Source organism: Acidovorax sp. GW821-FHT10A04 (genome assembly GCF_059415825.1).
Map to the genome: position 1 here is coordinate 106,274 of NZ_JBWKNZ010000010.1, position 111,925 is coordinate 218,198.

General features: G+C 68.6%; 107 protein-coding genes and 2 pseudogenes (2 of these 109 cut by a window edge). 64 read left to right on the plus strand and 45 right to left on the minus strand.

From position 1 onward, the window contains the following. Positions 1–149, minus strand: partial view of a LysE family translocator gene (locus AC07PF_RS20835; protein WP_494613108.1) — the 5' portion only. 487 nt of this gene lie to the left of the window's left edge; the window shows 149 of its 636 coding nt (coding positions 1–149); its start codon is at positions 147–149; the stop codon falls past the left edge of the window. A 139-nt stretch (positions 150–288) separates the two neighbouring features. Here AC07PF_RS20835 and AC07PF_RS20840 point away from each other — a divergent pair, with 139 nt between their 5' ends. The 5 genes and pseudogenes from AC07PF_RS20840 to AC07PF_RS20860 all read left to right on the plus strand — a co-directional run bounded on the left by AC07PF_RS20840 (position 289) and on the right by AC07PF_RS20860 (position 3,549). Then, the gene (locus AC07PF_RS20840) at positions 289–870 is read left to right on the plus strand and encodes a GNAT family N-acetyltransferase (protein ID WP_494613109.1); all 582 of its coding nucleotides are present in this window, start codon (positions 289–291) and stop codon (positions 868–870) included. 149 nt (positions 871–1,019) lie between these two features. Further along, entirely contained in the window at positions 1,020–1,829 is an 810-nt protein-coding gene (locus AC07PF_RS20845) for a hypothetical protein (protein ID WP_494613110.1), read from the plus strand. Between the two features lie 33 nt (positions 1,830–1,862). Further along, entirely contained in the window at positions 1,863–2,054 is a 192-nt protein-coding gene (locus tag AC07PF_RS20850) for a hypothetical protein (RefSeq protein ID WP_494613111.1), read from the plus strand. Positions 2,055–2,322: 268 nt separating this feature from the next. Further along, a pseudogene (locus AC07PF_RS20855) lies at positions 2,323–3,081 on the plus strand (diguanylate cyclase); the annotation flags it as partial. A 15-nt stretch (positions 3,082–3,096) separates the two neighbouring features. Further along, positions 3,097–3,549, plus strand: a complete 453-nt coding sequence (locus tag AC07PF_RS20860; RefSeq protein ID WP_494613112.1) for a hypothetical protein — start codon at positions 3,097–3,099, stop codon at positions 3,547–3,549. Between the two features lie 33 nt (positions 3,550–3,582). On the opposite strand, the gene AC07PF_RS20865 is transcribed toward AC07PF_RS20860, so the two are convergent. After that, positions 3,583–4,623: a P1 family peptidase gene (locus tag AC07PF_RS20865; protein ID WP_494613113.1), complete on the minus strand. Its 1,041-nt coding sequence runs from the start codon at positions 4,621–4,623 to the stop codon at positions 3,583–3,585. Between the two features lie 177 nt (positions 4,624–4,800). Between AC07PF_RS20865 and AC07PF_RS20870 the strand changes: the two genes are divergently transcribed. The 4 genes from AC07PF_RS20870 to AC07PF_RS20885 all read left to right on the plus strand — a co-directional run bounded on the left by AC07PF_RS20870 (position 4,801) and on the right by AC07PF_RS20885 (position 15,766). Further along, a complete protein-coding gene (locus tag AC07PF_RS20870; protein ID WP_494613114.1) occupies positions 4,801–7,491 on the plus strand; it encodes an RCC1 domain-containing protein in 2,691 nt (896 codons plus the stop codon). Then, positions 7,488–10,127, plus strand: coding sequence for an RCC1 domain-containing protein (locus AC07PF_RS20875; RefSeq protein ID WP_494613115.1), 2,640 nt, complete (start codon positions 7,488–7,490; stop codon positions 10,125–10,127). Before AC07PF_RS20870 ends, AC07PF_RS20875 begins: the two co-directional genes overlap by 4 nt. Positions 10,128–10,299: 172 nt before the next feature. Continuing rightward, the gene (locus AC07PF_RS20880) at positions 10,300–12,975 is read left to right on the plus strand and encodes an RCC1 domain-containing protein (protein WP_494613116.1); all 2,676 of its coding nucleotides are present in this window, start codon (positions 10,300–10,302) and stop codon (positions 12,973–12,975) included. 115 nt (positions 12,976–13,090) lie between these two features. Continuing rightward, positions 13,091–15,766, plus strand: coding sequence for an RCC1 domain-containing protein (locus tag AC07PF_RS20885; protein ID WP_494613117.1), 2,676 nt, complete (start codon positions 13,091–13,093; stop codon positions 15,764–15,766). Positions 15,767–15,786: 20 nt separating this feature from the next. Here the strand turns inward: AC07PF_RS20885 and AC07PF_RS20890 are convergent, their stop codons facing one another. The 10 genes and pseudogenes from AC07PF_RS20890 to AC07PF_RS20935 all read right to left on the minus strand — a co-directional run bounded on the left by AC07PF_RS20890 (position 15,787) and on the right by AC07PF_RS20935 (position 24,994). Beyond that, a complete protein-coding gene (locus tag AC07PF_RS20890) occupies positions 15,787–16,701 on the minus strand; it encodes a hypothetical protein (RefSeq protein WP_494613118.1) in 915 nt (304 codons plus the stop codon). Positions 16,702–17,216: 515 nt separating this feature from the next. Then, the gene (locus AC07PF_RS20895; protein ID WP_494613119.1) at positions 17,217–18,299 is read right to left on the minus strand and encodes a hypothetical protein; all 1,083 of its coding nucleotides are present in this window, start codon (positions 18,297–18,299) and stop codon (positions 17,217–17,219) included. A gap of 120 nt (positions 18,300–18,419) precedes the next feature. Beyond that, on the minus strand, positions 18,420–19,376 hold the full coding sequence (locus tag AC07PF_RS20900) for a hypothetical protein (RefSeq protein WP_494613120.1): 957 nt from the start codon (positions 19,374–19,376) through the stop codon (positions 18,420–18,422). Positions 19,377–19,442: 66 nt separating this feature from the next. Continuing rightward, the gene (locus AC07PF_RS20905) at positions 19,443–19,814 is read right to left on the minus strand and encodes a copper-binding protein (protein WP_007856276.1); all 372 of its coding nucleotides are present in this window, start codon (positions 19,812–19,814) and stop codon (positions 19,443–19,445) included. Continuing rightward, positions 19,811–20,128 (minus strand): annotated as a pseudogene (locus tag AC07PF_RS20910) (DUF411 domain-containing protein); the annotation flags it as partial. The gene AC07PF_RS20905 and the pseudogene AC07PF_RS20910, both read right to left, overlap by 4 nt. Before the next feature lie 464 nt (positions 20,129–20,592). Continuing rightward, a complete protein-coding gene (locus AC07PF_RS20915) occupies positions 20,593–21,117 on the minus strand; it encodes a cupredoxin domain-containing protein (RefSeq protein WP_494613121.1) in 525 nt (174 codons plus the stop codon). Positions 21,118–21,137: 20 nt separating this feature from the next. Beyond that, positions 21,138–22,529, minus strand: coding sequence for a multicopper oxidase family protein (locus AC07PF_RS20920; protein WP_494607879.1), 1,392 nt, complete (start codon positions 22,527–22,529; stop codon positions 21,138–21,140). Positions 22,530–22,535: 6 nt separating this feature from the next. Next, a complete protein-coding gene (locus AC07PF_RS20925; RefSeq protein WP_494613122.1) occupies positions 22,536–23,963 on the minus strand; it encodes a TolC family protein in 1,428 nt (475 codons plus the stop codon). Continuing rightward, a complete protein-coding gene (locus AC07PF_RS20930; protein WP_494613123.1) occupies positions 23,960–24,304 on the minus strand; it encodes a hypothetical protein in 345 nt (114 codons plus the stop codon). Before AC07PF_RS20930 ends, AC07PF_RS20925 begins: the two co-directional genes overlap by 4 nt. Before the next feature lie 231 nt (positions 24,305–24,535). Continuing rightward, positions 24,536–24,994: a hypothetical protein gene (locus tag AC07PF_RS20935; protein WP_494613124.1), complete on the minus strand. Its 459-nt coding sequence runs from the start codon at positions 24,992–24,994 to the stop codon at positions 24,536–24,538. A 214-nt stretch (positions 24,995–25,208) separates the two neighbouring features. Between AC07PF_RS20935 and AC07PF_RS20940 the strand changes: the two genes are divergently transcribed. Further along, positions 25,209–28,784, plus strand: coding sequence for a bifunctional diguanylate cyclase/phosphodiesterase (locus AC07PF_RS20940; protein ID WP_494613125.1), 3,576 nt, complete (start codon positions 25,209–25,211; stop codon positions 28,782–28,784). 154 nt (positions 28,785–28,938) lie between these two features. Here the strand turns inward: AC07PF_RS20940 and AC07PF_RS20945 are convergent, their stop codons facing one another. Continuing rightward, the gene (locus AC07PF_RS20945) at positions 28,939–29,397 is read right to left on the minus strand and encodes a hypothetical protein (RefSeq protein ID WP_494613126.1); all 459 of its coding nucleotides are present in this window, start codon (positions 29,395–29,397) and stop codon (positions 28,939–28,941) included. A 193-nt stretch (positions 29,398–29,590) separates the two neighbouring features. Here AC07PF_RS20945 and AC07PF_RS20950 point away from each other — a divergent pair, with 193 nt between their 5' ends. Beyond that, positions 29,591–30,688 (plus strand): hypothetical protein, encoded by a 1,098-nt coding sequence (locus AC07PF_RS20950; RefSeq protein ID WP_007856291.1) that lies wholly within the window; start codon positions 29,591–29,593, stop codon positions 30,686–30,688. A 3-nt stretch (positions 30,689–30,691) separates the two neighbouring features. Here the strand turns inward: AC07PF_RS20950 and AC07PF_RS20955 are convergent, their stop codons facing one another. Continuing rightward, positions 30,692–31,360, minus strand: a complete 669-nt coding sequence (locus AC07PF_RS20955; RefSeq protein ID WP_494613128.1) for a YitT family protein — start codon at positions 31,358–31,360, stop codon at positions 30,692–30,694. Between the two features lie 160 nt (positions 31,361–31,520). On the opposite strand from AC07PF_RS20955, the gene AC07PF_RS20960 reads away from it, so the two are divergent. Further along, on the plus strand, positions 31,521–32,105 hold the full coding sequence (locus tag AC07PF_RS20960; protein ID WP_007856296.1) for a hypothetical protein: 585 nt from the start codon (positions 31,521–31,523) through the stop codon (positions 32,103–32,105). Between the two features lie 80 nt (positions 32,106–32,185). Here AC07PF_RS20960 and AC07PF_RS20965 read toward each other — a convergent pair whose 3' ends face one another. After that, positions 32,186–33,121 carry a LysR family transcriptional regulator gene (locus AC07PF_RS20965; protein WP_494613129.1) on the minus strand — a complete coding sequence of 312 codons (936 nt, stop codon included), beginning with the start codon at positions 33,119–33,121 and terminating at the stop codon, positions 32,186–32,188. 135 nt (positions 33,122–33,256) lie between these two features. Between AC07PF_RS20965 and AC07PF_RS20970 the strand changes: the two genes are divergently transcribed. From AC07PF_RS20970 to AC07PF_RS20985, 4 genes are all read left to right on the plus strand, one after another. Further along, complete coding sequence (locus AC07PF_RS20970) at positions 33,257–34,249, plus strand: Bug family tripartite tricarboxylate transporter substrate binding protein (RefSeq protein ID WP_007856299.1); 993 nt, start codon at positions 33,257–33,259, stop codon at positions 34,247–34,249. An 86-nt stretch (positions 34,250–34,335) separates the two neighbouring features. Continuing rightward, positions 34,336–35,961 carry a gamma-glutamyltransferase gene (gene ggt, locus AC07PF_RS20975; protein WP_494613130.1) on the plus strand — a complete coding sequence of 542 codons (1,626 nt, stop codon included), beginning with the start codon at positions 34,336–34,338 and terminating at the stop codon, positions 35,959–35,961. Positions 35,962–36,047: 86 nt separating this feature from the next. Next, the gene (locus AC07PF_RS20980; protein WP_494613131.1) at positions 36,048–38,405 is read left to right on the plus strand and encodes an FdhF/YdeP family oxidoreductase; all 2,358 of its coding nucleotides are present in this window, start codon (positions 36,048–36,050) and stop codon (positions 38,403–38,405) included. Positions 38,406–38,431: 26 nt separating this feature from the next. After that, a complete protein-coding gene (locus AC07PF_RS20985) occupies positions 38,432–39,553 on the plus strand; it encodes a catalase family protein (protein WP_494613132.1) in 1,122 nt (373 codons plus the stop codon). 11 nt (positions 39,554–39,564) lie between these two features. On the opposite strand, the gene AC07PF_RS20990 is transcribed toward AC07PF_RS20985, so the two are convergent. Further along, on the minus strand, positions 39,565–40,446 hold the full coding sequence (locus AC07PF_RS20990) for a c-type cytochrome (RefSeq protein ID WP_494613133.1): 882 nt from the start codon (positions 40,444–40,446) through the stop codon (positions 39,565–39,567). A 59-nt stretch (positions 40,447–40,505) separates the two neighbouring features. Between AC07PF_RS20990 and AC07PF_RS20995 the strand changes: the two genes are divergently transcribed. From AC07PF_RS20995 to AC07PF_RS21010, 4 genes are all read left to right on the plus strand, one after another. After that, positions 40,506–40,859, plus strand: a complete 354-nt coding sequence (locus AC07PF_RS20995; RefSeq protein ID WP_494613134.1) for a c-type cytochrome — start codon at positions 40,506–40,508, stop codon at positions 40,857–40,859. A gap of 12 nt (positions 40,860–40,871) precedes the next feature. Then, positions 40,872–41,813, plus strand: coding sequence for a cytochrome c oxidase subunit II (gene coxB, locus AC07PF_RS21000; protein WP_494613135.1), 942 nt, complete (start codon positions 40,872–40,874; stop codon positions 41,811–41,813). Positions 41,814–42,714: 901 nt separating this feature from the next. After that, positions 42,715–45,234, plus strand: a complete 2,520-nt coding sequence (locus AC07PF_RS21005; RefSeq protein ID WP_494613137.1) for a cbb3-type cytochrome c oxidase subunit I — start codon at positions 42,715–42,717, stop codon at positions 45,232–45,234. 65 nt (positions 45,235–45,299) lie between these two features. Continuing rightward, positions 45,300–45,932 carry an exopolysaccharide biosynthesis protein gene (locus AC07PF_RS21010; RefSeq protein WP_494613138.1) on the plus strand — a complete coding sequence of 211 codons (633 nt, stop codon included), beginning with the start codon at positions 45,300–45,302 and terminating at the stop codon, positions 45,930–45,932. Here AC07PF_RS21010 and AC07PF_RS21015 read toward each other — a convergent pair. Further along, entirely contained in the window at positions 45,927–46,739 is an 813-nt protein-coding gene (locus tag AC07PF_RS21015) for a helix-turn-helix domain-containing protein (RefSeq protein ID WP_494613139.1), read from the minus strand. The genes AC07PF_RS21010 and AC07PF_RS21015 overlap by 6 nt on opposite strands. A 158-nt stretch (positions 46,740–46,897) precedes the next feature. On the opposite strand from AC07PF_RS21015, the gene AC07PF_RS21020 reads away from it, so the two are divergent. From AC07PF_RS21020 to AC07PF_RS21060, 9 genes are all read left to right on the plus strand, one after another. After that, positions 46,898–48,547 (plus strand): FAD-dependent oxidoreductase, encoded by a 1,650-nt coding sequence (locus AC07PF_RS21020; protein WP_494613140.1) that lies wholly within the window; start codon positions 46,898–46,900, stop codon positions 48,545–48,547. Continuing rightward, a complete protein-coding gene (locus tag AC07PF_RS21025; RefSeq protein WP_494613141.1) occupies positions 48,522–48,728 on the plus strand; it encodes a DUF2783 domain-containing protein in 207 nt (68 codons plus the stop codon). Before AC07PF_RS21020 ends, AC07PF_RS21025 begins: the two co-directional genes overlap by 26 nt. A gap of 27 nt (positions 48,729–48,755) precedes the next feature. After that, positions 48,756–49,721 carry an MBL fold metallo-hydrolase gene (locus AC07PF_RS21030; protein WP_494607921.1) on the plus strand — a complete coding sequence of 322 codons (966 nt, stop codon included), beginning with the start codon at positions 48,756–48,758 and terminating at the stop codon, positions 49,719–49,721. A 24-nt stretch (positions 49,722–49,745) separates the two neighbouring features. Then, on the plus strand, positions 49,746–50,729 hold the full coding sequence (locus AC07PF_RS21035; RefSeq protein WP_494613142.1) for a fumarylacetoacetate hydrolase family protein: 984 nt from the start codon (positions 49,746–49,748) through the stop codon (positions 50,727–50,729). Then, positions 50,726–51,382 carry a maleylacetoacetate isomerase gene (maiA, locus tag AC07PF_RS21040; RefSeq protein ID WP_494613143.1) on the plus strand — a complete coding sequence of 219 codons (657 nt, stop codon included), beginning with the start codon at positions 50,726–50,728 and terminating at the stop codon, positions 51,380–51,382. Before AC07PF_RS21035 ends, maiA begins: the two co-directional genes overlap by 4 nt. Before the next feature lie 31 nt (positions 51,383–51,413). After that, positions 51,414–52,412, plus strand: a complete 999-nt coding sequence (locus AC07PF_RS21045; RefSeq protein ID WP_494613145.1) for a Bug family tripartite tricarboxylate transporter substrate binding protein — start codon at positions 51,414–51,416, stop codon at positions 52,410–52,412. A gap of 7 nt (positions 52,413–52,419) precedes the next feature. Further along, positions 52,420–53,976, plus strand: a complete 1,557-nt coding sequence (locus AC07PF_RS21050; RefSeq protein WP_494613146.1) for a fumarate hydratase — start codon at positions 52,420–52,422, stop codon at positions 53,974–53,976. Between the two features lie 22 nt (positions 53,977–53,998). Further along, a complete protein-coding gene (locus tag AC07PF_RS21055) occupies positions 53,999–54,784 on the plus strand; it encodes a class II aldolase/adducin family protein (RefSeq protein WP_494613147.1) in 786 nt (261 codons plus the stop codon). Positions 54,785–55,080: 296 nt separating this feature from the next. Beyond that, entirely contained in the window at positions 55,081–56,082 is a 1,002-nt protein-coding gene (locus AC07PF_RS21060) for a Bug family tripartite tricarboxylate transporter substrate binding protein (RefSeq protein WP_494613148.1), read from the plus strand. A gap of 9 nt (positions 56,083–56,091) precedes the next feature. Here the strand turns inward: AC07PF_RS21060 and AC07PF_RS21065 are convergent, their stop codons facing one another. Continuing rightward, positions 56,092–56,673 carry a hypothetical protein gene (locus AC07PF_RS21065; protein WP_494613149.1) on the minus strand — a complete coding sequence of 194 codons (582 nt, stop codon included), beginning with the start codon at positions 56,671–56,673 and terminating at the stop codon, positions 56,092–56,094. Positions 56,674–56,903: 230 nt separating this feature from the next. Here AC07PF_RS21065 and AC07PF_RS21070 point away from each other — a divergent pair, with 230 nt between their 5' ends. Both AC07PF_RS21070 and AC07PF_RS21075 read left to right on the plus strand, forming a co-directional pair. After that, positions 56,904–57,440, plus strand: coding sequence for a pyridoxamine 5'-phosphate oxidase family protein (locus AC07PF_RS21070; protein WP_494613150.1), 537 nt, complete (start codon positions 56,904–56,906; stop codon positions 57,438–57,440). A 16-nt stretch (positions 57,441–57,456) separates the two neighbouring features. Continuing rightward, positions 57,457–58,356, plus strand: coding sequence for a YihY/virulence factor BrkB family protein (locus AC07PF_RS21075; protein ID WP_494613151.1), 900 nt, complete (start codon positions 57,457–57,459; stop codon positions 58,354–58,356). Positions 58,357–58,421: 65 nt separating this feature from the next. On the opposite strand, the gene AC07PF_RS21080 is transcribed toward AC07PF_RS21075, so the two are convergent. The 4 genes from AC07PF_RS21080 to AC07PF_RS21095 form a co-directional block, all read right to left on the minus strand. After that, positions 58,422–58,607, minus strand: a complete 186-nt coding sequence (locus AC07PF_RS21080) for a CsbD family protein (RefSeq protein ID WP_494613152.1) — start codon at positions 58,605–58,607, stop codon at positions 58,422–58,424. A 116-nt stretch (positions 58,608–58,723) separates the two neighbouring features. Beyond that, positions 58,724–59,137, minus strand: coding sequence for a DUF3703 domain-containing protein (locus AC07PF_RS21085; RefSeq protein ID WP_494613153.1), 414 nt, complete (start codon positions 59,135–59,137; stop codon positions 58,724–58,726). Continuing rightward, positions 59,134–59,751, minus strand: coding sequence for a hypothetical protein (locus AC07PF_RS21090; protein ID WP_494613154.1), 618 nt, complete (start codon positions 59,749–59,751; stop codon positions 59,134–59,136). The genes AC07PF_RS21085 and AC07PF_RS21090 overlap by 4 nt, the downstream gene beginning before the upstream one ends. Next, on the minus strand, positions 59,748–61,937 hold the full coding sequence (locus AC07PF_RS21095; RefSeq protein WP_494613155.1) for a heavy metal translocating P-type ATPase: 2,190 nt from the start codon (positions 61,935–61,937) through the stop codon (positions 59,748–59,750). The genes AC07PF_RS21090 and AC07PF_RS21095 overlap by 4 nt, the downstream gene beginning before the upstream one ends. A gap of 79 nt (positions 61,938–62,016) precedes the next feature. Between AC07PF_RS21095 and AC07PF_RS21100 the strand changes: the two genes are divergently transcribed. From AC07PF_RS21100 to AC07PF_RS21115, 4 genes are all read left to right on the plus strand, one after another. Beyond that, on the plus strand, positions 62,017–62,478 hold the full coding sequence (locus AC07PF_RS21100; protein WP_007857229.1) for a MerR family transcriptional regulator: 462 nt from the start codon (positions 62,017–62,019) through the stop codon (positions 62,476–62,478). 35 nt (positions 62,479–62,513) lie between these two features. Beyond that, a complete protein-coding gene (locus tag AC07PF_RS21105; protein ID WP_145699007.1) occupies positions 62,514–63,119 on the plus strand; it encodes a TetR/AcrR family transcriptional regulator in 606 nt (201 codons plus the stop codon). An 85-nt stretch (positions 63,120–63,204) separates the two neighbouring features. Beyond that, positions 63,205–64,206, plus strand: coding sequence for an NADP-dependent oxidoreductase (locus AC07PF_RS21110; RefSeq protein WP_494613156.1), 1,002 nt, complete (start codon positions 63,205–63,207; stop codon positions 64,204–64,206). A gap of 29 nt (positions 64,207–64,235) precedes the next feature. Then, positions 64,236–64,943: an SDR family oxidoreductase gene (locus AC07PF_RS21115; protein ID WP_494607949.1), complete on the plus strand. Its 708-nt coding sequence runs from the start codon at positions 64,236–64,238 to the stop codon at positions 64,941–64,943. A gap of 229 nt (positions 64,944–65,172) precedes the next feature. Here AC07PF_RS21115 and AC07PF_RS21120 read toward each other — a convergent pair whose 3' ends face one another. Together AC07PF_RS21120 and AC07PF_RS21125 are read right to left on the minus strand one after the other, a co-directional pair. Beyond that, a complete protein-coding gene (locus tag AC07PF_RS21120) occupies positions 65,173–66,840 on the minus strand; it encodes a bluetail domain-containing putative surface protein (protein WP_494613157.1) in 1,668 nt (555 codons plus the stop codon). A 192-nt stretch (positions 66,841–67,032) separates the two neighbouring features. Continuing rightward, positions 67,033–67,494: a winged helix-turn-helix transcriptional regulator gene (locus AC07PF_RS21125; RefSeq protein ID WP_145699004.1), complete on the minus strand. Its 462-nt coding sequence runs from the start codon at positions 67,492–67,494 to the stop codon at positions 67,033–67,035. A 123-nt stretch (positions 67,495–67,617) separates the two neighbouring features. Between AC07PF_RS21125 and AC07PF_RS21130 the strand changes: the two genes are divergently transcribed. Then, positions 67,618–68,352, plus strand: coding sequence for an SDR family oxidoreductase (locus tag AC07PF_RS21130; RefSeq protein WP_494613158.1), 735 nt, complete (start codon positions 67,618–67,620; stop codon positions 68,350–68,352). Positions 68,353–68,404: 52 nt separating this feature from the next. Then, entirely contained in the window at positions 68,405–69,019 is a 615-nt protein-coding gene (locus AC07PF_RS21135; RefSeq protein ID WP_494607955.1) for a 2-hydroxychromene-2-carboxylate isomerase, read from the plus strand. 6 nt (positions 69,020–69,025) lie between these two features. Here the strand turns inward: AC07PF_RS21135 and AC07PF_RS21140 are convergent, their stop codons facing one another. From AC07PF_RS21140 to AC07PF_RS21155, 4 genes are all read right to left on the minus strand, one after another. After that, positions 69,026–70,018 carry a Bug family tripartite tricarboxylate transporter substrate binding protein gene (locus tag AC07PF_RS21140; RefSeq protein WP_494613159.1) on the minus strand — a complete coding sequence of 331 codons (993 nt, stop codon included), beginning with the start codon at positions 70,016–70,018 and terminating at the stop codon, positions 69,026–69,028. 27 nt (positions 70,019–70,045) lie between these two features. Then, complete coding sequence (locus AC07PF_RS21145; protein WP_494613160.1) at positions 70,046–70,756, minus strand: fumarylacetoacetate hydrolase family protein; 711 nt, start codon at positions 70,754–70,756, stop codon at positions 70,046–70,048. 6 nt (positions 70,757–70,762) lie between these two features. Continuing rightward, complete coding sequence (locus AC07PF_RS21150) at positions 70,763–71,746, minus strand: tripartite tricarboxylate transporter substrate binding protein (RefSeq protein ID WP_494613161.1); 984 nt, start codon at positions 71,744–71,746, stop codon at positions 70,763–70,765. A gap of 69 nt (positions 71,747–71,815) precedes the next feature. Beyond that, on the minus strand, positions 71,816–72,772 hold the full coding sequence (locus tag AC07PF_RS21155; RefSeq protein WP_494613162.1) for a 2-hydroxyacid dehydrogenase: 957 nt from the start codon (positions 72,770–72,772) through the stop codon (positions 71,816–71,818). A 123-nt stretch (positions 72,773–72,895) separates the two neighbouring features. Between AC07PF_RS21155 and AC07PF_RS21160 the strand changes: the two genes are divergently transcribed. From AC07PF_RS21160 to AC07PF_RS21185, 6 genes are all read left to right on the plus strand, one after another. Next, entirely contained in the window at positions 72,896–74,068 is a 1,173-nt protein-coding gene (locus AC07PF_RS21160; protein ID WP_494613163.1) for a citrate synthase, read from the plus strand. Between the two features lie 158 nt (positions 74,069–74,226). Beyond that, on the plus strand, positions 74,227–75,027 hold the full coding sequence (locus AC07PF_RS21165; RefSeq protein ID WP_035204758.1) for an MlaE family ABC transporter permease: 801 nt from the start codon (positions 74,227–74,229) through the stop codon (positions 75,025–75,027). 6 nt (positions 75,028–75,033) lie between these two features. Further along, entirely contained in the window at positions 75,034–76,050 is a 1,017-nt protein-coding gene (locus tag AC07PF_RS21170; RefSeq protein WP_494613164.1) for an MlaD family protein, read from the plus strand. After that, entirely contained in the window at positions 76,047–76,730 is a 684-nt protein-coding gene (locus AC07PF_RS21175) for a hypothetical protein (protein ID WP_494613165.1), read from the plus strand. The genes AC07PF_RS21170 and AC07PF_RS21175 overlap by 4 nt, the downstream gene beginning before the upstream one ends. A gap of 19 nt (positions 76,731–76,749) precedes the next feature. Then, entirely contained in the window at positions 76,750–77,028 is a 279-nt protein-coding gene (locus AC07PF_RS21180) for a hypothetical protein (protein ID WP_494613166.1), read from the plus strand. Positions 77,029–77,082: 54 nt separating this feature from the next. After that, positions 77,083–77,214: a hypothetical protein gene (locus tag AC07PF_RS21185; protein WP_007857214.1), complete on the plus strand. Its 132-nt coding sequence runs from the start codon at positions 77,083–77,085 to the stop codon at positions 77,212–77,214. Between the two features lie 112 nt (positions 77,215–77,326). On the opposite strand, the gene AC07PF_RS21190 is transcribed toward AC07PF_RS21185, so the two are convergent. Further along, positions 77,327–78,613: an arsenic transporter gene (locus AC07PF_RS21190; RefSeq protein ID WP_494613167.1), complete on the minus strand. Its 1,287-nt coding sequence runs from the start codon at positions 78,611–78,613 to the stop codon at positions 77,327–77,329. 116 nt (positions 78,614–78,729) lie between these two features. On the opposite strand from AC07PF_RS21190, the gene arsC reads away from it, so the two are divergent. From arsC to AC07PF_RS21215, 5 genes are all read left to right on the plus strand, one after another. Further along, positions 78,730–79,161, plus strand: coding sequence for an arsenate reductase (glutaredoxin) (gene arsC, locus AC07PF_RS21195; RefSeq protein WP_494613168.1), 432 nt, complete (start codon positions 78,730–78,732; stop codon positions 79,159–79,161). Positions 79,162–79,208: 47 nt separating this feature from the next. Next, entirely contained in the window at positions 79,209–79,598 is a 390-nt protein-coding gene (locus AC07PF_RS21200) for an ArsR/SmtB family transcription factor (protein ID WP_494607975.1), read from the plus strand. Positions 79,599–79,703: 105 nt separating this feature from the next. Then, positions 79,704–80,498, plus strand: coding sequence for an arsenical resistance protein ArsH (gene arsH / locus AC07PF_RS21205; protein WP_494613169.1), 795 nt, complete (start codon positions 79,704–79,706; stop codon positions 80,496–80,498). After that, positions 80,495–81,697: an MFS transporter gene (locus AC07PF_RS21210; RefSeq protein WP_494613170.1), complete on the plus strand. Its 1,203-nt coding sequence runs from the start codon at positions 80,495–80,497 to the stop codon at positions 81,695–81,697. Before arsH ends, AC07PF_RS21210 begins: the two co-directional genes overlap by 4 nt. A gap of 65 nt (positions 81,698–81,762) precedes the next feature. Next, positions 81,763–82,734, plus strand: coding sequence for a M14 family metallopeptidase (locus tag AC07PF_RS21215; protein WP_494613171.1), 972 nt, complete (start codon positions 81,763–81,765; stop codon positions 82,732–82,734). 77 nt (positions 82,735–82,811) lie between these two features. On the opposite strand, the gene AC07PF_RS21220 is transcribed toward AC07PF_RS21215, so the two are convergent. The 7 genes from AC07PF_RS21220 to AC07PF_RS21250 all read right to left on the minus strand — a co-directional run bounded on the left by AC07PF_RS21220 (position 82,812) and on the right by AC07PF_RS21250 (position 90,164). Then, positions 82,812–83,582, minus strand: a complete 771-nt coding sequence (locus tag AC07PF_RS21220) for a hypothetical protein (RefSeq protein ID WP_007857202.1) — start codon at positions 83,580–83,582, stop codon at positions 82,812–82,814. Continuing rightward, complete coding sequence (locus tag AC07PF_RS21225) at positions 83,579–84,019, minus strand: VOC family protein (protein WP_494607983.1); 441 nt, start codon at positions 84,017–84,019, stop codon at positions 83,579–83,581. Before AC07PF_RS21225 ends, AC07PF_RS21220 begins: the two co-directional genes overlap by 4 nt. Positions 84,020–84,111: 92 nt before the next feature. Beyond that, positions 84,112–84,483 (minus strand): hypothetical protein, encoded by a 372-nt coding sequence (locus AC07PF_RS21230; RefSeq protein WP_007857200.1) that lies wholly within the window; start codon positions 84,481–84,483, stop codon positions 84,112–84,114. 295 nt (positions 84,484–84,778) lie between these two features. Next, the gene (locus tag AC07PF_RS21235; protein ID WP_007857199.1) at positions 84,779–84,961 is read right to left on the minus strand and encodes a hypothetical protein; all 183 of its coding nucleotides are present in this window, start codon (positions 84,959–84,961) and stop codon (positions 84,779–84,781) included. Between the two features lie 595 nt (positions 84,962–85,556). Beyond that, positions 85,557–85,802, minus strand: coding sequence for a hemin uptake protein HemP (gene hemP / locus AC07PF_RS21240; protein WP_494613172.1), 246 nt, complete (start codon positions 85,800–85,802; stop codon positions 85,557–85,559). 201 nt (positions 85,803–86,003) lie between these two features. Then, entirely contained in the window at positions 86,004–88,226 is a 2,223-nt protein-coding gene (locus AC07PF_RS21245; protein WP_494613173.1) for a putative bifunctional diguanylate cyclase/phosphodiesterase, read from the minus strand. 225 nt (positions 88,227–88,451) lie between these two features. Continuing rightward, entirely contained in the window at positions 88,452–90,164 is a 1,713-nt protein-coding gene (locus AC07PF_RS21250; RefSeq protein WP_494613174.1) for an esterase/lipase family protein, read from the minus strand. 114 nt (positions 90,165–90,278) lie between these two features. Between AC07PF_RS21250 and AC07PF_RS21255 the strand changes: the two genes are divergently transcribed. After that, the gene (locus AC07PF_RS21255; protein ID WP_494613175.1) at positions 90,279–91,208 is read left to right on the plus strand and encodes a restriction endonuclease; all 930 of its coding nucleotides are present in this window, start codon (positions 90,279–90,281) and stop codon (positions 91,206–91,208) included. Here AC07PF_RS21255 and AC07PF_RS21260 read toward each other — a convergent pair. Further along, positions 91,205–91,654 carry a CBS domain-containing protein gene (locus AC07PF_RS21260; protein ID WP_494613176.1) on the minus strand — a complete coding sequence of 150 codons (450 nt, stop codon included), beginning with the start codon at positions 91,652–91,654 and terminating at the stop codon, positions 91,205–91,207. The two genes, AC07PF_RS21255 and AC07PF_RS21260, sit on opposite strands and share 4 nt — an antisense overlap. Before the next feature lie 208 nt (positions 91,655–91,862). Between AC07PF_RS21260 and AC07PF_RS21265 the strand changes: the two genes are divergently transcribed. Next, positions 91,863–92,990 (plus strand): YihY/virulence factor BrkB family protein, encoded by a 1,128-nt coding sequence (locus AC07PF_RS21265; RefSeq protein WP_494613177.1) that lies wholly within the window; start codon positions 91,863–91,865, stop codon positions 92,988–92,990. A gap of 46 nt (positions 92,991–93,036) precedes the next feature. Here AC07PF_RS21265 and AC07PF_RS21270 read toward each other — a convergent pair whose 3' ends face one another. Beyond that, positions 93,037–93,531: a hemerythrin domain-containing protein gene (locus tag AC07PF_RS21270; RefSeq protein ID WP_007857189.1), complete on the minus strand. Its 495-nt coding sequence runs from the start codon at positions 93,529–93,531 to the stop codon at positions 93,037–93,039. A gap of 211 nt (positions 93,532–93,742) precedes the next feature. Between AC07PF_RS21270 and AC07PF_RS21275 the strand changes: the two genes are divergently transcribed. Both AC07PF_RS21275 and AC07PF_RS21280 read left to right on the plus strand, forming a co-directional pair. Beyond that, on the plus strand, positions 93,743–94,294 hold the full coding sequence (locus AC07PF_RS21275) for an ATP-dependent Clp protease proteolytic subunit (RefSeq protein ID WP_007857188.1): 552 nt from the start codon (positions 93,743–93,745) through the stop codon (positions 94,292–94,294). 101 nt (positions 94,295–94,395) lie between these two features. After that, positions 94,396–95,211: an EAL domain-containing protein gene (locus AC07PF_RS21280; protein ID WP_494613178.1), complete on the plus strand. Its 816-nt coding sequence runs from the start codon at positions 94,396–94,398 to the stop codon at positions 95,209–95,211. Positions 95,212–95,596: 385 nt separating this feature from the next. On the opposite strand, the gene rbp is transcribed toward AC07PF_RS21280, so the two are convergent. From rbp to AC07PF_RS21295, 3 genes are all read right to left on the minus strand, one after another. Beyond that, positions 95,597–95,950, minus strand: a complete 354-nt coding sequence (rbp, locus tag AC07PF_RS21285) for an RNA-binding regulator (RefSeq protein WP_007857185.1) — start codon at positions 95,948–95,950, stop codon at positions 95,597–95,599. A 118-nt stretch (positions 95,951–96,068) separates the two neighbouring features. Beyond that, complete coding sequence (locus AC07PF_RS21290; RefSeq protein ID WP_057202911.1) at positions 96,069–96,278, minus strand: hypothetical protein; 210 nt, start codon at positions 96,276–96,278, stop codon at positions 96,069–96,071. Positions 96,279–96,603: 325 nt separating this feature from the next. Then, on the minus strand, positions 96,604–97,023 hold the full coding sequence (locus AC07PF_RS21295) for a BLUF domain-containing protein (protein WP_494613179.1): 420 nt from the start codon (positions 97,021–97,023) through the stop codon (positions 96,604–96,606). Between AC07PF_RS21295 and AC07PF_RS21300 the strand changes: the two genes are divergently transcribed. From AC07PF_RS21300 to AC07PF_RS21330, 7 genes are all read left to right on the plus strand, one after another. Beyond that, positions 97,022–98,314, plus strand: coding sequence for a sensor domain-containing diguanylate cyclase (locus AC07PF_RS21300; protein WP_494613180.1), 1,293 nt, complete (start codon positions 97,022–97,024; stop codon positions 98,312–98,314). The genes AC07PF_RS21295 and AC07PF_RS21300 overlap by 2 nt on opposite strands. A 248-nt stretch (positions 98,315–98,562) precedes the next feature. Next, positions 98,563–99,414 carry an STAS domain-containing protein gene (locus AC07PF_RS21305; protein ID WP_494608007.1) on the plus strand — a complete coding sequence of 284 codons (852 nt, stop codon included), beginning with the start codon at positions 98,563–98,565 and terminating at the stop codon, positions 99,412–99,414. Between the two features lie 12 nt (positions 99,415–99,426). Next, entirely contained in the window at positions 99,427–99,801 is a 375-nt protein-coding gene (locus AC07PF_RS21310) for an STAS domain-containing protein (RefSeq protein ID WP_494608009.1), read from the plus strand. Further along, positions 99,791–100,195 (plus strand): anti-sigma regulatory factor, encoded by a 405-nt coding sequence (locus tag AC07PF_RS21315; protein WP_007857172.1) that lies wholly within the window; start codon positions 99,791–99,793, stop codon positions 100,193–100,195. The genes AC07PF_RS21310 and AC07PF_RS21315 overlap by 11 nt, the downstream gene beginning before the upstream one ends. A gap of 29 nt (positions 100,196–100,224) precedes the next feature. Next, entirely contained in the window at positions 100,225–101,199 is a 975-nt protein-coding gene (locus AC07PF_RS21320; protein ID WP_007857171.1) for an ATP-binding protein, read from the plus strand. A gap of 4 nt (positions 101,200–101,203) precedes the next feature. Continuing rightward, complete coding sequence (locus AC07PF_RS21325) at positions 101,204–102,076, plus strand: sensor histidine kinase (RefSeq protein WP_007857170.1); 873 nt, start codon at positions 101,204–101,206, stop codon at positions 102,074–102,076. 3 nt (positions 102,077–102,079) lie between these two features. Continuing rightward, complete coding sequence (locus AC07PF_RS21330) at positions 102,080–104,029, plus strand: hybrid sensor histidine kinase/response regulator (RefSeq protein ID WP_007857169.1); 1,950 nt, start codon at positions 102,080–102,082, stop codon at positions 104,027–104,029. A gap of 12 nt (positions 104,030–104,041) precedes the next feature. Here the strand turns inward: AC07PF_RS21330 and AC07PF_RS21335 are convergent, their stop codons facing one another. Genes AC07PF_RS21335 through AC07PF_RS21345 form a run of 3 tightly spaced genes read right to left on the minus strand, consistent with a single transcriptional unit; the run spans position 104,042 to position 106,514 of the window. Beyond that, positions 104,042–104,659: a class I SAM-dependent methyltransferase gene (locus AC07PF_RS21335; protein WP_494613181.1), complete on the minus strand. Its 618-nt coding sequence runs from the start codon at positions 104,657–104,659 to the stop codon at positions 104,042–104,044. Continuing rightward, the gene (locus AC07PF_RS21340) at positions 104,656–105,462 is read right to left on the minus strand and encodes a PIG-L deacetylase family protein (protein ID WP_494613182.1); all 807 of its coding nucleotides are present in this window, start codon (positions 105,460–105,462) and stop codon (positions 104,656–104,658) included. Before AC07PF_RS21340 ends, AC07PF_RS21335 begins: the two co-directional genes overlap by 4 nt. Continuing rightward, positions 105,450–106,514: an acyl-CoA dehydrogenase family protein gene (locus AC07PF_RS21345; protein WP_494613183.1), complete on the minus strand. Its 1,065-nt coding sequence runs from the start codon at positions 106,512–106,514 to the stop codon at positions 105,450–105,452. The genes AC07PF_RS21340 and AC07PF_RS21345 overlap by 13 nt, the downstream gene beginning before the upstream one ends. 222 nt (positions 106,515–106,736) lie before the next feature. Between AC07PF_RS21345 and AC07PF_RS21350 the strand changes: the two genes are divergently transcribed. The 5 genes from AC07PF_RS21350 to AC07PF_RS21370 all read left to right on the plus strand — a co-directional run bounded on the left by AC07PF_RS21350 (position 106,737) and on the right by AC07PF_RS21370 (position 111,186). After that, positions 106,737–106,994 carry a hypothetical protein gene (locus tag AC07PF_RS21350; RefSeq protein WP_007857165.1) on the plus strand — a complete coding sequence of 86 codons (258 nt, stop codon included), beginning with the start codon at positions 106,737–106,739 and terminating at the stop codon, positions 106,992–106,994. Between the two features lie 49 nt (positions 106,995–107,043). Then, positions 107,044–107,724, plus strand: coding sequence for a glycosyltransferase family 2 protein (locus tag AC07PF_RS21355; RefSeq protein ID WP_494613184.1), 681 nt, complete (start codon positions 107,044–107,046; stop codon positions 107,722–107,724). A gap of 15 nt (positions 107,725–107,739) precedes the next feature. Beyond that, the gene (locus tag AC07PF_RS21360; protein ID WP_494608023.1) at positions 107,740–107,985 is read left to right on the plus strand and encodes a hypothetical protein; all 246 of its coding nucleotides are present in this window, start codon (positions 107,740–107,742) and stop codon (positions 107,983–107,985) included. A 220-nt stretch (positions 107,986–108,205) separates the two neighbouring features. Beyond that, entirely contained in the window at positions 108,206–110,614 is a 2,409-nt protein-coding gene (locus AC07PF_RS21365; protein WP_494608025.1) for a catalase, read from the plus strand. A 134-nt stretch (positions 110,615–110,748) separates the two neighbouring features. After that, positions 110,749–111,186: a hypothetical protein gene (locus AC07PF_RS21370; protein ID WP_494613185.1), complete on the plus strand. Its 438-nt coding sequence runs from the start codon at positions 110,749–110,751 to the stop codon at positions 111,184–111,186. A 54-nt stretch (positions 111,187–111,240) separates the two neighbouring features. Here the strand turns inward: AC07PF_RS21370 and AC07PF_RS21375 are convergent, their stop codons facing one another. Continuing rightward, a protein-coding gene (locus tag AC07PF_RS21375) for an ATP-binding protein (protein ID WP_494613186.1) crosses the window boundary here: on the minus strand, positions 111,241–111,925 show its 3' portion. Its footprint extends 1,616 nt past the window's final position; only the last 685 of its 2,301 coding nucleotides appear in the window; its start codon lies beyond the right edge, outside the window; its stop codon occupies positions 111,241–111,243.

Genomic DNA, 111,925 nt, shown 5'->3' on the forward strand with positions numbered 1-111,925 from the left:
ACGTTCAGGCCCACCGCCGTCAGCGCGCCCGCGCGGCGCCCGCCGGTCAGGGTGTTGGCCAGCACCAGGGCCTGGGCCGGGCCGGGCACCAGGATCAGCGCCGCGCTGGCGGCAACAAAGGTGGCGTAAGTGAGCGGGTCGAAGAGCATGGCGGTGCCTGGGTTGTTTTGTGGATCGGATACCTTGGCCCGAAAGGCGTGGGGAGAGTGGGCGGTCTCGCTTCGGATATTCTGTCGTGTCTATCTTGTTAATGCAAGTGTGTTGCGTTTGAACTGTTGAAGGAGAGCCATGGTGGTGGACGAAGAGCGCGCCTCTGGGACCCGCACCGATGGGTTGCGCTTGGCCGAATGCCCGCCAGGCCAGGCGCCTGCATGGACCGCGGAAGACCGCAGCTTTGTGGTAGAGGGCGAGCTGGTGCCGCACCTTGTGGATGGCCGGTTGGGCTATGGCATCACCAGCGTCGCGCCGTATGTGAAAACCTATGCGGACGAGGAGGGCGGTGCCGCAGGGCCGGGAGACGGCGAGGCTGCCTGCCACTCCGTGGTCGCCTACCTGGGCGGGCAGCCGGCTGGCGAGATCGTCCTGGCACGCCACTGGAACGGGTACGCCTGTGTCCATGACCTGGTGGTCGGCCAGGCCTTTCGCCGCAAGGGCGTGGCCCGGGCCCTGGTGGAGCATGCGATCGCCTGGTCGCGTGCCCAGCAGTTGGCGGGCGTTACGCTGGAAACGCAGAACAACAACGTGGCGGCCTGCCGCTTGTACGCTGCCTGTGGGTTCAGGCTGGAGGGTTTCGATGGCGGCCTGTACCAGGCGCTGGCGCCCGGCACGCGGGAGGTGGCCCTGTTCTGGTACTGGCGCGAGCCCCATTGAGGGTGCCGCCTGGCGTTTCTGCGCCACGGGGCGTGGTCCTGTCATGCGGGGCCGCTATAGTGCCAGGGCATGCCATGCCCGGACTGGGGCATGGCTTGGGCTGCCCGCAGCCACACCACCACAAGCCGCCAGAAAAGACCGCCCCACCGATGCCCGGACCCCACCTCGACGCCCCGCTGTTCATCAAGGACATCTACGAAACCCAGGTCGATACCGCCAAGACCCCATTCTTCTTCAACGATGGCGGCATGCCGGTCTACCTGAGCGAGGCGCCTGCGGATGTCACGCCGCTCGTGCCGGCCGCCACCGACCCGGCCCTGGCCGTGGGCAACGAGTACCTGGTGGCCGACGTGCTGGGCGTGGCATCCAATCCGCCATATGGGGTGGAGACGCAGCTGGGCTTTGCGGCCGAGGAGGTGGTGTTTGCACCCCTGTGGGCCACCCGCAGCATCGCAGCGGCCTTTGGCATCACCCTGGTGGAGCCCGGGCAGGCCGTGCGGATCGAAAGCCCGGTCACCGAACTGCAGCAGGTGGAGTACGAATACGGTGTGTTCGCCGGCCACTGGTCGCCCTACCAGGGCACGGGCGACGCCTTGCTCAGCGTGGTCTGCACCGACCTGGAGCACCATGATTTTCCGCATGTGTTCGCCTCCACTGACCCCACCCAGCCGCTGGTGATCTCGGTGGGCCGCTACTGGCCGGCGCTGGGCAAGATACGCCTGGCCGACCTGTGGGTGCCGCGCGGCAGTGCGCTCTACGTGCCGCCCAAGCAGGCCAGCAGCGACCAGGCTGCCGTGGTCGACCTGCACAACAACCGCAACTCGGCGCGTGCCTGCTGGGGCGACATCCGCCAGAACAGCATCACCACGCACACGCTGCTGCAGACCGAGGGCGGCTTTTTCTACTGGTACTGGAATGGGATCGCGACCGTGCACAGCCGCCCGGTCGCAGTAAGCTGAGCCCGTGCCAGGAATCGACAGGCAGCAATGACCATGGACATGTCCGACGTGAAGGGACTCGGTGGCGACGACAGCGACAGCGTGGTCTACAAGACCCTGCTCGAATCGACCCGCGCCATCCCCTGGAAGATCGATTGGGCGACGATGAAGTTCGCCTACATCGGCCCGCAGATCGAGCCGCTCCTGGGCTGGCGCCAGGACAGCTGGCTCACGGTGGACGACTAGGGCCTGTTCACACTAATTTCGGGGATCGCGTTGGCCGGCCTGGGGGCTGGATGCAAGGCGCCCGCGCGCAGCAAGGTGTGCACCTTGCAAGCGCGGGCAACGCCGCAGACGGCCCCCAGGCCGGACAACCCGAAGGGAAGACCCTTGCCTGCGCGCCACTCGTCGTTGCGCTCCTTGCGTGTGCAAGGGCACACGCTGCGTCGCGCGCCTAGATTGGCACGCCGGCAAGGGCCTTCGCGACCCCGAAATTAGTGTGAACAGGCCCTAGGCCACGCGCATGCACCCCGAGGACCGCGACTACGTGGTCAACTTCTGCGTGGCCCAATCCCAGGCCGGCGTGGACCACGAGGCCGACTACCGCGCCCTCACCAAGGACAACGGCTATGTGTGGATACGCGACGTGGTCCACGTGGTGCGCAAGCCCGATGGCCAGGTGGAGGCACTGATCGGCTTCATGTTCGACATCACCGAACGCAAGAAGACCGAGGAAAAGCTGCTCGCCCTGCAAAAAGAACTCGAAGCCCTGTCGTTCAAGGACGGCCTGACCAACATCGCCAACCGGCGCCGCTTCAATTCGGCCATCGAACTGGAGTGGGAGAGCGCGCGCAAGGCCGGTACGCCGCTGTCCGTGCTGATGCTCGACATCGATTTCTTCAAGCAGTACAACGACCTGTACGGCCACATCCAGGGCGATGAGTGCCTGATCAACATCGCGCAGGCGCTGAGCCTGGCGCTGGAGAACCCGCGCGACTTGGTGGCCCGCTTTGGCGGCGAGGAATTCATCGTCCTGCTGCCGGGCGCCGATGCCGCCACCGCCCTCAAGGTGGCCGAGCGCTGCCAGCGCCTGATCCAGAAGCAGGCCATCGCCCATGCCCAGTCACCGCACGACCAGCGCGTGACGCTGAGCATCGGCGTGGGTACCTCCACGCCGGGTGGCTACGCCAAGCCTGCGGATTTCATCGATGCCGTGGACCAGCGGCTGTATGCGGCCAAGAAGAACGGGCGCAACCGCATTGAAGTGGTGTGAGCGAACTGGAGACACATGGGCTGCATTCTTTCTTTCAACGGACCTGACGCGGACGTGGCGCAATTGCTGGCGCTGAGTCCCGTGGATCCGATCAGTGTTCGGCGCAGGGGTGAGCCGTTGACCGCCCGGCCGAGCAGCAGATTGGCTGTGACCTCGGGAGTGGTCTTGCGGGTCAGCGATGCGGAATTCGAAGAGCTGGAGGAGCAGCAGGCGGACGCAATCCAGTTTCTCAACGACCATTGCCAGGCGTTGCAGGCCATGCGCAAGGTCGAAGGCGTGGAGTCGGCTCGTGTGGACTTCGGTATCGCCATGCGCAGCGTCATTGTCCAGTCCGACACCTTTCCCGCCGAGCTGATTGCAGCCCTGGCCAAGGTGGGCTGCTCCTTGGACCTGACGCAGTTTCCCACGGGGCCCAAGGCCCGGAACCTGCGGCGCTACCGCAAGGCATTCCGGGCATCTGCCCCCTGACGTACTTCGCCGCGCTGGGAGTCGCTGGTCAGTTCAGTCCAGGTCGGCCGCACACGGCAGGTACAGCCCCTCCGCCGTCGTGACCGAGCGCGCTGCGCGCACGGCCCGCGCCGTGGCGATCGCTGTCGCCTCGGCCGCCATGGTCGAGAGCACCATCATCCCCGGGTTCTTGCCCGCCACGCCTGTGCCCAGGGTGAACAGCGTGTCGCCATCGGACATGGTGTGCACCGGGTTGATGCTGCGCGCCAGGCCGTCGTGCGCGGCCACGGCCAGGCGGTGGGCCTGGGCCTTGGTGATGATGGCATCGGTCGCGATGACGCCGATGGTGGTGTTGGTGCCGGCCAGCAGCGGCCTGGGCGGCTCCCCGCGCAGCAGGGCGCGGCGCGTGTCGCGCAGCTGGCGGCCATCGTCGGTGCGGGCGCCGGCGATCACCTGGGCGGTGTCGGGGTCGATCACATCGCCCAGGGCGTTGCAGGCGATCAGCGCGCCCACGGTGACGCCATCCACGGTGACCGATGCCGTGCCGATGCCGCCCTTCATCGCGTTCTGGATGCCGAAGATCTTGCCCACGGCAGCGCCCGTGCCCGCGCCCACATTGCCCTCGGCCGGGTCGGCGCGCGAGGCGGCCTCGCACGCGGCGTAGCCGGCCGCTGCATCGGGGCGGATGCGCATGTCGCCCACCAGCAGGTCGAACAGCACGGCGCTGGGCACCAGCGGCAGGCGGCCCACCACCACGTCGAAGCCGAAGCCGCGCTCCTCCAGCCAGCGCACCGCGCCGCTGGCCGCGTCCAGTCCCCACGAGCTGCCGCCCGCCAGCATGATGCCGTGCACCTTTTCCACCAGGTTCGAGGGGTCCAGCAGGTCCGTCTCGCGCGTGCCGGGCGCGGCGCCGCGCACGTCCACGCCACCCACCGCCCCGTCGCGCGCCATGACCATGGTGCAGCCCGTGGGCCGGCGCGGGTCGGTGAAGTGGCCGACCTCGATGCCGGGCACGCGGGTGATGCTGCCGGCGTCGTGTGATGCGCTGTGGGGGACAGGGGAGGGGGAGGTGGTCGTTGTCGTTGTGGTCGTCATGGCCTGTGATTATGGGCGGTGGCATGCGGGAGGCACTGCTGCGGCAAGGCATCGACCTGTTTCCGGCCGCGTTGTAACGGTGTGTTTTATGGGCTTTTGAACGTGACGGGTATCACCTGTGTCCCGGGGCCGCCGCACCACAATGGCCCGATAACACAAGAGAGAGGAAGGATCACCATGGCGACACCACCCTGGCGTCGGGCTTTGGCCTGTCTGCTGCCTGCACTGCTGGCGGGCTGGGCCTCATCCACCAGCGCGGTGCACGCGCAGAGCATCGCCACCGGCGCGCGCCACGGCCTGGCGCTGCAGGCCGATGGCAGCGTGCTGGCCTGGGGCGACAACCGGCTGGCGCAACTGGGCGGCGGCAAGACCGTGTATGCCGCCACCGAGCGCGAGATCCCGCTGCCAGCCAGGGCGAGCGCGGTGCGGACCAGCAGCACGGGTGTGCTGGTGCTGGACGAGCAGGGCAACGTATGGAGTTGGGGAACCAACCGCAAGGGGCAACTGGGCGATGGTTCGCGCACGGACAGGCCCAAGCCACAGGTCATCTTCCGGGGCGCGACCGGCATAGCCAACGGGGGGGACAAGAGGCCATCGTTTCTGATCGACAAGGAGGGGCAGCCCTGGTGGTGGGGGCCTTTGCCGTCCGGAGACAACCTGGCGGTGCCCGAGCGCGCCGCGCGAATGCCTGCACGCCTGGTGCAGATCGAGCATCAGGCCCGCACCACGGCGGCGCTCGACGATCAGGGCGTGGTCTGGTCCTGGGGTGAAGGGGCTGCCTGCGCGGCCACGGCCGCCTACTCCGAACCCGTGGCCATGAAGGGCCTACCACGCATCGAGGAACTGTTTCTGGCCGCCTCGGCCCCCGTGCGCGGGAGCCCGGAAGAGCGTGTGGGCGAGGTCCCAGCTTCCAGGATCATCGCGCGCGACGCCACGGGTGCTTTCTGGAAGTGGGGCACGGACCCCAAGGTCACCAGTTGGGGGCCGATCCCCCCGCCACGGCAGACCTACTGCCCACCGGTCACCACACAAGAGGATCCCTGGTCCTATGCCCGCCGGATACACCCCGACATGGCAGCGCAAGGGGTGAAGATCGCCCGGTACGCTGCGATCGGTGGCGCCGGCTACCTGGGCTGGACGGCCGATGGGGACCTTTGGCAATGGCACCAACCGGTGGGAGGCGAACCCGCGGACTACCGCGTCACCTTGCGCCGCGTGGCCACCGGCGTGGCGGACGCCAGCTATCACTATAGCGAGGGCGAGCCCCTGGTCTCGGGCATCCTGTACATCACGCGCGATGGCCGGCTCCATGCACTGGGCTCCAACCTCAGCCTGCACCTGGCCACGGCCCCTGACGAGATCGACTCCGTCACCACCCCGGGCAAGGTGGTGCTTCCCGGACCCGCGCGCAGTGTGCATGCCCAGCCTTTCGGCAGCTACGCTTTGCTCGGCGATGGCCGGGTCTATGGCTGGGGCCTGGGCGCCACACGGTACGACCCGAAAGCCAACTTCGATCAACGGCTGTACCCCCAGGTGCCCACGCACATTCCCCTGGGCGCGCCCATCGCCAAGCTGGCGGTGGCGCAAGACCAGTGGCTGGCCCTGGACGTCAATGGCCGGGTCTGGAGTTCCGACGGCTGGGGCAGCCGGCTCACCGAGCGCGAGCCGCTGAAGTCCTACCTGCCCGCCATGCTGATCAGCGATACCGGTCTGCCCCTGGCCCGGGACATTGCGGTGTCCGGCAAGACCATCGGGATGGTCCTCGGCGTGGATGGGTCGGTATGGACCATGGGCACGCGTGCAGGGCTTGCGCCTGTGGGGCCTCTTGCGCCTATCGTGCCCGGGGTGGTTCCCGACTGGTACGGCGTCTTGGATGTGCTTGCCACGCCGCACCAGGTGCAGGGCCTGCCCCCGTCCATCGTGCAGGTGGCATCGGCCACTCCCGTGTTTGCTGCACTGTATGCGCTGGACGCCGAGGGCGGGGTCTGGTTCTGGGGCAGCCGTTCCCAGTTCGGGTTGACGGGGCACGACAGCGGTCAGTTGTCTGCCAGTGACCGCGAGGTGCAGGCGCCGATACGGGTTCCACTGCCCTTGAAGGTGGTTGCGATACGCGCCGGGCAGTCGAGTTTCTGCGCCATCCTCGCGGATGGCTCGGCACAGTGCTACGGCTGGCTTTTCGACCAGCACCGGGGCATGCGGTTTCGCCTGCATGCCCCGATCCGGGAGATCTCCTTCGGCGCGCACACCTCCACCTCCACCGGCACCCAGGGCACCGTGCACCTGCAGCTTGCCGATGGCTCGGTATGGGCGCACGGGCAAGGGCTCCATGGCCAGCTGGGCGACGGTACCTATGCCAATGCGGCAGAACCCATGCCGGTGGTCAATGTTTCTGCCACTGCAGACCTTGTTCTCGACCCCTCGGCCGCGCCCGGGGCGGCTGCGCGTCCCCCGTTCCGGGTGAAGATGCGGTTGACTGGCAACCTGCGTTCGCTGTCGCTCGGTGGCGACGTGTTCGGCAGTGCAGGCGCTCCGGCTGCCAGCAATGTGTATGTCCTGGCTAGCGCCGGCGAGCCGGGCGGCGGCAACTGGGTGCAGCTCGACGCGCAGGGGCGCTGGAGCCCGCTGCATTGGCCCGTGCCTGCCGTCGTTGCTGGCGCGGTGCTGTCAAGCGAAGCCACGTCTGTCGCGCTGAGCAGCATCCTGCGGCAGTTCGCTGCTGCGGGCCTGGAGGGGATGCGCCTGTATGTCGGTTATGGGCGCGATGTGGACGAAATGCTCGCCGCCAAGCGCTTTCGCGAAGTGCTCGAGCTGGTCCATGAGGATTGCACGCTCACGCCGTGTGGTCCGACTTTGCTGGGGGGGCAATGATGCGGGGAAAAAATCCCACGGGGCAGGCGAGCCGGTTCCTCGCACTCCTGGTGCTGCTGGCCCTGGCTCCCACCGCACAGTCCCAGACCATCGCCACCGGCGCACGCCATGGCCTGGCGCTGCAGGCCGATGGCAGCGTGCTGGCCTGGGGCGACAACCGCCAGGGACAGCTGGGCCAGGGCCGCACCCTGTACTCCGAAACGGCGCGTGAGATCCCCCTGGCCGGCAAGGCCGTGGCCGTGCAGGCCAGTGCCACCAACGCGCTGGTGCTGGACGATCAGGGCAACATCTGGAGCTGGGGCACCAACCGCCGCGGCGAGCTGGGTGACGGCACCCGCACCGACCGGGCGACGCCGCAGATCGTTTTCCGCAATGCGGCGCAGATCGCGATCAACGGCGGGGCGTCGTCGCCCACCTTCGTGCTCGACAGGGATGGCCAACCCTGGCAGTGGGGCCCCGTACCCGGCGGCGGCGAGCTGCTGGCTCCCACCCGGTCCGCCCAGGTGCCCGCGCGGCTGGTGAAGGTGACGCCTCGGGGCCGTACGGTCGCCGCGCTGGACGACCAGGGCGTGGTGTGGTCCTGGGGCGAAGGCGTGGCCTGCGCCGATGCACCGGGCAAGACCGGTCCGGTGGCCATGCGCGGCCTGCCGCCCATCAGGGACTTCTGGGTTTCCTATTCTGCGTTGCGCGCCGCTGGCACGCCCGCGGATGGCACGCCCCTGACCATCGTGAACGCCGTGGACCGCGATGGCAACGTCTGGAAAGGGGGCTCCGAGGCCTCCTATGGCTTCATGGGCTATGGACCTGGCGAAATACGCCGGTACTGCCCTGCGGTGCGTACGCCGGACCAGGCCGACTGGACATTGCCGTTGCCGCTGGTGCCACCTTATATTCCTGCCGAGTTGGTGAGCGCCGGCGTGGCCATCACGCGCGTCCTGGGCATGGATATCGACCGGGCCACGGCATCGTACAACCGCAGCACGCTCGGGCTGACGAGGGACGCAGAGCTCTGGCACTGGCGCGGCCAGGGCCCGGGCACCACGATCCAGCGCGAGGCCCTGGACGTGGTGGATGCGAGCAACTATTCCTCGCCCGATGGCGACGGAACACTGGGGCTGGTCTACGTGACCCGGGGCGGCAAGGTCTTCGCCAAGGGCTCCAATCTGTTCCTGCACCTGGCCATCACTGGCGGCGAGGTGGATGCGGCGTCCAGCCCGCAGAAGGTGCCGTTGCCTGGGCCGGCCGTGAGCGTGCACGCCAACGCCGGCGGCAGCTATGCGCTGCTGAAGGACGGGCGGGTGTTCCACTGGGGCTATGGCACGGCGCCGTTCATCCCCGCGGGCAGTCTCAACCGCTATGCAGTGCCGTCAGGGCCGGTACAGCTGGACCTGCCTGCCCCCGTGGTGAAGCTGGCGGTAGGCGAGAACCGCTGGATGGCACTGACCGCGAACGGCGATGTCTGGAGCATCGACGCCACCGCCATCGGCGACTGGGTCCGGGAGCCGGCCTGGTTCCAGCGCCAGCTCGTCACGCGGGACTCCGGCCTGCCCCCAGTTCGGGACCTCGTGGTGGGCGGGCAGGGGGGCGCCATCCTCGGTGTGGACGGTACGCTGTGGAACGCGCCTGCACGCGCGGTGCCCTATCCCCACGCCGAGACGCGGCCTCCGGTGTTCCTGCCTTTTCAATACGGTGGCCTGCCTACCATGCGGCAGGTGGCCATGGTGGCGGGGCGGTACGGCCAGGAAGCACACTTCGCGCTGGACGAACAAGGGCAGGTCTGGTTCCGCGGCCGGCATTCGTACGGCCTGGGCGGTCCAGCGGATAACGGCACTGTCACGGGCTTGGACGTACCGGCTCCCTTCGTGCGGCCCCTGCCGGGCAAGGCCGTCTCCGTGCATGCCGGCGGCGGCAGCTTCTGCGCCGTGCTGGGGGACGGATCGGCCCAGTGCTACGGCAAGATCTTCAATGAGCACCTGGGCATGCTCTTCACGCTGCACGCGCCTATCCGTGAGGTGTCCATCGGTGCCAACGGCGAGCAGGGCGGCACGGCGCACTTCCGCCTCGCTGGCGGTGCGGTGTGGGCCTGGGGAAATGGTCAGTGGGGGCAGCTCGGGTCCGGTGCCCATGCACACGCCTTCGATCCCGTGCCGCTGGTCAGCGAATCCGGCACAGCCGACCTGGACCTGGACCCGGGAACGCCCGACGCGGCGGCAACGGCCCGCCCGCCGTTCCGCGTGAAGATGCAACTGGCGGGCAACCTGCGTGCACTGTCCTTGCGCGGCGATGTCTTCGGCAGCGCGGGCACGCCTGACGGGAGCAACGTCTACGCCATGGCCGCCCCCGCCAGCGGCGCACCGGGCGTCTGGGTGCAGCTCGATGCCCAGGGCCTGTGGGGGCCGCTGCGCTGGCCGGTGCCCGCCGTGGCCAGCAACGCGCAGCTGACCGGCGAGTCCCAATCGCTTGCACTGGCCAACATCCTGCGGCAACTCCCTGGCACAGGGCTCGAAGGGCTGCGCGTCTACGTCGGCTATGGGCGCGACGCGCAGGAGATGATGGCAGCACGCCGCTTCCGTGCCGTGCTGGACCTGGCTGCCGACCCGTGCCCCGAGAACCTGTGCACCCCGGCCTATCGCTGACGGCCGCAGCCCCGCCCGACCCATCCCGGTGGGGTGGGGCGCTGCCGGGCAGTGCGGCATAGGATGGTTTCTTTGCGCACATGCCGCCACGGTGTGTGACGACGCCGTGGCGCGTGGCACTCGTCGCTGACGCGCCTTGCGACCGACCAAACGAGAGGAAGGGAAGATCACCATGACGACTCCACCACCAAGGCGTCGGGCTTCGCGCTGCCTGCTGTTGTCCGCGCTGCTGGCGGGCCTGGGCCTGACGGGCACCGCATGGGCCCAGACCATTGCCACCGGCGCGCGCCATGCACTGGCGCTGCAGGCCGATGGCAGCGTGCTGGCCTGGGGCGACAACCGCCTGGCCCAGCTGGGCCAGGGCAAGACGATCTATGCCAGCACGGCGCGCGAGATTCCGCTGCCGGCCAAGGCGACGGCCGTGCGCACCAGCAGGACCACCGCCCTGGTGCTCGACGAGGAGGGCCATGTGTGGAGCTGGGGGACCAATGCCAGGGGGCAACTGGGCGATGGAACGCGGGCCGACAGGGCCACGCCCCAGGTGGTGTTTCGGGGCGCGGTGTACATCGCCAACGGCGGCGACGCCGCTCCCTCTTCCCTGATCGACAAGGACGGCCAGCCCTGGTGGTGGGGGCCGCTGCCGTCTGGCGTGGACGCAGCCGTGCCCGAGCGCGCCGCGCAACTGCCCGAGCGGCTGGTGCGCATCGAGCACCAGTTGCGCGCCACCGTGGCGCTCGACGAGCAGGGCGTGGTCTGGTCCTGGGGCGAAGGTGCGGCCTGCGCGGGCGGCGCTGTGGCCTCGGCGCCGGTGGCCATGCGCGGCGTGCCGCCCATCGTGGATTTCATCTTCGAGGCCCAGGGGCCGATCACCAACCTGGGCCCCGGCTGGCCCGCCCTGGGCCCGGTCTCGCGCGTGACCGCCAGGGATGCCGGTGGCCGTCTGTGGGTGTGGGGCACCGATCCCCACCGCATTCCGGACGGGCTGCCGTCCCAGGGGCTCACCCATTGCCCGGCCGAGCGCTGGGCACTGGCCTACGATCCCTTCGTGGGCCGCGACCGCATCCACCCGGACATGGAGAAGGCCGGTGTGAAGCTGCAAAAGGTGGTGCATAGCGGCGGTGGTTCCCTGGGGTGGACGGCCGAGGGCGACCTGTGGCGCTGGCGGTATGTCCCCACGGGCGAGATTTCGGGTGGCCCGCTCATGGCGGTGGAGCGCGTCGCCTCTGGCGTGGTCGATGCCAGCGGCCACAACACCTCCTTGAGGGGCATGCTGCCGGTGCTGATGTACATCACGCGCGACGGCAAGCTCCATGCCATGGGTTCCAACACCAGCCTGCACCTGGCGGTTGCCGCCGATGCGGCCGGAGGGTCCGAATCGATCGCCAGCCCGCGCAAGGTCGCCCTGCCGTCTGCTGCGCTCAGCGTGCACGCGAGCGAGGCGGGCAGCCACGCGCTGCTGGCGGACGGCCGGATCTTCCGCTGGGGCCTGGGCGCCGTGCAGTACGACGGGCAGGCCAGCTTGCTGGGGCGCAGCTTTGTGCAGACGCCCACGCCCATCGCGTTGGGGGCGCCGGTCACCCAGCTCGCGGCGGCGCAGGGCCAGTGGCTGGCGGTGGATGCCGATGGCAAGGTCTGGAGTTCCGGGGGCTGGGGTATCGATCCCGTCCCCCACAGCCGTCCGGTCGTGGTTGGGGGCTCCACGGGCCTGCCGCTAGCGCGCAGCGTGTCCGTGGGGGGCAACGGACATGGCGCCATCCTCGGTGTGGACGGGTCGGTATGGACCATTGGCGGCAGCCGCGAAATCTTCCCTCCCTTCCAGGGCTCCGATGTCCATGGGTCCCTGGTCGCGTCGTCGGTACCTCGCAAGGTGGAGGGGCTGCCCAGTTCCATCACCCAGGTGGCGACGGCCGATGGCAGCTATGGTGCAGCGTACGCGCTGGACGCGTCCGGCACCGTATGGTTCTGGGGTGCGCAGCACCTGTACGGGATTTCCGGGCAGGACAGTGCGGGCCTCAACCGGGGACAGTGGCTCGTGCGGACCCCGATCGTGCTGCCGCTGCCGCACAAGGCGGTTTCCATCCACGCCGGCGATTTCAATGTCTGCGCCGTGCTGCAGGATGGGTCTGCGCAGTGCTACGGCAAGCTGTTTAACGAGCACCGGGGGCGGCGCCTGGAGTTGCATGCACCCATCCGAGAAATATCCATGGGGGTGGACGAGGACCGCGCCGACACCGTGGTGACCGCCCGGAGGGGCGGCACGGTCCATCTGCGCCTGGCGGACGGAACGGTATGGGCCCTGGGCCAGGGCCGCCAGGGGCAACTGGGGTCCGGTGCCTACGCCAGTGCGGCAGAGCCCATCCCCGTGTCCAATGAAGCCGGCACCGGTGACCTGGACCTGGACCCCGCGGCGCCAAATGTGGCGACGGCTGCCAACCGCCCACCGTTCCGGGTGAAGACGGTGCTGGCGGGCAACCTGCGCAGCCTGTCGTTCACGGGCGATGTGTTCGGCAGCGCCGGCACGCCGCCAGGCGCCCATGTGTATGCCCTGGCCTCCGCCGGGCCCCTGGGCCAGGGTGTCTGGATGCAGCTCGATGCCCAGGGCGCCTGGAGCCCGCTGCGCTGGCCGGTGCCGGCAGTTGCCAGCAACGTCCAGCTGGGCAGCGATGCCCAGGCCGTGCCGCTGGATCTGCGACCGCAGCAACTGCAACAAGGCTCCGATCTCACGGGCCTGCGCCTGTACATCGGCTACGGGCGTGATGTCGACGAGATGCTGGCCGCCCGGCGCTTTCGCGAGGTGCTGGAGCTGGGGCCCGACGCGACCGGCATGGTCCTGACGTCGGACTATTGACCGGGTCGTCGTGCCAATTTTTGTTGGACAAGGGCGGGGGGCACAGGAGATGCTCCTTGCCAGGCGTTTCCGAGAGGATTGACCGCCTCCACCTTTCCCGCCGGGAGCCCAGACCATGTGCTTGCCGATCCACCGTTTTGCACTGGGCGCCACCGGCACGGCGCTGCTGCTTGGCTTGTGCGTTGCCAGTGCCCAGGCCCAGACCCTGGCCAGCGGCGCGCGCCATGCGCTGGCCCTCACACACGACGGGCGCCTGCTGGCCTGGGGCGACAACCGGCTGGCACAGCTGGGCCAGGGCAAGACGGCCTATGCCGCCAGCGCGCGCGAGATCGCCATGCCCGCCCGCATGGTGGCCGTGCGCGCCGGCCTGCACAGCGTGCTGGCGCTGGACGAACAGGGCAACGTGTGGAGCTGGGGAACCAACCGCCAGGGGCAACTGGGGGACGGCACGCGCGCGGACCGGGGCACGCCGCGCACCGTTTTTCGTGGGGCGACGGCCATCGTCAACGGCGACGAGCGCGGGCCCTCGTTCGCCATCGATGCCGAAGGCCAGCCCTGGTGGTGGGGGCCATTGCCCTCGGGCTCCCTGGCGCTGCTGCCCGAGCGCGCCGCCCGGTTGCCCGCACGGCTCACCCGCGTCCAGCAGGCTGCCAGCACCACGGTGGCGCTCGACGACCAGGGCACGGTCTGGTCCTGGGGCGAGGGCGTGGCCTGTGCGGCGGACGCCGGCCCGCGCGGGCCCGAAGCCGTGGCCGGCCTGCCGCCCATCGCAGACCTGGTGATGCAGAGCTACGCCCCTTCACGCGACAAGCCGCTGCATGACCCCCAGCCGCCGCCGCGCCAGTATGGGCCGGCCTCCCTGGTGCAGGCCGTGGACCGCGATGGCACGCATTGGCAGTGGGGCGAATCGCCCGTGGACCCCAGCCTGCGCCGCATGCCCGGGGACCGCGTGCGCCACTGCCCGCCCGGGCGCATTGACGGCACCTACAGCGTCCTGCGCCTGCTGGATTACCGCCACCCCGACATGGCGGCGCAGGGCGTGCAGATCACGCGCATGCTGGATGGCGCTATGCCCTACCTGGGTCTCACGGCCGAGGGTGAACTCTGGCAGTGGGGCCATCTGATCGAGGGCCACCCGCGCGACGGGCGCACCACGCTGCGCCGCGTGGCCAGCGGCGTGGCCGACGCCAGCGCCTATGCCAGCCAGGGCAACCCGCGCCGCGCAGGGCTGCTGTACGCCACGCGCGATGGCCGGCTCTACGGCCAGGGCGCGAACACCAGCCTGCACCTGGCCAGCGGGGACGGGGAGCTCGACTCGTCCCCCAGCCCGCGCACCGTGCCCCTGCCGGGGCCCGCGGCCAGCGTGCACACCCGGCCCTACGGCAGCTATGCACTGCTGCGCGACGGGCGCCTGTTCCGCTGGGGGCTAGGGGCGTGGACCTCGGACCCGTACGCCCATTTCGAAGGCGGGGTGTTTCCGCAGGACCCGGTGCACGAGGCCGTGCCGGCCCGGCTGCTGCGGCTGGCCACCTCGCACCACCGCTGGCTGGCGGTGGACGACGAGGGCCGGGTCTGGACATCGGATGGCTGGGGCGCCGCAGCGCGCCCGCGCACCGAGTCCGGCCGCCCGGCGCTGGTCTACAGCCAGGGCGGCATGCCCGCCATGCGCGACGTGGCCATGGGCGGGCACGACCACGCGGCACTGCTGGCGGCGAATGGGTCGGTCTGGGATCTCAGCGGCGAGCCGGGCGTACCGGTCAAGGTGCAGGGCCTGCCCGGGCCCGTGCAGCAGATTGCCGCCATGGGTGACGGCAGCGCGCGCGCCACCTACGCGCTCGATGCGCAGGGCACCGTCTGGTACTGGGGCATGCGGCAGCGCTATGGCACCACGGGCCCCCGGCCCAAGGGCTTCTGGGGCGGTCCCATCAAGGAGCCCACCGCGCTGTCCCTGCCGGGCAAGGCGGTCTCCATCCATGCCAACGACTACAGTCTGTGCGCCATCCTGCAGGACGGGTCGGCCCAGTGCCTGGGCAAGATCTTCAAGGAGCACGAGGGCGTGCGCTTTGCGCTGCACGCGCCGATCCGCGAGCTGTCCTTCGGCGTGGATGGCATGGACGACCCCGAGTACATGGACCAGCGCGGCGTGGAGCATTTCGGCACCGTGCACTTTCGGCTGGCGGATGGCACGGTATGGGCCTGGGGGCGCGGCCGCCAGGGCCAACTGGGCAACGGCGGCTACGCCAGCAGCCCGGTGCCCACCCCGGTGGCCAACGAGGCCGGCACGGGCGAGTTGGACCTGCAACCCCAGGGTGCCAATGCACGCGTGCCTGTGCGCCCGCCGTTCCGGATGCAGGCTTCGTTGCACGGCAACCCGCGCGCCGTTTCACTCGGGGTGCGGGTTTTCGGCAGCACGCCCGGGGCGGGGCCCGCCTGCGGCCGCCCATGCCGGCTGTATGCCATGCTGGCCAGCGGCACCGCGCCGGGGCCGGGCGACCCGGCGCAGCAGGGCACCTGGGTGGCGCTGGACGGCCAGGGCCGCTGGGGCCCCGGAGAGGAATACCGCTGGCCCGTGCCCTCCGCCGATGGGCAGGGGGCGCCGCCGGGCGAGCGCCAGTCCGTGCACCTGCGCCTGCTGCGCGGCGAGGACGGCCCCGCGCCGGCCGGCATGCGCCTGTACCTGGGCTACGGGCGCGACGTGCAGGAAATGCGGGCCGCGCGGCGCTGGCGCGAGGTGCTGGAGCTGGCGCCCGAGGACGTGGCCGAGGCGCAGGCGATTGGGGGATTGAACTGAACCTGCCCGGTGCGCGGGCGTCAGAACAGCGTGTAGTAGCTGTCGTAGCTGCGCAGCCAGAACTTGGGTTGCCGCGATTCCTGGTCGAAATGGAGCTGCAGCAGGTTGGCACGCGGCAGGGCGCTGTCGACCACCAGCTCCTTGTCGTTGGCGGCTTCCTCCACCTCGCTGAAGGCCAGGCGCTGCAGCACATGGGTGAAGGCGGCCTCGGCATTGCGCGGGCGGTAGTCCTCGTCGAGCAGCAGCGAGGGCTTGCGCAGGTACTCCTGGTGCAGCCAGTACCACACGCCCTCGTTGGTCGTGCCCGGCTGGGCGCCGGGGTTGCCCTGGTCGCCCCAGGTGTGGGTGGGCTCGCCCGCGGTCACGCCGGCAGGGTCCCAGGCCAGGGCGCCCAGGCCGTCGCCCACGTGCACGAACACGGCCAGGCTGCGGTCGTAGCGGGCACGCACCGGGGCGGGCAGGATCCTGTCGAGCCCGTCCTTGCCGCCGGACGAGTAGTCCCATTGGCGCAGCAGCATGTCGGTCACCGTGGTCATGGAGGACGGGTGGACAAAGGAGGAGTCGCCCACCTCGACGCTCCAGTCGGCCAGCAGCTTGACCATCGCGGGCAGCGGGGCGCCCAGGCGCTTTTCCAGGTCCTGCAATGCAGCGGCGGCAGGCTTCTTGCCGGTGGGGGGCTTGGCCCGTTCGACCGTGACCGTGCCTTCCTCCAGGCGCTTGGACAGGCCGCGCACACGTTCGATCCAGGGCTTGCCCTGGTCGTAGAGCGGGGCCGATACGCGGGACATGTCGCGCACCGTCCAGGTCCGGTTGAAAGGCGTGGCCTTGCCTGCCAGGGTCACCGTGCCGCGCAGCTGCACGCGCTGCAGGCCCTGGGGCAGGGCCCACACCAGCGCCGGCCGCCGGTGCAGGCCGGGCTGCGTGGCCCAGTCCACTGAAACCGAGAAATCGGCTGTGCGTGAGGGTCTGGCAGGGCCGCAATCTAGACGGCGGGCGCAGCCGGGTTGCACACCCGGCGAGCACGGCAACGACGAGTGCGGCCCTGCCAGACCCTCACCCATTGGGCCGGGGTGGCAGCGGGCGCTTCGCAGCGTTGCGGGCCTTGCCAAGGCGGCCAGCCTTGGCCGCAGCCCGCGCCTTGCGCTGCATCCCACTGCCACCCCGGCGCACAGCCGATTTCTCGGTTTCAGCGGACTAGTTGTTGAGCTGGGCCACCACCTTGCCATTGGCCAGCACATCGGCCACGACGGAGTCGCCCACCTCCAGCCAGGGGTGGATGCCGGCCCGGGGGCCTTGTACGGAACCTTGGGCTGTGCCTGCAGCAGGCTGCAGGGCAGCGTCCCCAGGGTGGCCAGAATGGTCCGCCGTGTCGTGGTCATGGCATCTCCCTCTCTCTATCTGTCAATGGATGAGTGAGGCGGGAGTGTAGAGAGGCGATGCCGGGCGCGGATCAATACTGGGTGTGGTGCCCGTAGTGGCCGTTGTAGCTGTTCAAAAGCAGCTGCGGGGCACGCGCCCCGTTGAAGTGCAACAGCAGCAGGTTGCCCAGCGGGGTGGCGCTGTCCAGCACCAGTTCATCGTCGGTCATGGGCTGGTACTGGTCTGCCAGTGCATGGCGCTCGAACACGCTGGCCAGGGCCAGGTCGGCGCTGAGGGGGCGGCCGTCCTTGTCCAGCAGCAGCGAGGGCTTGACGGCCATCTCCTGGTGCATCCAGTACCACAGGCCATCGCCGCCCATGGCGGGGCTGGGGCCGCTGCCCAGCCGGGCGTGGTCCTCGGGCGTGAGGCCTTGGGGGTCCCAGGCCAGGGCGCCCATGCCGTCGCCGACCGTGACGAACACCGCCAGGCTGCGGGCATAGCGCTCGTGCACGCCGGGCGAGAGAAAGTTGCCCGGGGCATCCTTGCCGCTGCGTGGGTAGCCGAAATCGCCGTGCATCAGGTCGAGCAGGGTGGTCATGGAGGCCGGGCGCACAAAGTGCGAACGGCCCAGGCGGATGTCGCAGGCCGACAGCAACTGCGCCACTGCTGGCGGCAGCGGGGTGCCCAGGCGCTTTTCCTGGGCCTCCAGGGCGGCACCAGCCACCGGCCTCGCGGGGGCTACGGTGAGTGGAGCGTCTTCGCTCTCGTGGACCGGGATCGCCTGCGCCAGCGCGCGCACGCGTTCGGGCCAGGGCCGGCCCTGGTCGTACAGCGGTGTCGACATGCTGGCCAGGTCGCGCACCGCCCAGGTCCGCGTGAAGTGGCAGGCCTTGCCCGCCACGGTCACCGTGCCGCGCAGCTGCAGGCGCTTCACGCCCGCAGGCAAAGCCACGGTGGCAGCCGGCAGCCGGGGCTTGCCGGCCTTGGTGGAGCGGTGGTCCAGCTGCCCCACGACCTGGCCATCGGCCAGCAGTTCGGCCGCCACGCTGTCCCCGGCTTCCAGCCAGGGGTGCAGGCCGACCCGCATGCCGGCCGCCGCAGGTGTTTGCGCCAGCAGCGCCACGGGCAAGGCGCCCAGCGTGGCCAGCGTGTTGCGCCGGGTGGTCCCTGTCATCGAATCCCTCTTATGTTTTGCAGATGGGGCGCGATTGTAGGCAGGCGGCGGCGGGCGCTCGACAGATGGCCGGCGTGATGTGCCTCAGCCGGGGCTGCACTCAAGGAAAATTCGCACGGGTCAATACAACCCGTAGGGATGCTCGTAGCTGCACAGCCATAGCCTGGGGTGCCTCCGCTTGTCGAACTGCAGTTGCAGCAGGTTGGGGCGCGGCAGGGCCGTGTCCACGACGAGTTCATCGTCGGCCTGCGCCGAGGCCAGGCGAGACAACGCGAAACGCTGGAAGACCTGCGTGAAGGCGGCCTCGGCGGTGTGCGGCTGGCCGGTGGCGTGGTCCTGCAGCAAGGCGGGTTCGTCCAGCGAGTCCTGGTGCAGCCAGTACCACAGGCCTTCTTCTCCAGGCGCACCCTCGGGGTCCCAGGCCAGGGCACCCAGGCCGTCACCCACGTCCACGTACACGGCCAGGCTGCGGTCGTAGCGGGCGAGTACGTCGGGGGAGATCAGTTCCTGCAGCCCATCTTCGCCGGTGCGCGCGTAGTCCCACTGGTTCACCAGCATCTCGGCCACGGTGCCCAGGCCGCGGGCGCCCACGAAGTACGAGTCGCTGATGCCGATGTCCCAGTCCGCGAGCAGTTGCAGCAGGGCGGGCACGGGGGTGCCCAGGCGCTGTTCCAGGGCCTGCAGCGCCGCCTGGCCTGGCTGCGGCAGTGCCGGTTCGATCTGGATGCGCGGGGTCTGCCGTGCCAGCGCATGGATGCGCTCGGCCCAGGGCAGGCATGGGTCGTACAGCGGGGCGGAGGCGGGGGCCATGTCGCGCACCATCCAGGTCCTGTCCAGGGCCGCGGGGGCCTTGCCGGCGAGGGACACCGTGCCCCGCAGCTGCAGTTGCTGCAGCCCGGGCCGCATGGGGACAAGCACCACGGGCTGCCTTTGCAGCCCGGGCCGCGTGGCCTCATGGTCGAGTTGCGCGACGACCCTGCCATCCACCACCACCTCGGCTGCCACTCGGTCGCCCACCTGCAGGCAGGGGTGGATGCCTGCAGCGGCTGCAGGGGGCGGGACGAGGGGCTCTGGCATGGGGCGGACCACGGGAGTTTGCGACGCCGGGATTGTAGGCACGGCGGTGCAAGCGGTCGAACCTGCTCAGGGCGTGGCCGGCTCGATGCGTGTCACCACATAGGCGCCGGCCTGCTGCTCGGCGCGAAAACGCACCTTGGCACCGGGCCTGACCTGCGCGGCCTGGGCCGGGTCGGTGACGCGGAACACCATGGTCATGGCTGGCATGTCCAGGTTGCGGATGGGGCCGTGGCGCAGCGTGACCTTGGCGCTGGCGGCATCCCAGCGCACGACCTCGCCCTCGCTCAGGTCCGAAGTGGCAGCGGCAGGGGCGGCATGGCTGCCGTGGTCCTCGCCATGGTCATGGTCGTCGCCCGCCAGGGCGGGCACGGTGCAGAGGCCGGCAGCCAGGGCAAGCAGGGCGGTGCGCAGATGGCGGGAGGGGGTGGAGCGGGTCATGTCGATTCCTTCTTGTTGCCAGGGTAGTTCGTGAAAACGCGGGTGCTGCCGTTGCGTGCGACCAGCAGCACGGCGTAGCTGTCCCTGCGGCCGCCGTAGGCGGGGCCATCCATGCCGGGCGACCCAATGGGCATGCCGGGCACGGCCAGGCCCAGGGCGTCGGGCTTTTGCCGCAGCAGGGCGTGCACATCGCTGGCGGGCACATGGCCTTCGACCAGGTAGCCGCCCACAAGGGCGGTGTGGCACGAACCCAGCTTTTGCGGCAGGCCCAGGCGGGCGCGCACGGCGTTGTTGCCGGTGTCGTGCACCAGAACGTGCTGGCGGCCTATCCGGGGCCGCGCAAGTGCCTTTCCGGGCTGGGATGCTAGGCGCGGCGCGCGGCCAATAGCTTGGCTATTGGCAAGCGCTGCAACGCCGCAGACCTCCCGGAAAGGCACTTGCCCGAAGGGTTGGGGCGAAATCGGGCGATCGCAGGCCCAAGTTGCTTGCATGGGCATGAGCCCATGCGGTGCAACGTTGGCTCTACGCTCTTCCCGATTGCGCCCCAACGCGGCCCCGGATAGGCCGCCAGCACGTTCTACTGCAAAGCCGTTGGCCTGCAGGTGGTCCACCCAGTCCTGGCAGCAGCCGCAGTGGGGGTCTTTCCAGACCTCGACCGGCGTGGGGGCCGCTGCACCTGCTGCCATCGGCAGCGCGGTTGCGGCGAGCATGGCCAGCCAGGCGCGACGGGTGCTGGCGGTTGGTGTGTGGGTCATGGGATGTCCTTGCTCTTCCAGGGTCAGCCCTTGCGGGGGATGACGTTGATGGTGCCCACCATGCCGGCCTGGTAGTGGCCGGGGATCAGGCAGGCAAAGTCGAAGCGGCCCGCGCGGTTGAACTGCCAGACGATCTGGCCGCGCTTGCCGGCGGCCACGTGGGCCATGTAGGGCTCGTCGTGCTCCATGCCGGGGTGTTTGGCCATCATCTCGGCGTGCTGGGCCAGCGTGGCCTGGGTGCCGAGCACGATCTCGTGCAGCAGCTGGCCCTGGTTGTGCACCACCAGGCGCACGGTCTCGCCCTCGCGCACCTCGATGTGGGCGGGGCCAAAGCGCATGTCGTCGCCCATGCGCAGGGTGATGGTGCGTTGCACGGCCTGGGCGCTGCCGGCAATGCCCCAGTCCTGCTGCTGGGCGGGCAGCGCGGCCTTGGGCTCCGTGCCATGGGGCGCATTGCCATGGGCCCAGGCGGCGCCGGTGCTGGCCAGCACGGCAGTGGCGGTTGCAAGGTGCAGGGCCAGGCGGTTCAGTGGTCGGAGGTTGTTCATGGTGTGTCCTTGGATGGGGATCAATGCTGGTGGCCGCCGCTGTGGGCGGCGGGCTTGCGTGCGCGGGCGGCACTGGGCGCGGTGCCCGGCGTGGTGGCCCGTGGCGGGGCGGGCATGGCAGCCGGCGCACCCTGCCATTCATAGGCCTGGGTGCCGGGCGGCTGGGCGTAGTGGCCTGGGTCGCGGTAGTCGCCCGCGGCCTGGTGGGCACGCACCTTGAAGGTGGTGAACATGCCGCCCATCTCCAGCGGGCCGTAGGGGCCGGTGCCGGTCATCATGGGGAAGGTGTTGTCGGGCAGCGGCATCTCCATGGCGCCCATGTCGGACATGCCGCGCTCGCCCATCACCATGTAATCGGGCACGATCTTCTGGATCTTGCCGACCAGGCCCTTGTGGTCCACGCCGATCATGGTGGGCACGTCGTGCCCCATGGCGCCCATGGTGTGGTGGCTCTTGTGGCAGTGGAAGGCCCAGTCCCCGGGCTCGTCGGCGACCAGCTCCACCTGGCGCATCTGGCCCACGGCCACGTCAGCGGTCACCTCGGGCCAGCGCGCGCTTTTGGGCACGGGCCCGCCGTCGGTGCCGGTCACCTCGAACTCGTGGCCGTGGATGTGGATGGGGTGGTTGGTCATGGTGAGGTTGCCCACGCGAATGCGCACGCGTTCGCCCAGGCGTGCCACCAGCGGGCTGATGGCCGGGAAGACCCGGCTGTTCCAGCACCAGATGTTGTGGTCCAGCATGGTGTTGACCTTGGGCGTGCGCGCCCCGGGCTCTACGTCGAAGGCGTTGAGCAAGAAGGCGTAGTCGCGCTGCACCGTGGCGATGTGCGGGTGCGCCGCCTTCGGGTGGGTGATCCACAGGCCCATCATGCCCATGGCCATCTGCACCATCTCGTCGGCATGCGGGTGATACATGAAGGTGCCGGGGCGCCGCGCCACGAACTCGTAGACGAAGGTCTTGCCCGGCGGTATGGCCGGCTGGTTCAGCCCCGCAATGCCGTCCATGCCGTTGGGCAGGCGCTGGCCATGCCAGTGCACCGACGTGTGCTCGGGCAGCCGGTTGGTGACGAAGATGCGCACGCGGTCGCCCTCCACCACCTCGATGGTGGGGCCCGGGCTTTGCCCGTTGTAGCCCCACATGTTGACCAGAAAGCCCGGCGCGACCTCGCGCACCACGGGCTCGGCCACCAGGTGGAACTCCTTGACCCCGGCGTTCATGCGCCAGGGCGCGGTCCAGCCGTTGAGGGTGACCACGGGGTGGTAGGGCCGCCCGGTGGGCGGGTGCAGCGGGGGGGCGGTGTCGGCGCTGGGCTGCAGCACGGGCTCGGGTAGCGCGGCCAGGGCCACGCGGCTGACGGTGGTGGCAGCCACGGCCGTGGCCGCGCCTGCCGTGAAGAAATGGCGTCTTTGCATGGTAGGTCAGTGGCCTTGTGGGATGGAGGGGGTGGCGGCGCCGGAGGCAAGGCCTTGCAGGGCGCCCGGCGAGGTGCCGGTGAGGGCCAGTTGCAGGTCGGTCTCGGCCAGCCAGAAGTCGCGCTGCGCCTCGATGGCGCCGGCCACCGATTGCGTGCTGGCGCGTGCCTCGGCCAGCAGTTTCCACACGCTGGCGAGCATGCCGTTGTAGCGCAGCGTGGTCTCGTCGCTGATGAGCTGGCGCAGCGGCACCACCTCATCGCGCTGCTGGCGCGCCAGGTCGAGCGCGGTGCGGTAGGTGAACCAGGCGCTGCGCACCTCGCTGCGGGCGCGCACGGCGGTGTCCTGCAGCGTGGCGGCGCTTTGCTCCACCCGCAACTGGGCGCGGGTGCGCGCGGCGCCGCCCCAGTCGAACAGGGGCAGCGGTACATCCAGCTCCCAGCCGCGCGTGGTCTCGCGGTGGCCGCTCTCGCGCTCGGTCGTGGTGTTGCGCTGGTAGGCGATGCCGATGTCGCCGAACACCGCGCCCGCACGCGCCCAGCCCTGCTGGCGCGCCTCGGTGTCGAGCTGGCGGCGCGCGGCCTGCACGTCCAGGCGCTCGCGCAGCGCGGTGGCCTCGATGCCATCGGCAGGCAGTACAGTCGCGGGCAGGGCCGGCAATTGGTCGGCCAGGGTGTAGCCCGTCTGCACGCCCCACAGGCCCATGCTGCGGCTGAGCTGCTCGCGCGCCGTGGCGGCGGCCAGGCGGGCGCGGGCGCGCTGGGCATTCGCCTCCTGCAGCACGGCCTGTTCGCGCGCATGCTGCAGGCGGCTGAAGTTGCCCACGCGGGCCATGCGCCGGGCCAGCTCGGCACCGGCCTCGGCGGCCTCGACCATGCGCTCGTGCGTGGCGGCCACCTGCTCGGCGGCCACGGCGCGCAGCCAGGCGCGGCGTGTGTCGGCGGCCTGGGCCACCACCTCCTGCGCGGCCTGCAGCGTGGCCACCTGCATGCGCTCGGCCTGGCGCTCCATGCGCCAGGGCAGGGTCACCAGGTTCAGCAGGCTGAAGGCCAGCGTGCGCTCGATCTCGCGCTCATGGCTGTTGGTCAGCCGCGCGATCGAGAACTGCGGGTTGGGCAGGGTGATGGCCTGCACACGTTCGGCATCGGCCACGCCCAGCGCAGCCAGGCGCGCCTGCAGGCCGGGGTGGTGGAGCAGGGCGATGCGCACGGCCGCGTCCTGTGTGAGCGGCTGGGCCAGCCAGCCGGCGATGGCCTGGCGCGCCTGGTCGCGTGCGGTCGGGTCGGCGGCGGGCAGGGCGGTGCCGGCCACGCCGGTGCGTGGCTGCGCCAGGGCCTGCACGTTACCGCGCAGGCCGTCGGGCGAGACGCTGGCGCAGCCTGCAAGCAGGGCGGCCAGGGCCAGCCCTGTCAGATGGGGAATGCTGCGGCTCATGGCTTGTGCTCCCCGTGCTGGTGGGGGGCGGCAGGCGCTGCCCGTGCGCTGCCCTGGCTGGCCTCCCAGCGCACGATGTCGGCATGGCCACGCGGGAAGGCGGCCACGGCCTGGTGGGCGGCGCGCCAGTCGGCCAGCGGTGCTTCGGCGCCTTGCGGCAGTGCTTGCGGCTGCATGGGGGTGTAGACCGGTGGACTGTGGGTTGCCGGGGGCACGGCCGCCGGGGCCGGGCCGGCGGCGGCTTGCGGCTGTGCCCCTGCCACGGCGGGCAGGAGCAAGGCCAGCCACGCCAGGGGGCGCAGCACGGGCCGGTGAAGAACAAACAAGAAGAGGTCGCGCATGGTGCGGTCTCCAGAAAAACGGGAATGGAACGGCGCCGTGGCCTGCGGTGTGCGCTCGGCTGGCGCTGGCAGGGGTGGGCGGGCTCGGGGCGGGCGCGGCTCAGGTGCGCGGGCGGCGAAGTGCAAGCCCATGCGCCAGGGCAACGGCGCGCCAGCGGCGCCGGTCTGGGCGGCAGGGGATTGCCAGGCGCTCCCGCACAGGCCCGAACAGGCCCTGGGGATGCTCGAGCCTCAGGCGATGGGGGGCTTGATGGCCAGCGCGGCGGTGGCGCTGTCGAACGGGGTGGCTGCCGCAGGGGCGGCACCGGCCACCAGCGGCAGGGGCGCGGCCGGCATGGCCGGTGGCTCCATCAGGGCCGTGTGGCAGATCTCGCAGGCGGTGCAATTGGCGTGCTGGTGGTGCGTGGCGCAGCCGGTGCTGCCGGGCGTGCTGCCATCGCAGGCCAGGGGTGCGGCTTCGGTGGCCGCGTGGTGGCCACCCTGCAAGCTGCTGCTATGGTCCCCGGCGTGGGCCGCCTCGCCCGCGGCGGTGTGGTCGTGCTGGCCGTGGTGGTCCGCAGCGGTGGCCTGTGCCACGGCCGCCGGCGCAGGGTGCTGCATGGGCACCATGCCCGCGGCCATGGCGGTGCCCACCAGGCCCCGAAGGACCAGCACCACCATCAGCAGATAGAACAGGGGGCCGCGACGCATGGCGCAATGATAAGACCTTTGGCCCAGGCGTTGCGCAAGCGCCGGCTTGTCGCATGGTTTACCCGCAAACGCGCCGCGGGCACCCGATCCAGGGGTACGATGTATCCAGATGTTTTTAGGGCTGCCTGGGCTTGGCGGGCGCTGGCGGACCGGCGCCGGGACCGCAGGGCCAGGCCGGTGCAGAAACCCATCCCTCCTCTTCGCGAAAGGCCCCATGCGTGCTTTGCCGCAGTTGGCTACGGGCTCCCTGTCCGCCAGGATCCGCCTGCTGATCCTGGTGGCCACGCTGCCTGCCTTGGCGCTGGTGGCCTACCAGGCGCAGGCCAACCGCGAGGAGTCGGTGGCCGCAGCGCGCGAGAACGCGCTGCTGCTCACCCGCAGCATGGCCTACAGCCAGCAACGCCTGATCGACTCCACCCGGGCCTTTCTGCAGCAGCTGGCCTCGACCCGCCGGGCGCAGCAGCTCGATGCCCCCGATTGCTCGCAGTACCTGGCCGAGGTGCTGGCGCTCAACGCCACCTACATCAACATCGGCCTGCCCCGGGCCGATGGCGATTTGCGCTGCAGCGCCGTGCCGCCCAGTGCGCCGGTGAACATGACCGACCGGCCCCACTTCCTGCGGGCCATCGTGGCGCGCGAGTTCTCGGTGGGCAGCTTCCAGGTGGACCCGGCGGTCGGCCTGGCCAGCGTGAGCTTTGCGCAGCCGCTGGTCGACCCCGAGACCCGCGCGGTGCTGGGCGCGGCGGTGGCCGTGGTGTCGCTTGACTGGTGGAGCCGCCGCCTGCACGAGCTGGGCCTGCCCGACGGGGCCGTGGCCCGCGTGCTCGGCCCCGACGGCCGGGTGATCGCGCGCTTTCCACCCGATGCGCGGGAGCTGGGCACCCCGTCCGAGTTGCCCCAGCCCGGGGCCGGCGCCCAGGCCCTGCAGGGCGGCGCCCATCTGCTGGAGACCGAGGATGGCGCCCGCTACATCGAGGTGGCGCGGCCCCTGCTCGAATCCCAGGGCCGGCCGGTGGCCAGCATGCGCCTGTCGGTGCCGCTCGATGCGCTGTATGCCCGCATCGCGCGGCAGATGTGGCGCGACATCGGCTTTTTGCTGCTGGGGCTGCTGGCCTCGTTCGTGCTGGCACACGAAGGGGTGCGCCGCGGGGTGGGCAAGCCGCTGGCCCGGCTGCTGCGCGCCACCGACCAGCTCGCCCGGGGTCAGCAGGTGGCCCCGGTGCCCGAGACGGGGTTTCGCGAGCTGGCCCAACTGGCGCAGCGCTTCAACCACATGGCCCAGGCGCGCCAGCAGGCCGAGGGCGAGCTGCGCCAGAGCGAGGAGAACCTGGCCATCACCCTGCACTCCATCGGCGATGCGGTGGTGGTCACCGATGCCCGAGGGCATGTGGTGCGCATGAACGGCGTGGCCGAGCAGATGACCGGCTGGCCGCTGCGCGAGGCGCAGGACCGCCCGCTGACGGATGTGTTTCGCATCGTCAACGCGCGCACCCGCGAGCCATCGAAGGACCCGGTGCAACTGGTCATGGCCAGCGGCCGGGTGGTGGAACTCTCCAACCACACCACGCTGATCGCCCGCGGCGGCACCGAGTACCAGATCGCCGACAGCGCAGCCCCCATCCGCAGTGCCGCGGGCGAGATCACCGGTGTGGTGCTGGTGTTCAGCGACGTGACCGAGTCGTACCGCGTGCGCCGCCAGCTGGAAGAGAACGAGGCGCGGTTTCGCACGCTCACCATGCTGTCCTCGGACTGGTACTGGGAGCAGGATGCGCAGCTGCGCTTCGTGACGCTGGAGGGCGAGGCCGCCAAGCGCACGCTGCCGGGCCCCCAGTGGCATGTGGGCAAGACCCGCCACGCGGTGGCTACCGACGACGGCGGCGGGGTGGCTGCTTCGGAGGGCATCGCGGTGGACTGGGAGCAGCACGAGCAGGCCCTGCGCGAGCACCGCGAGTTCCGTGATTTCGAGTACCCGCGCCGCTCCACGGGGGGGGCGGTGGAGTGGGTCTCGGTGAGTGGCACGCCGATGTTCGATGCGGATGGCACGTTCCTGGGATACCGGGGCATCGGCAACAACATCACCGCGCGCAAGAACGCCGAGCGGGAGCTGCGCATCGCCGCCATTGCCTTCGAGTCGCAGGAGGGCATGCTGGTCACTGATGCCGACACCGTGATCCTGCGCACCAACCGCGCCTTCACCAAGATCACCGGCTACGACAGTGCCGACGCCGTGGGTCGGCGCGCCAGTTTTCTCGCGTCGGGGCAGCACGACGAAGCTTTTTTTACCGGCCTGCGCCGCACCCTGGACAGCGTGGGCGAGTGGAGCGGCGAGATCTGGAACCGCTGCAAGGACGGGCAGGTGAACCTGCACCAGATGGGCATCACGGCGGTCAAGGACACCCAGGGGCGGCTCACGCACTACGTGGCCTCGCTGAGCGACATCACGCAGAAGGCCGCCGCCGCCAGGGAGATCGAGCACCTGGCCTTCTACGACCCGCTCACCCTGCTGCCCAACCGCCGCCTGATGATGGACCGGCTGCAGCAGGCCTTTGCCAGCAGTGCGCGCTCGGGTCAGTACGGCGCGCTGCTGTGCCTGGACCTGGACCACTTCAAGAACCTCAACGACACCCTGGGCCACGACATGGGCGACGTGCTGCTGCAGCAGGTGGCCCAGCGCCTCAAAGCCTGCGTGCGCGATGGCGACACCGTGGCGCGCCTGGGCGGCGATGAGTTCCTGCTGCTGCTCAAGGGCATGAGCAGCGAACCCACCGAGGCGGCCGAGCACACCCAGACGGTGGGCACCAAGGTGCTGGCCGCGCTCAACCAGCCCTACCAGCTGGCCCTGCACCACGTGCACAGCACGCCCAGCATCGGCGCCGTGCTGTTCAGCGGCCAGAGCCAGTCGGTGGACGAGCTCATGAAGCGTGCCGACCTGGCCATGTATGCCGCCAAGACAGCCGGACGCAACGCCGTGCGCTTTTTCGACCCGCGCATGCAGGCCGCCGTGACGGCCCGCGCCGCGATGGAGAACGACCTGCGCACCGCCCTGGCGGAGGACCAGTTCCGCCTGTACTACCAGGTGCAGGTGGGGCAGGGCGGGCGGGCCATCGGTGCCGAGGTGCTGATCCGCTGGCAGCACCCCGAGCGCGGCCTGGTCATGCCCGGCGAGTTCATACCCCTGGCCGAAGAGACCGGTCAGATCCTCGCCATCGGCCTGTGGGTGCTGCGCACCGCCTGCCTGCAGCTGCGCCACTGGGAGGACGACCCCGCGCGCAGCCACCTGCAACTGGCCGTGAACGTGAGCGCGCGCCAGTTCCGCCAGGGCGACTTCGTCGACCAGGTGTTTGCCGTGCTCAGCGAAACCGGCGCCCGCGCCGACCGCCTCAAGCTGGAGCTGACCGAGAGCATGGCGCTGGACAACGTGCAGCACACCATCGCCCGGATGAACGCGCTGCGGGCGCTGGGCGTGGGCTTCTCGATGGACGACTTCGGCACCGGGCAGTCCTCGCTGTCCTACCTCACGCGGCTGCCGCTGGACCAGCTCAAGATCGACCAGAGCTTCGTGCGCAACATCGGCATCCAGGAGGCCGATGCGCTCATCGTGCAGACCATCATCGGCATGGCGCAGAGCCTGGGCATCGACGTGATTGCCGAGGGCGTGGAGACCACGGCGCAGCGCGAGTTCCTGGCGCTGCACGGCTGCAACCTGTGGCAGGGCTATTTGTTCAGCCGGCCGGTACCGCTGGAGAACTTCGAGCAGTTGATGGCGCAGCGGTACGCGGACCACGGGTAGCACGCCGATCCGGGCGCGGCCCGGCCATGGTCTGTCAGCCGGCGCGCTGCGCGGCGGGCGTGGCCAGGTACTCGCCCACGGTGATGCGGTAGCCGCCCGAGAGGTTTTTGGCAATCGCCTGAACGGTGTAGATCGGCCTCCATGGAATGCCGCACTAGGGCCTGTTAACACCAATTCGGGGTCGCGAAATTGGTGTTAACAGGCCCTGGCCCAGCAGCAGCGATGCCAGCGTGTACAGCGCCTGCGTGAGCTGGAAGTTGTCCCGCGTGGCGAAGTAGTAGCGCGAGGGGATCTTGAAGGTCATGATGACCACGCTCACGGTCAGCAAAAAGCGCTTGACCTCGGTGTCGGGCGTGACTTTGCGGCCGTTGTACGTCGCGCCCCCGGCCATGATCTTCGGTGCATTGGCCTGCAGCCACTGCTCGAAATGCGAGACCTCGCGCGCCGACTGGCCGGCCCGCGCAAAGAGAAAGAAGAAGACCAGTGCACACAGCACCGAGATCCCCAGCAACACGGGCCGTGACAGCACGGCGGTGGCGGCATCGTAGGCCAACAGGGCCTTGAGGCCCGAAGCGGTAAAGACCAGTCCTGGAATGAGCGCAAGCCAACGCATGTGAAATCCCTCCAGAAGTATCGTGTTGTTTTTCTGACGCCGGGCCGCTGCGCTGTGGCAGATGGGCCGCAACGGGCAATCCAGGCCTTGCCGGACCGGCGCCCCTGCGTCACGATGGACTGTAGTCGATGGCACCCGCGCCGCGCCAAGGGGCGGCATTGCCACCGTGTCACTTTCGAGCCACTGGAGTTCCATGCTGTTTCGCAGAGTTGTTGCCACCCTGGCCTTGTCGTTGTTGTCGGCGGGGGTGTTTCTGCCCTTTGCCCAGGCGGCAGAGATCCATCCTCTCGAATACGAGCAGTTGCGCGACCGGATCAAGCAGCGCGGGTCGGCACCGGTCGCGGTGTGGCTGCTGCGCCTCTTCAGCATTCCGGACGCCGACGCCAGGGCGGTTGAATTGCAGGCACGGATCGACCGGCTGCTGGTCGAATTGGGGCGTGAGGCACTGCCTGGTGGCCGGCATGTGAACAGCGGGGGCGGCATCATGCTGTGGGTGACGGAGGCGGGCCTGGAGATCGTAGTCAACAGCCCCCTTGCCCTGCGCGTGCTTTTCTTCAATGAGTGGCGCCATTCGACCCTGCTGCCGCAGTCGGATGGCCACCTCGACGAACTGGACCGCCGGCTGAAGACCAGTGCCAGCGGGTGGGTGGACGTGGAAGCAACGCTCGCCGTGCCGGGGGCCGAGTTCGACATCGATCGCCATACCGGAGAGGGTTCTGTCGTGCTGAAATCGCCCGCGCAGCACAGCGCGGCGGTGGACGCCGCGATGCTGCTGTTCAGGCGCCTGGGCGTGCCCACCTCGTCCGGCCTTCCGGCCAGCACGGCAGGCGGTGTCATCACCGTGCTCGATGTCTCGGGCGTGACCCGCAATGGCACCGTGCTGCTGCGCACCAACGAGCGCGGGCTGGCAGAGCTGGCCTGGAACAACTGGGCCATCGCGCTGAAGGCCCCCGGGTACAGGCCCATGCTCGCGCCGCTGGTGATCCCGCAGGGCTACACGACCCAGCCCGAGCCCGGTGCCGGGCAGTCGCGGGCGGTCGTATTCCTGAAAACCCCGGCGGAAGAATGGGGCGTCGCGTTGGCAACCCGCAATGCCATCTACCGGCGCGCACTGGAGGATGTGCTCGCGCCCTATGCGGTGAGCGGAACGCCGCGGTGGGAGGAGGCGTTCGGCAGGACCACCGTGGTGCTGCCGGATGCCGAGTTGGAGCGCCTGGCCCAGGCTCGCGATTTGCGTGTGAAGTACGTGGTCATCGAAAAGCCGATCAACAAGCCCGCAGCCCCACCCTGAGGGTCACGTCCCCATGTACCGCCCCGGTCGGTGGTTCATGGCCAGTACCAGGTTGAGCGCCACCGCGCCGGCAATCGACCACAGCACGCGCAGCGGTTCCACCGTGAACAGTGCCAGCAGCACAATGCAGAAGTCCACCGCCATCTGGATCTTGCCCGCGCGCCAGCCATAGCGGTCCTGCAAATACAGGGCGGCAACGCCCACGCCGCCCAGGCTGCAGCGGTGGCGAAACAGCACCAGGAACCCCGTGCCCGTGATGGTGCCGCCCGCAATCGCCGCATACAGAGGCTGCAGCTGCGCGAACTGCAGCAGGTGCGACTGCAGCTCCGTCAGTGCTGACAGCAGCAGCACCGCGATGAAGGTCTTCACCGTGAACGCCCGCCCCAACTTGCGCAGCGCCAGCCAGTAAAAGGGCAGGTTGACCACGAAGAACAGCTTGCCGAAGCCGATGCCCGTGGCGTAGTGCGCCAGGAACGCCAGCCCCGCCGTGCCGCCCGTGAGCAGCCCGGCACTGGTGAAGAAGGCCACGCCCACCGAGATCAACAGCACGCCAGTGAAGATGGCGACGGCGTCTTCGGTGGGGGTGTGGGGGGCGGGCGGGGCGGCGGTGGCCTGGGTCGGGGAGGGGGCAGCGGGGGGCGTGGCGGCTGCAGAATGCTCGGAGCGGGTCATGGCGAGGGCACGAAGGTAGGGGGAGCAACTGGGCGAGGCATGGATTGGACCACGCAAGCCGCGTGCCGGGCTTGCCCTGGGTCAACCTGATAGTGCGAGAAACCGCGTGGAAGAGCTCTCTTCTACGGTTAGGATGGCGCCCACAAAAAGAGAGGGAACCATGACCATGAGGATGATTGCGCCGGTGCTGCTCGCCTTGGCGCTGGGTGGCTGCGGCACCACGGCCGTGCTGGAACCGGGTTCGGCCAAGACCATCGATCCCGATGAATCGTTGATCGTGCTGGGCGTGAACCCGGGCTACCGCGTGTTAGTGTTCCCGGGCGAAGTCGTTGGCGGTCAGTTCAAGCAAAGCGGTTTTGCAACGGCTGTTATCAACGGCGCAGCGACCGACGGCTACGTTGTCGCCAAGGCGCGCGCGGGCCAGGTACTGGGCCTGACCAGTGTGTCCGCGCAGGGCGAAGGTCTATTTGGCCGTAGCTATACCGCCTGCGGGGGCGCACGCGCACCGGTGTTCCATGTGCCCAAGGGGCAGATCCTGTACCTGGCCGACATCCGCTACGAACCCAGCGGCGGGCGTTCGCTGAACATCCGCTATGAAGACCGCTTCGAAGCGGCTGCGGCGTTCGTTCGCAAGCAGTACCCGCAGTTCGAGGGAACCATGCAGCGCACGCGCGTGGAGGCATTGCCCATGGCGGGCATCTGTCAGCCGAACATCATCTACATTCCAATCTACGTGGGGCGCTGAGGTTCATGCAAGGCCGGAGTCCGGCTCGGGTGCCTTCCGGTTCGTCACCTTGTTCTGCGGCCTGCTTTCGCTGCGGTGATTCAATCCGACCGCCCCACCACCGCCGCAATATGCTCCACAAACAGCTTCACCGCCTCCGCCGTGTTGTCCTTCGCCCAGATCACCCCCACCGGCCCGAAGCGGATGGTGCGGTCCAGGGGCAGGATGCGCATGTTGCCCAGGGCCACCTGGTACCGGGCCATGGCTTCGGAGCACACGCCGATGTAGTCGCCCTGGTGCACCAGGGCCTGCAGGGTGGTGATGGCGGGGGTTTCCACCTTGGGGCGCAGCCACGAGGCGCCGGCGTCCAGCAGCGCGGCGTCGAGCTGTGAGCGGGTGAGGGTGCCCGGGGGCGGCATGATCCAGTTGTCCTGCACCAGGTCGATCAAACGGATGGGGCCCTTGGCGTCCCAGTGGCGGCTGGCGCGGCCCACCACCAGGCAGACGTTGTCGTCGAACAGCTCGCGGTGTTCCAGCCCGTCCTTGTAGGCGCGCGAGTCGAGCGAGCACACCACCAGGTCGAGCTGCTTGTTGTCGATGCCTTCCAGCAGCTGGGTGAGCGGGCTCTCCGACACCGTGACCGAGATGTACGGGTACAGCGCCTGGAACTCCACCAGCGCCTGTGGTATGCCGCGCGCCACCCCGGCCCACACGCTGCCGATGTGCAGGCGCGCGGTGCGCCCCTGGGCCAGGGCGCCCAGCTCGGCCTGGGTGCGGGTGATGTCGCCCAGCACGCTGATGGCCAGGCGCTTCATGATGATGCCGGCCGGCGTGAGCTGCACGCGCCGCCCTCGCGTGACCAGGGGCGTGCCCACCAGCTCCTCCAGGTCGGCCAGCCAGTGCGACATGGCCGACTGCGTCATGTGCAGGCGCGCAGCAGCCTCGGTCAGGGTGCCGGCCTCGTCCAGCACCATGAAGGATTCCAGATGTTTGACCTTGAGCCGGCGCGCCCAGGCCACTTGATCGTATGCAGTCATGAGCAAATGCTAATGCATCCATCGTGCTAATTCACTGGTCCTTGGGGCGGCTGCGCCGAATAATGGCCCGCATGCAGGCAGCACTTTTCACAACGCTGCCACCTTCCCGCCGCCTACCCCCCGGAGATTTGCCGTATGAAGAAACCTTTCTGCCTGGCCGCCAAGGCCGTGGCGCTCGCGCTGTCGTCGCTGGCCGCGCTGCCCGCCGTGCAGGCGCAGGACGCCAACAACTACCCCACGCGCCCGATTCGTCTGGTGGTCTCGCAGCAGGCGGGCGGCAGCTCCGACACCGTGGCGCGCCTGTGGGCCGAGCATGCGGGCAAGGCCATCAATGCCACCATCACGGTGGAGAACAAGCCCGGCGCCGGCGGCATCATCGCTGCGCAGCAGGTGCTGGGCCAGCCGGCCGACGGCTACACGCTGATGTTCGGCGGCGTCTCGCAGATGGTGCTCAACAAGTTCGTCTACAAGCCGCTGCCCTACGACCCCGAGAAGGACTTCGTGGGCGTGGGCATGCTCAGCACCGTGCCCTTCATCCTGGTGGCCAACCCGGCCACGGGCTTCAAGTCGCTCGACGACCTGGTCAAGTACGCCAAGGCCAACCCCGGCAAGCTCAACTTCTCGTCCTCGGGCCTGGGCAATTCCACCCAGCTGGCGGTGGAGCTGCTGCAAAAGAAGCTCGACATCAGCATGGTGCACGTGCCCTTCAAGGGCGAGCCCGACGGGCTCATGGCCACCATCGGCGGCCAGACGCAGGTGATGGCGCCCGTGGGCGGCTCGGCGCTGCCGCACATCAAGAACGGCAAGATCGTGCCCCTGGTGGTGCTGGCCCCTTCGCGCCTGGCCGAGCTGCCCGACGTGCCGGCCGCCAACGAGCTGGGCGTGAAGGACTTCGACACCATGGGCTGGAGCGGCATCGTCGCCAAGGCCGGCACGCCCGCCGCCATCATCGCCAGGCTGCACGAGGGCACGCGCGCCTTCCACGCCAGCCCCGAGGTGCAGGCCAAGCTCAAGGGCATGAACGCGATTGCCATGCCCGGCCCATCCAGCCAGCTGATGGAGGTGACGCGCCGCGACACCAAGGCCTGGGGGCCCACGCTCGAAGCCCTGAACCTCAATCCCAAGTGAGGTGATGCGGCCGGCCCGCTGATCCCCTGCATGCGCCCGCTGCACTGGCAGCCGGCGCATCTCTTCCATTCTTTTTGAGTTTCTCCATGAAAAAACAAGCAATGGTGTCCTGCCCGCAGCCCGAGGCGGCGGAGTCCGGCATCGAGGTCCTGCGCGCGGGCGGCAACGCGGTGGATGCGGCCGTGGCCGTGGCGCTGTCGCAGACCGTGGTGGACCCGCTGATGTGCGGCATCGCGGGCTTCGGCACGGCGGCCGTCTTCCTGCCCGGCAAAGAGGCACACGAGTATTTCGACTTCCACGCACCCGCGCCGCTGGCCGCGCGCGAGGACATGTGGGCCGCGCTGCTCGAAGGCGAGACCAAGGACGGCTTCGGCTTCATCCTGAAGGGCCGGGTCAACGACATCGGCGCGCAATCCATCGCCACGCCGGCCACGCTCAAGGGCCTGGCCGCCATGCATGCCGCCCACGGCCGCCTGCCGTGGAAGGAGGTGGTGGCGCCCGCCATCGCCTGGGCGCGCGATGGCTACTTCGTGCGGCCCGGCATGTACTCGTTCTGGATCGACCAGACCCTGGCCGGCCGCGCCAGCAACATGGACCGCCTGCACTACAGCGACGAAGGCCGCGCCCTGTACTGCCGCCCCGACGGCAGCGCCAAGCCCATCGGCACGCCCATCGTGAACGAGAACTTCGCCCAGGTGCTGGCCCAGGTGGCCGAGGAAGGCATCGATCCCTTCTACGAGGGCGAGCTGGCCCGGCGCATGGTGGAGCATGTGCAGTCGCTGGGCGGCCTGCTGTCCATGGACGACCTCAAGAGCTACCAGGTGCGCCGCGCAAAACCCCTGATGGGCCGCTACCGCGACCGCGTGGTGACGACCAACCAGCCCCCGGGCGGCGGCGCCATGCTGCTGCAGATGCTCACCATCCTCGAAGAGTTCGACCTGGCCGGCATGGAGCACAACGGCCCCGAGTACCTGCGCACCCTGAGCGAGGTGATGAAGAAGGCCACCACCGACAAGGACCGCCACATCGGCGACCCGGCCTTCGTCGAGGTGCCGCTGGACCAGCTGCTGTCCAGGGAGAACGCCGCCCGCGTGGCCGCCGACATCCGCGCCGGCAAGCGCCACAGTGTGGAGCGCGTGAACCTGGGCGCGCCCGTGCCCAAGGACACCACGCACATCAGCGTGGTCGACGGCGAGGGCGGCTGCGTCTCCATGACGCATTCGCTGGCCATGCCCTCGGGCGTGATCACGCCGGGCATGGGCTTCTTCTACAACGGCTGCATGGGCGTGTTCGACCCGCGGCCGGGCCGCGCCGGCAGCATCCAGCCGGGCAAGAGCCGCTTCACCTCGTCGTGCCCGAGCATCGTGTTCAAGGACGGCAAGCCCGAGATCGTGCTCGGCGCGCCCGGCGGCACGCAGATCGCCATGGGTGTGCTGCAGGTGCTGCTCAACCTGATCGACCACCGCATGGGCATGCAGGAGGCCGTGTCGGCCCCGCGTTTCTCGTCCACCAGCAACTCCATCGACGTGTGCAACCGCATCCCCCGCCATGTGGGGCGCGAGCTGCAGGCCCAGGGCTACGAGGTGCTGCGCAACCCGTACAACTACACCATCGGCTGGGTGCACGGCGTGCAGATTGGCGCGGACGGCACCTTGCACGGCGGCGCCGACCCGGGGCGCGACGGGGTGGCGTACGGCACGGCGGTGGCATAGGCTCCTGGGGAACCGGGCCTTCTCCTACAGGCGGGTCAGTGCGCGGCTGACCTGCTGGCCTGGGCCCGGCACGGACAGTGGGGTGCATGCACGCCCCTCCCGCCAGCCCGCCAGGCAAGCCAGACCACGACCTTCCTGAGCCCATCCCTCCCTATGGCCAGCCTGCGGGCGGCTGGGGTTCGCTCAAGGCCGTCACCGTGAGCCTGGTGCGCGAGGGCGCCGTGCTGCGCACCGCCAATGCACTGCGCCAGCAGAACAAGCACGGTGGCTTTGCCTGCGTGAGCTGTGCCTGGGCCAAGCCCGCCAAGCCGCACCTGGCCGAGTTCTGCGAGAACGGCGCCAAGGCCACTGCCTGGGAGCTGACCGACAAGCGCGCGGGCGCGGACTTCTTTGCCTCGCACACGGTGACCGAACTGCGCGGTTGGAGCGACCATGCACTGGAAGGCCAGGGCCGCTTGGTGGACCCGCTGCGCTACGACGCCGCCAGCGACCGCTACGTACCCACCACCTGGGAGGAGGCCTTCGCCGCCATCGGCAGCAGCCTGCAGGCGCTGCGGGCCCAGGACCCGCAATCGGCGGTGTTCTACGCCTCGGGCCGCGCATCGCTGGAGACGAGTTACATGTACCAGCTGCTGGCGCGGCTGTACGGCAACAACAACCTGCCCGACAGCTCCAACATGTGCCACGAGAGCACCTCGGTGGCGCTGCCCGAGACCATCGGCGTGCCCGTGGGCACGGTGCGTCTCGACGACTTCGAGCAGGCCGACGCGATCTTCTTCTTTGGCCAGAACGTGGGCGTGAACAGCCCGCGCATGCTGCACCAGCTGCAGGCCGTGCGCGAGCGCGGCGTGCCCATAGTCACCTTCAACCCCATGAAGGAGGTGGGGCTGGTGCATTTCGCCAACCCCCAGTCCCCGCGCGAGATGCTGAGCACCGCCGAGACGGTGATCAGCACCCAGTACCTGCAGGTGCGCAACGGCGGCGACATCGCGGCCATCGGCGGCATGTGCAAGTGGCTGATCGAGGCCGACGACGCTGCCCGCATGGCCGGCGCGCCGCGCGTGCTGGACGTGGACTTCATCGCCCGCCACACCCAGGGCCTGGAAGCCTTCGCCCCGGCCATGCGCAGCCTGTCGTGGGACGACATCGAGCGCGAAAGCGGGCTGCCGCGTGCCGCGCTGGAGCAGGCGGCGCGCACCTATGCCTCTGCCAACGCGGTGATCGGCATCTACGGCATGGGCCTCACCCAGCACCGCGAGGGCGTGGCCAACGTGCAGATGGTGAGCAACCTGTTGCTGCTGCGCGGCAACATCGGCAAGCCCGGGGCCGGCATCTGCCCGGTGCGCGGGCATTCCAACGTGCAGGGCCAGCGCACCGTGGGCATCACCGAGAAGCCCGGGTTGGCGCCGCTCGACAAGCTGGCAGAGCTCTACCACTTCGAGCCGCCGCGCGAGAAGGGCCGCAACACCGTGGCCACCTGCGAGGGCGTGCTCGATGGCTCGGTGCGGGCCTTCATCGGCCTGGGCGGCAACTTCGTGCGCGCCGCGCCCGATACGCGCCGGCTCGAAGAGGCCTGGCGCCGCATGCCGCTCACGGTGCACGTGGCCACGCGGCTCAACTACACGCATGTGCTGCCCGGCCACGAGGCCTGGCTGCTGCCCTGCCTGGGCCGCATCGAGGTGGACGCGCAGGCCACGGGCCCGCAGACCGTGTCGGTGGAGGATTCGACCGGGTGCTTTCACGCCTCCCAGGGCGTGGCCGACCCCGCGGCCAGCAGCCTGCGGTCAGAAGCGGCCATCGTTGCCGGCATCGCCCAGGCCACGCTGGCGCCCAACCCGCATGTGCCCTGGGAGCGCTGGGTGGGCGACTATGCGCTGGTGCGCGACGCCATCGAGGCCACCTGGCCCGAGGTGTTCGCGGGCTTCAACCAGGGCCTGTACGCCCCCGGCGGCATGCCCCGGCCCAACCCCGCGCGCGAGCGGGTGTGGAAGACCCCAAGCGGAAAGGCCTGCTTCATGCTGCCGCCGCCCATCGCCGCGGCAGGCCCTGACGCCTCGGTGCTGCGCCTGATGACGGTGCGCAGCGACGACCAGTTCAACACCACCGTCTACAGCCTGGACGACCGCTTTCGCAACGTGTGGGGCAGCCGCATGGTGCTGCTCATGCACCCCGAGGACATGGCCGAGCGCGGCCTGGCCGAAGGCGCACCGGTGCTCGCCACCACCGCATTGGGCGCGGGCGAGGACGACGGCCATGCCCGCCAGGTGGCGGGCCTGCGCGCGCTGCCCTACGACCTGCCGCGTGGCTCGGTGGCCGGCTACTTTCCCGAATGCAACCCGCTGCTGCCCTTGTCGCACCACGCGAAGAAGAGCCACGTGCCCGCCGGCAAGTGCATCCCCATCCGGGTCACGCTGGCCGAAGCGGCCACCGTTGCTCCCACATGACCGACCGCCCACGAAAGCACCCACCCATGTCCACCCCCACGCTTCCCACGCCCCTGGCCTACACGCCCGACTGCGAGTTCCAGGAGGAGGACGAGGCGCAGACCACCGCCGAGCTGGTGGAGACGCTGCGCGGCATCAGCGAGAAGGTGGCGGCCGACGAAGGCCGCGCTTTTCGCAGCGTGCATGCCAAGAGCCACGGCATCCTGCACGGCAGCATCGACATCCCGGCGCTGCCGCCCGTGCTGGCCCAGGGCCTGTTCGCCACACCGGGCAGCCACCCGGTGGTGATGCGCCTGTCGAGCACGCCCGGGGACCTGCTCAATGATGCGGTATCGACCCCGCGCGGCCTGGCCCTCAAGGTGCTGGAGGTCGACGGCTTGCCTCTGGACCCGGCCGACGGCGCGCGCAGCCAGGACTTCCTGATGGTCAATGGCCCGGTGTTCAGCGCGCCCACGGCGCGCAAGTTCCTCAAAAGCCTGAAGCTCTTGGCCGCCACCACCGACAAGGCGCCCGCCGCCAAGGCCCTGCTGTCGGCCGCGCTGCGTGGGTTGGAAGCGGTGGTGGAGAAAGCCGGCGGTGAAAGCGCCACGCTCAAGGCCCTGGGCGGGCACCCGGCGACGAACCCGCTGGGCGAGAGCTACTTCACCCAGGTGCCGGTGCTGTTCGGGCCGTACATGGCCAAGCTATCGCTGGTGCCCGTGTCGCCCGAACTGGTGGCCCTGCACGGCGCGCCCGTGGATCTGGCGGACAGGCCGCACGCGCTGCGCGATGCCGTGTCCGGCCACTTCGCGCAGACTGGTGGCGTGTGGGAGCTGCGCGCCCAGCTGTGCACGGACCTGGAAAAAATGCCCATCGAGGATGCCTCGGTGCAGTGGCCTGAGGACCTGTCGCCCTTTGTCACCGTGGCACGCATCACGGTGCCGGCCCAGTCCGCGTGGGACGATGCGACGTCGCCCGACGAGGACAACCAGCTCGCCTTCAGCCCCTGGCACGGCCTGGCCGAGCACCGGCCCCTGGGCTCCATCATGAGCGTGCGCCGCCGCGCGTATGCCATGGCCTCGCAGTTCCGCCACGCTTACAACGCGGCGGTGGCCGATCCTGAATCGGCCCACAAGTTCGGCGTAGCGCCCGTGGCGCCGTCGCCATGACAGCGCAGGTGCTATTTCAACTCCGCCAGGTAGGCGGCGATGTGCCGCGCATCGGCTGGGCTCACGCCCATGGCCGGCATGGCCGTGCCGGGCTTCACGGCCCCGGGCTCGCGCAGCCAGCGCTCCAGGTTCTCTGCGGTGTGGGGCAGCACGCCTGCGATATTGGTGCGCGCCGCAAAGCCCGCGAGCGAAGGGCCCACATGCACCTCGGGCCCCGTCACGCCGGGGATCATGTGGCAGGCGTTGCAGGCATGCTGGTACAGGGCCTGGCGGCCCAGCACGGCATTGCCCATGGCGGGCGGAGCAGCGGCCATGCGCGCTGCGCCGCAGGTGGCAATGCTGCCCGTGCGGCGTGCGCCGTCGACTTCCTCCACCGTGATCTGGCGGAACGCGGCCACGTCCAGATCGGGCAGGCGCTGCAAAAAGGCCACGGTGGACCACAGCTCTTCCTCGTCCATCCGGTGCTCCCAGGCGGGCATGCCGCTCATGCGGATGCCGTGGCGCGTCAGCCAGTACATCTCCTTGGCGCTCCAGCGCCGGGCTGCATCCACCAGTGGGCCGGGCAGGGGCTGCATGCTCTTGCCGATGTCACCCTGCGCCACACCGGGGCCGCCGTGGCACTGCAGGCACTGGTCGCGGTAGCAGCCCGCGCCGCGCAGCACCATGGTGTCGTCGAAGGGCGGCGGCTCGTCCACGCCGGTGCGCGCGCGCAGCTTGACCGACTGGTGCATGGCGGTTTCGAGCAACTGGTACACGGGCTTGAAGTGCTGCTCGCTCGCGGCCACGTTGTACAGGCCCAGGTAGACCGTGGCGAAGCCGGCCGCTGCCGCCAGCACGGCCATGGCGAGCAGGGTGGCGAATATGGTGGCGTAGACGGTCCTTCGGTGGGGCATCGGTTCATTATGTGGGCCTGCCGTGTGGCGGCATGTAGGACGCGGGGATGCGGCATTCCATGAAGCGCTTGATCGGAGCCCTGGCCTGCGCGATGGCATGGCCCGTGGCGGCCTGGGGCGCTGGCCAGGCCCTGGGCGATGCGCGGCGCGGCGCAATGCTGATCGCGCAGTACCAGTGCGGCGCCTGCCATGCCATTCCCGGCATCCCCAGCGCGCGCGGCAAGGAGGGGCCGGCGCTGGCTTCCTACGGCCTGCGCAGCTACATCGCCGGCCGCGTGCCCAACCGGCCCGACCTGCTGGCGCGCTGGATCGCGCAGCCCTCGGCCCTGGTGCCATCGACCACCATGCCCGACATGGGGGTGCCCGAGCAGGACGCACGCGACATGGCGGCCTGGTTGGGCGAGCAGCGCTGAGGCATGGTTAGCATGACCACGTCACCCACCCTGGTCCCCGTGCTGTCGCCCGCCGGCCCGGCCGCGCAGGCCATTGCCGAGATCAGCTGGGTGCTGGTCATCGGGGCCACGGTGCTCTTCGTGGGCACCATGGCGCTGCTGGCCTGGGCGTTGGTGCGCCGACGGCGTGATGGTGAGGTGGTGCTGCGCCCCCTGTGGTGGCTGGCCGGTGGCGGCCTGGTGCTGCCCGTGCTGGTGCTCACGGCGCTGTTCTTCTACAGCCTGCACTGCGCCCCGCCCTGGAAGGCCGTGCCGCCGGCCGATGCGCTGGTGGTCTCGGTCACGGGTCGCATGTGGTGGTGGGAGATCCGCTACCGCGACCCGGTGAGTGGCGCCGACATCGTGACCGCCAACGAGCTGCGCCTGCCCGTGGGGCGGCCGGTGTACCTGGGCCTGTCGAGCGTGGAGGTGATCCACAGCCTGTGGATCCCGGAGCTCGGGGGCAAGATGGACATGGTGCCGGGGCGGGTGAACCATTTGCTGCTGCAGGCGTCGCGGGCGGGGGTGTACCGGGGGCAGTGCGCTGAATTTTGCGGAGAGGCGCATGCGCGGATGGCCTTGCATGCGGTGGCGATGCCGCAGGCGGATTTCGATGCCTGGCTGGCGGGGCAGGCGCGGCCGGCGGATGCACCGGCTGCGCTGCAGGCGGGGAGGGCGGTGTTCGAGGGGCAGAAGTGTTTTGTCTGCCATACCGTGCGGGGTGTGGCTGAGGGTTCTCGTTTGGGGCCGGATCTGACGCATGTGGGGAGCCGGTTGTTCGTTGCTTCGGGGACTTTGAGGAACGGGCCTGTGGAGATGAAGCAGTGGCTGTCGCAGGTGCATGAGGTCAAGCCGGGGGCGCGGATGCCTTCTTATGCGCGGTTGTCGCAGGGGGAGATGGATGCGTTGGTGCAGTGGTTGGGGGCGTTGAAATGATGTGGTTGTTGGATGGGCTTTGGTTTTGCTGGGTGCATGCTTCGGTTGATGGCGGAGGCCGGGATGTGCGCCCGGCAGCGCGGCTGGTTTTGCTGGCATGCCTTTGCCGAGGGCGGGAGCCGGGTCTCGGCCCGGCGGCCGAGGTACCTTTCTTTGCTTCGCCAAAGAAACGTACCCCAAAGAAAGGCGACCCCGCTGCCCGTGTCCCCCCTCGCCCGGTGGGCGAGGGGGGCAGCCTGCGATGCTCGGTCCTGGGGTGTGCCGCAGAACTCGCTGCGTTCTTCGAACTCCGCTCAGACAGCTGCGGCAAGCTAGACAACGATGCGCGTGTCCTTCGGCACGCGCTCACCCCAGGCCCTGCGCTTCTCGGCACGGTCAGAAGGGGGTGGGAGCGGGCTCCACACGGGCCATTGCTTCGCTCGGCCCGGTGCGCCGTCGCTACGCTCGGCCTGGGCCGGGCGACTGCGCCCAGCCCGTCGGCAGCGCGCATCGCGCGCGTCACCGACCCCAGGCGCAGCTGCGAAGCAGCAGCCGTCTTTGACCCCGCTCCCCACCCCTGCTGGCTGCGACGAGAAGCGCAGGAGCTGGGGTGGGTGCATGTGCCGCAGGACACATGCACTTCGTCATCTGGCTCGTCGATGCTGTCTGAGCGCAGTTCGAAGAACGCAGCGAGTTCATCGACGTCCACCCCAGATTCGAGCTTCGCAGGTTGCCCCCGCTCGCCCGACAGGGCGAGCGGGGGACGCAGACTGGGGGTCGCCTTCTCTTTGGTGACTTTCTCTTGGCGACGCAGGAGAAAGTTACTGCGCCGCCGGGCGCACATCCCGGCCCCCGCACTCAACCAAGGCACAAAGCAACCACAGAAAAACGGCCATAGCACAGGGCAACCACGGGGAACACCATGACAGAAGCCCCTCCAGCCCTCAACCCCTTACCCCGCCCCCCAGGCGAACGCGAGGCCCTGGAGCGCGCCTGGCAACCTCCACCCAAAGGCTGGCGAAGACTCTCCGCCGTCAACAACACCCATGTCGGCCTCTTCTACATAGCCACCGCCCTGATGTTCTTCATCCTCGCCGGCGTGCTGGGCCTGATCATGCGCGCCCAACTGGCCGTGCCCCAGGCCGGCCTGGTATCGGCCGCCACCTACAACCAGATCTTCACCATGCACGGCACGGTGATGATGTTCCTCTTCGCCGTGCCCGTGGTCGAAGCCATGGCCGTGTACCTGCTGCCCGGCATGCTGGGCACGCGCGACATGCCGTTCCCGCGCCTCTCGGCCTATGGCTTCTGGGCCTATGCCATCGGCGGCACCGTGTTCTTCGGCACCATCTTCTTCGGCGCCTCGCCCGACGGTGGCTGGTTCATGTACCCGCCGCTCACGGGCAAGGAGCATTCGCCCGGGGTGGGGGCCGACTGGTGGCTGCTGGGCATCGGCTTCATCGAGATATCGGCCATCGCCGGGGCTATCGAGATCATCATCGGCATCCTTTTCACGCGCGCGCCGGGCATGACCTTGATGCGCATGCCCATCTACGCCTGGGCCATGCTGGTCACGGCGCTGATGATCGTGTTCGCGTTCCCGGCCATCATCGCGGGCACGCTGCTGCTGGAGATGGAGCGTGCGTTCGACTGGCCCTTCTTCATCCCCGCGCGCGGGGGCGATCCGGTGCTGTGGCAGCACCTGTTCTGGTTTTTCGGCCATCCCGAGGTGTACATCATTTTCCTGCCCGCCGCAGGCATGGTGTCGATGATGGTGCCGGCGCTGGCGCGCACGCCCATCGTGGGCTACCGCTGGGTGGTGGCCGCGCTGCTGGGCGTGGGCCTTCTCAGCTTTGCGCTGTGGGTGCACCACATGTTCACGGCCGGGCTGGGCTCGTTCACCATGCACTTGGTGTCGGCCGCAAGCTTTGCCGTGGCCGTGCCCAGCGCGGTACAGGTGTTCGCGTGGATCGCCACCTTCTGGCGCGGGCGTGTGGAGGCCAACACGCCCACGCTGTTCCTCGTAGGTTTCCACGCCATCTTCGTGCTGGGCGGGCTCACGGGCATCATGGTGGCGGTGCTGCCCTTCGACTGGCAGGTGCACGACACCTATTTCATCGTGGCCCACCTGCACTACGTGCTGATCGGGGGCATGGTGTTCCCGGTGTTCGCGGGGCTGTACTACTGGCTGCCGCTGATCAATGGCCACCGCATGTCCGAGAGCCTGGGGCGCTGGGTGTTCGGCCTCATGTTCGGCGGCTTCAACCTGGCCTTCTTTCCCATGCACATCGCCGGGCTCATGGGCATGCCGCGCCGGGTGTACACCTACGACGCGGGCCTGGGCTGGGAGTGGCCCAACCTGCTGTCCAGCGCCGGGGCCTTCGTCTTCGCGCTCGGTGTGGTGCTGTGCTTCTTCGACCTGGTGCGCACATTTCTGCGCGAAGACTGGCCGCCCGCAAACCCCTGGAACGCGCCCACGCTCGAATGGGCCTCGGGCGGCGAATACGGGCTGCGCAGCATACCGCCCGTGGGCTCGCGCGAGCCGCTGTGGCAGCACCCAGGCCTGCGCGATGCTGCCGAGCAGGGCGCCTACTGGCTGCCGCGCACCATTTTCGGCGGGCGCGAGTCGCTGATCACCAGCCCGGTCGATGCGACGCCGCGCCAGCTGTTGCTGCTGCCCGGCGACGGCTGGTCGCCCTTCATCGCGGCGGCGGGCACGGCCGGGTTCTTTCTGCTGCTCACGGTATCGATGGTGGTGCCCGCCGTGCTGTGCGGCCTGGTCGCCCTGGTGGCCATGGTGGTCTGGCTCTGGCAGTCCGACCGGCCCGTGGCCGCGCCAGAGGCCGAGGTGGCCGAGGGCGTGTTTCTGCCCACGCGCCGGGTGGGGCGCCACTCGCACTCGTGGTGGGCCGTGGTGGTGCTGCTGTGCGTGGACGCCAGCGTGTTCGCTTCGGCCACCTTTGCCCACCTGCATGTCTCCATGGCAGCCGATGTCTGCCCGCCACCGGGCGCTGCCTTGCCGCAGACCGGCTGGCCGCTCGCATCGGGCGCGCTGCTCCTGGTCGGGTCGGCCGCGCTGTGGCTGGCCCAGCGGTCCTTCTCGCAGGCCACAGGCCAGGCCTGGCTGCGTGTGGCCACCGTGTTGGCCATGGCCTGCGCCGGTGGTGCCATCGCGCTGGAGTTCACCGGCCACCTGCAGGCGGGCCTGTACCCGCGTGCCGATGCCTGGAGCGCCACCGTCGCCGCGCTGCTCGGCTGGCAGGCGATGCACGTGGGCATTCTCGCCATCATGGGTGCCTATCTGCTGGCGCGCTCGCTGTCCGGGCACCTGCAGCAGGGCGCGCGCGCCACGCTCGACAACACGGTGCTGTTCTGGCACTACGTGACGGTGCAGGGCATCGCCGGGGCGCTCATCGTGCAGGTGCTGCCGTCGTTGATGTGAGGGTCCCACCTGCAGATGCGGTGCTGTCTGGCACGCACGGCCTTGCACGGTGCGCATGCTGAGGCATGACCATTTCCGTTGCAAGCCGTTCCGTCGCACCGTCCCCATCCGCTGGCGGTCAGCAGCCCGATACCCTGGGCGAAATCCTCGACGAATTCGACGCCCTGGCCCAGAGCCACGGGCGGGTGGCTGTGGCCGACCTGGTCGACGCCGTGGGCCCGCGCAGCTACGGGCCGTTTCTCCTGGTACCGGCGCTGATCGAGATATCGCCCCTGGGGGGCATTCCCGGCGTGCCCACGGCCCTGGCCGTGGTGGTGGTGCTGTTTGCGGCGCAGATGCTCAGCGGCCGCAAGCGCCTGTGGATGCCCGCGTGGGTGGCCCGGCGCGACGTGGCCGCGGCCAGGATGAAGCGCCTGGTGGCCGGCGCACGCCCCATGGCCACGCGCCTGGACCGCTGGTTCCACGGCCGCTTGCGCTGGCTGACCTCGGGCCTGGGGATGCGCCTGGCGGCACTGGCCTGCATCGCGCTGGCCTGCATGGTGCCGCCGCTGGAGCTGTTTCCGTTTGCCAGCTCGGTGCCCATGGGCGCGATTGCGCTGATCGGCCTGGCTCTGCTGGTGCGCGACGGCGCGCTGATGATCGTGGCCTCGCTGCTGGCCTGCGGTGCCACGGGGCTGCTCATCGCAACCCTGCTATGACAGCTGCCGCAGGCCCAGGGATGCGGGCCTGCGCTCGGGCGGGCGACCCAAGGCCAGAAACTCCCGCAGGCTGCCCACGCCGAGCTTGGAGAAAATGCGCTCCTTGTAGGTGACGATGGTCGAGGGCGACAGGGCCATCTTGCGGCCGATTTCCTTGGCGGTGCATCCCTCCATCAGCCATTCAGCGGTGGAGCGCTCGCGCGGGGACAGGGCACTCCAGGGATCACACTCCACCTCTTTTTCCTCCTCCTGCGGAAACGCCAGTTCGTCGTGCCGGCAGGCCAGGCCCATGAGGGTGCTGCCGTACTGGCCGAGCAGCGTGGCGGCATGTCCCATGTCGAGCGGCACCCGCGAGAAGTAGAAGTTCAGGTAGCAGCGGTGGCCGCCCTGCAGGCCCAGCAGCGACACCTTGCCCGTGAACCCGGGCTCGTCGAACAGCACGCGCCGGTACTCTGCATCGCCGATGCCCGTGGGCGACATGCCCAGCAGGCGCAGGTCGGCGCCGCTGCGCGCGGGCGCCTCGGGTGTGCTGCCATCGCGCACCAGCGGGTAGTTGGGGTCGCGCCGGTACAGGTGCTTGACGTAGATGTCGGTGGTGGAGTCGATCAGCGGCTGGTTGCACACGCTGGCCGCCGCCGCATGGCGGATGCGGCCCTCGGGGTCGTAGCTCAGGTGGCTGAAGTGGTCGGCGCCCAGCACCGCGTGGATGCCTTCGAGCAGGCGGGCATGAAAACGCGGCCTGCCGATGTCCGCCACGCATTGCCCCAGCCAGGCATCGCGCGTCGCTAGCGCGGTTGTGCAATCCATTGTCTTGTCTCCTGTGCGCTCTGCCTTGCGTGGGGTGCGCAGGCGCGCTTTCCTGAAATGATGCCACAGACCATGGCCGCACGCATGTCCCCCTGCGAGGGGACAGACAGGGGACACGGTGCTTTCGAGAATGGCAGCTCAGTCAACGCCGAGATGCCATGCACGTCCTGCCCCGCTACCCCTACCGCCGCCCGCCCGAACTGGACGGGCGCCCTCAAGATCCCCGCCCCGCCGTGGTCATCGGCGGTGGCCTGACCGGCCTGTCGCTGGCCCTGGACCTGGCGCGCCGCGGCGTGCCCGTGCTGGTGCTCGACGACGACGATACCGTGGGCGTGCGCGGCCTGGCCTCGCGCGGCATGTGCTGGGCGCAGCGCACGCTGGACATTTTCGAGCGCCTGGGCGTCGCCGGGCGCATCACCGCCAAGGGCGTGGCCTGGAACGTGGCGCGCGTGCTGGCCAGGGACCAGCCCGTCACCTCCTACACCCTGCAGGACCAGCCCGACCTGCGCCACAACGGCTTTGCCAACCTGCAGCAGTACTACGTGGAGCAGTACCTGGTCGAGGCGCTGCAGGCCGAGCCGCTGGCCGAAGTGCGCTGGCTCAACAAGGTCGAGCACATGGCCCCCCACCAGGGCGGCGTGCGCCTCACCGTGGGCACCCCCGATGGGCCTTATGAACTGGACGCGCAGTGGGCCGTGGCCTGTGACGGGGCCTCCAGCCCCAGCCGCGCTGCGCTGGGCCTGGCGCCCGTGGTGCATGACCGCACCGAAGATCGCTGGATCATCATCGACATCACGGTGCCTGGCTGCGACTGGGCCCAGGAGCGCTGGACCTGGCTGGACGCCTCGGCCAACGGCGGGCGCGCGGTCTGGCGCCACAAGATGGCCGACGACACCTGGCGGCTCGATTTCCAACTGCGCGAAGACGAGGACGCCGTGGCCGCCGCCACGCCCGAGGCCATGCGCCGCCGCGTGCACGCCCTGTTCGGTGACGACCTGGTGTTCGAGATCGCCTGGTCCGGCGTCTGGGCCTACCGGCACGAATGCCTGGCCGACCTGCGCGCCGGCCGCGTGCTGTTTGCCGGCGATGCCGCCCACCTGGTTGCGCCGTTTGGCGCGCGCGGCGGCAATGGCGGCGTGCAGGACGCAGACAACTTGGCCTGGAAGCTGGCCCTGGTACTGAACCATGGCGCCGACGAGGCGCTGCTCGACACCTATTCCACCGAGCGCAAGCAGGGGGCCTTCGAGAACATCCGCCAGGCGCGGCGCTCCTCGCGCTTCGTGCACCCGCAGGGCCACGCCTCGGCCCGGCTCTGGCGCGAGGCCATCATCTCCATGGCGCCAGAGCTGCCCTGGGCCGCACGCTGCATCAACACCGGCCGCTTGTCGGCCCCGTGCCGCTACACCGATTCGCCGCTGCTGGCCACCGATGCCGGGGCGGGTGCCGCGCTGCCCGACGTGCGCCTGGGCGGCACCAGCCTGCACCACCTGCTGGGCCCCTGGTTCACCCTGCTGGTGTTTGGCGACCGGCTGCCGCGTGCGCTGGCCTCGGTGCAGCCCCCGCTGCTGGCGGTGGTGCTGGTGTCCCCGGCCTGCGATGGGCAGGGCCGCGCGGCGCTGCTGCGCCAGCTCGGGGTGGGGGCGGACAGCGGCGAGTGCTGGCTTGTGCGGCCCGACCAGCATGTCGCCACCCGCCAGGCCCACCTGCAGCCGGCGCTGGTGCCGGCCCTGCTGGCCGCCGCCCTCACACCCCTTCCCACCGATCCACCACCCGCCCTTGCCCATGACCTGCACGCAACAACAGCTTGACGACGTACTGGAGTTCCTGATCGCGCTGACCGACGCCGCTACCCCCGCCGTGCAGAGCGATCTGCTCGCCCGCCTGGTGCTGGCGCTCGCGGCCGAGGTGGACGACGCCGCGCGGCTGCAGGCCGCCATCGCCAGCGTGGCCCGCTCCGCCGGCCGCAGCCTGCAACCCGCACTCCCTTGAATTTCCTCCTTTGAATCGAAAGAACGCATGAGCCATTCCCCCGCATTCGCTTCGCAGGCCGACCTGGCCGAGAAGAAGACCAGCTTCACCCAGCTGTCCGCCAACGCCTGGGCCTACACCGCCGAGGGCGACCCCAACTCCGGCGTGATCATCGGCGACGACAGCGTGATGGTCATCGATGCCACCGCCACCCCGGTGATGGCCGCGGCCCTGGTGCGCCGCATCCGCGAGGTGACCGACCTGCCCATCCGCCACGTGGTGCTCACCCACTACCACGCCGTGCGGGTGCTGGGCGCCGCCGGCTTTGTGCCCGAGGGGGCCGTCAACGTGATCGCCAGCCGGGCCACGCGCGACCTGATCGTGGAGCGCGGGGCCGAGGACATGGCCTCGGAGATCGGCCGCTTCCCGCGGCTGTTCCAGGCCCAGGAGAGCATTCCCGGCCTGACCTGGCCAACCATCGTGTTCGACAAGGAGCTGACCCTGCACCTGGGCAGCCTCGAAGTGCAGTTGCTGCACCTGGGCGCCGGCCATACCAGCGGCGACTCCATCGTCTGGATCCCCTCGCAGGGCATCGTCTTCTCGGGCGACCTGGTGGAGTTCAATGCCGGCGTCTACACCGGCGACGCGCATTTGGCGGCCTGGCCGGCCACGCTCGACCGCCTGGCCGCCCTGAAGCCCGAGCAGCTCGTGCCCGGCCGCGGCCCGGCGCTGCGCACGGCGGCCGACAGCCTGAACGCCATCGCCTACACGCGCGATTGGGTGCAGACCCTGCTGCAGTGCGCGCGCGACGGGGTGGCCGCGGGCCACACGTTGCAGCAGGTCTATGCCGACACGCGGCGGGTGATGGACCCCGTGTTCGGCCAGGTCTTCATCTACGAGCACTGCATTCCCTTCGACGTCTCGCGCGCCTACGACGAAGCCCGGGGCATTGCCAACCCGCGCATCTGGACCGACGTGCGTGACCGCGAGATGTGGGCCGCCATCCAGTCCTGAAACCAACGATTCCCCCGCCACTCCATGAAACTCGCCACCCTCCGAAACCACCGCCGCGACGGCCAGCTCGTGGTCGTCAGCCGCGACCTGCAGCGCATGCGCGCCGTGCCCGAATGCCCCACCCTGCAGTCCGCCCTGGACCAGTGGGACGCCATGGCGCCCGCGCTGCAGCGCACCGCCGACGCCCTGGACGCGGGGCAGAGGCCCTTCGAGGCCTTCCACCCCGAGGCCTGCGCGGCGCCGCTGCCGCGCGCCTACCAGTGGCTCGATGCATCGGCCTACCTGAACCACGTGGAGCTGGTGCGGCGCGCACGCGGCGCCGACACGCCCGATGAATTGCGCCGCGAGCCGCTGATGTACCAGGGCGGATCGGACGACTTCCTGGGTGCCCACGACCCCATCGAAGCCGCCGACGAGGCTTTCGGCATCGACCTGGAGGCCGAGGTCGTCGTCGTCACGGGCGACGTGCCCATCGGCTGCAGTGCGCAAGCCGCGCTGGGCCGGGTGCGCCTGGTCGGCCTGGCCAACGACGTCACGCTGCGCCACCTGGTCCCGCCCGAAATCGCCAAGGGCTTCGGCTTCCTGCAGTCCAAGCCCGCCACGGCCCTGTCCCCGGTGTTCGCCACGCCCGACGAGCTGGGCCCGCACTGGCGCGGCGGCAAGCTGCACCTGCCGCTGGTGTCCACGCTCAACGGCGAACGCCTGGGCGCGCCCCATGCCGGAGTGGACATGGACTTCGACTTCGGGCAACTGATCGCGCATGCCGCGCGCACGCGCCGGCTGGTGGCCGGCACCATCGTGGGCAGCGGCACGGTCTCCAACCGCGACCCGGCTGCCGGCGTGAGCTGCCTGGCCGAGCGCCGGGTGCGCGAGCAACTGGGCGGCGCCAGCGCGCTCACCCCCTTTCTGCGCCACGGCGACCGGGTGCGCATCGAGGTGCGCGACTCGGCGGGGCACAGCCTGTTCGGCGCCATCGCGCAGACCGTGCGCACGGGGGTGGCGGCATGAGTGCAGGGCAGGGCCTGCGCCTGCACACCTACTTTCGCAGCTCGGCGGCGTTTCGGGTGCGCATTGCGCTGGAGCTCAAGGGCCTGGCCTGGGAGCCGGTGCCATGGCAACTGGCGGCCGGCGCGCACTGCGGCGAGGCCTACCGCGAGATCGCAAGCTTCGGCCTCGTGCCCTTGCTCGAGATCGACGGGCTGCGGCTGCAGCAGTCGATGCCCATCATCGAGTACCTCGATGCGCGCTTTCCGGCCGTGCCGCTGCTGCCTGTGGGCGAGCCGGAGAAGGCCCGCGCCCGCGCGCTGGCCCAGCTCGTGGCCTGCGAGATCCACCCGCTCAACAACCTGCGCGTGCTCCAGTACCTGCGCGGCACGCTGGGCCTGCCCGAGTCCGAGATCGGCACCTGGTACCGCCACTGGTGCGCCGAGGGCCTGGCCCGCATGGAGGCAGAGCTCCACCGTGTGCCCGCCACCGGCGACTACGCGCTGGGCGCATCGCCCTCCATCGTCGATTGCTTCCTGGTGCCGCAGCTGTTCAATGCGCGGCGCTTCGAGCTCGACCTGCAGCCCTATGCCCGTGTGCGCCACATCGAGCAGGCCTGCATGGCGCTGCCGGCCTTCCAGCGCGCCCAGCCTGCCAGCCAGGTGGATGCGCGCTGACAACAACCCCTACAAGAACCACCAGGAGACCATGATGACGAAACCCCTCATTGCACCAGCCATGCCCGCACGGCGCGCCCTGCTGGCCAGCGCCTGCCTGCTGCCCCTGTCCCATTGGGCGCGCGCCAACGGCGCCGACACCCGGCCCATCGAATGGGTGGTGGGCTATGCCGCCGGCGGCGGCTCCGACGTGGTGGCCCGGCTGCTGGCCGAATCCATGGGCAAGGCGCTGGGGCAGGCCATCGTCATCGTCAACAAGCCCGGGGCGGCGACCAATATCGCGGCCGACTATGTGGCCCGCTCCCGCGAGCGCGGTCGCACCCTGTTCAGCGGCGACTTCGCGACCCTGGCGGCCAACCCCGCGCTGTTCGACAAGCTCAGCTACGACGCGGCCAAAGACCTCGCGCCGGTCGGCATGATGGCGCGCTTTCCGCTGATCCTGGTGGTCGCGCCCCGGGTGCCGGCCAGCAACTTCAAGGAGTTGCTGGCCTGGGCCAAAGCGCTTCCGCAAGGGGTGACCTACGCCTCGCCCGGTTCCGGAACGGCCCACCACCTGGCCACCGAACTGCTGCGCGAGCGCACGGGCCTGAACCTCGTGCATGTGCCGTACCGGGGCGCCGCGCCTGCGGTGCAGGACCTGCTGGGCAACCAGGTGGATTGCATGCTCATCGACTCGGCCAGCGGCCTGCCGCACATCGCGGGCGGCAAGCTGCGGGCGCTGGGCGTCACCACCGAGCAGCGCACGCGCGTGCTGCCCCAGCTGCAGACGCTGGCCGAGCAGGGGTTGACCGGGTTCGACGCCTATTCGTGGCAGGGCCTCACGGTGCCCACGGCCACCTCGGCCGAGGACGTGAAGCGCTTCAACGCCGCGCTGGTCGCGGCGCTCCAGTCCGAGGCGGTGCAGGGCAAGCTGCTCGCCATGGGCGTGGAGCCCACGCCCGGCACCCCGCAGCAGATGGCCAGCTACGTGGGCGCCGAGCGTGAGCGCTGGGGCAAGCTGATCCGCGAGCGCGGCATCAAGGTCGATTGAGGTGCCCGTGACCACCACCACGATCCAATACGACGATCTCGTCGAGTCCGTTGCTGCTGCGCTGCAGTACATCAGCTACTACCATCCACCGGACTACATCGCTCACCTGGCGAGGGCGTATGAGAAAGAGCAAAGCCGGGCCGCGAAGGATGCGATTGCACAAATCCTGGCGAGCAGCAAGATGAGCGCCACCGGCCGGCGCCCCGTATGCCAGGACACGGGCGTCGTGAACGTGTTCCTGAAAGTGGGGATGGATGTCCGGTGGGCGGGGTTCGAGGGTACCCTGGATGATTCCATCAATGCAGGGGTACGGCGCGCCTACACCGATCCCGCCAATCCGCTTCGGGCGTCCGTAGTGGCGGACCCCCAGTTCGAGCGCAAGAACACCAGGGACAATACGCCTGCGGTGATCTTTGCCGAGATCGTTCCCGGCAACACCTTGGAAGTGTTCATCGCCGCCAAAGGGGGAGGAAGCGAGAACAAAAGCCAATTCGCCATGCTCAATCCTGGCGACAGCGTGGTGGACTGGGTTCTCAAGACGGTCCCCACCATGGGCGCAGGATGGTGCCCTCCGGGCATGCTCGGGATAGGCATAGGCGGCAGCGCCGAGAAGTCGATGGTCATGGCCAAGGAAAGCCTGATGGACGACCTGGACATGTACGAGCTGCAGGCCAAGTCCTCGCGCGGCGAGAAGCTCGACAAGGTCGAGGAGATGCGCCTGGAGCTGTACCACAAGGTCAACGCCCTCGGTATCGGCGCCCAAGGGCTGGGCGGCCTGACCACGGTGCTGGACGTGAAGATCAAGATGTACCCCACGCATGCGGCCAGCAAGCCCGTGGCCATGATCCCCAACTGCGCGGCCACGCGCCATGCCCACTTCGTGATGGATGGCTCGGGCCCGGTGTACATGACGCCGCCTTCGCTGGACCTGTGGCCCAACGTGAACTGGGCGCCCGACTACAACAAGAGCAAGAAGGTCAACCTCGATACCCTGACCAAGGAAGAAGTGGCCAGCTGGAAGCCCGGCGACACCCTGCTGCTCAACGGCAAGATGCTCACCGGGCGCGACGCCGCGCACAAGCGCATCAAGGACATGCTGGCCAAGGGCGAGAAGCTGCCCGTGGACTTCACCAACCGCGTGATCTACTACGTGGGCCCGGTGGACCCGGTGCGCGACGAGGCCGTGGGCCCGGCCGGCCCGACCACCGCCACGCGCATGGACGGTTTTACCGAGATGATGCTGGCCGAGACCGGCCTGATCGCGATGATCGGCAAGTCCGAGCGCGGCCCGGTGGCCATCGAGGCGATCAAGAAGCACCAGAGTGCCTACCTGATGGCTGTGGGCGGCGCCGCCTACCTGGTGAGCAAGGCCATCAAGACCGCCAAGGTGCTGGGCTTTGCGGACCTGGGGATGGAAGCCATCTACGAATTCGACGTGGTGGACATGCCGGTGACGGTGGCCGTGGATGCGGGGGGCACCAGCGCCCACATCACCGGGCCTGCGGAGTGGCAAAAGCGCATTGCGGCGGGTGCCCGCCAGACAATCATGCTGGAGAGCGTCTGAGAACGTTCCCGGCCGAAAGGAGATGACGATGTTCGATGAACGAGAGTTGGCGGCAACCCGCCCCGAGGGCATGGAAGCGGTGGAGTGGCAGTTGCGCGTGCAATTGGCGGCCTGCTACCGCGTGTTCCACGCCCGGGGCTGGAGTGAGGAGATCTTCAACCACATCACGGTGCGCGTGCCGGGGCGGGAGGCGCACTTCCTGATCAACCCCTTCGGCCTGCACTACGGCGAGGTGACGGCGAACAACCTGCTGAAGATCGACCTGCAGGGCCAGCCGGTGGGGGCTGCGGACTACCCGGTCAACCGCGCCGGCTTCGTGATCCACAGCGCCATCCATGCGGCACGCGAGGACGCGCACTGCATCATGCACACCCACCACACGGCGGGCGTGGCCGTGTCGTGCAAGGCCGAGGGCCTGAAGTTCAACAATTTCTATTCGGCCTTTCTGTGCGGCAACGTGGCCTACCACGCCTTCGAGGGCATCACCGTGCACCCGGGCGAACAGGACCGCCTGGTGCACAGCCTGGGTGCCAGCAACTGCCTGATCCTGCGCAACCACGGCCTGCTGGTCACGGGCCGCAACCTGCCCGAGGCCTTCTACTTCAACTACGTGCTGCAGCGTGCCTGCGAGGTGCAGGTGCTGACCGATTCCATGGCCGGCGCCAACACCCCGATCCCGGCCCAGGCGCTCGCGGTGTCGTCGCGCGACGTGGGGCTGACCGACCCGGACAACGATTTGCATGCCAAGCTGTTCTGGGCCGCGGTGCGCCGGGCGGGCCTGGGGCTGGCGGATCTGGTGGAGCGGTAGGTGGGCATTTCCTTGGCAACGCTGAATAAGTCTTCGCGATGGCGCGTGCCCTGGTTTGGGATGGGCTGCTAGGCGCAAAGCGCAGCCATAGCCTGTGCTATGGCGAGCATTTGCAACGACGCAGACTGCCCAAAGCGGGGCGCGCGGCGCGCGGGGACTTGTTCAGCGTAGCCATATGCCGCATGGCCCCGGTTTTCACTTACCATCGCCGGGCCGTGGCATCCACCGGGTACCGGATCGCCGCCACCGGTTCGCATGCATTGATTGACTTGCACCATAAGCACAGGAGACAGACCATGAACCTTCACCACCACCCTGCAGCCTCCCGCCGTGACATCCTGCAACTGGCCCTGGCCGGCGCCGCCGGCACGCTGCCCTTCATGGCCCAGGCCCAGGCCATCGACACCGTGAAGATCCTGGCCGGCTTTGCCGCCGGCGGCACCGTGGACACCCTGGCGCGCCGCGTGGCGACCCAGATCACGGGCGGCTACGCCAAGTCGGCCGTGGTGGAGAACAAGACCGGCGCGGGCGGGCAGATCGCCATCACCACGCTCAAGGCGGCCCCGGCCGACGGCGCCACGCTGCTGGCCACGCCCATGTCCATGCTGGGCATCTACCCCCACACCTACAAGAAGCTGCCCTACGACCCGGTGGCCGACGTGACCCCCGTCTCGCTGGGCGTGGTGTTTGACATGGGTTTTGCCGTGGGCCCGCAGGTGCCGGCCTCGGTGAAGACCGTGCCCGAGTTCCTCGAATGGTGCAAGGCCAACCCCACGGGCGCCAACTTCGGCTCGCCCGCGCCGGGCTCGGTGCCGCACTTCGTGGGTGAACTGATCAGCCGCGCCGGCAAGGTGGACATGCGCCACGTGGGCTTTCGCGGCTCGCAGCCGGCCATCCTGGACCTGCTGGGCGGGCAGATCGCGGCCGTCTCGGCGCCGGTGGGTGAGTTCCTGCCGCACCTCCAGGGCGGCAAGATCCGCGTGCTGGCCACCTCGGGCGCCACGCGCAACAAGTTCATGCCGGGTGTCAGCACGCTGATCGAGCAGGGCTACAAGGACATGGCCTACAACGAATGGTTCGGCTTCTTCCTGCCGGGCAAGGCGCCGGCCGAGCTGGTGGCCAAGGCCAATGCCGCCATCCGCACCGCGCTGGCCGACAAGGATGTGATCGCCGGGCTGGCGGCGATGGGGCTGGAGGCGCGCTCGTCGAGCCCGGCCGAGCTGGCGGCGCTGCTCAAGGCCGATGGCGAGCGCTGGGGCCCGATCGTCAAGGCCATCGGCTTCACGGCCGAATCCTAGGACTGAGTCCTAGTTCTTGCCGGGCGGGGGAGGGGGCAGTTGCAGCGCGGCCAGCGCATTGCTCAGCTCACTTCGCCGGCGCAGGGCTTCTTCTTCCCGGATGGCCGCGTTGGCGCGCTGGTGCTGCTCGCGTGCGTTGTTGCGCCGGCTCTTCATCTCGGCGTCGAGGGCGATGCGCTCGTTGAGGAATTCGCCGTACCCGACCTGGCCGGTGTACAGGCGCGACAGCAGCACGGTGAAGCGCGAGTTCTCCTCTTCCACGATGTCGGCATAGGCGGGCGGCGCGTTCTTCAGGCGGAACTCCGCACCGGCGTTCACGCAGTCCTTGCGCAGGCCTGCCCACGACTGGATGGCCGGCTTTTCGCCCACCGTCGCGACCTCGGTGCTCGAGCGCAGCGCCAGGGGTGCCGCCTCGGGCTGGGCGATGCTGCCGACCCGGGGCTTGAGCGCGGCCAGGCTGGCGTGGCTGTCCAGTGCCGAAAGACAGATGGCCGTGGGGTCTTCGGCCGCCGTGCGCTGGGTGGGAGCGGGACCGGTGCTGCTGCACCCGGCGAAGCCAAGGCAGGCAACGGCAAAACAAAGGGCTTTCATTTTCTTGCCTCTCTTTCAAACGGTGTTTTTTTCCACTCTAACCAGATCGCCTGCCGAGGTGGGTGCAAGCGCCCGTAGACGCGCTGTCGGCCTACAAGGGTGCGCAGCGGCAGGGGCGCCCGATGGGCCCATGTCGTGTTGGATGGCGCGGGCAACGGATCGGCTCCTACACAACGGTCGTGTGCGGTCAGGCCCAATTCCGGAATCCCCATCCCTGCCTGGAGAACGCCGTGGACTCGATCAACCAGAACCAGCCCGAAGACACGCACCAGCACCTGGCGGGCGGCGAGGCAGCCCGGCGCATCCAGGAGATGGCCGAGGATGCCGGGGCCTGCTTCTTCTGCACCAACGCGCCCGGCGGCGACACCAAGGGAACGCGGCCCATGAGCATCGAGAAGGCGGATGGGGCAGGCCACCTGTGGTTTCTGAGCGCATCGGACAGCCACAAGAACCGAGAGGTTGAGGCCGATCCCCATGTGCGCATCTTTCTGCAGGGGGCCAAGCACTCGGGCTTTCTGGTGCTGGAAGGCACCGCCACCATCCACCGCGACAAGGCCTTGATCGACGAACTGTGGAACCCGGTCATGAAGACCTGGTTCACTGAGGGCAAGGACGATCCGCGCATCACGGTGATCCAGGTCGTGCCCGCATCCGGCTACTACTGGGACAACAAGCATGGCGGCTTGGTGGCGGCCACCAAGATGGTGATCGGCGCTGCCATCGGCAAGACGCTGGACGACTCCATCGAAGGGCAGCTTCGCCCATGACGCGCCCGGCGGCTTTGTGCTGACCGTGGCCATGCAGGGCCTGCGGCAACTGGGCCGGGCATGCATCCGCATGCCGGTGCTGGGCGTGCTGGTCCTGGCGGTGCGCAACTATGTGCTGCACCAGAGCGCCAACCAGGCGGGCAGCCTGGCGTTCTCGTCGCTGCTGGCCATGTTTCCGCTGTTGATCCTGTTGTCCGCCGCTGCCGGCTTCTTCGGCCAGCCCGGCGAGGCCGCGGCACTGGCCGAGCGCGTGGTGGGCTACGCGCCGCCGGTGGTGCGCGATGCCATGCAGCCCGTCATCCGCCAGGTGCTCGCGCAGCGCAACGAGGCCTTGCTCACCGTGGGCCTGATCGTGACGCTGTGGACCGGCTCGTCCGGCATGCAGGCCGTGCGCTCGGCACTGAACCGCTCCTACGGCATCACGCGCGGCCTGCCGTTCTGGAAGGCGCGCATCAAGGCCACGCTGTTCACCGTCATCGTGGGCGCTGGCGTGCTGGCCACCTTCAGCTCGGTGATCATCATGCCGCGCATCTGGCAGTTCGTGGTGTCCAGTGTCGAGGGTGCGGACGAGGTGGTCTGGCTGTACGACAGCGTGCGCTACGGCGCGGCCTACATCACGCTGAGCCTGCTGTACGCGCTGCTCTACGGCTGGCTGCCCGACATACGCCAGCGCCTGGGCACGGTGCTGCCCGGCGCCTTCGTCGGGGCGGCCCTGTGGGTGGTCGCGGCCGCCACGCTGTCGTACTCGCTGCGCACGGCCGGCAAGCTGGCGCTGATCTATGGCAGCTTTGCGGGCATCGTGGCCACCCTGGTGTTTCTCTACATCAGCGCGACCACGCTGATCTTTGGCGCGGAAGTCAACGCGGTGCTGCGCGAGAAAAAGCGGGACCCGATGGCGGTTGAAGACCCCGCTTGACCCCCTGTTCGCATGGTCGCAAGAAAAAAGCGGCCCGCAGGCCGCTTGTTCCGCGCAAGGATCGATCAGATCTTGTCGATGGCCTTCTTCACGGCCTCCTTGGCGTCGCCCGCCTGCGCCTGGGTCTTGCCCACGGCCTGGTCGGCCAGGCCCTCGCCTTGCAGCTTGGGGCTGTTGACAACCTTGCCAGCGGCTTCCTTCACCTGGCCCTTGATGTCGGTGGCACGTCCTGCTACTTGGTCCTTGTTCATGGTTCGCTTTCCTTGGTTGGCACCGCGAAACGTGCGGTACCCCAAGGATGGACCTGCTGCAGGCGCCTGGCTGTCGGAGAGCTGCCCATCCGCGCGTCGGGCAGGTCTGCGTCCCTTCACCCTGGGCGGACAGTGGCGCCGATGTCCGCGGCCCGCAGCGCGGCATGGATGCGCGCCGTGGTGTCCGCCCCCGGCACCATGGGCCGCAGAGCTGGCACATGCGCGCGCCCGATGTTGCCGATGGGCAGGCGCTGCAGCAGGTGGCCCAATGGCACCAGCGCCAGGCGCAGCACCTGGCCAAGCACCTCGCGCCCGTCGCGCAGCTGCAGGGCGTAGCGCAGCATGGCGGTGTGCGAGCGCCAGTGCAGGCCCAGCCGGGTCTGGCCCAGCACATGGGCCGCCTCCAGCCATTGCCAGCGTGCGGCCGGCGGCTCGCCCGCGCTGGCCTCGAAGCGGGCCAGGAGATGCTCGAACGCCGGACGCTGCAGTGCGGGTACAGGTACGGGCGCCAGCGGTGGCGGGCCGCTCATGCGGCTGCCCCGCGGCCCTGCGCGTGGGCATGGCCGCGCGCGAGCTGCCGCCAGCGCCGCTGCCGGTGGAGGTAGAACACCCAGGCAAATGCGGCGCTGAGCGGTGTCATCAGCCACGGCAAATGGCGCGCACGCACGAACACCTCGTCGGTGTAGCAGGTGCGCTCGGGCGTGCCAGGTGTGCCGGGCAGGCTGTGCACGGTGATGCGGTGGTCCCACACGCGCATGAGCTGGCCTGTGCCGTTGTCGCGCAGCAGCGGCCAGGCGCGGGGGATGCCGTCGCAGGCGTGCACGCTGATGCGCGCGGTCTGCCGGCCCATGGGCACGAGGCCGAAGAGCGCGAAGCGCAGTTCCGTGTCGCCGAGCGGCCAGTGCGCGGGCCAGGGACCTTGCATGGTGCCAAAGCGCAGCAGCGGCGCGGTGATATGGCGAAACAGCGCTGTGGTCTGCAGCTGCGCCGCCACCCACTCGGCCGGGGCGGGCAGGGTGGTGGTGAGGCACACGCGCAGGCTGCCGGGCGGGCGCTGCAGGGTGGAGGCGGGCGGGCCCATCTCGGCGGTGCCGAGGGCGGCGGCCACGGCGGCCTGCGGATCGGTGGGGTGGCGGTCGGTCATGCGGTTGTCTTTTCCGCTGTGGCGGTGCCGCCCTCGGGCCGCAGCATGCGCAGGCCGTTGGCCACCACCAGCAGGCTGGCGCCCATGTCGGCGAACACCGCCATCCACATGGTGGCCTGGCCGGCCAGCGCCAGGCCGAAGAACACGGCCTTGATGCCCAGCGCCAGCGTGATGTTCTGCACCAGCACCCGGTGCGTGCGGCGCGACAGGCGCACCGTCTCGGCCACGCGGCGCAGGTCGTCGTTCATGATCACCACGTCGGCCGTCTCCATGGCCACGTCGGTGCCGGCCGCACCCATGGCAAAGCCGATGTCGGCCTTGGCCAGCGCGGGGGCGTCGTTGATGCCGTCGCCCGCCATGGCCGTCATGCCGTGCTTGTGCTGCAGGGCGGCGATGGCGGCGAGCTTGTGCTCGGGCAGCAGGCTGGCCTGTACTTCGGCAATGCCGGCTTCCCTGGCGGCCGCCTGGGCGGCGGCGGCATGGTCGCCGGTCAGCATCACGGGCACCACGCCAAGGGCCTTGAGGTCGGCCACGGCCTGCACGGCCTGCGGGCGCAGGGTGTCGGCCACGGCGAACAGGGCGCGCACGGCATCGGCGTCGGCCAGCAGGGTCACGCTGCGGCCCAGGGCCTCGTGCTCTGCGGCGGCGGCCTCGACGACATCGGTCCACAGCTGGCGCTCCTGCATCAGGCGGCGGTTGCCCAGCTGCCAGGTGCTGCCGGCAATGCGGCCCTGCACGCCGCGCCCGGCCAGGGCGGTGAAGTCCTCCACCGCAGGCAGGTCGGCGCCTGCGGCGTCCCCCAGGCCGGCCGCGATGGCTTTCGATACCGGGTGGTCCGAGTGGCCCGCCAGCGCGCGCGCCACGTCGGTGGCAGCATCGTCGCCAAACTGCGCCTGGCCCACCAGAACGGGTTTGCCGGCGGTGATGGTGCCGGTCTTGTCGAAGGCCACGGCGCGCATGCCGCGCGCCTGCTCCAGCCAGGCCCCGCCCTTGACCAGGATGCCGCGGCGCGCCGCAGCGGCCAGGCCGCTGACCACGGTGACGGGCGTGGAGATCACCAGCGCGCAGGGGCAGGCGATGACCAGCAGCACCAGTGCGCGGTAGATGGCATCAAGCCAGCCCCAGCCCAGCAGCAATGGCGCGCCCACGGCCACCACCACGGCCAGCACGAAGACGGCGGGGGTGTAGATGGCGGCGAAGCGGTCCACGAAGCGCTGCGTGGGCGCGCGGCTGGCCTGGGCCTCTTCCACCGCGCGGATGATGCGGTCCAGCGTGGTGTTGCCGGCGGCGGAGGTCACCTGCATCAGCAGCTCGGCCTGGGCATTCAGCGTGCCGGCGTAGAGCTTGTCGCCGGGCACCTTGTCCACGGCCAGGCTTTCGCCGGTGACGCTGGACTCGTCCACCGCGCCGCGCCCGGTGGTCACCGTGCCGTCCAGCGGCACGCGGCCACCGGGGCGCACGCGCAGCGTGGCACCCAGTGCCACCTCGGCCGCGGGCACGCCGCGCCATTGGCCATCGGCCTGCTGCACCTCGGCCTGCTCCGGGCTCAGCGCCAGCAGCGACCCGATGGCGTTGCGCGCGCGGCCCACGGCCCCTTCCTCGATGCGCTCGGCCAGGGCGTACAAGGCCATCACCATGGCGGCCTCGGGCCACTGGCCGATGGCGAAGGCGCCCGTGACGGCCACCGCCATCAGCGCATTGATGCCCAACTGGCCGCGCAGCAGCGATTGGAGGCCGGCCTTGTAGATACCCAGGCCCGCCAGCAGGATGGCCACCGCCGCCAGCACCATGCTGGCGCCGTGCCAGACGGGCGTGTCCGGGCCCAGCAGGTGCACCAGCTCGGCCCCGGTGGCCGCCACCAGCGCCGCGCCGATGCGGCCCCAGCCGGGCAGGGTGCTGTGGTCGTGGCCAGCGTGGTCGCCTGCTGCATCGCCATGGCCGGCGTGGTCGTGGCCTTGGTGGTCGTGCGCCTTTGCGTGGTCGTGTCCATGCGGGGCGGCCGCAGGCTTGGCAGGGGCGGCATCGGCCGCGCAACTGCTGCCCGGGGCGCAGCAGGAGACGTTGATCTGCGGCGCACGGCGTGCGCCCGATGCCCTGGGCGTGGGCAGGGCCACCGCCACGGGGGCGGGTGGCTGCTGTGGCGGGCTTTGCGGGGCTGTGTGTCGGCTCGACGATTCCGTTGTCATGGTTTTTTCCTGTGCAGGGGCGGGTTGCGATCCGCCATGCCATGATTGGAATCCTTGAAGTCACTTGAAGGTCAAGCACATGCCAACAGATGCAGCAAGGTTACGCATCGGCGAGGCCGCCCAGCGCTCGGGCGTCTCTGCCGCCAACATCCGCTATTACGAAAAGGAAGCCCTGCTCGCGGCCGGCCCGCGCAGCGAAAGCAGCTACCGCCTGTACAGCGATGCCGACATCCACCAACTGCGCTTCATCCGCCTGTGCCGCGCCATGGACATGTCGCTCGACGAGGTGCGCACGCTGCTGGCGCTGGACCGGGACAGCGCCGCCGCTGACCACACTGCCTGCGACACGCTGGACGAGCACCTGAGCCACGTGCGCATCCGCCTGCAGGAGTTGAAGACCCTGGAGCGCGACCTGATCGCCCTGCGCCGGCGCTGCGACGGAACCGACGGGCACTGCCATGTGATCGAGGCGCTGCACGAGCGTGCCGATGCCGAGCCCGTGGCGCCGCCGGGGCCGGCGCCGGCCAAGCGGCATGTGTGAGCAGGGCTGCCTTGCGCCTTGCATCCTAAAATTGTATGATATGCATCATGCGAAATAGCAAGACCACGGCCAGAAGCGCTGCCAAGGAGGCCACGCACGAGCGCATCGTGTCCGTGGCGGCCCGCGCCATTCGCCGCAGTGGCTACGACGGGACCGGGGTCGCGGACATCATGAAGGAGGCGGGCCTCACGCATGGCGCCTTCTACGCCCATTTCGATTCGCGTGAGGCCATGCTGGCCGAAGCGGCGGCGAAGGCCTGCGCGGAGTCCGCAGCCGCTGCCGCCGAGGTGGTGGCCAGCGTGCCGCCGGGCACGGCCCTGGCGTCCATGCTGGGCAGCTACCTCTCCCGGGGGCATGTGGAACAGGTGGAGTTGGGGTGCCCCCTGGCCGCGCTGGGCTCCGAAACCATGCGCCAGGCCCCCGAGGTGCGGCGTGTCGCTACCCGGCACATCAAGGAAATGGTCGATCTGATCGCCCGCCAGTCCCCGGACTGGGGGCAACCCGGCGCCCACGAGCGCGCGCTGGCCACCGTGGCCACCATGGTGGGGGCCTTGCTGCTGGCGCGTGCGGTGGATGAGCCTGCGCTGTCGGACGGCCTGCGCGAAGCGGCGCTCAAGCACCTGGCGCCTTCCGCACCCTGAACCGCCCGTGCAGGCCGTGCGCTTTTTTTTTGCCTTTTAATATGATGATCATCATTCGAAATATGCCAACCCGCAAGGAGACCCCATGAAAGCCTTCATTCTTGAGCGCTACGGCAAACAGCGCGCATTGCGCCTGGCCGACCTGCCCCGGCCCGAACTGCGCGATGACGAGGTGCTGGTGGAGGTGCATGCGGCGGGCGTGAACCTGCTGGATGCCAAGATCCGCAACGGAGAGTTCAAGCCCATCCTGCCCTACCGCTTGCCCCTCGTCCTGGGCCACGACGTGGCCGGGGTGGTGGTGCAGGTCGGCCCCCAGGTGCGCCAGTTCAAGATCGGCGACGAGGTCTATGCCCGGGCGGACGATTTCCGCATCGGCACCTTTGCCGAGTTCGTGCCGGTCAGGGAGTCCTCGCTGGCGCCCAAGCCCCGTGGACTTTCCATGGTCGAGGCGGCCTCCATCCCCCTGGTGGGACTCACCGCCTGGCAGGCCCTGGTGGAGCAGGGTGGGCTCCGGCGGGGGCAGAAGGTCTTCATCCAGGCTGGCTCCGGCGGGGTGGGCAGCTTTGCCATCCAGCTGGCCAAACACCTGGGTGCCAGTGTCGCGACCACCGCAGGCGCGGCCAGTGCCCAGGCCATGCACAAGCTGGGAGCCGACCTCGCCATCGACTACCGCACGCAGGACTTCGAGGCCCTGCTGCGCGGCTACGACCTGGTCCTGCACAGCCAGGATGGCAAGGCGCTCGAAAAATCCCTGCGCGTGCTCAAGCCGGGTGGCAAGCTCATTTCCATCTCGGGCCCGCCGGACCCGGCATTCGCCCAGGCCAGCAGGGCGCCCGGCGTCGTGCGGCTGCTGCTGCGCCTGCTCAGCGCGGGCGTGCGGCGGCGGGCACAAGGCCTAGGCATTGGCTATTCCTTCCTGTTCATGCGGGCCGAGGGCAGTCAACTGCATGAAATCACCCGCCTCATGGACGCCGGAATCATCCGCCCGGTGGTCGACAAGGTGTTTCCCTTCGCGGCCACCAACGAGGCCCTGGCGTATGTCGAATCCGGCCGTGCCAAAGGCAAGGTCGTCATCCAGCTCAAGTGAGCCCTTTTGCATCTACCCCTGGAGTTACCATGAAGATTGAAAACGCTGTTGTTCTTGTCACCGGTGCCAATCGCGGCATCGGCCTGGCCTTTGCCCGCGAGTTGCTCGCCCGCGGTGCGCGCAAGGTCTACGCTGGCGCGCGCGATCCCGCCAGCATCACCCCCCAGGCCGGGGTGCAGGCCCTGCGGCTGGACGTCAACAACCCCGGCGACGTGGCTGCGGCCGCGGCGCTAGCGCAGGACGTCACCCTGGTCATCAACAATGCCGGCATCGCCCAGCCCGGCGGCTTTCTGGCGCCCGACAGCGAGGAGGTCATGCGGCGCATCTTCGAGACCAATGTCTTCGGCGTGCTGCGCGTGAGCCAGGCCTTCGCCCCCGTTCTTGCGGCCAACGGCGGCGGCGCCTTGCTCAATGTGCTGTCGGTGGCCTCCTGGGTGAATGGCGGCGAGCTGGCCGCCTACTCGGCCAGCAAGTCGGCTGCCTGGTCGCTGACCAATGCCCTGCGCAACGAGCTCGCAGCGCAGAAGACGCAGGTGCTGGGACTGCACATGGCCTATGTCGACACCGACCTCACACGCGGGTTCGACGTGCCCAAGACCAGTCCCGAGCAGATCGTCAAGCGGGCGCTGAACGGGCTGGAATCGGGTCTGGATGAAGTGCTGGCCGATGAGCTCACCCAGCACGTCAAGATCGGGCTGACGGCGCCCCGGCCAAGCTACCTGCCCCAGGTAGCCTGAGTCTGGAGCCAGGCTCGCTGCTGAGTGCCGTGGTGCGACCACCGCAGCACATCTAGCTGTCGAACCCCACCGGTCCCGTCGGCGTGCGGTTCACATAGCCGCACCGCCACAGCCGAAACTCGTCCGGCCCGTCGAACTCGACCATGCCGTCATCGGGTCGGTGCGGCCAGGCCAGGTAGAGCGACGAGACCGCGAGCCGGGATATCTCCTCGGCCCAGTTCAGCGCTCCCTACACCACCCCCCAATCCCCATCCTCCAGCGCCGACACTCCGTTCAATCGGACCAGGCTGTCATGGCTGCCCAACGCCGCCGTGGCGTCGTTCACCAAGATGTAGGTGTCGCCGCCATAGCCAAAAGCAATGGCCTTGTTCGCACCTGCCGTGCTGGCAGCCAGTGTGGCGGCGTCCAACAGGGAGGTGGACGCGGCGATGCTGGCCAGCTGCAAGGTACTGGGCGTGGCCTTGGCCGTTGGCATGGTGGCGGCCAGGCGCAATTGGTCGGTGCCGCTCGCAAAGTCGGTCACCTCAATGGCCAAGCGGCGCAGCGCGGCCGCATTGTCCAGGCCCAGGGCCGCGCTGGTGGGGCCGGCCAGGCCGGTGAGGGCGAGTACGTCCGCGCCAGCGCCCAGGGTGATGCTGTGGGCATTGCGGGCGCCGATGGTGATGGTGTCTGCCCCGTCACCCGCGTCGATGGCCGCGCGCGCGCCAGAGGCGTCGTTCACCGTGATCCGGTCTGCCGCAATGCCGCCGATGATGCCGATGGGCGTGGCGCCCGTGGTGGCGAATGTGAGGTCCAGCGGCGCCTGGAGGTAGGCAGCATGGATCACCTCCACCTGGGCGCCGGTGATGGTGGTGTTGAGGGCCTGGTTGCCGTAGAGCCTGATCTCCTCGGCCGCGCCCGCGGTGATCTTGGCGCTGTTGACCGTGGTGGCGGCCACGCTGCCGGGCATGCTGGCGATGCGCAAGGCGATCGCATCGGGCACGATGATCTCGTCCGTCCCGGTCGCATCGAACAGCGCGAGCTTGACCGGCTCATTCCTGTCGGAAGAGGGCTTGAAGAGCACCGTCAGTGCCGTGCCGGCCAGTGAGTTCTGGATGCCTACCCGCGTCGTGCTGTCCACGCCGGTGAATGTGGCGGTGCCGCCCGGGGCCGCGTCGAGCAACAGTATCCTGGTCTCGTGCGACTTCTCGGCATCGAACTGCGCCCCGGCGCCCGCGGTGATGAAGACGTAGTCGAGGGAGTACAGGGTGGGGGCCACCTTCTCGCCGGCCGCCAGCGTGGCCTTGAGGATGTTGCCCTTCTCTCCCCGGCCGCCGCCCCGGATGATGTCTGCCGAGCCCAACTGGCCGGGCGTCGTGGCCAGGAAGACGTCGTCGTACGGCGTGCCCGCCAGCGTGTCGGCGCCGCTGGTCAATTCCAGCGTGACCCCCGGGCCGCTGGAGTGGCTGTCGAACGTCAGATAGCCACTGTTGGCAGGGTTGGTGGAATACGCGTGCGCCGCCGCGATCTTGTCGTTCCAGCGCACCGCCGCGGCCGCGTAGATGGCCAGGTCGCCAGTGGCGCCCTCCAGGCCCGACAGGATTTGTCCCAACTGCAGCGCGACGATGCCCAGATTGGTCTTGCCCACCGCGGTCAGGTAGTTCGTCAGTTCGTTTTGCAAGGCGGGGTTGGGCAACAGGCCCATCTTCTCCAGCAGCATGGTCGACAGATAGGCTTCGGGCCAGGGGGAATCGCCATAGCCCTTGCCGAACACCAGTGCCACCGCCTCGGGCCCCTTCGCTTCTACCGCGGCCACGTGGTAACCATACGAATGCGGCCCATACCACAGCGGCTGCTCCAAGAGCAAACGGCTCAGCATGCTGACGGTGGCGTGTGCGCCGGTTATCTGCAAAGGCATCTTCGACCTCCCGGGGTGATTCTTGTGATGCGCAAAGGCTATCGCATCCGCCTGGCTTTGGAGTGTGTTGGCCGTTCCCCACGTAGCAACTGTTTGCTACAGGGATGGGCCAGGCGGCAGGAGATTGTGCGGGCATGGATATCCCGAACGATCCGCCTTTCGCCGACCGCTGACGCGCCAACACCTCTGCCCTCAAACCATCGGAAATGCCCCAGGCCCTCTCTCCACCGACACATCCCTGGCGCGCAGCTCCGCCTGGCATTCCGAGCAGGTGGTGACCGGGTCGAACAGGTGGCCGCAGCCGGTGTGCCGGTGCAGCAGGGGGCGGCCGGCCTTGCCGGCCATGTGCACGTCGCCCCAGTGCACGATGGCCATGATGACGGGGTGCAGGTCCAGGCCCTTGGGCGTCAGGCGGTACTCATGGCGGACAGGCGCCTCCTGGTAGGCGGCCTTGCGCAGCACGCCGGCCTCCACGAGTTTGGCCAGGCGGTCTGCCAGCATGGGGCGGGAGATGCCCAAGCGCTGCTGGAACTCGTCGAACCGGCGCACGCCGAGAAAGCTGTCGCGCAGCACCAGCATCGTCCAGCGGTCGCCGATCACCGAGACGGTGCGGGCAATCGAGCAATGTTCCTGTTCCAGGTCGTTCCACTTCATGTCCGCAACTCTACCCTTGACGAGTTCAATTTTCAAACTTATCGTGCAGTCAGTTCAAAAAATGAACTCGATGGACACGGGCGCAGTGCCGGTTCCCATCCCTTTGCAACCCCAGGAGACCCCATGGCAGACAGCAAGAAGAAGGCAATTTTGGTCATCGGCGCAGGCGACGCCACGGGCGGCGCCATTGCCCAGCGCTTCGCCCGCGAGGGCTATATCGCCTGCGTGACCCGGCGCAGCGCGGACAAGCTGCAGCCCCTCGTCGACCAGATCCGCGCTGCGGGCGGGGAGGCGCATGGCTTTGGCTCGGATGCGCGCAAGGAGGAGGACATGGTCGCACTCATCGCCAAGATCGAAGCGGAGATCGCCCCCATCGAAGTCGCGGTGTTCAACATCGGGGCCAATGTGCGCTTCGGCATCACCGAGACGACCTCGCGCGTGTACTTCAAGGTATGGGAGATGGCCTGCTTCGCCGGCTTCCTGATGGGGCGCGAGGCGGCCAAGGTGATGCTGCCGCGCGGGCGGGGCACCATTCTCTTCACGGGGGCCACGGCCAGCCTGCGCGGCCGCGAGGGTTTTGCGGCGTTTGCGGGCGCAAAGCATGCGCTGCGCGCACTGGCCCAGAGCATGGCCCGGGAGCTGTGGCCCCAGGGCATCCATGTCGCCCACCCGGTGATCGACGGCGCGATCGATACCGAATTCATCCGCAGCAACTTCCCCGAGCGCTACGCCACCAAGGAGCAAGGCGGCATCGTCAGCCCCGAGAGCATTGCCGAGGTGTACTGGCAACTGCACAACCAGCCCCGCGATGCCTGGACCCATGAGACGGAGATTCGCCCATGGATGGAGACCTGGTGACATTCCCCTGAACGCCATTGATCACAAAAAATCCACAAGGAGACAAAGACCCATGAGCAACGTGACAGTGCAATTCCTGTTCGACTTCGGCAGCCCGAACGCCTACCTCAGCCACAAGGTGCTGCCCGCTATCGAGGCCCGCACGGGCGCGACATTCGAGTATGTGCCCGTCCTGCTGGGCGGCCTGTTCAAGCTGGCCAACAACCGCTCGCCGGCTGAGAGCAACGCCGGCATCCCGACCAAGCGGGCTTATGAGCAACGGGAGATGGACCGCTTCGTGCAAAGGCATGGGCTGTCGAAGTTCACGCACAACCCGCACTTTCCGGTGAACACCCTGGCGCTCATGCGCGGCGCGGTCGCGGCCCGCAGGCTGGGCTGTTTCGAGCCGTATGTCGACGCCGTCTACGCCAGCATGTGGGAGCGCGGCAAGAAGATGGACGACCCGCAGGTGATCGCTGCCGAGCTGCACCAGGCCGGACTCGACCCAGCGGCGCTGCTGGCCGCCAGCCAGGAGCCCGAGGTGAAGAATGCCCTGCTGCAGAGCACCCAGGATGCCTTTGCCCGCGGTGCCTTCGGTTCGCCGATCTTCTTCGTGGGGGACGAGATGTTCTTCGGCAAGGACAGGTTGCGCGAGGTGGAGGACGAGATCGTGCGGGCGCGGGGCTAGGGCCGTTTATTCGGGCTGAATGCCCGCCTCCTTGACCACCTTGCCCCACTTGGCCAGGTCCGACCTGATCAGCGCGGCGTACTCCTGCGGCGTGCCGCCTTGGATCTCGATGCCGGCGGCCTCGAGCTTGGCGCGCACGTCTGGAAGCTTCAGGGCCGCGTTGATCTCGGTGTTGAGCCGGGCGACGATGGCCTTGGGCGTGCCGGCGGGGGCCAGGAAGCCGCCGTTGGTGTTGGCGTCGTAGCCCTTGAGACCCTGTTCCTCGGCCGTGGGCACATCCGGCAGGGCGGCGGTGCGCTTGCGCGTGGAGACCGCGATGGCGCGCACATTGCCGGCCTTGACCTGGGCCTGGATGGCGCTGATGGTGTCGATGTACAGCGCAGTGCGCCCGGCCAGCAGGTCGGGGTGGGCGGCGGACGAGCCCTTGTAGGGCACCAGCAGCATCTGCGTGCCGCTGGCCATGCGGAACATCTCGGCCGCCATCTCCTGCGCGCTTCCGCGGCCCGAGGTGGCGATCTTGGCCTGCTCGGGGTTGGCCTTCATCCAGGCGATGAACTCGGGCAGCGTCTTGGCGGGGATCTGCGGGTACATGGCGAACACCAGCGGCACCTCGTGTGTGTAGACGATGGGCTCGAAGCTCTTTTCCGGGTCCCAGCCCAGGTTCTTGAACAGATACTTGTTGATGTTGTGGCTGCCGCCCACGATGCCGATGGTGTAGCCGTCGGGCGGCGCCTTGGCCAGCACGTCGGTGCCCAGGTTGTTCGAGGCGCCGGGCCGGTTGTCTACCACCACCGCCTGGCCCAGCGCTGCGGCGAGCTTGTCGCCCACCACGCGGGCAATGGTGTCGATGGCGCCGCCCGGCGGGGCCGGCACGATGATCTTGATGGGCCGCGCGGGCCAGGCTGCCTGGGCCGATGCCAGCAAGGGCGCCACGGCCAGCATGGCTGCGGCGGCAAGGGCGCCGAGGGGTCGCTTGAACCTGAAAGAAGGGGTCTGCATGCTTGTCTCCTGGTGTCGTTGTATGAATCAATGGCCGGATGCGGGCACGGGTGCGTCGCCCACGACCAGGGCCAGCTCGCCGATGCCGGCCACGCCTGCGCTGACCCGGTCGCCCGGCTGCAGCGGGCCCACGCCGGCCGGTGTGCCCGTGTAGACCAGGTCGCCAGGCTCCAGCGTGACGGAGCGCGACAGCATGGCCACCAGGTCCGCCACCGGCCAGAGCAGGCCCGACAGGTCTGCGCGCTGGCGCTCCACGCCGTTCACGCTGAGCCAGATGGCGCCCTGGCGCGGGTGGCCGCACACGCTGGCCGGCACGATGGGCGTGCAAGGCGCGCCATGGTCGAAGGCCTTGGCGGGCTCCCATGGGCCACCGTCGCGCTTGGCCTGCTGCTGCAGGTCGCGCCGTGTCATGTCCAGCCCGGCGGCATAGCCCCAGACATGCCGCGCCTCGACCTGACCCGGATCGATGTCGCGCCCGCCGCGGCCGATGGCCACCACGAGCTCCACCTCGTGGCAGAGGTCGCGGGTTGCGGGCGGGTAGGGCAGCATGCCCCGGGCCGGCACCACGGCGCTGGCGGGCTTCATGAACCAGGCGGGCATCTGCTTGGGGGCTGCCTCGTCGGGTGCCCAGCGGTAATTGCGGCCGATGCAGAACACCCGGCCCACGGGAAAGCGTGCGCTGCTGCCCGCCACGGGCAGGGTGACCGTGGTCGGCGGGGAAAAAGTGAAGTCCACCACGCCAGCTCACTCCACGGTGATCTTGCGGCTGCGGATGATCTGCGCGTAGCGTGCCCGGTCGGTGGCGATCAGCTTGCCGAACTCTGCTGGCGAGGTGGCGCGCGGCACGCCGCCCAGGCCGGCAAAGCGGGCCTTCACGGCTTCGTCCGCGAGCACGGCACGCACATCGGCCGAGATCCTGTCCACCACCTCGGGCGGCGTGCCCGCAGGGGCCAGCAGGCCGATCCAGGAGATCGCGTTGAAGCCCGGCAGCGCGCCTTCACCCAGCGTGGGCACATCGGGCAGCGCGGGCAGGCGCTTGTCGCCGGTGACCGCCAGGGCGCGCAGCTTGCCGGCCTTGATGTGGCCCGAGGCCTCCAGTGCCGTCATGAACGAGAGCTGCACATGCCCTGCCAGCAGGTCGGCAATGGCCGGGCCACCGCCGCGGTAGGGCACATGCAGGATGAAGCTGCCGGTCTGGTCCTTGAACATCTCGGCCGCCAGGTGCGGCGCGCCGCCTGCGCCCGAGCTGCTGTAGCTGAGCTTGCCCGGCTGCGCCTTGGCCAGGGCGATGAACTCGGCCGGCGTCTTCGCTGCCACCGAGGGGTTGACCATCATCGCCAGCGGCAGCTCGGCGACCAGCGACACCGGGGCAAAGGCCTTGTCCGCGTCGTAGGGCAGTTTGGCGTACAGCGCGGGGTTGATGGCCTGCGTGCCGATGTTGCCCAAGAGCAGGGTGTAGCCATCGGCCTTGGACTTGGCCACGTAGTCGGCCCCGATCTGCCCGGCCGCGCCGCCCTTGTTCTCCACCACCACGGGCTGGCCCCAGCGCCGGGCGAGTTGCTCGGCGATCACGCGGCCCCCGGTATCGGTGCCGCCCCCGGGTGGAAAAGGCACGACCAGGGTCACCGGGCGGTTGGGGAAGGCCTGGGCGAAGGCCGCGGGTGCGGCGAGGGCCGTGGCACCGAGGGCGATGGCCAGGGTGAGGGCGGCGCGTCGTGTGGACGTCATGGTGTCTTGTCTCCGTTGTGGTTCTTTGAAATCGAAGGAAGTGCGGCAGGGCCGCTGCCATCAGCTAGCTCATGTCGTGAGGCTCGTCGCGGGGCGTTCGCCGGCCAGCGCCTGGGCAAGGCTGTCCAGCACCATCTGGCCCATGGCCGCGCGCGTCTCCCAGGTGGCGCTGGCGCGGTGGGCCTGCAGCACGGTGCGCTCGCTCTGGCGCAGCGCCAGGGGCACGCGCGGCTCGTCCACGAACACGTCCAGCCCCGCGCCCGCGATCTGGCCCGTGCCGATGGCAGCGGCCAGGTCGGCCTCGTTGACCAGGCGGCCGCGCGCCACATTGACCAGGTAGCCGCGCGGGCCCAGGGCATCGAGCACGGCCGCGTTCACGATGCCCTCGGCGCTGTCGGCCGCGGCGCACAGCACCAGCGCGTCCGAGCCGCGCGCCAGCTCCAGCAGGGTGGGTACGAAGCGGTGCGCCACATCGTCCATGGCGTAGAGGTCGGTGTAGGCGATGGGGCAGCCGAACGCGGCAGCGCGGGTGGCCACGGCGCGGCCCACGCGGCCCATGCCGACGATGCCCACGCGCATGCTGCTAAAGCGCCGCGCCAGGGGGATGGCACCGGGCTGCGGGAACTGCTCCCACTGCCCCTCGCGCACGAAGCGGTCACCGGTGCAGATGTTGCGGCAGGCCGCGATCAGGAGGCCGATGGCCAGGTCGGCCACGTCCTCGGTCAGCGCGCCCAGCGTGGCGGTGACGGGCAGGGCGCGGGCGCGGCAGTAGGCCAGGTCCACGGCATCGGTGCCCACGCCGTTGACGGCCACGACCTTCAGGGCGGGCAACTGCTCCAGCATGGCGCGTGCAATGCCGGTGTGCCCACCGGTGACCACGGCATCAATGGCGGCGCCATGCGCGGCCAGCCAGGCCGGGCCGTCGGCCATCTCGAAGTACCGGTGCACGGTGTAGAGCGCGGCGAGCTGATCGTTGACCGAGGGGATCAGGATGGGGTTGAGCTGCAGGACCTGGGGTTTCGTCATGGCGGTGGTGCGGTGGGCTTTGCATTGCGTTGGAGGGCATCGTAGTTTTGTGTTGATGAATTGGTCAATCTTGACGTGTAAAATCAATGTATATATTCAACGACCACCACCACCACCACTGCCATGGCTTCCTGGATTTCGATGACCGAGGCCTGCCAGCTCCTCGGCGTGCAGCCGCAGACCATCTATGCCTACGTGAGCCGGGGCAAGCTCGAGGTCATGCCCGACCCGGCCGACACGCGCAAGAGCCTGTACCGCGCCGAGGACCTGAGCGGGCTGGCCCGGCGCAAGAAGGCCGGCAGCAAGCGCGAGACGCTGGCCACCAACACGCTGTTCGGCGCCGAGCCCAGCATCCCGACGGCGCTGTCGGCCTTTTTCCGCGAGCGCCCGCACTACCGCGGCGAAGACGCCATCGCCCTGGCGCGCACCGCCACGCTCGAAGAGGCGGCGCAGCTGCTGTGGGGGGCGGAGCAGGCCGTGGACTTCGCCTGCGCCACGCCGCCGGGCGCAGGGGCGCCAGGGCGGGGCCCGGCGTTCGTGGCCCTTGCCGGGCTGGCGGCCAGCGGGCACTCCACCAGCGGCCGGCTCACGCGCGTGCTGCATGCCGAGGGCCAGGCCCTGGTGGGCCAGCTGGCCAATGCCTTCGGTGCCCAGCCCGGCAAGCAGGCGCTGCACCTGCGCTTTGCCAAGGGCTGGAAGCAGGGCGCCCCGGTGGCCGAACTGCTGCGCACGGCGCTGGTGCTGCTGGCCGACCATGAGCTCACGAGCTCGGCCTTTGCCGCGCGCATCGCGGCCTCCACCGGGGCCTCGCTGCCCGCCTGCGTGCTGGCGGGGCTGAGCACGCTGTCGGGGCCCCTGCACGGCGATGCCTCGGGCCGCGTGCAGGCGCTGTTCAGCGAAGTGGAGCGCCTGGGCGAGGACAAGGTGCTGGCCCACTACCTGGCCAACGGCCTGCCGCTGGCCGGCTTTGGTCACCCCATCTACCCCGATGGCGACCCGCGCGCGGCGGCCTTGCTCGCGCTGTTCGAGCCGCCCGAGGCCATCGTGCGCTTCATCGCCAAGGTGCAGGAGCAGACGGGCCTGCAGCCCACCATCGACGTGGCTCTGGCCGCCCTGGCCACGCACTACCGCCTGCCGGCGGACGCGGCCTTCGCCCTGTTCGCCACCGCGCGCAGCGTGGGCCTGCTGGCCCATGCCCTGGAGCAGTCGGGCGTGGCCCAGGTGATCCGCCCGCGCGGGCGCTACGTGGGGCGCATGCCGGCGCAGCAGCAGGGCCCGCGCAAGCAGGCGGGGTAGCCGGCAGTGTCCTGGCTGGGGTGTGAGCGCATGTATCGTCTGCTATGCAATGTGTAGCTGCATGACCATGCCACACAAGCCACCCCCGGTGCAAATGCCCGATGGACCCGACGGGCCATCCGCTTGGGAACCCGTGGCCCGGCGGCTATGATCAATTCATGATCAACCGCCTGCCCGGCCTGTCCCTGCCCGAGCGTGCCTGGAGCACGGTGCGCCGCTGGGCCGTGGCGTGGTGGCGCATCCTGTACCTGGGGGCGGTGGTGCTGGTGCTGGTGCTGTCGCCGTCGAGCTACGGGCGTGCCACGCGCCGCTCGCTGGCGCGCCACCTGTACCTGGACACGGCACCCGTGCTGCTGGGTTTCACGGTGCTGGCGGCCCTCATCAGCCTGGTGCTCACGCGCATCGTGGTGGTCACGGCGCTCAGCTACGGCCTGTCGCGCTACGCCATGGAGATGGTGATCCGCGTGCTGGTGCTGGAGCTGATCCCGCTCACCGCCGCGCTCTTCGTGGCAATGCGCGCCACCATCCCCAATGGCACGCAACTGGCCTTGCTGCGCCAGTCGGGGCGCTTCGACGAGCTGCGCCGCCAGGGATCGGACCCGGTGCGCGTGGAGCTGCTGCCGCGCGTGGTGGCCGGCGTGTTCGCCAGCATCACGCTGGCCGCGCTCAGCTGTGTAGTGGCCCTGGTCATGGGCTACCTGGGCGTGTACGGCTTCAACCTGGCCGAGGCGGGTGGCTACACGCGCATGTTCGGCCGCGTGTTCACGCCCAGCGTGACCACCTTGTTCGCGCTCAAGACGCTGTTTTTCAGCCTCACCGTGGCGCTGATCCCCATGGCCGCCGGCCTGTACGACGCAGAGGGCCGGGGCCAGCCCGATTCGGAGCTCGGTGGCCTGGCGCGCATGTTCGCCGTGCTGCTGCTGATCGAGGTGGCCTCGCTGATGGGCAACTACTACTAACCCCCCATGACCGACCGCACTCCACCGCCTGCACCGCCGCCGCCCGGCACCGAAGGCTCCACGCAGGAGACGCTGCGCCCCGTGGCCTACCTGGAGATCAAGGCCGCGGCGCTGCTGCTCTTCACGCTGTCGCTCATCGTCGGCTCGGGCCTGTTTTTGATGTATGCGCGCGGCGTGTTCGAGCCCACGCAGACCCTGGTGCTCACGGCCGATGATTCCGAAGGCGTGGTGGTGGGCATGGACATGACGTTCTCGGGCTTTCCCATCGGGCGCGTGCGCCGCATCGAGCTGGCCGATGCGGGCAACGCGCGCATCACCGTCGAGGTGCCCAGCAAAGACGCGCACTGGCTGCGCCAGTCCAGCGTGTTCACGCTGGTGCGCGGCATCGTGGGCGGCACCAACATCCGCGCCTACAGCGGCATCCTGACCGATCCACCCTTGCCCGACGGCGCCGTGCGCCCCGTGCTGCGCGGCGATGCCACGGCCGAGATCCCGCAGCTCATGGCCTCGGCGCGCGAGTTGCTGGGCAACCTGAACAACTTGACCGCGCAGGACGCGGCGCTGGGCAGCACCCTGTCCAACGTGCAGGAACTCACCGAGCGCCTCAAGGGCCCGGGCGGCGTGCTGGGCGCACTCATGGGCAGCGAGTCCGATGCCAAGAAGCTCGTGACCACGCTGGACCGCACCAACACGCTGCTGGCGCGCCTCGATACCCTGGCCGCGCGCGCCGACCGCCAGGTCTTCGGCGCCGACGGCAACAGCAAGGATGCGCTGGTGCCCGAGCTGCGTGCCGCCGTGGGCCAAGTCAACGACCTGCTCGCCGACACCCGCGCCAGCCTGAAGAAGGTCGACGCCGTGCTGGTCGAGGCCCAGGCCGTGGGCGCCAATGCCCGCGAGGCCACCAACGACCTCGGCGCCCTGCGTGCCGAGGTGGAGAGCAACCTGCGCAAGATCGACAGCCTGGTCACCGAGATCAACCGCAAATGGCCGTTTGCACGCGACCGGGAGATCAAGCTGCCATGAAGACGATGACAACGACGACCGTGACCTGGGCCGTGCTCGCCATCGGCATGCTGCTCGCTGGCTGCGCCAGCAAGCCGCCCGAGCCCGAATGGGAGATGAACGCCCAGGGGTCGTCCCAGAAGGCGCTCGACGCCTACCTGTCGGGCAATGCCCGTGTCGAAAAGCTCGAGTGGGAGCGCGCCCGCGCCGAGGTGGCCCGCACTGGCCGCCCGGACCTGCTGGCGCGGCTGGAACTGCTGCGCTGCGCGGCCCAGGTGGCCAGCCTGGTGGCAGAGCCCTGCACCGCCTTCGAGGCGCTGCGCCAAGATGCCGCACCGCCCGAGCGTGCCTATGCCGACCACCTGGCTGGCAAGCCGCTGGCCGCGCCCGATGTGGCGCTGCTGCCCCCGGCCCAGCGGGCCGTGGCCCCCGCAGGCGCGGGCGGTGCCGCGCTGGCCGGCATCGAAGACCCGCTTTCGCGCCTGGTGGCGGCCGGCGTGCTGCTGCAGTCCGGCCGGGCCGACCCGGCCGCCATCGCCACGGCCACCGACACCGCATCCGCCCAGGGCTGGCGCCGCCCGCTCATGGCCTGGCTGCTGCTGCAGGTGCAGCGCGCCGAGGCGGCGGGCGACAAGGACGCGGCAGACCGGTTGCGCAGGCGCGTGGCCGTGGTCGAGCAGGGCGGGGGCAATAGCAAGTAGGCTGGGGTACATTGCAGCCGTGCGAAGATTTCTTGCCATCTGCTTGTTGCTGCTGGGCTGCGTGTTCCTGAACCAGGTGGTGGCGGCCAGCGTTTCTGCCTACGACCATTGCCGTATTGCCGACTGCGGCGATGGCGACGCAGCCTGCGCCATGCCCGGCTGCCAGCCCTGCGGCATGTCGCTGATGACGGCCCCACGCACCCCGCTGAGCGAGGTGCCGCGCCAGTCGGGCCAGCCCTTGGGCACGGGGCCACAGTGGGCGTCCTGGAATGCCCCGGTATGGAGGCCGCCGGATTGAGGTTTGGAGGGATTCCTTTTTCTTTTCTATCCAAACCCCAACTGGAATTTTCCAATGAAAAAACAACTTTTCAAATTCGGCGTGGCCGCTGTCTTGCTGTCGATGGCAGGCATGGCCATGGCCCAGTCCGGCTGCTGCGCGGAACTCGCCGAGTGCTGCCTGGAGATGCTGGGCTGCTGCGATTGATCGCCTGAACCTGGCGACCTGATGGCGGGCCGGTACCCACGGGTGCCGGCCCGCTCTTTTTTTGCACCAGGCAGCTGCCGGGCTACCTGATTGGTGCCAGGCAGCCGCCGGGCTACCTGATCGATAGCCGCAGCGCCAGCGCCGCCAGCGTGACCAGCAGCACGGGCACGGTGAGGGTCACCCCGACCCGGAAGTAAGTGCCCCAGCCGATGCGGATGCCCTTGCGCTCCAGCACATGCAGCCACAGCAAGGTGGCCAGCGAGCCGATGGGCGTGATCTTGGGCCCCAGGTCGCTGCCGATGACGTTGGCGTAGACCATCGCCTCCTTCACCACGCCGGTGGCCGCAGAGGCATCGATGGACAGTGCAACCACCAGCACCGTGGGCATGTTGTTCATGAGGGAGGACAGCACGGCGGTGAGCACGCCGGTGCCGATGGCGGCGCCCCAGATGCCGTAGCCCGCGAAGGCGTTGAGCCACTGGCTGAGGTAGGCCGTGAGCCCCTGGTTGCGCAGCCCGTAGACCACCAGGTACATGCCCAGCGAGAACACCACGATCTGCCAGGGCGCTTCGCGCAGCACCTTCGTCGTGCTGATCACGGGCCTCCGGCTGGCCACCGCCAGCAGCAGCGCGGCGCCTGCAGCGGCCGTGGCGCTGACGGGCACGCCCAGCGGCTCCAGCCCGAAAAAGCCCACGAGCAGCAGCACCAGCACCACCCACCCCGTCTTGAAGGTGGCCGCATCGCGGATGGCGGCGGCCGGCAGCTTGAGCTGGGCCTGGTCGTAGGTTGTGGGGATCTCCTTGCGAAAGAACAGCAGCAGCACCACCAGCGAAGCCACCACCGAGGCCAGGTTCACCGGCACCATGACGGCTGCGTAGTCGTTGAAGCCAATGCGAAAGAAGTCGGCCGAGACGATGTTCACCAGGTTGGACACCACCAGCGGCAGGCTGGCCGCGTCGGCGATGAAGCCCGCCGCCATCACGAAGGCCAATGTGGCGCCCGGCCCGAAGCCCAGGGCCGTGAGCATGGCGACCACGATGGGGGTGAGGATCAGCGCCGCACCATCGTTGGCAAACACCGCCGCCACGGCCGCGCCCAGCAGCACGATGAGCGCGAACAGCATGCGCCCGCTGCCACGCCCCCAGCGCGCCACATGCAGGGCCGCCCATTCGAAGAAGCCGGCTTCATCGAGCAGCAGGCTGACGATGATGATGGCGATGAAGGCCGCCGTGGCGTTCCACACGATCTGCCAGACCACGGCCATGTCGGCCCACTGCACCACGCCGGTGAACAATGCCACGGCAGCGCCTGCGCTGGCGCTCCAGCCAATGCCTAGCCCGCGCGGCTGCCAGATCACCAGCGCGATGGTGGCGACAAATATCGACAGGGCCAGAAGCATCCGGTGGTCTTTCTGAAGGGGAGGAGAAGAGGGGGCGTGGGGCACTGCAAGCGCCCTCAGAGCGGGGTTGCAGGCAGTTACTTGAACATTTCAATAATAGTTGTATTATTGATGCCATGCAAGCTTCCACCGCCCACACCATCTTCCACAATCCGGCCTGCGGCACCTCGCGCAACGTGCTGGCCATGATCCGGCACGCCGGCATCGAACCCTCGGTCATCGAGTACCTGAAGGCGCCCCCGGACCGCGAGAAGCTCAAGGAGCTGGTTGCGGCGATGGGCATCCCCGTGCGCGCCCTGCTGCGGCAAAAGGGCACGCCGTACGACGAGCTGGGTTTGCAGGACCTGGCGCTGTCGGACGAGCGCCTGCTCGATGTCATGCTGGTCCACCCCATCCTGATCAACCGGCCCATCGTCGTCACCCCGCTGGGCACCCGGCTGTGCCGGCCCTCCGAAGCGGTGCTGGACATTCTGCCCCCCTTGCCCGGGCCTTTTTCCAAGGAAGACGGCGAGCTGGTCATCGACGCCCAGGGGCGGCGGGTCGTTTGACCGCCCTGGTCGCGCGCCCATTTCAACCCGTCTTGTATAGTCAGCCCGTGCAAAAAGCCGCTGCCACCACCGTCTTCGAATCGCTGTCCTCGCCCGTGCGGCTCGATGTGTTCCGCCTGCTCGTGCGGCAGGGGCCGGGTGGGCTGGTGGCTGGCGAGATCGCTGCGGCACTGGACGTGCCGCCCACCAACCTGTCCTTCCACCTCAAGGGCATGACGCACGCCACGCTGCTCACTGTCGAGCAGGAGGGCCGCTACCAGCGCTACCGGGCCAACCTGGCGCTGATGGCCGAGCTGATCGGCTACCTGACCGAAGAGTGCTGCGCGGGCAATCCGGGCCTGTGCGCCGAACTGCCCGGCAGGGCGGGCTGCGCGCCTGCGGCCCCAGCGACTTCCGCAGGCACCGGCAAGCGCCGCAAGACTGCCACGGCGGCCTGAGGGGCCGCATCTCGTTGAGGCCACAGTCTGCTCATCGATTCAATAATCGTTGAAATATTGAATATCTACCTGCCCGATTGGCATCCACCACCCAGGAGTTCTTCCGTGACCGACCTGCCCCACATCGACGTCCCCTTGCTGCAGCGGCCCGACACCGCCCGCCTGTCGGCCCCGTTGGTCTCGACCCACCCGGCGCGCATCCTCATGCTCTATGGCTCGCTGCGCGAGCGCTCGTTCAGCCGCCTGGCCACCGAAGAGGCGGCGCGCATCCTGCAAGCGCTGGGCGCCGAGGTGAAAATCTTCGACCCCACCGGTCTGCCGCTGGCCGATGGCGCGCCGGATACCCATCCCAAGGTGGTGGAGCTGCGCACCCTGGCCGCCTGGTCCGAGGGCATGGTCTGGTGCTCGCCCGAACGCCATGGCGCCATGACCGGGATCCTGAAAACCCAGATCGACTGGATACCGCTGGCCCAGGGCGCGGTGCGCCCCACGCAGGGCAAGACGCTGGCGCTGATGCAGGTCTGCGGCGGCTCGCAGTCGTTCAACGCCGTGAACCAGATGCGCGTGCTCGGGCGCTGGATGCGCATGCTCACCATCCCCAACCAGTCCTCGGTGGCCAAGGCCTTCCAGGAGTTCGGCGACGACAACCGCATGAAGCCCTCGCCGTACTACGACCGCATCGTGGACGTGATGGAAGAGCTCATGAAGTTCACTTTGCTCACGCGCGACGTGTCGCCTTACCTGGTGGACCGTTACAGCGAGCGCAAGGAGTCGGGCGAGGCGCTGGAACGCCGGGTGCAGCTGCCGCAGGCCGTGCCGGCCGCACAGGGCTGCGGATGCACGCCGCGGGCGGCCCAGGTCCTGACGACAACCCCCACACCGGCATGCTGCGCGCGGTGACCAGGCACCATCCTGCGGCCACCGTCGCCAGCCTGGGCACGGCCCAGACCCTGGCCTGGGCATCGACCTACTACCTGCCGGCCATCCTGGCCGCGCCCATGGCACGCGAGCTCGGTGTTTCGGTGGCGATGGTGTTCGCTGCGTTCTCGTGCGCGCTGGTGGTCTCTGCGCTGCTGGGGCCCTATGCCGGCCGCAGCATTGACCGCTGGGGCGGCCGGCCGGTGCTGATGGCCACCAGCGTGGTCTTTGCGCTGGGCCTGGCCGCGCTGGCGATGGCCCAGGGCCCGTGGGGGCTGTTTGCCGCCTGGGTGCTCACCGGCGCCGGCATGGGCAGCGGGCTGTATGAGGCGGCCTTTGCCGCGCTGGTGTACCTGCACGGCAAGAACGCGCGCAATTCGATCACCGGCATCACCCTGATCGCCGGCTTTGCCAGCACCGTCGGCTGGCCGCTGTCGATGTGGATGGAGTCGCAATGGGGCTGGCGCGGCGCCTGCTGGGCCTGGGCCGCGCTGCACCTGCTGGTGGGGCTGCCGCTCAACGCCTGGACGCCACGCCGGCCGCAGGCCGAAGCGTTGGCCGCGAACACCGCAACACCACAGGGCGTGCAAGTGCTGGCTGCAGATCCTGAACCTGCGCATGCGCGCCGGGGCTCCCTGCTGCTGGCCTTCGTTTTCGCGGCCACCTGGTTCACCAGCACCGCCATGGCGGCGCACCTGCCGCGCCTGCTGCAGGAGGGCGGCGCCACGCTGGCCACTGCCGTGGCCGTGGGCGCCTTGGTCGGGCCGGCCCAGGTGGCGGGGCGCCTGCTGGAGTTCGGCTTTCTGCGCCATGTGCACCCGCTGCTCTCGGCACGCCTGGCGGCGCTGATGCACCCGCTGGGCGCCGGGCTGCTGGCCGTGGCTGGTGCGCCGCTGGCGGCCGTGTTCGCGCTGCTGCACGGTGCGGGCAACGGCATCCTGACCATTGCCAAGGGCACGCTGCCGCTGGTGCTGTTTGGGCCCGCAGGCTACGGGCATCGGCAGGGCTTGCTCATGGTGCCGGCGCGCATTGCGCAGGCGGCGTCCCCATGGCTGTTTGGGCTGTGCCTGGACCGCCTGGGTGCGGGGGCGCTGTGGGTTTCTGCAGGCCTGGGGGCTGCGGCGTTTCTGGCACTGCTGGCGCTTGCTTCACCAGTCTGGAAAGGCCCCTGCAGGGTTTGACAAAGTTCCAGTCGTGGCGTGACATTTGCATCTACCCCGTTTTGCTCGCCACGCTGCCAACTCCCATGACCTCTTCGACCCGCCCGTCATTTCTTCATGTTCACCAATTCATGGCACTGAAGCCAGGGCCGCGGGTCGTGGTCCTTGGTGCCGTGCACGGCAATGAGCGATGCGGTGCCCAGGCCATTGCGCAGGTCGTGGACGAACTGGCGGCTGGAGCCTTTGGCATCGAACGGGGTGTCCTCACGATGGTGCCGGTGACGAACCCCTGCGCCTATCAACAGCGCACCCGGCAAGGGGACCGCAACCTCAACCGCAATCTGCGCGTCAGCGCTGAGCCGACCGACTACGAGGACCATATCGCGAATGTCCTGTGCCCCTTGCTGGACGCGCACGACGTGTTGCTCGACCTGCACTCGTTTCACACCCCGGGGCAACCCTTCACCATGGTGGGCCCCACCAACAACACCGGCACCCTTGAGCCGTTCCAGCATTCAGCGCAGGAGGAGCGCCTGGTTGCGCACCTCGGGCCTCGGCGGGTGGTGGAAGGCTGGATGGATGTGTATGCCCGTGGCGTGCAGCGGCGACGGCAGGCCCAACAGTCTGCCAACGCCGCTCTTCTGGACACGGGGTATGGCATCGGCACATCCGAGTACATGCGCTCGCGTGGTGGCTACGGCGTGACGCTGGAATGCGGGCAGCATGACGACCCTGAAGCGGTCGGTGTCGCCTATCGCGCGATCCGGCAGACACTCGCCGTGCTTGGGCTGACATCGCTTGCGCTCAAGCCGCCAGCTTCCGAGTTCCAGGTCCTGCGCCTACAGGATGTGGTGGATCGCGAACATGACGATGACCGCTTTGCCCAGCCGTGGAAAAGCTTCGATCCCGTGGTGGCCGGGCAACTCATCGGGCAACGGCACGATGGCCGCGAAGTGAAAGCTCCTGCCGATGGCTTTGTGGTCTTCCCGAACCCTGGGGCGATGCCGGGCAACGAATGGTTCTACTTTGCGCAGAAGAGCGTTCGAACCATTGGCTGATCCTTGCCCAGGAGCACTGGAACTCGTTCTCCATTCCAACCGGGCATCGTCGCGCTACCCAGGGTCCCCAACCCTCCTCAAAGCGCTTTCGCGGTAGCCAGGATATCCGAAAGCCGCTCGCGCACCAGTAGAAACTCGTTGGCAAAGTGCAGCACCATGACTTCCGGCGCGATGCTGGCCAGGTCCACCGTGTTGGTTGCGGGGCCGAATCCGGCGTAGCACTGGCCCTGTCGGGCGATGGTAAAGGCGTCGAGCGCCGACGACACCAGCGGGTACGCAGCGAGGACACCCGGGTCCACGCCGAACCGGGCAGCCTGCTGCGCAACAGGAATGGAGGGGTCGAGCTGCGCAATGATGCGCTGTGCCGCCTCGAACAGGGTGACCAGGTGGGCCTTGCCCTCTGCCAGTGCCTGCCTGTACCGGGGGTACATGAACTGGTCGTTCAAGGCGAATCCTTGGGCGATGTTCTCCAGCGTATTGGAGCGCCAGGGTCCGAACGACCACAGGCCGCTGGGGTAGCCGGGATCGCCCCGGCGCATGCCAAAGTCGTCGCTCCACTGCCGTGAGACGCCGCTGTTCTCGAACCGTGCGCCCGCTACCAGCGGGTGGTGAAGGCGCACGGTCAGGGGGAGTTCCGTGAAGGTCAGCGCGTAGCTGAGGTAGTAGTCCTCCCTGACGCGCAGGAAGTTTTGCGAAACGAGGAGGCCGCTGGGATCCGGGCGCACGAATTCCATGAATCGACCCGACACTCCACGGTTCTTGCGGTAGCCCGGGTCGATTTGCTGAAGTATCGCCAGGCACTCTCTTGCCCACGCAGACGGAGTTCGTTCAGGGTGATCGTTGTTCATGGGGGTTGCTGCTGGTCGACCCACTCTCCACCGTGCGCATTTAGGGACCCTGTGCCCCACGCAGCGCGCTGGATGACCACGCGGTAGCCATCAGGGTCCTCGAAGGTGCAGCCCGACGTTGCCCAGTAGGGGTTGAAGGGCGGCACTTCGATGAAACCGGCAGCGCGCATGGCGTCGCAGCGCACCTGCCAGGCCCCGGGCTCTGGAACGTAGAAGACCAGCAGGTCCTCGGGCGTGGGGGCCGGCGCGACCGGGTGGCTGGTGCAGTGGGTGAACTCCCAGTGAAAGCCGGCCCCGGGTGTGCCGAGCATGGTGCCGTCAAAGCCCGCGTGGTCCTTGAAGCTGCCCAGTTGCTCGATGCCGAGGCCTTGCGTGTACTGGGCCACGGCGCGTGCCAGATCGCCGACGGGGCGTGCTATTCGAAGATGGGTGTGCATGGATGGAGGCCAGGGATCAGGCAGGCATCGCCCTGGCATGCCATGGGCCACCGCGCTTCATCGTCGCGGGGCCTGGGGTGGGGCGGGCAAGCTCAGCGCAGGCGCGCTTGCAGCTGGGTCTCGATGTGCTCGCGTTCGGTGTTGAACTGCAGGGCGGTGATTTCGCTGGACTCGTATTTGCGCGCGGTGGACAGCAGCAGCACGGTGTTCTCCAGCCGCGTGTCCTGCTGGATGGAGGGGGGCAGGGCGGTGAGGCGGTCGAAGCTCTGCTTGTAGAACTCACTCCAGGCCAGCGCGCCGGCCTGGGCCTGGGCCTTGGCGTTGTCGTGCCAGCGGGCGAATTCGTCAAGGGAGCCTTCGCGGGGGCTGGAGCAGCCTGCCATCAGGGCCGAGAGCGAGACCGCCAGGGTGGCGGCCAGAACGGCCGCAGTGGTGCGGTCAAGGGTCAGGAAACGTGGGTTCACGGTGTTCCTCCTACGGTATGCAGCGCCGGAAATTCCGGTGTGCAGCGCCAGATGGTACTCGCGTGCTCCTCTTTTTGCCAGCAGGTTCCGCGCGGGCGTTGCGTTTGCGCCCAGTTTGGGGGGCAGCGGGCCTGCAGCGCTGCCGCCACGGGTTCGGCCAGGAAAGGGGGAGGGGAAATCCTGCGGCGGATGCGCAGGAGGAAACGGGGGCAACGGGGGGGCGGATGAATGAATGAACCGCCTGGACCACCGGGTGCCTGCAGGCACCCATGCACACACACCAGGGTGCGCACTCTTACTGCGAGAAACCTTGCGTGAGGATCTGCTCCACGCCACCGGGCAGGCGGACCATGGAGTCCACCGATTGCACCATGATGTCGGGCATGAGCAGGGCCGCAGCCGCCAGGAAGGCCAGCACGACGGTCACCACGAACGCAGCAACGGCACGCATGCGGGGAGGCAGGTGGTGGAACTTCATGGCACGACTCCTGGTGGGCAAAAGGGCAAAAAAACAATCCGGGACAGGGGCCTCAATGACCCCATACCAGCCTCAATGGCAGTGGTTTGATTTCAGCAAAGTGTCCCAGTTCCGCGTGTAAGACAACAGCGATTCATGACGTCTGTGACTGCTGTTACGGGTGGTTGCGTGCGGGTCCGCAGATCCACTCTGCCATGCTGCACCGGGCGCGTTGTTGCCCACCTGCAAGGCCTGCAACAGGCGGTGCGCAGGGACTGTTGCAGATGCTTGCAACCAGCACGGTGTGCGGCCCCGGGGCGGGGCGCAAAACGGCCCTGCAAGGCAGCGCAGGCGCCGGCGTGTAACGCCATGCGTCACTCCGCGCGCATGCGCTCGGGCCACCGAGAAATGGGGGTATACAGAGAAGGCGCCACACGCCGCACGGGGGTAGCGAAGGAGGCTCGCCCCTGGGCGGGCGCATCAGTTGTTTGTGATCGGGCCTGCGGGGCCGGGGATGCCGTCAGTGGGGAAAAAAAGCATGGCTGCCGGGTTACGGGTGGCTAGCAAAAAAAGACCCTTCGAGACCGAGGTCCCGGGAGTCTCCCCACGATGAAACCTATTTCGTCAGAATCAGCTTTCCAAGCTTGGTGGTCTTGAGCTGGTAGACCGAGCCGTTGTGCAGGATTTTCACGACCTTGGCCGTGCCGAGCATGGTGGCGCTGTTGATGCTGCGCAGGAAGCCCGCGGCAGTCGACTCTGCGGCCGGTGCCTGCACCACCGCGTCATCAGCAACTGCCGACACACGCGGCGCCACGGGACGCTGCAGTCGAAGGACGGGGCGGGGCATGGCAAGTGTCGACATGGTGTGCAGGAATCGGTTGGTTGGTGACTGCTGGGCTGGTGCTGTTATGCGGTATGGGTGAAGTATAGGGCATTAAATGAGAATGTGTCTCATTAGCCTTTGAAACAATAGGTAATTCTGCGGAGTGTGGCGCGGGCGCGGTGTTGCGGGACGCCACGCCACGCCACGGCACGGCAGCGGGGCGCCAAGCGCCCACAGCGCTCAGGCAGTCGCCTTGCGCAGCGGCCCCAGGCTGTAGGCTTCGCCGAACTGCTGCACGGACAAGGGCCGCGAGAACAGGTAGCCCTGGGCTTCGCTGCAGCGCTCGCTGCGCAGGCGCTCGCACTGGGCCTCGGTCTCCACGCCTTCGGCAATGGTCTGGAGGTCGAAGCTGCGCGCCATGTCCAGGATGGCGCGCACCACCGAGGCCTCGCGCCGCGACTCGAGCATGCCCTGCACGAAGCCGCGGTCGATCTTGATGCGCGTGAGCGGGTAGCTGGTGAGCAGGCTCAGCGATGCATAGCCGGTGCCGAAGTCGTCGAAGGCGATGCCCACCCCCTGGTCGCGCAGGCGGCGCAGCATGCCGGGCACCACGTCGTCGTGGTCGAGCACGATGTTTTCGGTGATCTCCAGCTCCAGCGCATCGGGCGGCAGGCCGTGGCGGGCCAGCGCGTCCATGACCTCGGTGACCAGGTCGCCCACGCGGAACTGCACGCCGAACAGGTTCACGCCCATGCGCAGCCCCGGGGCGCCATGGCGGCGCCAGTAGGCGGCCTGCGCGCAAGCCTCGTCCAGGATCCACGAGCCCACGCTGGCGGCCAGGGGGCCGCTCTCGAGCGCGGGCAGAAAGGCGGCCGGCGCCAGCAGGCCGCGCTGCGGGTGCTGCCAGCGCAGCAGGGCCTCGGCACCCGAGAGGGAGCCATCCTCCAGGTGCACCTGGGGCTGGTAGTACAGCACCAGCTCGCCCTTGTCCACCGCGCGGTCCAGCTCCATGCCGTACAGGCGCCGTGCCACCGCCGCCATGCGCAGCGCGGGCACGAACACATAGCTGCGCCCGCCGCCCTCGGTCTTGGCCTGCGACAGCGCCAGGTCGGCATTGCCCACCAGTTCCAGCGCCTCGTGGGCCTGCAGGGGCGCCACGGAGACCCCGCAGCTGGCGCCCACGCGCACCTCGTGCCCGGCAATGGAGATCGGCTGGTGGATGGCGCTGATGGCGCGCTGGGCCAGCTGGTTGGCGGCCTCGGCCTCGGCCACGCCGGGCAGCAGCAGGGCGAATTCATCGCCCCCCAGCCGGGCGGCGACGGGGCCGCGGCTGCGGTGCGCCTCGAACAGCGTGTGGCCCGCCAGCCGCGCCAGCCGCCGCGCCACCTCCTGCAGCAGGCTGTCGCCCACGGCGTGGCCCAGGGTGTCGTTGAGGTCCTTGAAACCGTCCAGGTCCAGCATCAGCACGGCGGCCGCGCCATCGGGCGCAGGCTTGAGCAGGGCATCCTGCACGCGGCGGTAGAAGCAGGCGCGGTTGGCCAGCCCGGTCAGCGGGTCGCTGGCGGCCTGGCGGCGCAGCTCGTCCTCTTCGCGCCGCTGGGCCGTGAGGTCCTTGAGCACGGCCTCGAAGCGCAGGCGGCCGTTGTGGCGCCAGATGAACAGCGAGATCCCCAGCAGGAAGTGCGTGAAGTCCTTGCGCCGCCCGCAGACTTCGGTGGGGATCTTCAGGTCCTGCATCGAGGCCGCCTCCACCGCGCGCGCAATGCCCTCGCGCAAGGTGGCATGCTCCTCCTCGGCCAGGAGCATGTCCAGCGGCTGGCCCACGCATTCGGCCGGGTGGTAGCCGTGCAGCGCGGCGGCGGCGGTGTTGATCGCCACGACGCGCCGCTGCTCGTCGAACCAGACCACCGGCGTGGTGGAGTTGCCCGCGTACTCGTCGAACGAGGGCCGCGTGCGCTCGGACGAGGTCTCGATGCGGTGCAGCTCCAGCCGGTCGGAGGCCATGCGCGCCAGCTCGCGCAGGCGCTCCTGGTCTTCGGCACCGAAGTCGTCGTGCGGCCGGTCGTCGAGCACGCACAGCGCGCCCATGGCGTGGCCTTCGGGCGACAGCAGCGGCACACCGGCGTAGAAGCGCACGTTGGACGGGCCGGTGACCAGGGGGTTGTCGTGAAAGCGCTCGTCCTGCAGCGTGTCGGGCACCACCATCACGCCGTTCTGCGTGATGGCATGGGCGCAGAAAGACACGTCGCGGCCCATGTCCATCGCCCCTGCACCCACGCTGGCGGCGAAGAACACATGGTCGCTGCCGATCATGTTCACCGCCGATACGGGCATGCCGAACATGCGGGCGGCGATGCGCACCACCGGGTCCAGGCTGGGCAGGGCCTGTTCATCTCCCAGCCCATGGTCTTCCAGGGCCTGCAGCCGCGCCTCCTCGGCCGGCAGGGTAGGGGGGCACTTCATGTGAAACTCCATTGGGTGAGCAGGTCTCCGCCCCCGGAGACACATGCCACCTCCCCAAAAAATAAACGCCCCTCGCGGTCCTCGCTGTCAGACGGCGCTGACAGATCAGGCCGGTTGCGGGACAAGCCAATGATGTGCCTCGACTTTTACCATGGGCCGTTCAAAAAACCGCCTTGTTTATTGCCATGGCAGCGGGGGCGGGCTTTTGGCGCCTGTCGAACGGCGTCAGGCGTTCCAGGCCGATATCACGAAGCGCAACTGCCCGCGCACGCCCGGGTGGGCCGGCTTGTGCGTGCCCCGGCCGTCCACGGTATGGCTGTCGAAGGGGATGACCACCTCCACCCGGCCGTCGCCCAGCGGCTGCACGTCGAGCACGGTCTGCGCCTGCACCATGCCCGTGCCCTGCCAGGAGTACTTCACCTTCCAGGGGGTGGCGGCGTCGGGTGGGGGCTCCATCTCCAGGATCAGCGCATTGCGAAACAGGTAGCCGCCCTCGTAGTGCTCGTTGATCCACAGGCGCCGCTCGATCTCGTAGTCGGGTGCGCGCACCCCGAACTCCAGCCCGTAGGCCAGCGAGCGGCGGCGCGGGTTCACGCGCGCGCTGTTGGCCAGGAACACACTGGACAGGTAGTGGTGCCGGTCGCTTTGCCACTGGGCATGGGCCATGCAGGCGACCGAATCCTCTTCGGCGGTGCGCCGGGTCAGGTACCACAGCTTGCCGCGGGGCGAGGCGCGCAGCTCCATCTGGTAGAGCGCATTGACCTTGTGGCCCGCATCCACCTGGGCCTGCACGGCCGTGGGCAGGCGGACGTCCTCGATGTCCGCCCACAGGTCCACGCGCACGTCGCCGAACAGGAAGCGTGCCAGGTTCTGGAACGCCTCCTCGCTGTTCACGATGCCGTAGAAGCCCGAATGCGCACGGTAGGCAAACGCCTTGGCACAGGGCTCGCCCAGCGTGCCATCGGCTTTCAGGCCGTGCAGCGTGGCATTCTCTATGCGCACCAGCCCGTCGCTGCCATTGCCCACGAAGGTGCGTGACAGGCCGGCCGCCGCCTCGTAGTCCAGCCGGTTGGTGCCCACCATGCAGAACACCCGGCTTGCGGGGAACAGGGCTTCGGGCAGCAGGTCCACGCGCTGGTGCGTGGCGTACGCGCCCGCCAGGTCCAGGTACTGCACCATGCGCTTGCCGCGGTTGAAGTTGTTGATGTCGGTGGTGGACAGCCAGGCCGGCGCGTTGATGCCCGCCACGTCGATGCCGTTGTGCGGCGTGGCGTAGGTGAAGAACTTGTCCACGTGGGGCCGCATGCGCTGGGGGTCGAGTGCCGGGTTCTGCAGCATGGCGCGGCACACCAGCCCGCCCATGGAATGCGCCACCAGATAGCAGCGAAAGTCCGCAGGCGCCACCGCGTTCGCCGGGTTGCCGCAGACCAGGTCGCGCACGCGGGCCAAAAGCTGGCTCAGCTCCTTGGCAAAGTCCTCGATGTCCGGTGTCTGCCCGTCGCCCAGCAGGGTCGAGGCGCTGTCGTAGTAGCGAAAGATGATGATGCTCTTCCCCGAGAGCACATTGCCCGTGGGCTTGCCGTCGGCCGTTGTCTCCCACTCGGGGTCCACGATGTCGTAGCCGTCCTCGTAGACGTCGGCATAGCCGTACTCCGATGCCAGCCGCACCAGCGGCGACTCGAACACATGCTTGCGCGGCTTGCTGCGCCGATCCGGCACGGCGCGGTGCACGGTCGACCCCACGTTGAAGCCGCAGAACGGGTCGGCCGTGGTCTGGTCGATCTCGCCCTGCGTCATTGCGTAGCCGCGCACGTAGACGATGGGGAAGTAGGGGGCCTTGTAGGTCGCTGCAGGCATGTCGGTCGTGCTCCCGGTGGTGCAGCGGCCGCAGGCGAACTGCCAGTGCGCGATGGTCTGGGCGCGCGGGCGGGGCGTCAAGAGAAATAGTGGCACGGCGGGCGCGGCCGCCAGCGTGCAATTCAAAGCTGGTCAAGTTCCCCCTGTTTCGAATAATGGTGCGGCACATACCCAGCAACGAGGAGGCATACCACCATGGCACGGCGCATCAAAACCAGCCCCCTGGAAGACACCATGGACCTCGTCGCCCTGCTGCCCTGGTGGGCCGGCCTGGGGCTGGCAGTGCTCAGCTACCTGCTGTTCAGCCAGCTGGCGGCGTCCTTCGGCCAGCCGTCGGCCGCCAGGCCCGGCCAGATCGGCGCCCTGGTGCAGGGCGCGCTGATCAGCGGCCTGGCCACGATAGCCCAGTACCTGGTGCCCGTGGTCTGCCTGGGCGGCGCCTCCCTGTCGGTCTGGCGGCGCCGCCAGCGCCGGGCCCTGGTGGACGCGGTGGCGCAGGCCCCCGCCGCGAGCACCATCGACGGCATGTCCTGGACCGAGTTCGAGATGCTGGTGGGAGAGGCCTACCGCATGCAGGGCTTTCAGGTGACCGAGACCGGTGGTGGCGGGCCCGACGGAGGCGTGGACCTGGTGCTGACCCGGGGCGGCGAGACATTCTTCGTGCAGTGCAAGCAGTGGAAGGCCTTCAAGGTGGGCGTGGAGACCGTGCGCGAGCTCTATGGCGTGATGGCTGCGCGGGGTGCCACGGGTGGCTTCGTGGTGACTTCGGGGCGCTTCACCAACGATGCAAAGCTTTTCACCCAGGGGCGCAACCTGCAGCTGGTGGACGGGCCGCGCCTGCTGGCCATGCTGCAGCAGGCGCAGCAGTCGCGCTCGGCGGTGGCGGCGGTCATCGCCGCCCATGGCGGGGTGCACCACGAACCGGCGCCACCCCCGGCGGCTGCGCCGGCCGGGGCGGCCGCAGGTGCCTCTGCCAGCGTCATCGCCAGCAGCACCCAGCCCGGCTGCCCCAAGTGCGGTTGCGGCATGGTCCGCCGCATCGCACGCACTGGCAGCAATGCCGGGGGCGCGTTCTGGGGCTGCTCTACCTTTCCGGCCTGCAGAGGGGTGCGCCAGGTGGATTAGGATTGGCTTGAGCGGTCCGGCCGGGCCGGTGCGGAAATACCGGACAGGGAGGCGGCCACGTCCAGGGCCTCCCCGCGCTCTTTCACCGCCACGTCGCCCAGCGAAAGAATGCCCACCAGGCGCTTGTCGTCGTCCAACACCGGCAGGCGGCGGATCTGCGCGCGCGACATCTGCTGCAGCACTTCATCGATCGATTCGCCCTCGCGGGTCCATTGCACGTCGGTGCTCATCACGTCCTTGAGCTGGGTCGTCCCGGCATTGCGCTCCTGTGCCACCAAGCGCAGCACGATGTCGCGGTCGGTCACCATGCCCACCAGCCGGTCGCCTTCGCACACGGGGATGGCTCCCACGTTGAGCTCTTCCATGGCCTGGGCTGCCAGCAGCACGTTGTCGGTCGGCGCCAGGCTGCGCACGCCACGGGTCATCACTTCGGATACGGCTGTCATGGTTCTCCTTCAGGGCAAAGGGCCCAATCTATGCGTGCGATCCGTTGGCGTATGTAGGAGTGCAAGCCCTTCGCGTGCACTCCGGCGGGGCCCCACCCACCCCCCATTCGGATGCCCCCCGTCAGAGCGGACGAGGGCCGCGCTCCTTGCCTACACGCAGGGGGCTGATCCGCAGGTACAAATGGCCCAGACACTGCACCCGCCCACCATGAAGCCTTCCACCCTGTTCGACATCTGCAAGAAAACCGCCATGGCCTGGGTGGACGACTACGCCCCCAGCATGGGGGCCGCCATCTCGTACTACACGGCGTTCTCCATTGCGCCGCTGCTGGTCATCGTGATCGCGATCGCGGGCTATGTGTTTGGCGAGGAGGCGGTGCGCGGCGCACTGCAGGGCCAGATATCGGGCCTGGTGGGCAGCGATGGCGCGGCCGCCATCCAGGGCCTGGTCAGCAGCGCGCGCGAGCCCACCGAGGGCGTGGTCGCCAGCGGCATTTCCATCGTTTTTCTGGTCGTGGGCGCGACCACGGTGTTTGCCGAGATCCAGAGCGCGCTCGACCGCATCTGGCATGTGCCCGAAAAGGCCAAGCCCAGCGGCCTGTGGGGCCTGCTGCGCGCGCGCTTCCTGTCGTTCGGCCTGATCCTGGGGCTCGCCTTCCTGCTCATGGCCTCGCTGGCCGTGAGCGCCGCCGTAGCCGCGCTGGGCACCTGGTTCTCGGCCCTGCTGCCGGGCTGGGAGATCGTGCTGCAGGGGCTCAACATGGCGATTTCGGTCGTGGTCGAGACCCTGCTGTTCGCCATGATCTTCAAGCTCATGCCCTCCACGCGCATCGCCTGGAGCGATGTCTGGGTGGGCGCCGCCGTCACGGCAGCCCTGTTCGAACTGGGCAAGGTGCTGATCGGGCTGTACGTGGGCAAGGCCGGCATCAGCTCCACCTATGCCGCGGCCGGCTCCATCGCCATCATCCTGATCTGGGTGTATTACGCCGCGCAGATCTTCCTGCTGGGTGCCGAGTTCACCAAGGTCTACGCCACCGAATACGGGTCCCACCGCCACGAGATCCCCACCGAGGCGCCCGAGACCCCGATGAAAAGCCAGGACCCGCAGCCCCTGCCGGCGGCTGGCGGTACCCATCCACAGGGCCATCCCCTTGCGGCGCCCGCGCGCGAACAGGGGCTGCAAGAGGCGGGTGTTCCGTTGGCCACGGGCTTCGCTCTGGTCGTGGCGCTGGGCGGTCTGTTCGCAGTGCGCGAGGCGGCCGTGTCATGGTTCGAGGAGCGCCAACGCGCGAAGGCGGTGCGGGCCCATCGGTCCGCGCCAACGGCGCGGCCTTGAAACGAAAAGGGCCCCGCGAGGGGCCCTTGTCTGGGAAGGCCGGCGATCAGGCAGGCGCCAGTTCCGGCTCCATGAGCTCGGCCTTGCGTGCCTCGAGTGCATCGCGCAGGGCGACCAGGTCGAGCTTCTTCGCAGCGCGGGCCTTGGGGAACATCTCGTTGCGCTCTTCCTTGACGTGGTGGTCAATGTACTCGCCCAGCACGATGACCTTGGCGTCGTATTGCTCGTTCACCTCGGTGGCGGCCTCAATCTGCGCGATCAGGTCCTTGGCGGTCTGGTGTTCCACCTCGGCTTCGGCCAGCAGGTCGGTCTCCTTGATGGCGGCACGCACGGCGGGGTAGAAGATCTCTTCCTCGATCTGCGCGTGCACGGTCAATTCCTTGCAGATCTGTGCCGCGAGTTCCAGGCGCTTCTGTTTGGCAGGGCGCGCTTTGGACTCCATGAGTTCCTCGTATTCCTTGAACATCTTCTTGACGGCCTTGTGGTCTGCATCGAGCAGGTCGCAGGCATCTTTCTCGCGGCGGGCTGGGGTGGTGGGCATCTTGGGCTCCGTAAGTAGTGGGGGCCTTGATCATTGGGCGGCGCGCGCACGGACACTGTAGGCGCGGCCTCGCAGCGGACGTAGGAGCAGCCGCAGCGATTGAGCATGTTCCGACTTGCTGAGAGGTCGGGGGCGCGTCCTACAGCCCTGTTGCCGTGGGGCTTTACGCTCGGTATTTCCCAGCTCCTGCACACCCATCCCCTCTACCTGAATGAAATCCCTACCCTCTCTCGCACCCGATATCCGCCTGTTCGGCAACGTGAATGAAAGCATGCTGTCCGAGTTCTTTCGGCAGCAGTCAGAGGCCAAGACGGATGCCCCCATCGTGTTCGAGCTGAGCACCTCAGGCGGCGATGCCGAGTCGGGCCGGCGCATCGCCGAAGAGCTGCGCCTGTGGCAGAAAGCGGGCACCGAAATCTTCTTTCTGGGCAAGACCTATGTGTTCTCCGCCGGCATCACCATCATGTCCGGCGTGCCCCGCAGCCACCGCTTCCTGACGCGCGATTGCGAGCTGCTCATCCACGAGCGCAAGATGACACGACAGATCACGCTGGACGGCGCCTTGCGCAGTTGCCGCGCCAAGATCAACGACGTGCTTGCCGAGATCGAGTCGGGTCAGCGATTGCAGACCCAGGGTTTTGCGCAACTGGTGCAAGGCTGCTCACTGACCGTCCAGGATGTTGAAAAAAGGGTGCTGGAAAAGGACTGGTACCTCACTGCACAGGAGGCGCTGGACCACGGTCTGGTCGCGGGGGTGGTCTGACCCGCGCATTTGCGAAGCGACGGTCGCGCTCTTGGCTGGGTGGCCGCCATGGCATAAACCCGGAGCAGCACCAGCCTTTGGTGGGCCCTTAAACTGCAACGATGCTGCTCCCACCCAACGTGAATCCTGGTTTTCCCACCGATTTCATCCCGCTGCAAGGCACGCGGCAGGACTGTGAGGACTGCGGCAAAGCCGAAAGGCTGGGTTTTCAGTTCGACTATGCCTACCAGCCCATCGTGGATCTGGAGCGTCGCACCGTGTTCGCGCACGAAGCCCTGGTGCGCGGGCCCGCAGGCGAGGGCGCCATGACCGTGCTGTCCCAGGTCAACGACGGCAACCGCTACCGCTTCGACCAGGCCTGCCGGGTCAAGGCCATCAAGGGGGCGAGCGAGCTGGGCATACGCGAGCCGGTGTCCATCAACTTCTTGCCCAACGCCATTTACAAACCCGAGGTGTGCATCCGCACGACGCTGGAGGCCGCCCGAATCCACCACTTTCCGCTCGACCAGATCATCTTCGAGGTGACCGAGGGCGAGCGCGTGCAGGACGGGCCCTGGTTCGCTTCCATCTTGCGCGAGTACCAGCGCTGCGGGTTCAAAACTGCCATCGACGATTTCGGGGCGGGGTATGCGGGGATGAAGCTGCTGTCGGACTTCCAGCCCGACATCATCAAGATCGACATGGACCTGATCCGCAACGTGGACGCCAATCGCGCGCGACAAGCCATTGTGCGCAGCCTGGTGTCCCTGTGCAAGGACATGGGCATAGAGGTGATTGCAGAAGGCATCGAGACGTCTGCGGAGCGGGATTTCCTACGCGATACGGGCATCCACCTGATGCAGGGCTATCTGTTTGCCAGGCCGGCTTTTCGCTCCATCGCCGAGCTAGATGCCAGCGCATTTGGCGCCCGATCTTGAAATTCTGTCGGCGATTTCCTATCATTTCGCAGGCTTTGCACCACCCACCACGAGCACCCGGCTCACTTGCCAAGAAAGGAGTTTGACCATGAATTCGCATTCCCCATCTCCCTCTTCGGGAAGAGACGATTCGTCCCCTGGTACGGGCCGGCGCAGTGGTTCATCGATGCGCTACCTGTCGCAGCTGCAAACCGACGCCTACCTTCTCGCGCGTGATGCGGTACGGCGCGTGCAGCGCACGTCTGCGCTTGTTGAAGCAGGCCTACCATCGCCTCTTGCGGGAGCCGGAGCACCAAGCGACCGGCGTCGGCTGCACTGACACGCCATAGCCCGGACGAAAAAAAACCGGCTCTTTCGAGCCGGTTTTTTGCACAGATCTGTGGGATCAGTAGCGTCCACCACCGTGGCCACCGTTGCCATAGCCGGTTTCCACGCGATTGCTGGCACTGTAGCCACCCGCGCCGTAACCACCCGAGCCACTGCTGCGCTCTTCACGAGGGCGCGCCAGGTTCACGACGATCGAGCGGCCATCGACAGACATGCCGTGCAGGCCGGTGATGGCGGCCTGGGCGACTTCGGCCGATGCCATTTCCACAAAGCCGAAGCCCTTGGAGCGGCCGGTTTCACGGTCCATCATGACCTTGGCCGAGGTGACGTTGCCGAACTCGGAGAAATTGCTTTCCAGGGTGGAGTCGGTCACAGAGTAGGGCAGGTTGCCCACGTAGATTTTGCTGCTCATGAAAAGAGCCTTTCTTAAGAAGGCGCGCAACGAGTGACGCACCGTTGGGATACAGGTGTGCGGACCGGTAGTCAGCCGCACCGGGGAGGGATGGATGGGTTCTGCAGTCAGCAGAGCATCAACACGTGGGGGGGTGCGGCATGCAGGTTTGCAGCCAGCCCTGGGTGACGGCAAAAAGCCGGGCGGCTTCGCGAGAGGCAAACGCTTTGTCGAAGCGGAACACGCGGCAGTAGCTGCCGTTGCCCTGGGATCGATGGACCGAAAAAGAGGCGCGGAAATTGCCGCAGTCGGTCTGGTGTGTCGCGGGCGAAACGACGAACTTGCCCATGGAAATGGCGGTTTTGGAAATCTGATTCAGTCAGGATCGCAGGCTTGCAATGGCCTGCGTGAGCATCAACAAACGCGGTTGGCTGCAGCTCTACAGGCCAACACGGGCGACAAAGGTCGCAAAAAAGCGGCCAGCTGGTGTTGGGTACCACCTCTGTCCTGGCGTTGCGGTGACAGCTTGCGTTAAAAGCAGTGACTGCAACAGAGTCAATTATATTGCCAATTTCAATAAAAACGCAAATTTATATTATTTTTGGTTTTTATGCCCCGGCACAACCGAGCGGTGCGCCCGAATGGCGCCATCGCGGGGGTGCCGGGGGCCATTGCTACTCCAGCCAGCGCACGTTCTCCAGAACCTCTTCGAAGAAGCTGCGCAGGCTGGCCGTACCCATGGCATAGGGATTGAATTGGGCAGTACCCGAGTACTTGAGGAACAGCTGTCGATTGGTTTCCAGCGATGCAATCAGTCCCATGGACCAGCCCGTAAAACGGCGATAGGGAACTTCGCTCAAGTCCAGCACCTCCGTGTCGCGGTGGCGGCCATCCTTGAGCAGACGGTGGTACAGCGCATTGACCGCCGTACGGTCGCCTTCGAGCAACTGCAGAAAGATACCGTTGTTCAGGCACAGTGCACCTGTGATGCCGGCGCGGGTATTGTTGCGCTGAGATGCACCCAGGATGTCCTTGACATCTGCAGGCCCCAGAACGCGCGAGCAGCGGCTCGCGTAGATCAGTTGTATCAACATGTATGCCTCCGAAGTGCCGAGTGTGTCAGCCCTGGGTGGCGACGTGGAGCATTGGCTGAATACCCCGCAGATCCGCTCGCCATTGCATGGCGACAAAAAGATCTCCAGCGCCCTCAAAGGTATTCAGGGGCTTTGCGTGCCAACGGGCGCGGCTTCGGATGATCGTGTAACGTCCCGGCACTTTTACAAGGTGCTGCATCCCATGGAAACTCCGTCTCCCGTTCCCGCAGACGAAGCCAGCATCCTGGTGGCGTTGATGGATTCAGGGCGTGTCGCGGCGGTCCGGGACACCGGCCTTCTGGACACACCGCCCGAAGAGAGCTTTGACCGGCTGACCCGCCTTGCGGCCAGGCTCACGGGGGCTCCCGTCACCTTCGTTTCGCTGCTGGACTCCAGCCGGGACTTCTACAAAAGCGCCTTCGGCCTGGGCGAGCCTCTGAACACCACGCGCCAGCTGGAGGGGCGTTCGTTTTGCCACTACGCCATGGTGTCTGATGGGCCGTTGGTGCTCCCCGATGTCACGCAATTGGCGGGCTTCTGCGACGTCCCCACTGTCCGCTCGCTGGGGGTGCGTGCCTATGCCGGCATCCCTCTGGTGACTGCCCAGGGGCAGGTGCTGGGCAGTTTCTGCGCGGTGGATTTTGAGCCCAGGCAGTGGACGGAGACCGACATCGAAGTCCTGGTCGAACTGGCGCATTCTGCGATGCGTGAAATCCAGCTGCGCAAGGCGGTGCGGGACTCGGACGCGCTCAATCTGCGTCTGCAGGAGCAATTGCGCAGGGTGGATGAACTCAACAAAGCCCTTGCCGAACTGGCCACGAAGGACTCGCTCACTGGCCTGTTCAACCGGCGCGCTTTCGACCACAGCCTGGCGCTTGAGTTGGCTATCGTGGAGCGGCGCAGTTCACCATTGAGCCTGCTGATGTTGGACGTAGACCATTTCAAGCGCATCAACGACAGCCTGGGCCATGCTGCAGGAGATGAGGTGCTCAGGCAGATAAGCCGCATCCTGAGCGCAGGTGCCCGGGTCATCGATGTGGTTGCCCGCGTGGGTGGCGAGGAGTTCGCCGTACTGCTCCCGAACACGAACATGCCCGACGCAGTCGAGGTCGCGGAACGCATGCGCGTGGCGGTGTCCCAGGCGCCATGGTCGCAGGCCTCTTCTGCCACGGTCAGCGTGGGCGTCGCGACGCTGATGGGCGGCGAAAACGCCTGCGGCCTGTATGCCCGTGCAGACGCGGCGCTCTATGGTGCCAAGCAGGCGGGGCGCAATCGCGTGGCAATGGCCTGAGCACTGAGGCGTTCCGACCCACGTGGTATTGGGGCCTCACGTGCAAGCTTGGTTGGAGAGATAGGGCGCGGGTCGCAATTGGCACGTTAAATCCCGCAGTTGCCACCGTTTGCAACGTAGGACAACAGCGCAAAGTGCGCTTCGCGCACGCCCATCCTGCAGAGGTGGCAGGATCGGCACCTACAATGATTTACATCCCTGGCCAAGCCCTTATGCGGGCATAGCGGCCTTTTATTGGTGAAAGCTTCATGAATACCCAGAGCACTCAGATCCTCGACGCACTGCAAGATGACAAGAGGACCGCTTTGGTCCAGGAATGGATAGAGGAAGCCAAGGCCGGCAACGCCAGCCTTCCTCGGTCAGCCACGGCGGATGCAGGGGAGGTCGCGTTGGCAATGGCGCACGCGTTGCGCAATGGCGCCAGCATCGATTCCTTCACCGATCCCAAGTGGTCCGCATTGCAGCAGGTGCTGTCGGACCTGTCGCGCTCGGGTGCTGCGCAGGGCCAGAGCGTCGGCGAGACCAGCGTCTTCGTGCTGGCGCTCAAGAAGCCATTGCTCACCGCTCTGCATCGGCGCGAAGGCATCGAAAATGCGCAACTGGCATCCGCTTTCTGGAGCGTGACCAAGCTGGTGGACGGCATGGCCCAGTTCACGGCCACCACCTTCCAACGTGCGCGCGAGGAGATCATCACGCGCCAGCAGGAAGAGCTGCTGGAACTGTCCACCCCGGTGGTCAAGCTCTGGGAGGGTGTTCTTGCGGTGCCCATGATCGGTACGCTCGACAGCAACCGCACGCAGATCGTGATGGAGACGCTGCTGCAGAAGATCGTGGACACGGGCTCGGAGCTGGCCATCATCGACATCACCGGCGTGCCCACGGTGGACACCCTGGTCGCCCAGCACCTGCTCAAGACCGTGACGGCGATCCGCCTCATGGGGGCGGACTGCATCATCAGCGGCATCCGCCCGCAGATCGCGCAGACCATCGTGCACCTGGGCATCGACCTGCAGGGCATCAGCACCAAGGCCTCGCTGGCCGACGCGCTGTCGCTGGCGCTGCAGCGCACGGGCTGGCGCATCACCCGCCAGGTCGCCTGAGCGGTAGCGCACATGGAACGCATACCGATACTGCGCATGGGCGCAACCCTGCTGGTCACCATCCAGGTGGACATGCAGGACCAGACCGCTCTGGCATTGCAGGACGACCTGGCCGACCGCATCGCCAAGAGCGGAGCTAGCGGCGTGATGATCGACATCTCGGCGCTCGAGATCGTGGACTCCTTCGTGGGACGCATGCTGGCCAGCATCTCGGGCATTGCCCGCATCCTCTCTGCCACCACCGTCGTGGTGGGCATGCAGCCGGCCGTGGCCATCACGCTGGTGGAACTGGGCCTCTCGCTCGAAGGCGTGAAGACTGCACTCAACGTGGAGCGCGGCCTGGCCTTGCTGCAGCGCGCACGCGAGGAGAGCGGCTTTGTCGATTGAACGCACCGGCACGCTGCCGCTTCAGAGTGAGCAGCACATCGTGGCCAGCCGGCAGGCCGTGCGCTCGCTGTGCCAACTGCTCAAGTTCTCGCTGGTCGAACAGACCAAGATGATCACCGCCGCGAGCGAGCTCTCGCGCAACACCCTCATCCATGGCGGCGGCGGCCGCATGCGCTGGGAAGTGGTCGAAGCCGGGACCAAGACCGGTCTGGCCTTGCATTTCGAGGACGAAGGCCCCGGCATCGCCGACATGAAGCTGGCTATGACCGATGGCTGGACCTCGGGTGGGGGCATGGGCCTGGGCCTGCCCGGCAGCAAGCGGCTGGTCAGCGACTTCTCGGTCGAATCTGCGCCCGGCCAGGGCACCCGCGTGAGCATCACCAAGTGGAAGTGACACGCGGGTGGAGCCACCGGCCCTTTCGCATGACGGATGCCAGTTGCGTCGGTGACGTCCGTCGCTTTTGCGCCAGGACCGTCGAGGGCTGGGGCTGGAGCGAGGTGGATGCAGGACGCCTGTCCCTCATTGCCACCGAGCTGGGCACCAACCTCGTTCGCCACGCGGTGCAGGGCGAGTTGTGGATAGCTGCGCTGCCCGCAGCGCAGGAGGTGGAGATACTGGCGCTGGACAAGGGCCCCGGCATGGAGGATGTGCAGCGCTCCTTCCAGGACGGCGTGTCGACCGGATCGGGCTCGCCCGGCACCGGCCTGGGGGCCATACGCCGGCTTGCCAGCGGGTTCGACATCCACTCCACCGCGCGGGGCACGGTATGCGTGGTGCGCGTGCGCGCCACCGGGCACGCGGCAAGGCCTGAGCGCCAGTGGGGTGCCGTGAGCGTCGCGGCACCTGGAGAAACGGTGTGCGGCGATGGCTGGGCCGTGGCCATCGACAACGGCACGGTGTCGGCGGTGCTGGCAGACGGCCTGGGCCATGGTCCCCATGCCGCCGCCGCGGCCGAGGCGGCGCTGGAGGTGTTTGCCGGCGATCCCTTCGTACCGCTCGACCGTCTGGTGCAGGACGTCCACACCGGGCTGCAGACCACGCGCGGGGCGGCATTGTTCGCCATGCGGATAGAGTCTTCGTCCCGACTGGAGTACGCTGGGGCTGGCAACGTGATGGGGCGCATCATCTCGGGCGTGTTCGACCGCTCCATGGTGACCCAGCATGGTACCGTGGGCGTGCAGGTGCGCAAGACCGAGGTGGCGCGGCTGGTACTGCCCGACCACGCGGTGGCTGTGGTGCACAGCGATGGCATTGCCTCGCGCTGGAAGTCCGAGGAAGTGGTGCCGCTGCTGCAGCGCGACCCCACGCTGATTGCCGCGGCCTTGTTGTGGCAGCAGAGCCGGGGCCGCGATGACGCCACCGTGCTGGTGGTAAAACAGGGAGACACGCTTGAGTGACGATATGAAAGCCCAGCTGGAGCAAAGCCAGGCCGAAGTCGAGGCCCTGCAGTCCGAAATGCAGGCCCTGCGGGAAGAGCTCGAGGAAACCAACCGCGGCGTGGTGGCGCTCTACGCAGAGCTCGACGAGCAGGCCGAGCAGCTCAAGCACGCCACCCAGCTCAAGAGCAGGTTTCTGTCGTACATGAGCCACGAGTTCCGCACGCCCATTGGCGCCACCTTGAGCCTGGTGCGCTTGCTGCTCGACCGGGTGGATGGCCCTCTGACCGAGGAGCAGGAGCGCCAGGTGCGCTTTATCCAGACCACTTCCGAGGAGTTTTCGAGCATGGTCGACGACCTGCTCGACCTTGCCAAGATCGAGGCCGGCCGGCTCGACGTTTCGCCCGCATGGTTCGAGATGATGGACCTGTTCACGGCCCTGCGCGGCATGTTCAAGCCCATTGTGGAAAACCAGGACCTCAGCCTGGTGTTCGAGGAGCCGGTCGGCCTGTCGCGCCTGTACAACGACGACCGCAAGCTCTCGCAGATCTTGCGCAATTTCATCTCCAACGCGCTCAAGTTCACCGCTCGCGGCGAGGTGCGGGTATCGGTGACGTTGGAAGGGGAGGGCATGGTGCGCTTCGCCGTGTCGGACACCGGCATCGGCATCGCGCCGGAGCACCTGCCGGTGCTGTTCAACGATTTTTCGCAGGTAGAGGCCCCGGTGCGCAAGCCCCTGCGCGGAACCGGCCTGGGCCTGGCCTTGTCCAAGCAGCTGGCGACGCTGCTGGGGGGCTCCATCGACGTGCGCAGCGTGGTGGGCGAGGGCTCCGTCTTCTCCGTCATCGTCCCCGTGGAACTGTCACCTGCCGCTGCCGGCGGCCGCGTGCAGGCCTGATCCATGACCAACCCCGCCATCATCCTTCCCACGATCGACCGCAGCCGGCACACCGTGCTGGTGGTTGACGACAATCCGGTAACCCGGTATGCCACAGCGCGCGTCATCCGCGCCGCGGGTTTCCAGACGGAAGAGGCCGCGACGGGCAGCGCAGCCATCGAAGCGGCCAAGCTCAACGTCTCGGCCGTGGTGCTGGACGTGCACCTGCCGGACATGGATGGCTTCGAGGTGTGCCGGGTTCTGCGCGCGGATGCGCGCACCGAGTTCACGCCCATCATCCACCTGTCCGCCACCTACATGCAAAGCGAGCACAAGGTAGCGGGGCTCAATGCCGGCGCAGACGCCTACATGGTGCATCCCGCCGAGCCGCCGCTGATGGTGGCCACGCTGCAGGCGCTGATACGCGCACGCACTGCGGAAGAGGATCTGCGCCGCAGTGAAATCCGCTTTCGTGCCATCTATGACCAGGCCCCTGTGGCCATGATGCTGGTCGATTCGGCAGGCTGTTTCGCCGACGTGAATCCCGCCGCCGAAGTGCTGTTTCAGCGCAGCCGCGCTGAACTGGTCGGGCTGGCAGTGACCTCGTTCGCGCCCGAGGCCTGGAAGGATTTCGTGCAGGGCCGCATGCTGAGCCCTGCCGACGCCAACTGGCAGGGCGAATTTCCGCTGATCCGCGGCGATGGGCAGGAGATGCTGCTCGAATGGAGCATGTCCAACCATGTGGAGCGGGGCATCCGCATCGGCATTGCGTCCGACCTGTCAGAGCGCATCGACTTCGAACGCCGACGCGAGGAGCTGCTCGAGCGCGAACAGGCAGCGCGCGTTCTGGCGGAGCGGCACAGCCGCACCAAGGACGACTTCGTGGCCGTGCTCTCGCACGAGTTGCGCACCCCGCTCACGCTGATCACCGGGTGGGTGCACATGCTCAAGCGCCCGAACACCAACGCCGACACGCTGGCGCGAGGCATCGATGCCATCGAGCGCGGTGCCAAGGCGCAGGGGCGCATCATCTCCGACATCCTTGACGTCTCGCGCATCGCATCGGGCAAGCTGCGCCTGCACCGCGAGTGGGCCAACCCGGTGGAACTCGTGCGCATCTCGCTCGATGCATTGCGCGACCTGGCGTTGGCCAGGAACATCACCCTCGAAGTGGCTTGTGACGATACGGACGAGCCTGCCTGGCTCGATATCACACGCTTCCAGCAGATCGTGTGGAACCTGGTGACCAATGCCATCAAGTTCTCGGAAAAAGGCGGTACGGTCCAATTGCGCCTGCGGCGGGAGGCAGATGAACTGATCCTCGTTGTGCAGGACCACGGTGCAGGCATAGAGGTGGGATTTCTGCCCTATCTGTTCCAGCGCTTCACGCAAAGCGGCGCGCCGGGAAACCGCGCCCACGGCGGTCTGGGGCTGGGCCTGTCCATCGTCAAGCACCTGGTCGACCTGCACGGGGGCACCATTTCGGCCAGCAGCGCGGGGGCCGGCAAGGGTACGGCAATGACGGCGCGCCTGCTGGTCGCCTACGAGGAGGCGCCGGCGAGCGACGGCGACGTGCAGGCCATTCCGCAGGCCCGCGAAGTGCGCCTGCTGCAGGGCAAGGACATCCTTGTCGTGGACGACAACGCCGATACCAGCGAGATGCTCAGCATCGTGCTCACCGACGAGGGTGCCAGCGTGCGCGTGGCCGATAGCTACGAGACCGCCATTGCCCAGTTCGAGATGGCGTGGCCCGATCTGTTCGTGAGCGACATCGGCCTGCCGGGCCGCGATGGCTACGACCTGATCGCCAAGGTGCGCGAGATGGAGGCGGCTGCGGGACGACCGCGGCTGCGCGCCATCGCTCTCACGGCCTTTGCCCGCCCGCAGGACCGTGACCGTGCGCTCGCCGCAGGCTTCGACCAGCACCTGGGCAAGCCGCTGCAGCCGCACCTGCTGCTGCAGGCGCTGGCCTGAACGCCGGCTGGCTCAGTCCCTGCGCCCTTCCCGCTGGGCCGTGCTTTGCGGATCGGCGGACCACAGCTCCAGTCCAAAGTCTGCATCGTGCCACTGCGCCACCCGCGGAATCTGCAGCTGCTCGTGCAGGATGGCATGCACGCGCGCGCAGCCCAGCGGAAAACCCTCGAACGGGTGCAGCCAGTGGCAGGCAACCACCGTGGCCTCGGGTCCGCTGGCGAGCAGCGTGGTGCGGCAGCGCTGCGCCAGGCGCTCGATGTCGCGCTCCGTCAGGTAGTACAGCAGTTCTCCGAGCACGATGAGGTCGAAGTGGCCGTCGGGCCATTGGTCCGGCACCCAGCCGTGCGCGGCTTCGGCGTGCGCATGGGGTTTCAACCGGTCGGCCGCGTAGGCCACCGCCCGCCGGGAGCCGTCCCAGGCCAGCAGCCGGTCGCAGCGCTGCGCCAGCTGCTCGGAGACGAAGCCGCCCGCACAGCCGGGCTCGAACACCGATGCATAGCGCGGGCGCGGCAGGCTGGCCAGCAGCAGGTCGCGCTTGCGCGCCTCGTACCAGCTGCCCTCGAAGTGCCAGGGGTCGGGGCCACGGGCGAACAGCGGGTCGAACAGGTTTTGCGGGGCCTTGGCGATCATGGTGGTTGCCTGCTGGTAAAGAAGTATTCGGCATCCCAGCCGGCACGCTCGATGAGCGCGGCGTCCAGCACCGGGGGCAGGATGGGCGAGCGGGGCGTGAGCTGCGAGCGGTGCGCGGCCAGCGCGTGGAGCTTGCGCGCGAGGGTGTCGGCGTCGATGCCCACGCCGGTCAGGCGGGTCCAGTCCACCTGCGGGTCCCAGGGTTCGGCCCAGTGCCACATCCACACCGGCGCCTCGATGAGCGTGGCGCCGTTGGCCTGGCAGGCCTGCGCGCAGGCGCGGCCACAGGCCTCGTGGTCGGGATGCCCGTCGAGCCGCCAGGTGGTCAGCACCACGTCCGACGGGTGGATCAGCTCCGCCAACTGCGCCTGAAGTTCCTCGGCGCGGTGCAGCAGCTTGCCATCGGGCAGGCCCAGACGGGTCACGGCCTGCGCCGGTACCGCTAGGCGCTGCAGACCCGCAGCGCTTTCCTGCTGGCGTGCCCGGGCGAGGGCCTGTGCATCGTGCCCTGCCGCGTCGGCATGGCTGGCTTCGCCATCGGTCACCGCCACCACCAGGCAGGTGCCGCCCTGCGCCACATGGGAGTGGAGCAGGGCACCACAGGCCAGGATCTCGTCGTCGGGGTGCGGCGCCACCACCACCAGGCGCTGCCATTTGCCCACGAGCGCATTGGCGGGCACGCGCTCTATGCCTTCCTCGCAGAGCCAGGACTGCCAGAACCGCGCGTCCACGCGCGGCGCGCTGATGAAGCGGGTGGCGTGGGCCAGGTCCTGCACCGGGGCGGGGTGGTTCACAGCGCCCATGGGTAGTCCTCTTGCGCCAGCACGGCGCGGGCCAGGGCTGCGTCGTCGCGGTCCCCGTGGCTTTGGCGGATGAAGACCGGCAGGTCGGCCGCGGCACGTGCAAACGCCGCATCGCGGCAGTAGGGTGTGGCCCCCAGTGCGCGGCCGGTTTCTTCCTGCACGCAGCGGGCCCCGGCTTCGGCCGCCTGGCGCACGCGCATGGCCACCGCCATGGCGTCCGCATGCGGGTGCGCATCGATCCAGTCGGCGCTGCCGTGCAGCAGCGCGGCCACGCCCGCGAGCACGCGGTCCACCTTGCCGAAGGCTGCGGCGCGGTAGGCATGGCCTGGGTGCTCGGCCGGCATGCCGCGCATGCCGCGGTAGAGCGCATCGGCCACCGCCAGCGTACCGCCGTACCAGCAGGCCGCAATGCCGGCGCCCCCGTGCCAGAAGCCGGGCCGGTGCAGGTAGTCACCGGGTTCGCCGACCAGCACGGCGGGCGTGCCGTCGAAAGAGACTTCCGCACTCAAGGTGTCGGCCATGCCCACGGCCTGCCAGGTGCCGGTGTCCATGCGGATGCTGGGGTGGCTGAGGTCCACGGCGACGAGCTGGCTCTGGTCCTCCCCGGGCAGCCATGCGGTCAGCAGCGCGTGGCTGACGCCCTGCGCGCCCGAGCACCAGGCCTTGGTGCCGGACAACGTGGCCTGTCTGTTGCCGCCCTGTGGCTGAACCTGCACCCGCTGACCGGGCGCCTCGGCAGCCCACATGGCCCAGGTTTCTCCTGCACGGCTGCGGTCAGCGCCCAGCTCGTGCAGGATGGCCAGTGCATCGGTGTGCCCTTCATACAGCTTGGCCAGGGCCAGGCTGTGCTGCGCCACGCGGCTCAGGGCCTGCCAGCGCTGCAGGGTGCTGCCCGTGCCGGGCTGCGGCAGGTGGGCCAGGCCCTGGCCTGCCAAGTGCCGCAGCTGGGCTGCAATCGGCAAGGTGGCCATGCCGGGCAAGGCAGCGGCCAGTGCATGGGTCGTGGTGGGCGGGCGGGGGATGGTGGCCTGGCGGTTGGGGGAAACTGGCATGCGCTCGGCCCTTGTATGGTTCGATCCCACCACTGTCGCGGCAGTGCGCGCGGTGCCTGGTCGGCCCGTGGCGGCCTGCGTTGTGGGACAGGTGCCCAAGCACGGGACCGCAGGCTGCAAGGCCCATTTTTTGCGTGCATGACAACGCTTGAGGATGCTGTCTGACAAGCCCGGCGCAGGCCAAAGGTTACTTTCAGCCACCCACCTGACAAGGAGCATGCCGTGACCATCCAGCCCCCGCCCGCCACCTCCGTCCGCCGCCCTGCCGGCGAATTCCCGCAGCCCGTTTCGCCATGGGAAAGCCGTGGCCTTCTGTACGCCGAAGTGGCGGGGGCCCTGGTGGTGCTGGCGCTGGTGCTGGCCAATAGCATGGATCCCGGGTTCTGGCCCACCACGGCCGGTGCGGTGCAGGCACAGGTGCAGCCGGCAGCCAAGGCGACCCTGGTCACGGCCGCGTCGTCGTCAGAGTCCTCGGAATGAAGCCGGCCGCCGCACACGCTCTACGACAAGCGCCGGGCGGGGCCCGCACATGATTGCCGTCATCGTCCCGGCCCACAATGAAGAGGCCCACATCGGGGCCTGCCTGCGTTCGCTGGCGGCCGCCTCGGCCTGCCCCGATCTGATGGGCGAAGCCGTGCTGCTGATCGTGGTCCTGGACGATTGCAGCGATGGCACCCAGGGCATTGCTGCCGCACTGGGCGCGCGCACCGTGGACTGCCAGGCTCGCAACGTCGGCACGGCACGGGCCATTGGCGCGCATCTGGCACTGGCGGCCGGTGCGCGCTGGCTGGCCTTCACCGATGCCGACAGCGAGGTGGCCCCCAACTGGATTGCGCAGCAGTTGTGCCAGCAGGCCGATGCCGTGTGCGGCACCGTGCAGGTGCGCGACTGGGACACGCATGGCGATGCCGTGCGCGCGCAGTTCGATGCGCTCTACCAGGACCGCGACGGTCACCGGCACATCCACGGTGCCAACCTGGGGCTCACAGCGCAGGCCTACAGCGAGGTCGGCGGCTTCGAGCCCCTGGCCACGGGGGAGGACGTGGCCCTGGTGCATCGGCTGCAGGAACGCGGTCTGTCCATCGCCTGGACCTCTGCCACCCGCGTGACGACCAGTGCGCGCAAGCAGTTCCGTGCGCCAGCCGGCTTTGGCGCCACGCTGCTGCAGCTGGGGACCACGCTGACGGCGCTGCCTGCCCTGCTTGGGTGACGAAAGACCTGCCCCATGAACGACTGGCTTGACTGGATACAGTGGCCGGCCTTCGCCGCCTCGGTGCTGGCTGCGTGGCTGGTGGGCTCCAAGGAGTCCCGGCGCCGCAACGCAGGATTCTGGGTGTTTCTGGGCAGCAACCTGCTGTGGGTGGCGTGGGGCGTGCACTCCCATGCGATTGCATTGATCGCACTGCAAGTCTGCCTGGCGGCCATGAACATCCGCGGCCTCTTCAAGACGGAAGACGCTTCAGACAGTTGAGCTGCCCATTGCCGTCGTAGGACAGGCGCTCGTCTGTCGTCGCAGTCCGGCGCCCCGCAATCGTCGGTAAGCCATGCTGCACATGGTCGACAGCCCGCCAGCGGTGTGCATGCAGCCATGCGGTCAGGCCAACTGCAGCGTGTGTCCTACATCTTCGTGAGGCCATGCGCCTACCCTGAAGCTTCTCGCCAATTTTCCATCACCTGAAGCAAGGTTCCCCATGATCCAAGACCCCAAGAGCGCCAAGGCCGGCAAGAAAAGCGCAGATGCTGCGCCCGCCAGAAATACCGACAGTGCACCCTCTGCCATGGCGGGCGCTGTCGATGCGCTGTCCGCCAGGGCGATACAGACCAACGACCTTGTCGCCGCCAGGCCCTACAACCCCAACAAGGCCGGCGAGCACGGCTTTGCCAACGGCGTGAACCCCGCGCAGGGCGCCACTGCCGAGCCGGCTTCGCGCCTGCCATCGGGCAGCACTGTCTCCGAGGAAAACAGCAGCGCCAAGACCGGCACGGTGGCGCCAGAAGGCGTGAACGCCACCATCGCGCCGCTGGACCGCGTGCGTGTCGATTCCGCCGGCCAAGTGCTCACCACCAACCAGGGCGTGCCCATCGCCGACAACCAGAACTCGCTCAAGTACGGCGAGCGCGGCCCGGTGCTGCTCGAGGACTTCATCCTGCGCGAGAAGATCACGCACTTCGACCATGAGCGTATTCCCGAACGCATCGTGCACGCCCGGGGCTCCGGTGCCCATGGCTTCTTCGAATGCTACAAACCCCTGACCGACCTCACGCGCGCCGCTCCGTTCAAGGAGGCCGGCAAGGTCACCCCGGTGTTCGTGCGCTTTTCCACCGTGCAGGGCGAACGCGGCTCCAAGGACACGGCGCGCGACGTGCGCGGCTTTGCTGTCAAGTTCTACACCGACGAAGGCAACTGGGACCTGGTGGGCAACAACATGCCCGTGTTCTTCATCCAGGATGCGATGAAATTTCCGGACCTGGTGCATGCCGTCAAGCCCGAGCCGCACCACCAGATGCCGCAGGCCGCCAGCGCGCACGACACCTTCTGGGATTTCGTCTCGCTCATGCCCGAGTCCACCCACATGCTGATGTGGGTGATGTCCGACCGCGGCATTCCACGCAGCTACGCCACCATGCAGGGCTTCGGTGTGCACAGCTTCCGCTTCGTGAATGCGGCGGGCGAGTCGGTGTTCGTCAAGTTCCATTGGACTCCCAAGGCCGGCACCCATTCGCTGGTGTGGGACGAGGCGGTGAAGATTTCCGGCGCCGATCCGGATTACCATCGCCGCGACCTGTGGGAGCGCATCGAGGGCGGCGCCTACCCCGAGTTCGAACTCGGCGTGCAGGTGTTCACGGAAGAGCAGGGCGACGCGTTCAGCTTCGACATCCTGGATGCCACCAAGCTGATCCCCGAGGAGCTGGTGCCCATCCGCCCCATCGGCCGCATGGTGCTCAACCGCAACCCCGACAACTTTTTTGCAGAGACCGAGCAGGTGGCCTTCTGCACCGCGCACGTGGTGCCGGGCATCGACTTCTCCAACGACCCCCTGTTGGCAGGGCGCATCCACTCGTATGTGGACACGCAGATCTCGCGCCTGGGCGGACCCAACTTCCACGAGCTGCCCATCAACTCGCCCATCGCCCCGGTGCACAACAACCAGCGCGACGGCATGCACCGCCAGGCCATCCACCGCGGCAAGGTTGCGTACGAGCCGAACTCGCTAGGGGGTGGTTGCCCGTTCCAGGCCGGGGCAGCGCAGGGCTTCGTCTCCGTGCCCGCCCGCATCGAGGCCAAGGAAGCCCAGGGCAAGGTGCGTGCCAAGCCCGAGAAGTTTGCCGACCATTACACCCAGGCCACCCTGTTCTTCGACAGCCAGACCGCGGTAGAGCAGGCCCACATCGCCGCCGCCTTCCGCTTCGAGCTGAGCAAGGTCACGGTGCCCGCGATCCGCGAGCGCATGGTCTCCTCGCTGCGCAACGTGTCGGATGACCTGGCCCGGCAGGTCGCCACCGGCATCGGCATGGCGGCCTTGCCGGACGCCATGCCCCGGGCCCTGGCCAAGCCGCCCAAGCCCGAGGTGGCAGCTTCGCCCGCACTGTCACTGCTTGCACGCCCTGGCGACGGCAGCATCCAGGGGCGAAAGATTGCCATCCTGGTGGCCGATGGCATCGTCGGTCAGAGCGCCGTGGAACTGCACGCGGCCCTGTTTGCGCAGGGCGCCGTGCCGCGCTTCGTGGCGCCCCGCATTGGTCCGGTGAAGACGGCCGACCAAGTGGCCATCGACGCGGATGCATCGCTGGAGAACGAACCGGGCTTCCTGTTCGATGCGCTGGCGCTGCCCGATGGGGAAGAGGGTGTGCGGATGCTGGCGACCGACGGCCACACGATGGAGTTCCTCAAGGACCAGCACCGGCATTGCAAGACCATCCTGGTCATGCCCGCGTCCTCGGCCTTGATGCTCAAGGCCCAGATCCCGTCGACGCTGCCTTCGGGAGATCCCGATCCCGGGCTGTTCCTGGGTTCCACGCCAGCGGACTTCGGGGCCTTCATCCAGGGCATTGCCCGCCATCGCCATCCTGAGCGGGAGACCGATCCTCCTGCTGTGTGAGGCCAGGCCCAACCCGCAGGCCATTCGTTCGCAGCTTTGCGGCCCGGTGTGGCCACAAGGCACTGGAAGAAATCCGCGCATACCGGCATGGCCGGATGCGTCAACCCAAATTAGCGGTATGCCTGCATGCCCTGTTGTTCACCATGCAAGAATTTCTTCCCCATTCCCGACCCCGAGGAAAAACCCATCCCTTCGCGCCGGTCGATCTCTCGACCGACTGGCAAGTGGGCGGCATTATCAAGGCCAGGGCGTTTCGCGTGGCCGCGCACGCAGGCCATGAAGCCTGCTCCAACGGGGTCTACACGGTGGAGCGTTGTGTCGGCTCCATCGAGCTGACGGGCAACAAGGCGGGGCAGACCCATACCTCTTTGCTGATCGGCTTTTCTCTGGCAACCGATCTGCCGGCGCCCAGCTTCAGCATTACATCTCGCGAGGCGATCGGCACGCTCACGCTGCCGGCGCATCTGTTCGGGGCCTTCCTGGCCATCGTCCATGCCTCGCCCCTGTATTTCCGGATGGGGGGCGACGGTTACTGCAACGCCATTGCCAACGATGCGACGTTCCTGACCTAACCTTCTTCCAACCCAGCCGGTACTGGCAGGACCACCGCCAGGTACGGGCCAGGGTCAGCGTGCGGCCCGGGTACGGTCGGTCTGGCCATCCATCATGTCGCGCACCTTCCTGGCCAGGGCCGTGAGCTCGAAGGGCTTGGTCATGACTTCCATGCCCGCATTGAGCAGGCCATTGCCCACGGCAGCGTTCTGGGCAAAGCCGGTGATGAACAGCACCTTGAGCTGCGGCCGGTCCTGCCGCGCCGCGTCCGCCACCTGGCGGCCGTTGAGCCCGCCGGGCAGGCCCACGTCGGTGAGCAGCAGGTCCACGCGGCGCATGGAAGCCAGGGTGCGCAGGGCGCTGGGGCCGTCGTGGGCCTCTACCACCACGTAGCCGGCGTCCTTGAGCACCTCCACCGTCAGGGTGCGAATGGTGCTTTCGTCCTCCACCACCAGGATGGTTTCGCCATCGCCCTGCTGCACGCTGTCGGCGGGGCTTTCCGCCGCGTCTTCCAGCACCTGACCGTCGTGGCGTGGCAGGTACAGGCGCATGGTGGTGCCCACGCCCACCTCGGATTGCACGCGCACGTGGCCACCCGACTGGCGCACGAAGCCATACACCATCGACAGGCCCAGGCCCGTGCCCTGGCCCGTGGGCTTGGTGGTGAAGAAGGGGTCGAAGATCTGCTCGATGAGCTCGGCCGGCATGCCCGAGCCGGTGTCGGTGACGGACAGGCACACATAGTCGGCCACCGGCAGG

Coding starts and splice junctions, on each gene's coding strand:
- AC07PF_RS21160 (WP_494613163.1), top strand. CDS start 72,896: ATGGCTTCCTGGATTTCGATGACCGAGGCCTGCCAGCTCCTCGGCGTG.
- AC07PF_RS20850 (WP_494613111.1), top strand. CDS start 1,863: ATGGACATGTCCGACGTGAAGGGACTCGGTGGCGACGACAGCGACAGC.
- AC07PF_RS21225 (WP_494607983.1), bottom strand. CDS start 84,019: ATGCACACCCATCTTCGAATAGCACGCCCCGTCGGCGATCTGGCACGC.
- AC07PF_RS20940 (WP_494613125.1), top strand. CDS start 25,209: ATGCGTGCTTTGCCGCAGTTGGCTACGGGCTCCCTGTCCGCCAGGATC.
- AC07PF_RS21015 (WP_494613139.1), bottom strand. CDS start 46,739: ATGGATTGCACAACCGCGCTAGCGACGCGCGATGCCTGGCTGGGGCAA.
- AC07PF_RS21345 (WP_494613183.1), bottom strand. CDS start 106,514: ATGCCAGTTTCCCCCAACCGCCAGGCCACCATCCCCCGCCCGCCCACC.
- AC07PF_RS21080 (WP_494613152.1), bottom strand. CDS start 58,607: ATGAACAAGGACCAAGTAGCAGGACGTGCCACCGACATCAAGGGCCAG.
- AC07PF_RS21340 (WP_494613182.1), bottom strand. CDS start 105,462: ATGGGCGCTGTGAACCACCCCGCCCCGGTGCAGGACCTGGCCCACGCC.
- AC07PF_RS21235 (WP_007857199.1), bottom strand. CDS start 84,961: ATGAAGTTCCACCACCTGCCTCCCCGCATGCGTGCCGTTGCTGCGTTC.
- hemP (WP_494613172.1), bottom strand. CDS start 85,802: ATGTCGACACTTGCCATGCCCCGCCCCGTCCTTCGACTGCAGCGTCCC.
- AC07PF_RS20905 (WP_007856276.1), bottom strand. CDS start 19,814: ATGACCCGCTCCACCCCCTCCCGCCATCTGCGCACCGCCCTGCTTGCC.
- AC07PF_RS21105 (WP_145699007.1), top strand. CDS start 62,514: ATGATATGCATCATGCGAAATAGCAAGACCACGGCCAGAAGCGCTGCC.
- rbp (WP_007857185.1), bottom strand. CDS start 95,950: ATGAGCAGCAAAATCTACGTGGGCAACCTGCCCTACTCTGTGACCGAC.
- AC07PF_RS21030 (WP_494607921.1), top strand. CDS start 48,756: ATGAGCCATTCCCCCGCATTCGCTTCGCAGGCCGACCTGGCCGAGAAG.
- AC07PF_RS20840 (WP_494613109.1), top strand. CDS start 289: ATGGTGGTGGACGAAGAGCGCGCCTCTGGGACCCGCACCGATGGGTTG.
- AC07PF_RS21045 (WP_494613145.1), top strand. CDS start 51,414: ATGATGACGAAACCCCTCATTGCACCAGCCATGCCCGCACGGCGCGCC.
- AC07PF_RS21085 (WP_494613153.1), bottom strand. CDS start 59,137: ATGAGCGGCCCGCCACCGCTGGCGCCCGTACCTGTACCCGCACTGCAG.
- AC07PF_RS21185 (WP_007857214.1), top strand. CDS start 77,083: ATGAAAAAACAACTTTTCAAATTCGGCGTGGCCGCTGTCTTGCTGTCG.
- AC07PF_RS20875 (WP_494613115.1), top strand. CDS start 7,488: ATGATGCGGGGAAAAAATCCCACGGGGCAGGCGAGCCGGTTCCTCGCA.
- AC07PF_RS21300 (WP_494613180.1), top strand. CDS start 97,022: ATGTATGCCTCCGAAGTGCCGAGTGTGTCAGCCCTGGGTGGCGACGTG.
- AC07PF_RS21320 (WP_007857171.1), top strand. CDS start 100,225: ATGACGGATGCCAGTTGCGTCGGTGACGTCCGTCGCTTTTGCGCCAGG.
- AC07PF_RS21355 (WP_494613184.1), top strand. CDS start 107,044: ATGATTGCCGTCATCGTCCCGGCCCACAATGAAGAGGCCCACATCGGG.
- AC07PF_RS21265 (WP_494613177.1), top strand. CDS start 91,863: ATGAAGCCTTCCACCCTGTTCGACATCTGCAAGAAAACCGCCATGGCC.
- AC07PF_RS20895 (WP_494613119.1), bottom strand. CDS start 18,299: ATGACAGGGACCACCCGGCGCAACACGCTGGCCACGCTGGGCGCCTTG.
- AC07PF_RS21095 (WP_494613155.1), bottom strand. CDS start 61,937: ATGACAACGGAATCGTCGAGCCGACACACAGCCCCGCAAAGCCCGCCA.
- AC07PF_RS21155 (WP_494613162.1), bottom strand. CDS start 72,772: ATGACGAAACCCCAGGTCCTGCAGCTCAACCCCATCCTGATCCCCTCG.
- AC07PF_RS21360 (WP_494608023.1), top strand. CDS start 107,740: ATGAACGACTGGCTTGACTGGATACAGTGGCCGGCCTTCGCCGCCTCG.
- AC07PF_RS21270 (WP_007857189.1), bottom strand. CDS start 93,531: ATGCCCACCACCCCAGCCCGCCGCGAGAAAGATGCCTGCGACCTGCTC.
- AC07PF_RS21140 (WP_494613159.1), bottom strand. CDS start 70,018: ATGCAGACCCCTTCTTTCAGGTTCAAGCGACCCCTCGGCGCCCTTGCC.
- AC07PF_RS21330 (WP_007857169.1), top strand. CDS start 102,080: ATGACCAACCCCGCCATCATCCTTCCCACGATCGACCGCAGCCGGCAC.
- AC07PF_RS20970 (WP_007856299.1), top strand. CDS start 33,257: ATGAAGAAACCTTTCTGCCTGGCCGCCAAGGCCGTGGCGCTCGCGCTG.
- AC07PF_RS21310 (WP_494608009.1), top strand. CDS start 99,427: ATGGAACGCATACCGATACTGCGCATGGGCGCAACCCTGCTGGTCACC.
- AC07PF_RS21260 (WP_494613176.1), bottom strand. CDS start 91,654: ATGACAGCCGTATCCGAAGTGATGACCCGTGGCGTGCGCAGCCTGGCG.
- AC07PF_RS20965 (WP_494613129.1), bottom strand. CDS start 33,121: ATGACTGCATACGATCAAGTGGCCTGGGCGCGCCGGCTCAAGGTCAAA.
- AC07PF_RS21325 (WP_007857170.1), top strand. CDS start 101,204: ATGAAAGCCCAGCTGGAGCAAAGCCAGGCCGAAGTCGAGGCCCTGCAG.
- AC07PF_RS20995 (WP_494613134.1), top strand. CDS start 40,506: ATGAAGCGCTTGATCGGAGCCCTGGCCTGCGCGATGGCATGGCCCGTG.
- AC07PF_RS20950 (WP_007856291.1), top strand. CDS start 29,591: ATGCTGTTTCGCAGAGTTGTTGCCACCCTGGCCTTGTCGTTGTTGTCG.
- AC07PF_RS21305 (WP_494608007.1), top strand. CDS start 98,563: ATGAATACCCAGAGCACTCAGATCCTCGACGCACTGCAAGATGACAAG.
- AC07PF_RS20925 (WP_494613122.1), bottom strand. CDS start 23,963: ATGAGCCGCAGCATTCCCCATCTGACAGGGCTGGCCCTGGCCGCCCTG.
- AC07PF_RS21115 (WP_494607949.1), top strand. CDS start 64,236: ATGAAGATTGAAAACGCTGTTGTTCTTGTCACCGGTGCCAATCGCGGC.
- AC07PF_RS21010 (WP_494613138.1), top strand. CDS start 45,300: ATGACCATTTCCGTTGCAAGCCGTTCCGTCGCACCGTCCCCATCCGCT.
- AC07PF_RS20935 (WP_494613124.1), bottom strand. CDS start 24,994: ATGCGTCGCGGCCCCCTGTTCTATCTGCTGATGGTGGTGCTGGTCCTT.
- AC07PF_RS21215 (WP_494613171.1), top strand. CDS start 81,763: ATGACCTCTTCGACCCGCCCGTCATTTCTTCATGTTCACCAATTCATG.
- AC07PF_RS21245 (WP_494613173.1), bottom strand. CDS start 88,226: ATGAAGTGCCCCCCTACCCTGCCGGCCGAGGAGGCGCGGCTGCAGGCC.
- AC07PF_RS21110 (WP_494613156.1), top strand. CDS start 63,205: ATGAAAGCCTTCATTCTTGAGCGCTACGGCAAACAGCGCGCATTGCGC.
- AC07PF_RS21365 (WP_494608025.1), top strand. CDS start 108,206: ATGATCCAAGACCCCAAGAGCGCCAAGGCCGGCAAGAAAAGCGCAGAT.
- AC07PF_RS21190 (WP_494613167.1), bottom strand. CDS start 78,613: ATGCTTCTGGCCCTGTCGATATTTGTCGCCACCATCGCGCTGGTGATC.
- AC07PF_RS21035 (WP_494613142.1), top strand. CDS start 49,746: ATGAAACTCGCCACCCTCCGAAACCACCGCCGCGACGGCCAGCTCGTG.
- coxB (WP_494613135.1), top strand. CDS start 40,872: ATGACCACGTCACCCACCCTGGTCCCCGTGCTGTCGCCCGCCGGCCCG.
- AC07PF_RS20955 (WP_494613128.1), bottom strand. CDS start 31,360: ATGACCCGCTCCGAGCATTCTGCAGCCGCCACGCCCCCCGCTGCCCCC.
- AC07PF_RS21125 (WP_145699004.1), bottom strand. CDS start 67,494: ATGAAGTGGAACGACCTGGAACAGGAACATTGCTCGATTGCCCGCACC.
- AC07PF_RS20880 (WP_494613116.1), top strand. CDS start 10,300: ATGACGACTCCACCACCAAGGCGTCGGGCTTCGCGCTGCCTGCTGTTG.
- AC07PF_RS21280 (WP_494613178.1), top strand. CDS start 94,396: ATGCTGCTCCCACCCAACGTGAATCCTGGTTTTCCCACCGATTTCATC.
- AC07PF_RS21055 (WP_494613147.1), top strand. CDS start 53,999: ATGACGATGTTCGATGAACGAGAGTTGGCGGCAACCCGCCCCGAGGGC.
- AC07PF_RS20945 (WP_494613126.1), bottom strand. CDS start 29,397: ATGCGTTGGCTTGCGCTCATTCCAGGACTGGTCTTTACCGCTTCGGGC.
- arsC (WP_494613168.1), top strand. CDS start 78,730: ATGCAAGCTTCCACCGCCCACACCATCTTCCACAATCCGGCCTGCGGC.
- maiA (WP_494613143.1), top strand. CDS start 50,726: ATGAGTGCAGGGCAGGGCCTGCGCCTGCACACCTACTTTCGCAGCTCG.
- ggt (WP_494613130.1), top strand. CDS start 34,336: ATGAAAAAACAAGCAATGGTGTCCTGCCCGCAGCCCGAGGCGGCGGAG.
- AC07PF_RS21255 (WP_494613175.1), top strand. CDS start 90,279: ATGGCACGGCGCATCAAAACCAGCCCCCTGGAAGACACCATGGACCTC.
- AC07PF_RS21175 (WP_494613165.1), top strand. CDS start 76,047: ATGAAGACGATGACAACGACGACCGTGACCTGGGCCGTGCTCGCCATC.
- AC07PF_RS21005 (WP_494613137.1), top strand. CDS start 42,715: ATGACAGAAGCCCCTCCAGCCCTCAACCCCTTACCCCGCCCCCCAGGC.
- AC07PF_RS21120 (WP_494613157.1), bottom strand. CDS start 66,840: ATGCCTTTGCAGATAACCGGCGCACACGCCACCGTCAGCATGCTGAGC.
- AC07PF_RS21130 (WP_494613158.1), top strand. CDS start 67,618: ATGGCAGACAGCAAGAAGAAGGCAATTTTGGTCATCGGCGCAGGCGAC.
- AC07PF_RS20930 (WP_494613123.1), bottom strand. CDS start 24,304: ATGCGCGACCTCTTCTTGTTTGTTCTTCACCGGCCCGTGCTGCGCCCC.
- AC07PF_RS20900 (WP_494613120.1), bottom strand. CDS start 19,376: ATGCCAGAGCCCCTCGTCCCGCCCCCTGCAGCCGCTGCAGGCATCCAC.
- AC07PF_RS20980 (WP_494613131.1), top strand. CDS start 36,048: ATGCACGCCCCTCCCGCCAGCCCGCCAGGCAAGCCAGACCACGACCTT.
- AC07PF_RS21020 (WP_494613140.1), top strand. CDS start 46,898: ATGCACGTCCTGCCCCGCTACCCCTACCGCCGCCCGCCCGAACTGGAC.
- AC07PF_RS21220 (WP_007857202.1), bottom strand. CDS start 83,582: ATGAACAACGATCACCCTGAACGAACTCCGTCTGCGTGGGCAAGAGAG.
- AC07PF_RS20920 (WP_494607879.1), bottom strand. CDS start 22,529: ATGCAAAGACGCCATTTCTTCACGGCAGGCGCGGCCACGGCCGTGGCT.
- AC07PF_RS20845 (WP_494613110.1), top strand. CDS start 1,020: ATGCCCGGACCCCACCTCGACGCCCCGCTGTTCATCAAGGACATCTAC.
- AC07PF_RS21275 (WP_007857188.1), top strand. CDS start 93,743: ATGAAATCCCTACCCTCTCTCGCACCCGATATCCGCCTGTTCGGCAAC.
- AC07PF_RS21295 (WP_494613179.1), bottom strand. CDS start 97,023: ATGTTGATACAACTGATCTACGCGAGCCGCTGCTCGCGCGTTCTGGGG.
- AC07PF_RS20915 (WP_494613121.1), bottom strand. CDS start 21,117: ATGAACAACCTCCGACCACTGAACCGCCTGGCCCTGCACCTTGCAACC.
- AC07PF_RS21065 (WP_494613149.1), bottom strand. CDS start 56,673: ATGAAAGCCCTTTGTTTTGCCGTTGCCTGCCTTGGCTTCGCCGGGTGC.
- AC07PF_RS21060 (WP_494613148.1), top strand. CDS start 55,081: ATGAACCTTCACCACCACCCTGCAGCCTCCCGCCGTGACATCCTGCAA.
- AC07PF_RS21170 (WP_494613164.1), top strand. CDS start 75,034: ATGACCGACCGCACTCCACCGCCTGCACCGCCGCCGCCCGGCACCGAA.
- AC07PF_RS21150 (WP_494613161.1), bottom strand. CDS start 71,746: ATGACGTCCACACGACGCGCCGCCCTCACCCTGGCCATCGCCCTCGGT.
- AC07PF_RS21290 (WP_057202911.1), bottom strand. CDS start 96,278: ATGGGCAAGTTCGTCGTTTCGCCCGCGACACACCAGACCGACTGCGGC.
- AC07PF_RS21090 (WP_494613154.1), bottom strand. CDS start 59,751: ATGACCGACCGCCACCCCACCGATCCGCAGGCCGCCGTGGCCGCCGCC.
- AC07PF_RS20960 (WP_007856296.1), top strand. CDS start 31,521: ATGACCATGAGGATGATTGCGCCGGTGCTGCTCGCCTTGGCGCTGGGT.
- AC07PF_RS20885 (WP_494613117.1), top strand. CDS start 13,091: ATGTGCTTGCCGATCCACCGTTTTGCACTGGGCGCCACCGGCACGGCG.
- AC07PF_RS21100 (WP_007857229.1), top strand. CDS start 62,017: ATGCCAACAGATGCAGCAAGGTTACGCATCGGCGAGGCCGCCCAGCGC.
- AC07PF_RS21335 (WP_494613181.1), bottom strand. CDS start 104,659: ATGATCGCCAAGGCCCCGCAAAACCTGTTCGACCCGCTGTTCGCCCGT.
- AC07PF_RS21165 (WP_035204758.1), top strand. CDS start 74,227: ATGATCAACCGCCTGCCCGGCCTGTCCCTGCCCGAGCGTGCCTGGAGC.
- AC07PF_RS20985 (WP_494613132.1), top strand. CDS start 38,432: ATGTCCACCCCCACGCTTCCCACGCCCCTGGCCTACACGCCCGACTGC.
- AC07PF_RS21025 (WP_494613141.1), top strand. CDS start 48,522: ATGACCTGCACGCAACAACAGCTTGACGACGTACTGGAGTTCCTGATC.
- AC07PF_RS20860 (WP_494613112.1), top strand. CDS start 3,097: ATGGGCTGCATTCTTTCTTTCAACGGACCTGACGCGGACGTGGCGCAA.
- AC07PF_RS21135 (WP_494607955.1), top strand. CDS start 68,405: ATGAGCAACGTGACAGTGCAATTCCTGTTCGACTTCGGCAGCCCGAAC.
- AC07PF_RS20870 (WP_494613114.1), top strand. CDS start 4,801: ATGGCGACACCACCCTGGCGTCGGGCTTTGGCCTGTCTGCTGCCTGCA.
- AC07PF_RS20990 (WP_494613133.1), bottom strand. CDS start 40,446: ATGCCCCACCGAAGGACCGTCTACGCCACCATATTCGCCACCCTGCTC.
- AC07PF_RS20865 (WP_494613113.1), bottom strand. CDS start 4,623: ATGACGACCACAACGACAACGACCACCTCCCCCTCCCCTGTCCCCCAC.